Genomic DNA, 115343 nt, shown 5'->3' on the forward strand with positions numbered 1-115343 from the left:
TTCGTTGGTCGTCGTCATGTCGTTCTCCGCATCGTCGTTGATGCGCAATCCCTGACACCGACCGCGTCCATTGTCATGGAGGCGACACCGGCGATGGCGCTCGTTCAGCGAGATTTCCACAGCTTCCAATCGATCTGTCGCCTCTGGCGCGCTTGTTCGTGCCAATTTCAGGAAACGAGGCGAATAAGCCAGCCTCTCCCATCATGCTTCCCAGCAGCGCTGAAAGTGACGGCTGGGTTCGTCATGACCTGTCGTCGGGAAACGACATGAGAACGTTGAGCCCAATGTTCGACCCCGATCAACGCAATTCATTCTCGTTATGACGGGCCACCCTCGATGGCATGGATGTATCTCTGGATCGACCGCTCGATAACGCGCGATCCTTCCTGTTTGATCGTCCTGCCCGAAAATCCACCATAGATAGCTTCGAAGCGGAAGGGGCGCAGCGCTTCGCCTATGCCCTTCACCGCTCGCCCGCTCAACGGCAGAAGGTTCGGAAAGCTGCGCATGAAGCTCACATATCTCCGGTCGAGCGTTACCTGCATTGTATCGCCCACGAACAACGCGCCCTTCCCATCTTCCAGCCAAGGGCAATGCAGCACTGAACTGCCTGCGAAATGGCCGCCGCAGCGCACAAGGGTCGCCTGGTTCAATTCAAAAACCTCACCCACCCAGTGGCTGAGCGCCGGGCCTGATCTCTGTACCCATTCTCGATCATCGTTGTGAATATAGACAGGTACGTCGCCGAAGGCTGAACTCCAATCCATCATGGAGGAATAGAAATGTGGGTGTGAAATGGCGATCGCCGCAAGCCCGCCCATTACAGCAATTCGGCTTATGCTGGACTCGTCCAGGAGGCTGAGGCAGTCCCACAATATATTGCCGTCAGGCCCTTCGATCAGGAAGGCTCGCTGACCGATCGCAAAGTCTGGTGAGATCTGCAGGCAATGGATGCCTTTTGCTTCTTTGGTCCAGATCAAGTCGTGGGTCGACCGGAGGGCCGTCATATGTGTCCAAACCTGACCTGATGGTGGCACGAATTGACGATCGTCTTCGCAAATGGGACAGGCAGAGGGTGGTTCTGAGCTTTCGTCGAACTGCATTCCGCAAGCAGTGCAGATATGGAAGGTCATTTTTCATCTCCTTGCCAGGCCTGTTTCGCTTTCCAACAATCGCCCACCCCGCACTTTGACACAATCGATCAGACAGTGAACCGTCCGCTCTCGGGTCGCCACGGTCGCACACTATCATGCGCGGACAATCTCTCGACCACGGGCCGGTGACGGCCCTCTCTCCGAATGTGACGACACTCATCACCGCCACCCCGCTTTGCCGGAGCACATGGAACCAACAGATGTTCGACGGGTTTGGTGGTCAATCTTCAAGGAGTCTGAGCCGCCGAGAGGTATGCGTGCAACCAACGAACCATAGACATGTGACCGTCAACGGCATCGATATCTTTTACCGCGAAGCAGGGCCTGAAAACGCACCCTTGGTGTTGTTGCCGCATGGCTATCCATGCTCGTCGTACGAATTCCGCAATTTCATGCCAGGGCTGGCGGATCGTTGGCGGCTGCTTGCGCCGGACTTTCCCGGCGCCGGCTACAGCGCGACCCCGGACGACTTTGACTACAGCTTCGACGGCTATGCCAGCTTTCTGGACGGCTTCGTGAAGACGCTCGGCCTGCAGCGCTTCGCGCTTTATCTCCATGACTTCGGATCCCCCATCGGCGCGCGGCTGGCTATCAAGGCACCAGAGCGCATCGCAGCGCTCATCATCCAAAATGGCGATATCCCGTACGAGGATGCGCTGGGGCCGAAATATGCCGAGATCGAGAGTACCTGGCGGCTGCCCCGTTCCGACATGAGGCTGAAAGTGTCGGAGGCGATCAAAGAAGAGACATTCAGAGAGGAATTCCTGAACGATCTGAGGCCTGAGCTCGCCCGACAGATTCCGCCCGACCTCTGGAAGTTGCATTGGTCATTGATGACGCCGAAGCGCAAGGAAGTTGCGATTGATCTGATCGCAGGCCTGAAAGAGAACCGTGCCTGGTTTCCTCAATACCGGAACTACCTCGCCAAGCATCGTCCGCCGACGCTGATCGTATGGGGACCGCAGGACGGGTACATGCCGGCGAAGTCGGCGCGTGCGTATCTCCGCGATCTCCCAGACGCCGAACTGCATCTACTGGATGGTGGTCATTGGCTTCTTGAGACCAACCTCGATGAGGTGCTCTCACTCGTCGGTGATTTTCTTGGCCGAGTCCATCCGCCCGGAAAACCAGCGACCAAGCAGGAATAACGGTTCCAAAATCGTAGGCGCCATCAGCCATAGCGCAACCACGATCGCCTGGGAGGAATGACACTGGCCGATCGCTTTCCCCTCGCGCGGGAACGATTGGAATGGCAATGCGTTCGATAGACTGATGGTCGCCAGGCGTGGTCCGTCGTGCGATTCATGTCTGAACAATGCGTCACCAGCCGGGCTCCGTTTTCGTCCCGATGTGGATGAAGGCCGGTCGCCACCTCAGGCCGCAGGCGCTCTCGATAGGTGAGAAGGAGGAAGTAGCTCTCGCATGACATCTCGCCATTCTGTCGCAAGCATCGGAGGCGATCTAAAGTTGCACTATCTGACGGAGGAGGCGGCCCACGCACGGCCATACTGTTCCCTGGTTTCCCGCAGACAAGCCATGAGTGGCGCAAGGTCACTCCGCTCCTGGTCAAAAAGGACCTTGAGGTGGTTGCCCTGGATTATCGGGGCGCGGGCGGCTCATCGAAACCGGCCGGCGGGTGTTGGCGTTGCCAAGCAGGGTGGGCTACTGAGCGCCGACGACGTCGGCAATACGGTGCGGCGCGTGACGGCTCAATGACAGTGCGTTCCGCAAACGAGGTTATCGGTGATGGGGGAAGACATGGAAACGCAGAGGATCTTTTTTGAGAAAAGCGACTGGGTGCCCAACAACCAGATGCTTCCTGTTATCGTCTATCGCGAGATCTTCATCTGCGATGACGGGTGCGAGGAGTTCGCGCGTCTCTTCACCTCGCACGGCTGGGAAGGCATCTGGCGCGATGGTGTTTTTGGCTATCAGCACTATCACGCGGGCGCTCACGAAGTGCTTGGTGTCGGAAAAGGAACGGGAAAGCTCCTGATCGGCGGCCCGACCGGTAAGGTGTTCGAGTTGCACCCGGGAGATTGTCTCGTCCTTCCCGCGGGGACCGGTCATCAGAACCTCGAAGCGAGCAGCGACTTTCGAGTGGTTGGTGCCTACCCGCCAGGCCAACTCGCCGATATTCAGACAAGCGCTCCAACTGCAGAACTCCTCAGAACAATCGCCGACGTCGCCTTGCCCGAATCCGATCCGGTGCAAGGCGCCTCAGGCCCGGTGTTCGACGCTTGGCATCTCGGCGATAACTGAGGCAATCGGGTCAAGGCACCGATCCGGCACATCCTGCAATCGCAAACCTCTGAAAAATCAGGTTCATTGCCGTGGAAGAGGGCCTCAATGGCCTGGATCATCGCCTGTTGGCGAGCACGAAGTGCTTCCTCCTCGACATCCAAAACGCGGACGACCCATCACGACCCAAACCAGTGTCACATCCTTTCAAGAACGTCTATCTAGCCGCTCAATTTCTAAGCAGTCCGCCGAAGTCTCTCCCCGCTGGGTTTTCAGACTATCCGAGAACCGATGACAGAAATTCGCGCGTCCGCTCCACTTGCGGCGCGCCGAATATCTCTTCAGGCGCGCCCTGCTCGCAGATGCGCCCCTTATCGAAAAAGCAGACGCGATCCGAGACCTCTCGGGCAAAGCGCATCTCATGGGTGACGAGTAGCATCGTGAGATCATGTTCATGCGCCAGTGCGCGGATGACGGAAAGCACTTCGCCCACCAGTTGCGGATCAAGCGCTGATGTCGGTTCATCGAAAAGCAGAACTCGTGGGCGCATCGCAAGCGCGCGGGCGATTGCCACGCGCTGCTGCTGCCCGCCGGAAAGCTGGACCGGATAGTGGTCCTTCTTATCCGCGAGCCCCACCATCTGCAGCAGTTCAAGCGCACGCGCATCGGCTTCAGCCCGCGCCATTCCCAGTACCCGCACCGGCGCCTCGACAACGTTGCGAAGGACCGTCATATGAGGAAAGAGATTGAAGCTCTGGAAGACCATGCCGACATGATTGCGGATTTGGCGCAGGTGTTTTTCAGAGGCCTGGAACCGGCCCTTGCCGCCCTGCTCGTGGTAGGAGGTACCAGCAAGCGTCAGCTTGCCTTCCTGGAACGGTTCGAGTGTCATGAGAATGCGCAGGACCGTCGATTTGCCGGAGCCTGACGGTCCTATAAGCGTGACTTTCTCGCCCTTCGCGACGCTGAAATTGAAGTGGTCAAGCACTGTCAGAATCCCGAAGCGCTTGGTGACGTCGGAAAACTCGATGATGGGCGGATCGATATTGTCGGTCATCGCAAGGGTATTCCTGCCTTTGGAAGAGCTTTCTGCAAGCGGTGGAGACCTGCTGAGCAAATCAGCGTCAGCAGAAGGAAGATCAGCCCGACAAGCGTCAGCGGCACCAGATATTCGAAGGTGCGTTCGCCGATCATGTTGGCAAGGCCCATCATCTCAAGAACGGTAACTACCGATAAAACTGGGGTCTCCTTGATCATGGCCACGAGATAATTGCCCATGGCAGGCACGATACGCGGAATGGCCTGAGGCAGGATGATGTCGTAATAGGTCTGCATGCGGGTCATGTTGAGCGCGGTTGCCGCTTCCCATTGGCCGTGATGAACGGCTTCGATGCCGCCGCGATAGACCTCCGACGTATAGGCCGCATATTGCAGACCGAGTGCCAGTGCACCGGTGAGAAAGGCCGGCAGCACGATACCGAAATCGGGCAGCACGTAGTAAAGGAAGAACAGCTGCACCAGAAGCGGCGTATCGCGCAGGAATTCCACGACAAAGGCTGTCGCCCAGGAGATCACCTTGACGCGGCTTCGGCGCAAGAGGGCGAACGCCAGGCCGAGCATCAGTGCAATCGCAAATCCAGCCGCTGCAGCCTTCAACGTGACGGTCAAACCAATCAGAATGATTGGCAGGATCGAGGTCGTGTAGGTAATCCAGGTTGTTGTGTCCCATTCGTAACCATACATCATAGCCGCAAGGTCCTCACGAATGAGCCGAGCGAGGGAAGACATCGCCGCGCCGCACGAAATGCTCGATCACGCGCACGGCGGCCATCAAGACGAGCGACATGGCGAAGTAGCATACAAGGGTGATCGAATAGATGCTTGCGCTGTCCAGCGTGATGTTGCGGATGGACTGGGCCGCGAAGGTGAGATCGGCTATCGAGATCAACGACACCAGCGAGGACAGCTTCAGCGTTTCGATGGCGAGGTTTCCGAAGGCCGGCATCATTTCGACGATGGCTTGTGGCAGCGAAATGCGAAAGAGGGTCTGGGCACGGTTGAAATTCAATGCCCGGGCGGCTTCCAGCTGCTGGACGGAGACCGACATGAGGGCCCCTCGAACGATTTCGGCCCCATAGCCGCCGACATGGGCGGCCAATACCAGGATGCCGGTGGTGATCGGATCGAAACTCAGACCGACGAGCGGCAGCGCATAATAGAACCAGAAGAGCTGAACGAACAGCGAGGTCCCGCGAAACACCTCCGTGTAACAGAGCGCGACGGCTGACAGGATCGGTCCTCCCTCGACGCGCAGGATGCCGAAAACGAAGGCAAGCACCGCGCCGCAGACGATCGCTGCCAAAGTGATCGTCATCGTCACGGTAGCGCCTTGCCAAAGCATCGGCAGATAGGCTGTCCAGCTCATCTGGCAATCTCTCCGAATGAAAGCAGGTCACGCCCAGTCCGGGACCGGGCGCCTTTCTTGTTACTTCCCGGCGCAGAGATCGGCGACGTTCTTCTCTGCCGCTGCCGCGATGCTCTGTTCCGACAGACCATACTTCATGAGGATCTTCTTGTAGTCGTCCGTCTTTCGGAACGCGACGAGCGCAGTGTTGAACCCGTCGCGCAATTCCTTGTCTTCCGGACGGAAGGCAAAGCCGCCATAGTTGCGGACCGGTGCGCCCTTGACGATCGGATCCTTGAATGGCGCGACCTGCTCGACATTGGCCTGTCCCTTGGCAAGTTCGGAAACGGTCAACTCGGTCGCCGCATAGGCATCGACCCGGCTTTGCACGGTGGGGATCGCATCGGCATTCGCCGGAATGAAGACGATCTGCTCGTCCTTGACGCCGACGGCGCGCAGGAAGTCGACATTGTTTGCGCCGGAAACAACGGCGACTTTCAAGGATGGGTCTTTTGCGATGTCGCCATAGGTCGTCAGGCCCTTCGGATTGCCCTTCTTGACCAGCAGTCCCTCACCGTAGGACGAGTTGGGTTCGGTAAAGGCGACCTGCTTGCAGCGCTCGGGCGATATGTTCTGCTCGGCGGCGGCAAAATCGAAGCGACGAGCCTTGAGACCCGGAATGAGCGTGCCGAAGGGCGTTACGGTCCAATTGACCTCCTCGATGCCCATGGATTTTAGGACGGCATTGGCGACGTCGGGTCCGATACCGGCAGAGGTGCCGTCCGGCTGCATATACGAGTAGGGTACCTCGTTGGCTGTTGCTGCGCGGATAAATCCCTGTTTCTTGGCTTCTTCGACGGTCAGTGCGCTGGCTGACGTGACGCCGATGCCGAGCGCAAGGGCAGAAAGGCAAATGGATTTTGAGATGCGCATTCGAATTCTCCTCTGGTTAAGCTTCTTGTGGTCCGTTTTCGGATCTCACATGGTTGCGTTTATTTGGTCTTCTCCGTGATCGTCGCGATGACGGAAAGGCAGTCGCCGGCCTTGATGAGGCCGGGCACGTGGCGAGCCGCCAGAACGCCATCCATGGCTGCGCGGCAGCGGATTGGCGCGACACCGGTCTTTCCGACCGGGTAGATGCTGGCGATGATATCGCCGGTATGGATCGGATCTCCGAGATCCTGCGCAAAGGCGACCAGGCCGTCATCCTCTGCGAATGTGAAACAGTCGCTCGACGGCATATCGAGCCAGCACGTCGGCTGAGTAGCCGGCGCCCCCTCCAGAATTCCGGCGTGGCGCAGGAGGTTGAGACTGCCCTTTCGCGCGATCTCGATCGATCTTGCGCTGGCGGTGCCAGCACCGCCGAGCTCCGTGGTGACGAAAACCTTGCCCATCTCCTCGACCGTCGTATCCAGCATGCCGACCGCATCGATCTCCAGCATCTTCATCGAGTAGGGCGCAGCAAAAGCTGCAACGGCATCAAAACAGCGCGCCTCCTGACCCTTGTCAGGCAGCTCGTGCGCTGCGGCATAGGGAAGAAAGTCGAGGGTCTTGCCGCCCGAATGGAAGTCGAGCACGATGTCGGCGAGCGGTATAAGATGGCGGGTGACATAGTCCGCGATCTTTTCCGTCACCGTTCCATCCGGGCGACCTGGAAAGCTACGGTTCAGATTTCCGCGATCGATCGGCGACGTGCGGGTCCCTGCGCGAAACGCGGGATAATTGAGCGCCGGGACGATGATGATGCGCCCACTCACCTGCGCCGGATCCAGTGTCTGTGCCAGCTCGTAGAGAGCCGCCGGACCTTCATACTCGTCGCCGTGATTGGCACCGGTGAGGAGGGCGGTCGGGCCTTGCCCGTTGGAGATGACGCAGATCGGGATCATGACCGAACCCCAGGCGCTGTCGTCACGGCTATAAGGCAATCGCAGGTGCCCGTGCTGCACACCCTTCCCGTCGAAATCGACGGATGAGGCGATCGGCGAGGGGCGGGGCGCACTCGTCAGCATGGTCTCAGCCTTTCACGAACAGCCGGCGCGGAACATTGGACAGGCATTCAACACCCGTTTCGGTAATCGCGATGCTCTCCGTGATTTCCAACCCCATGTCTTCGAGCCAGAGACCGGTCATGAAATGGAATGTCATGCCGGGTTTCAGCTCCGTACGGTCGCCTGGGCGCAGGCTCATCGTGCGTTCGCCCCAGTCAGGCGGATAGGAAAGACCGATCGGATAGCCGGTGCGGTTGTCCTTGATGATCCCGTATTTTTTCAAGACGGCGAAGAAGGCGTTGGCGATGTCCTCGCACATATTGCCGGGCCTTGCTGCGGCAAGGCCCGCCTCCATGCCTTCGAGCGTCGCCTTTTCCGCGTCGAGAAAGGCCTGCGTCGGCCTGCCCAGGAATACGGTACGCGACAGTGGGCAATGATAACGCTTATAGGCGCCGGCGATTTCGAAGAACGTCCCTTCGCCCGAACGCATCGGCTTGTCGTCCCAGGTCAGGTGCGGCGCGGAAGCGTCTGCGCCCGACGGAAGAAGCGGCACGATCGCCGGATAATCGCCGCCGAATTCGGACGTACCCCGTATGCCGGCATCGTAGATCTCGGCGACGAGATCGCATTTGCGCATGCCGGGTTCGACGACGTCGACAATGCGCTTGTGCATCAGTTCGACGATCTTGCCTGCCTTTCGCATATAGTCGAGTTCAGTCGGGCTCTTGATCGCGCGCTGCCAGTTGACGAGGCCCGCCGCATCCTTGAAGCGGGCATTTGGCAGATGCTTTTGCAGAGAGGCGAAGGCGGCGGCCGAGAAATAATAATTGTCCATCTCGACGCCAACAGTGAGGCTGGACCACCTGCGCTTATCGATGATCTGCGCCAGGAGATCCATCGGGTGGCGTTCGCTCGACTGGACGTAGTGATCGGGGTAGCCGATGATATTGTCATGGTCCAGATAGGCGGTGCGCTTGGCGCCGTTGGAATCCTGCTTGCGACCGTACCAGATCGGCTCGCCGCTTGGCGGCACCAGGACGCACTGATGCACGTAGAAGGACCAGCCGTCATAGCCGGTCAGCCAGTGCATGTTGGATGGATCGGTGACGATCAGGAGATCGATCCCCGCCTGTTCCATCGCGTGACGGGTTTTGGAAAGGCGCGCGGCATATTCCTCGCGCGTAAAGTTCAGCGTCACACTCACGCTGCATCTCCCATTTTGATGTCATTTTCGATCGTCTGGCCCCGTCCGGCGTCTGTCGCGCGGGCGAGCGCCAGGTTGGCGATGGCTGTGTCCTGCACGCCGGTGCCCGTGAGGTCGGCAAAGGTGATTTCGTGCGCATTCGACCGGCCAATCGCCTTGCCGGCAATGACAGCTCCGAGTTCGGCAAACTGTTGGTCCGGCAAGACTGCGCCGGCCTTGATGGCATGGTGCAACTCGCCGAGAATGCGGGTCTGCGATATTCGATCCGGGACGTAAGTAGCGCGAGCAAAGACGGCCGGATCGACCTCGTTCTTGTGCTCTGCATCCGATCCCATTGCGGTCAGATGCTGACCGGGTTCGAGCCATTCGGCCATCAGGATCGGCCTTTCTGCCGGCGTCGTTGTGACGACGATATCTGCCCCGCGTACGGCCTCGCGCGGATCGGCAACGGCGGCGACGTCGATTCCGTGGTCGCAAGCGAAATCAATCGCAAGCTTCTGCGCCTTTGCATGATCGCGTGCCCAGATTCGCGCCGATTTGATCCGGTGCACGAGCATGAGAGCCTCAAGCTGCAGCTGCGCCTGCATGCCTGCACCAAAGATCGTGGCGACGGAGGTGTCTTCGCGCGACAGATGTCGTGCGGCGACGGCACCGGCCGCTGCCGTGCGCACATCCGTGAGATAGCCGTTGTCAAGAAGAAGGGCTTCGACCAATCCGGTCTTGGCGCTGAGCAAGATCATCAGCCCGTTCAGGCTTGGCAGACCGATCTTGGGGTTGTCGAAGAAGCCGGGGCTGACCTTGATGGCGAAGCCGTCAAGGCCTGGCACATAGGCCGTCTTGACGTCCACTTCACCCCGAAATTCCTGAATGTCGAGGCGCAGGATCGGCGGCATAGCAACGGCTTTGGTGGCAAGCGCCGCAAAGGCCTGTTCGACGCAATCGACGGCAGCGACGTCGAGCTTGACGATTGTGCGAAGGTCTTTTTCCATCAGAATACTGATGCGGCTCATTGGGTGGTCCCCGCGACGATTTTCTGGTGCATCTTCGGGGCAATGTTGCCGCCTGATATGATGATGGCGGTTGGACCTGATAGGCCGACCTTGTCTGCGAGGATGGCGGCAATACCGACTGCGCCAGCGCCCTCGACGGTTACGCTCTCGTTGCGCGCGGCATGGCGGATGCCTTCGGCAATCTCGTCCTCGCTGAGGAGGATGACGTCGTCGAGAAGATCGCGGCAAAGGGTAAAGGTGACATGGTTTTGGAGGCCGATGCCACCCCCTAGCGAATCCGCCAGCGTTTCCTCCTCGCGGATTGCGACAGGCTTGCCGGCGGCAATCGCCGCATGCATGGCTGCCCCGCGCTCCATCGATATGCCGATGACGCGGCTCTGTGGCTTCAAGGCCTTGACGGCAACCGCAATGCCACCGGCCAGTCCCCCACCGGAAAGAGGAACAAGCACGGCCGCAAGTTCAGGCAGGTTTTCCACAATTTCGAGGCCGATCGTGCCTTGACCGGCAACGACGTCCGCATGGTCGAACGGCGGGATCGGCGTGAGGCCCCGGCTCTCGGTCAGGCGTTCGACCTCCTCTTGTGCATCGTCCTGCGACAGGCCGACAATGCGGATTTCGGCGCCGAGCGAGCGGATCGCTTCGACCTTGTTGGCCGGGACGAGCGATGACATGCAGATGATGGCGCGAACGCCAAGCTCGCGTGCGGCGTAAGCGACGGCGCGACCATGATTGCCTGTCGAGGCGGTAACGAGACCGCGCTTGCGCGCCGCATCATCGAGCAACAGGATGGCGTTCATCGCGCCGCGCAGCTTGAAGGCGCCGGTCGGCTGATGTGTTTCAAGCTTGAGATAGACAGGCTGACCGGTGCGTTCACAGAGCGTGCGAGAGCGAATAAGCGGCGTGCGCGCCACCCGCCCAACGATGCGGGCCGCAGCCTGCTCGATATCCGCCAGCGTAACTGGCAGCGCCTTTTCTTCGGTCAATCTGGACAGGACGTCGCTCTTCATGATTGTCATGTTGTGAGCGAACTAAAATCATGTCAATTATTATATTGTAATGATTCAATGATTGCCGTGGGGTCGCTCTAGCCGATCGAACCGACATCAAAGACCGGCGGCAGTTGCTCAAAGGCCTGCCGCACGGTCGTCAGCGCCTTGGCCAGGCTTGCATGGTTCAGGCGTCCGCCCAAACAGATACGAATGCCGCCACCATGACCCGGTCCGGCAATGAAGGGTTCGGACGGCGTGACGGCGACTTTCTGGTTGGTGAGCGAACGAACCAGACCTTCCTCGGACCAATGCGGCGGGACCTTGAGCCAGGCGCAAAGCGAGAGCGGATGAGTGGAGGCGATATGGTCGCCGAGGATTTCTGTGGCGATGTTCTGGCGCACCTGTGCTTCGTCACGCTGGATTTCAAGCAGACGCTGCGCCGTGCCATTCTCGACCCAGCGTGTTGCGATTTCGCCGGTCAGGTAGGTGCCGCTCCAGCTCGACACGCGCAAGATTGAGGCGGCGCGGATGGAATAGGCTGGTGGAACAACAAGATAGCCAACGCGCAACCCTGTCAGCACCACTTTGGTGAAGCTCGTGACGAAGAAACCGAGATCAGGCAGCATTTCCGTGATGGAAGGCAGGGGCTCTTCGATCATCGGTCGATAGACCTCATCTTCGATGACGAACACGCCGTGACGAGCCGCAATCGCGGCTATCTCACACCTGCGTCCCGCACCCGCAACATGACCTGTCGGATTGTTGAGGGTCGGAATGAGCACCAACGCCCGGACACCGCCTGCTGCACACACGGCCTCCAGCGCATCGGGCAAAATGCCCTCATTGTCGGTAGGCAAGCCCTTCAGGCTGAAGCCAAGGATATTGGAAAGCCCGATGATACCGTGATCGGTCAGATTTTCGGTTAAGACGACATCGCCGGAGCGGACAATGCAGCTCAGAGCAAGAAAAATGGCGTGGGCGGCGCCGTTGGTGAGGAGAATGCGCTCTACCCCGGCCGCGACGCCGAGCGTGCGTAACCAGATGCGCGCCGTCTCTCGATGACGATCAAGGCCGGCGATCGGGCGGCAGGGACGCATGAAGCTTGCATTGTCGCCTTCGGAAAGCTCACGAAGGATCTCGCGCGATGCGGCCTCATGCGCATCGAGATAGACGCCGCGAATGATGGAAAGGTCGAGCACTTCGTTGGCGCTATGGTCAAGCATCATGCGGCCGGCGCGGTCGGTGACGCGTGTCTTGACGAAGGTGCCGCGACCGATCTCACCGCTCAGATAGCCAAGCCGCTCAGCCTCCTTGTAGGAGAGGCTGACGGTCTGGACGGAAAGGCCGAGTTCGCGCGCCAGATCGCGATGCGTCGGCATGCGATCCATTGGCTTGAGAACGCCGGCATCGATATCGGCAATGATGCGCTCGGTGAGTGCTGCATGCTTCGTCTCACCCTTTTGCTTGGAAAGGTGCGGTTGCCATGCCACCGGCTTGGTGGCCGTGATCGGAACAAGGTTCAGGGGATTGGCTTGACGTCGCATGAAATTGTCTCGTTTTTATGACGACTATTTCATGACATTATGCACGCTTCGTCTCAAAGATGAAGCGTTACGCAGCCAGAGCCGTGATTGCATCAGGAATAATCACGATCGCCGCGATTTTGCTCGGCAGGAGGCAGTGCCGAGCAAGCCTTGTCCCGTCTGGCGGCCATGCTTGCATCAGATCCTCTCGCCAGCCTGGACCAATTCGTCCATGACTGAGCGCACAGCGGATTCGGCAATGACAATGATCTCGTCGACCTCTTCCTTCGTCGTGACGAGGGGCGGCGCAAAACCCAGAATATCGCCATGCGGCATGGCACGGGCAATCAGTCCACGACTGCGCGCGGCCTTCGAGATACGTGCACCGACAGCAAGGCTTGGCGCAAAGCGCGTCTTCTTTTCGCGATCCGCGACAAATTCGATGGCGCCCATCAGACCGACGCCTCGCACTTCACCGACGATCGGAAGCTGAGCGAACTTTTCCTTCAGCTGCGCTTGGAAATAGGTGCCGACCGTGCGTGCATTGCCCGGCAGATCCTCCTTCTCGACGATGTCGAGAACGGCGTTGGCTGCTGCAGCGCCAATCGGGTGGCCGGAATAGGTGTAGCCATGCGAGAAGGCCCCAACACGCTCGGCCCCTTCTTCCATCACCGTGTAGACCTTTTCGCCGACGATTGCGCCCGATAGCGGGAAGTAGGCCGAGGTGAGGCCCTTGGCGACCGTAATTAGGTCAGGTTCGATGCCGTAGTGCTGCGATCCGAACATCGAGCCGGTGCGACCGAAACCGGTGATGACTTCGTCGGCGATGAGCAGGATGTCGTATTTCTTGAGGACCTTTTGCACTTCGTCCCAATAGCCTTGCGGCGGTGGGGTGATGCCGCCGGTGCCAAGTACGGGCTCGGCGATGAAGGCCCCAATGGTGTCGGGGTCTTCGCGCAGGATCAGGGCTTCAAGTTCGTCGGCGCGGCGCTTGGAAAATTCGAGTTCCGTTTCGCCTGCTTCCGCGCCCCAATAATGATGCGGCGCGCCGGTGTGAAGAATACCCGCACGCGGCAGGTCCATATGGTCATGGTAAAAACTCATGCCCGTCATGGAACCGGAGACGACGCTGCAACCATGATAACCCCGTTCGCGCGAGATGATCTTCTTCTTGTTCGGCGTGCCCCGCAGGTTGCTGTAGTACCAGACGAGCTTGGCCTGGGTTTCGTTGGCGTCGGAACCCGACATGCCGTAGAAAACCTTGCTCATACTGCCAGGTGCCATTTTCACCAGACGATCGGAGAGGATCGCGAGCTCGTCCGTCGTGTGGGCGGCATAGCTATGGTAGTAAGCGAGGCGATAGGCCTGGCGCGAGATGGCCTCGGCGACCTCGGTGCGCCCGTAGCCGACATTGACGCAGTAAAGACCGGCGAAGCCGTCGATCAGCTGCTTTCCCTGTGCATCCTGGATGCGGATGCCCTTGCCGGTTTCGACGATTGTCGGGTCGCCCAATTTCCCGCTGGCGAAATCTTTGATCTGCGTAAAGGGATGCAGGACCGAATTGCGGTCCATTTCGGCGATCTGATCGAGGTTGGCGGTCATGGCAGCACAGATCCTTTCATGCAGCGAGGTTGCCGAAGCAGACATATTTTGTTTCGAGGTATTCCAGGAGGCCGTAGCGCGAGCCTTCGCGACCAAGGCCGGATTGCTTCCATCCACCGAAGGGGATGGGCGCGCCGGTGAATTTCGATGTGTTGACGGCGATCATGCCGTATTCGAGCCGGTCGGTCAGGCGCATCGCGCGACCAAGATCATTGGTGTAGACGTAGGCTGCCAGCCCCATTTCGGTGGCGTTGGCTCGGGTGAGTACCTCCTGCTCGTCATCGAACGGCAGGATTGCGGCAACTGGGCCGAAGGTCTCTTCGCGTGCGATCAGCATGTCATCGGTGACATCGGCAAGCACGGTCGGGGTCACGAAATTGCCGCCAAGCGGGCTATCCTGTCCGCCGCAGACGAGACGCGCGCCGGCGGAAAGTGCCTGCGCAATCTGCTGGCGGCATTTTTCAGCGACCGAAGGGCGTGTCATCGGCCCGATATCGGTGCGGGGGTCGAGGCCGTGACCGACCTTGAGCTGCCGGGTCGCCGTGGCGAAGGCATCGACGAACCGATCATAGTGCCCGCGCTGGACGTAAATCCTGTTGGCGGCGAGACAGTCCTGCCCTGACGTGGCAAATTTTGCGCCGATGCAGCCCTTTACGGCTTTGGAAAGCTCGGCGTCGCCAAACAGGATGAATGGTGCATGGCCGCCAAGTTCCAACGAGGCCTTCTTCACCGTGGCGGCCGATTGTGTGAGCAGGATGCGTCCGACTTCAGTCGAGCCGGTAAAGGAAAAAGCGCGCACATCCGTGTGTTCCAGCAGACGGCGCGCAAGCGGCGCGGCTTCGCCGGTGAGAACCTGGAATACGCCGGCGGGCATTCCGGCCTCCTGCGCAAGCTTTGCCAGGGCAAGCGCCGACAGCGGTGTTTCCGGGGCAGGCTTGACGATCATGGTGCAGCCGGCCGCGAGTGCAGCGCCTGCCTTGCGGGTGATCATGGCCGAGGGAAAGTTCCACGGCGTGATCGCCACCGTGACGCCAAGCGGCTGCATCTGGACTGAAAGACGGCTGCCTGGCAGGTGGCTCGGTATCGTTTCGCCATAAGTACGCTCGCCTTCGGCGGCAAACCACTCAAGGAAATTCGCGGCATAGGAAATCTCGCCTAGCGACTCTGCCAGCGGCTTGCCCTGTTCGGCCGTCATGATGACGGCGAGGTCCTGCGCGTTGTCGCGCATCAGCTTTCCCCAGACACGAAGGATCTGACCACGTTCGACGGGAAGCTTGTCACGCCAATCGAGAAAGGCATTTTTCGCCGCTTCGACGGCAGCGTCGGCATCTTCAAGCGAGCAGGCTGCCACGTCGACGAGGTGTTCGCCGGTTGCCGGATCGGTGACGCTCAGCGTCTCTTCGTGCGAAGCCCATGTGCCACTCAGAAAGGCACGGCGCTCGATCAGATCGGGTCGTTGCAGGTTGTTCAGCGCAGCACTGGCGATACCTTTCATGCGAAGCTCCAAATTGGGTTTACAAAGAGACTAATGGTAGGCCATGATCGTTTGACTGCATTGATCTGATCCTCCATGCAGGAATTGTGCTTAATTTTGGCTGTGCCCGCAGGATTTCTGCATGAGTACCCTCGATAGAGCCGACAGAGCGCTGCTTCAGGCTGTTCAAAAGAACAATCGCCTGACCTCGGAAGAGCTGGCGCAGATCGTCAATCTCTCACCGACGGCCTGTCAGCGACGGCTGAAGCGCTTGCGTGAGGAAGGGGTGATCGAGGCTGATGTGTCGATCGTCTCGCCCAAGGCTGCCGGGCGCGGCATCACCATGATCGTGCTTGTCTCTCTGGAGCGCGAACGGGCTGACATCGTTGATCGATTCAAGGCGGCGATCCGCGCCACAAAGGAAGTGATGATCGGCTATTACGTGACGGGCGATGCCGATTTCATCCTGGTTATCACGGCAAAGGACATGGAGGATTACGAAGCCTTCACGCGTCGGTTCTTCTATGAAAACCACGACATCAAAGGTTTCAAAACCATGGTGGTAATGGATCGAGTGAAAGCTGGCTTTGCTTTCCCGATCGAGGACTGATCGCTTTCAACGCACAGGAATTGCTCCGCGATACGATAATTCCGATGTGAGAAACCCATCCTTGCTGAGTCCGACCGTCGCCCAACATTCCAGCGGCACCTATCGGCGCCCTTGGATGAAGTCGGACTGGGGCGGCGTCCGTACGCAACCTCTTCGGCCGCCTCACGGAAAACGCAAGGCTCACGCTGCGGGGGCGTAACGGCTGCGACCGGTCTTTTTCGCCTCATAAAGAGCAAGATCGGCCCGGCGCATCAAAGCGTCTGTCGACTCCGCATCTTGGGGATACCTTGCCAAACCGATAGACACCCCGACTTCCAGCATCTGGCTTTCAACGACGACCGGATTGACCATTGCCTTCAACAGGCTTTCAGCTGCGCTGGTGAGATCGCTTTGCCTCGATGAGTGCCTGAACAGAACGACGAACTCATCTCCACCCACGCGAGCAAGCAAATGCCGCTCGTCCAGAACCGAACGGAAGCGTTGCGCCACCGCCTGGAGAAGAGCATCTCCGATCGCATGCCCATGCGTGTCATTAACCTCCTTGAAGCGATCGAGATCCATCCACATTAGCCCGAATTCCTGACTGGACAGTGCCTCCTGTCGCAACTCGGCATTTAACAGTCTGCGGTTGGGAAGTCCGGTCAACTCGTCATGGTTCGCAAGGTGATCCAAGCGGTCACGAGCACGTTTGTGATCGCCAATATCGCGCACTTCGACGAGATGTCGCAACGTGTCTCCGGACACGATCGGAGTTGTGTTGAGCGCAACGTCCATCCGCATCCCGTTGGCCGTCTTTAGTTGTCCTTCGGTCTCGTAGGGGCGCGGTTCGCGGCGATTGGCGCGTGCCGGCGGTTCGAAAAAGTCGGCGACGGCACGCCCTTCGATACTCGATCCTTCACAGCCCACTAACCGCTCGAATGCCTTGTTCGCAGAGACGATCTCATCATCCTGGCAAACCAGGATGCCGATCTGTGCGGCCTCAAGAATGCATCGCATCTGCTGGGCATCAGTGGTCGCATCGTGAGCACGTCGATCAAACATAACCGTCACCAGACTGAAGATCACGATCAATGCTGTGACGACGGCAACTGATATCCCGAGGAGAAATTCTGACAGGTTCCCATCTTGAACCAGAAGAGACGGATCTGTCTTAAGAATGGCGGCGCTCATCGCGGTGAAATGCAGTGTGCAGATAGCTGCACCGAATAGGGATCCCGCCGCAAGACGAAATCCGACCGAAGCACGTCGACGTTCGGCGAACGTCGCCGCGATAACAAGCAAGCAGCCCGCGCAGAGCGAGAGCGCAACGAGAGGCAGATGCCATTCGAAAGTGCCGGCAAAGAGCAGAGCCCTCATGCCGATGAAGTGCATCACACCGATTGCAGCGCTGAGAAGAAGGCTGCCCGCCAGAGCGTTGACAGGGTTGCGCGACAGTAACAAAGGCATTGCAGTTCCCGCAAGGGCAACTGCAAAAAAGGCCGACACTACCGTGAGACCAACATCGTAGCTCACAACCGCAGCAGGCTGAAAACCCAGCATGGCGATGAAGTGCGTCGACCAAATTCCGCCCCCCGCCGTGAAGGCAGCCACAAATATCCAAACGATCTTCGTGCGGCCATGTCGCGCTCTGGCGTGGTCGAGGATGGTGAACAGTGCAAAGCCCGAGAAGAGCGCGACAACAATCGCAACGACGACAAGCGTCGGATTGTGATCACTGCTGATGCAATCGAGCACACGAATGAACATGTGTAGCTCCGCTATTGGCTAATCGGCTTGCTGAGCGGGAGCCAATCAAACGCGCGATAAATGCAAACTCATATTGGGCTATTATGGCAATGCCACGCAAACACTGTCGACCCGGCGATCGGCACGGCGCTTAATATTGCTTTAAATTTATAGTCGGGTTTTTATCCATCCGGACGTAAGCGGCTGATAGAATGGAAACGCTATTGCTCCAAACGGATAAGTTTATTCTGCGGAGAAAGCCGGTCGCCTTCTCGTCTTGAGTTCCGGCGCTGCGTGCCCCCTTTTTCCGTTTCGCAACAATCCAATTCCAGTTTGTGTCCAGGGCGTTCCCATAGCGTCGTGTATTTCCATGGCCACTAGACCGGCACCGGAGAGTTCGCGCTGTCAGCGTTTCTGTCGCGCATTGCCGCACCACCGATGAGATCATCCCCATATCGAGGCCGTCTTGGGACTGTGTGTGGACTGAATGCAGCGCGGGTGAGGGTGATGTGTGGCTAGACTCTTACTCCACCCACGAGAGTAATAGTCAGAAATGGCTACATAGACAGGAAATTAAATTACGAATACAAATTATACAATTACTTGGTACAGGGCGCATAACATGAGTCCAATCTCAGTAGCATTGGTTGACGACCATCCGTTAATGCTGGCCGGATTGACTGAAATCCTTAGGAAGCAGCCGGCATTTGCTGTCGCGGCGACCGGGTCGAGCGCAGAGGAGGCATTGGAGATCGGCCTGCGCTTGGCGCCCGACGTCTTTATCGTCGATCTGATGATGCCCGGAAACATGTTCGACACGATCTCGAAACTTGTCGAAAAAAAACGAACGAAAATCCTGGTCTTCACAGCCATGACTGGCAGCGATCACGCTGTGCGAGCACTCAACGCAGGCGCCAGCGGCTATGTGCTCAAAGGCAGTAGTGCCAAGGAGCTCATCCAGGCCATCGCAACTGTCCATCGAGGCGATATGTTCATCACGCCCGCCTTTGCCTGCAAGGTCATAGAAGAGCTCAAGATAGCCTCGCTGCGAAAAGTGACAGGTACGGAAGTGAAGCTCAGCATCCGCGAGGGCCAGATCATCCGGATGTTGTTGCGGGGGTTCACGAACCGTCAGATCGCAGCCGACCTGCAGATCGGCGAGAAGACCGTGAAAAACTACATGACGATCCTGATGCAGAAGCTGAACGCGCGAAATCGGCTGGAAGTTCTACTCGCCGCTCAAAAGCTTGAGAGTGGAACAGACACGATTCAGCGCCACTAGATACTGTTACCTTCCATCGGTACGACGACCTCAAGCTCGGTTCCCGAGCGGGGACGCTGGCGAATGTGAACACGACCGCCGAAGGCTTCAACGCGATTGCGAATACCCTGCAGACCGAGCGGTCTGTGGTCCCCCCTCGAGTTGCTCTTTCCAAAGCCCGGGCCGCTGTCTGCAATAACGACAGTGATGGCTGACAGGTCTGCCCAGGCAGAGACCCGCTGGTCATGGCCGCCGCCATGCCGAAACGCGTTGCTAAGTCCCTCCTGGACAACCCGATAAAGACAGATTTTCAAAGGATGCGCGACACGCTCAGGCAGCCCCTCACACTCCGATGTAACTTTCGAACCGGTGGCATATTCGTGCTGGTCGATCGCCATGCGAAGGGCCGCCTTCAGCGGCAAATGTTCGATCTCCGGCAGAACCAACCCTGTCGAGAGTTCACGTAACTCTGTAAGCACCTGGCTTGCGATACGTGCGGGAGCAAGATCGGCCTCCTGCACTCCGGACGCGCTCTCGAAGGTTGTGCTTGATGGGACCGGTGCCTCTGTACTTTCCCCCAGCTTGAGGATCAGCAGGCTGAGGAGTTGAACGGGACCATCGTGGAGATCCGCACCAATGCGATTGAGAAGCTGCTCGTTGGACTTCGATGCATCCATGCGCGCCCGATCAGCGGCCTTGCGCAGCTCAGTATTCTGCTTGGCTAGCGTCTGAGCCTCAGTTAGTTGCGATTTCAGGGTCATCCTTTGATTGGCAATGATATTGCTCGCCCGTCGAACGATGAGGAACAGCAAGGCCATAATGGCCAGTGTCGTTGCACCAACGATCGCCCATGTCTGACGCTGCACCCGTGCTCGCTGGACGACGAATTCGGCGGCATCCTCGTAGAGCTCTCCCACGGCAATGATGTCGCGCGTGCCTGAGCGATAGATCGGCGCATAGATTTCGATCAACGGCCGACCCCTGGTCGCTTCTCCCCCCTCGCCGTCGTTGTGGCCGTTTTCAAGTTGGGCGACGACCTGGCCCGAAAAAGCCAGGTCGATATCCGACGACGGGAAGATTTTTCCAATCAGAGACTTGTCGGTGCTGTAGATGACTGCCCCATCACTGCGCCAGATCCTGAAGCCTTCGACCCGACGCGCGAGATCGGTGCCGATCAACAGATCGTCGAGTTCTTTGCGGCGGGCTTCGGCCACCTGGGGGTCGCTTGACGATCCCTCGATGTGACGAGCAAGAAAACCCTCCATGTAAAGGGCACCGGATTCGGCGCGACTTCTCAGCTGATTTGCCGCAATCTGGCCGTTCAACCACTCACCTAGGATCGCCATCGAACTGCAGATGACGAGTCCTGCCACAACCAGAAATTGCTTCGTTAAATCAAGGCCGTGCCAAGTTGCCAAGATCTTGGAACTCAAGCCGCCGGAGATCTTCGTGAGCGGGACCAAAGTCACATTTTCTTCCGGGCCTAACGTCCCGGCCTCCTGAAGACCAAAGTCCGTAAATATCGGCGGACCTTTGGAACTATCTCTTCGCCTTGCCACAAGACACTATCCGATCGTCGCAGACAATCCTGAAGATTTTCTATCGGCTTTCGCAACCTCATCTCCGAAACCCCAGTAGAAGATCGCAGCGGAGCAGCCGGTGTCTGCCATCGCAGACCGGAAAAGAAGCATTGCCGGAACGATACCGTTTCCTGAGCAATCCAAAGGGGGGAGTAAAATGGTCACCTATATTCGATCGGATCTCGATTTCATCTTGAAGCAGATCAAAATTGCGGAAGCCGATGCCGCTTTCCGGCAAGGCATATCGACTGGCGATCCGAACAATGTGGCAAAGCCGCTTTTCGGCGCTGGCGGCTCGATCCCGACCTATAATCTTGCTTGGGGGCTGCGCACCGTCGACGGCACGTACAACAACCCGCTGCATCCGGAATGGGGTGCGGCCGACAATGAGTTTCCAGAAAACCTCGGCACCCAGTTCAAGACGATCATGGTGCCGGGTGGACCGGGAGGTGCCCTGGTTCCCGTGACCTATCAGCCTGGTGTCGATAATGACGGACCCGGCACGGCGGCCCCAAGCGACGTCTTCGACCCGACAGTCCGCACGATCTCCAATCTGATCGTCGATCAGACGCTCGGCAATCCGTCGGCGATCCTTACGGCCCTGCAGCGCGCCGGCATTGTCCCAGCGGCGCAGCAGATGACGGTCACCGCCCAGATCACGGCGGCCTACGAGCCGCTGCGTCCATTGTTCAACGCCGTGGGCACGGCTGAGCGGCTGAACGCCGAGGCGCAGGCGGCCGCGTCCGCAAGCCCCAATAATCAGGCCTTGCAGGACGCCGCCGCCGCGACCGCGGCCAATCTGGCCGCCGCGCAAGCAGCGCTTGATGCGCAAGATGACGCTTTGGTCGCGCTGCTCGAAGCAAGCGGCGTCGAACTCGAAGGCGTCAATGTGGTGATCACCAATGCCGCGCCTGACGAGGGCCTGTCGGCGCCATTCAATTCCTGGTTCACCCTCTTCGGCCAATTCTTCGATCACGGTCTCGACCTCGTCGCCAAGGGCGGCAACGGCACGGTCTTCATTCCGCTGATGCCGGACGACCCGCTCTATGTCGAGGGAAGCGATACCAACTTTATGGTGCTCACACGCGCCACCCTTGCCGGCCCCGGCGCCGACGGTATTATGAATGACGACCCGGCAACGACCGTCAACGAAGCTGCTGATAATACCGATCGTCCGGTCAACACAACGACCTCATTTGTCGATCAGAACCAGACCTATACGTCCCATCCGTCTCATCAAGTCTTCCTCAGGGCCTATGTGTTTAACGCTGCCGGCGACCCGGTCTCGACCGGCAAGCTCATCGAGGGCGGCAATGGCGGCATGGCGACATGGGCGGATCTGAAGGCACAGGCCGCCTCTATGCTGGGCATCCAGCTTGTCGACGCCAATGTCGGCAACGTTCCGCTGCTCGCCACCGACCCCTATGGCGAATTCATCCGCGGACCGAATGGTTTCCCGCAGATGGTGACCGCTACAGGCCTTGTCGAAGGAAATCCTTTGGCCAATGGAGGATTAGGCGTTGCCGTTCCGGCGAATGCGATCCTGACCGGCCACGCCTTCCTCGCCGATATCGCTCATAATGCCGTGCCGGGTGGACTGGCCGACGGCGACATCGAGATCGGGCTTGAAAACCCGGGCAACGAGCCTGGAGTCTACGACAACGAATTGCTCGATGCGCATTACGTCGCCGGCGATGGCCGAGCCAACGAGAATATCGGCCTGACTGCCGTGCATCACGTGTTCCACTCGGAGCATAACCGGCTGGTGGAACACACCAAGGATGTGGTCTTCACGGATGCCGTTGCGATGCTGGACGACGGCGCTTCCCAGGCAGAGGCAGTGGCCTTCCTGAACGAATGGCTCATTGACGACGTTGCGGAGGTTCCTGCCTCGGCGGCTGGCCTCGTGTGGGACGGCGAGCGCCTCTTTCAGGCTGCCAAGTTCGGCACCGAAATGCAGTATCAGCACCTCGTATTCGAAGAATTCGCCCGCAAGATCCAGCCGAACATCAACGTTTTCCTGGTTCCCGATGGCTACGACGTCACCATCGACCCCTCCATCGTCGCCGAATTCGCGCATGTGGTCTATCGTTTCGGCCACTCGATGCTGACGGAATCGATCGATCGCTTCGACCCGAACTTCAACCCAGATCATATCGGCCTGATCGAAGGCTTCCTGAATCCCCTGCAGTTCGAGAACAATGGCGGAACAGCGACCGTCGATGCAAATATTTCGGCAGGCGCCATCGTTCGCGGCATGACGCGGCAGGCGGGCAACGAGATCGACGAGTTCGTTACCAGCGCGCTGCGCAACAATCTGCTCGGCCTGCCACTGGATTTGGCGACCATCAACCTCGCCCGCGGCCGCGATACCGGCGTACCAACATTGAATGAAGCCCGCACGCAATTCTACAATGCGACCAATCAGGACGTGCTCCTCAAGCCCTATGAAAGCTGGGTTGATTTCGCCGGGCATCTCAAGCACGAGGCCTCGATCATCAACTTCGTCGCGGCCTACGGTACGCATTCGCTGATTGCAGGCCAGACGACAATCGAGGGCAAGCGCGACGCAGCGCTCACCATCATCTCCGGCGTGTCAGTCGGCGGACTAGAGGTCCCAGCGGACCGGCTCGACTTCCTCAACGCAAGCGGAACCTATGCAGGCGGCACGCTCGGCGGCCTCAACGATGTCGATCTATGGATCGGCGGACTGGCCGAAGCGATCATGCCCTTTGGCGGCATGCTCGGTTCGACCTTCAATTTCGTCTTCGAGACGCAGATGGAGAAGCTACAGAACGGCGACCGCTTCTACTATCTGCAGCGCCTCGACGGCCTGCATCTCTTCGGCGAGATGGAGAATAATTCCTTCGCCGCAATGATCATGCGCAATACCGACGCGACCCATCTGCCGTCGGACGTCTTCTCGACCCCCGGCCTCATCCTGGAGGTCAACCAAGCCAGGCAGTTCAACGATCTTGACGGCGATGGCGTGCTTGAGAGCACCGATCCGGTTGGCGATGGTATTCTCACGCAACTCGTCATCCGCAACAACCCGGCTACCGTCGGTCCGGACACCAACTACCTGCGCTACACAGGTGGCGACCATGTGGTCATGGGCGGTACCGAAGCTAATGACACCATCATCGCGGGCATCGGCGACGACACGCTGTTCGGTGATGGCGGCAATGACCGGCTCGAAGGTGGCTTCGGCAACGACATCATTAATGGCGGCGACGGCGACGACATCATCGTCGACAGCGGCGGCGACGACAATATCAAGGCCGGCAAGGGCAATGACGTCGTCCATGCCGGGCCTGGTCTCGACCTGGTGATGGGCAATGACGGCCAGGACTTCATCTTCCTCGGCACGGACATGGGCTCGGAAGTCTTCGCCGGCACCGGTAACGACTTTATCTACGGCAATAAGAATGCCGAACGCATCCTCGGCAACGAGGGCAATGACTGGATCGAAACCGGCACATTCGACGGCGCACCCGGGGATAACTTCGACGAAATCTTCTCGCATGACGAGATCGATGGCCACGACGTGTTCCTGGGCGATGGCGGCTTTGACGAGTTCATCGGCGAGGGCGGCGACGATATCTTCGTCGGCAGCGCCGGTCGCGGCAAGATGGTGGGCATGTCCGGCTTTGACTGGGCAACCTACAAGGACAACCCGAACTTCGTGAACGCCGATCTGTCGATCCCGATCGTCTTCGACGAGGCACCGACGCTGCCCCAGAATGCAGCGCTCGACGAATACGAGTCGGTCGAAGGTCTGTCGGGTACGAAATTCGGCGATGTCCTGACCGGCACGAACACACTCGCAGCAGAGCGGCTCCCCGCAGCTCAGGGCGGCACCGAGGGCTATCAGGGCAGTGCGCTGACGGCCGAGGGCATCGCTCTCATCCAGGGCCTCCAGGAAATCCTTGGCGCGGGTGTCACGGAATTCAGCGCCGGCGACATCATTCTGGGTGGCGACGGCGGCGACATCATGAAAGGCCTTGCCGGTGACGACATCATCGACGGCGACAAATGGCTCGACGTCCAGATCGGTGTGTTTGCACCAGGCGACACGCAACATACCGGTCAGCCGATCGCGCTGCACAACAGCATGACGACGCTGGCCGCCGCGATGTTCAACGGCTCGATAAACCCTGGCCAGCTGGCGATCGTGCGGACCATCCGGACCGATACGACGGCTGGTGATGTCGATACGGCAGTGTTCCAGGGTGCGAGGGGCGATTATACGTTCGGCGCGACTGCCGATGGGCAGGTCACCGTCACCGACGTTACCGAGCTCAACCTCGATGGCTCCGACCGGCTGCGGAATGTAGAGCGTCTGCAATTTACCGATGGCACCGTCGGCATAATCGTCGGTACCGAAGGCAACGACGTTCTCAATGGCACAACCGGCGACGACCTGATGCTAGGCCTCGGCGGCAACGACGTCCTCAACGGCGGCGACGGCAACGACATCCTCGTCGGTGGGCCGAGCACGGCGGGCGCCTCAGGCACTTATGCCGATAATTTCGACAACACCGTACTGAATGGATCGAGTGGGACGGCGGCATGGGCCACGCCTTGGGTTGAAACAGGAGACAACGGCAATACGAATAGTGCAGCCGCAGGCCAGATCCGCATTGACGACGGTACCAACGAGTTGCGCCTGCGCGATGATGACAACGATCCGGGCAACGGCACGGCGACGATTACCCGATCCTTCAATCTGTCGGGCGCATCGAGCGCCACCATCAGCTACACCTACAATGAGAGCGGCTTCGACGCGGGAGAAACGGTCACGGTTCTGTTCGCCGCCGATGGCGTCAACTTCAATCAGACGATCCAGACCATAACCGGCGCATCCAACACAGGATCGATAAACAACTTGCCATTGAACGGACCGTTCGGTGCCAATTCGGCAATCAGGTTCGTAGTGGCCGGCACGAATAACAGCGGCGACTTTGTCGGGATCAATAACCTGTCGATCGCCTTCTCCAGCGCCACCGAGACATTGAACGGCGGCGCCGGTAACGACACCTATGTCATCAATCTCGGCGACGGGATCGACGTCATCAACGAGACAGCCGGCACAGACCGCATCACGGTCGGAGGCACCGTGCCGCCGGCGCTACCGGCCGCTCTTGCCGGGCTGAACATGTTTGAAGTGACCGCCGGCGGCGGTAACGACGACCTGGTCATCCAGTTCAACGGCCAGCAGGCAAGCGTCACCGATCACTTCGACACCGCCGGTGAAGCGGTGGAGTTCATCAACTTCAACGGCAGTACCTTCGAAGGCTATGTTCTGACCGGCGACTATGCGCTTAGCACGGATGACAACGGCGAGCGGACGGCGGCTGTCGGCATCAACACGGCACTCGCAGGCACGACGGCTAACGATACCCTGACCGGCAATACCGGCTTCGACCTGCTGTTCGGCCATGAGGGCAATGATACGCTCAATGGCGGGCTTGGTGAGGATCTGCTCGTCGGCGGCGCCGGGAACGACACGCTTGACGGCGGCGACGATATCGACACGCTGGTCGGCGGCGCCGGCAACGACACCTATATCGATGATACCGGCGAGGACCTGATCGTCGAGGCCGCGGCTGGCGGTACCGACACGGTCGAGACGACAGCAGCACTCTATACACTGGCCGCCTTCGCCAATCTCGAGAACCTGACCTACACGGGTGTCGACGCCGACCAGTTTGCCGGCACCGGCAACGACGGCAATAACGTCATCACCGGTGGCGATCTTGCCGATACGCTGACGGGGCTTGGCGGCAATGACACGCTGAACGGCGGCCTTGGTGCCGACGCCATGCTGGGCGGTGTCGGGGACGACATCTATTCTGTTGACGATGCCGGCGACGTGGTGACGGAACTGGCGGCAGGCGGCACGGACCGGGTCGACTCCAGTGTAGACTACACGCTCGGGGCTGAGGTGGAGAACCTCAATCTCATCGGCGCGGCGGTCACCGGACGCGGCAACACGCTCGCCAACACGATCAACGGTAATGGCGCCGCCAACCAGCTCTTCGGCGGCGGCAACAACGATACGCTCAATGGTGCTGCCGGAGCTGACCTGCTCGACGGCGGCGATGGCAACGACACGCTGAATGGCGGTGACGACAATGACACCATCATCGGCGGTGCCGGCAACGACACGATCGACGTAGGCGGCGGCGTCAACACTATCATCTACAATTCGACCGGCTTCGGAGCCGATGTCATCAACAGCTTCGATGCCACCGGCGGCACGCCGGCGAACCAGGATCGCATCGACCTCAGCGGGCTGGGGATAACAGCGGCGAACTTCGCCAATCGGGTGTTCGAATCCGCCAGCGGCGGCAACACGATCATTACCATCCGCGAGAACGGGCCGGCCTCGACCATCCAGGGCACGATCCAGATCAACGGCGTCAACAATGCCGGTATCGACATCTCCGACTTCACGCTCGCAACTGCCGGAAACGTGATCAATGGCGCGGCAGCCGGCCAGACGCATAATGGCACAGCTGGTGCGGACACGATCAATGCGCTTGGCGGTAACGACACCGTCAATGCGGGAGCCGGCAACGACATCGTCAACGGCGGCACAGGCAATGACACCCTCAACGGCGATGCCGGCGACGATACGTTCAACTGGAACGCCAACAACGCGACAGCGCCTTCGCTGGCCAATTCTGACGGGCGTGACATCGTCAATGGCGGCACGGAAGGGCAGGCCGGGGACACTTTTGTGATCACAGGCAACAGCGCGGTCGCAGAAACCTACCGCATCTATACCCGCGCTGCATGGGACGCACTGGCCGGCAACAATGGCGCAAGCCTGAACGCCACTACAGAGATCGTCATCACGCGGGGCGCCAATACCGATTTTGCCACCTCTGTGATCGCCGAGCTGCGCGAGATCGAAGAGATCCGGATCAACGGTATCGATCCGTCCGGACCCGGCTCTGCCGGCGGCGATACGTTCCAGGTGATCGGCGACTTCTCGGCAACAAGCCTGCGACTGAACACGATCACAATTGATGGTGGCGCCGGTGACGACACGATCGACATCTCGGCACTCACCTCTGCGCACCGCATCGTGTTCCGCTCGAACGGTGGCAATGACACGATCGTCGGCACCTTGCGACCGCAGGACGTCATCGACCTGCCCGCGGGCACGACTGCCGATGATTACGAAATCACGACGGATGAAAACGGCGTGACCACGATGACAAGCAGCCAGCACAGCATTCGCTTCACAAGCGAAGGTGGCCTGCCGCAATTCAACGGCGAGGTCGATGCAGAAGAAGAGGTGCCGCCGCCCGAAACGCCGACACCACCCGTTCCCGGAGCAGCAACGGGAACCACGGTCGTCGGCACTGTCGCCGCCGATGTGCTTGTCGGCACGGCAAGTGGGGAAATGATCGTCGCATTCGCCGGCAATGATGTGGCGACCGGCGGTGCCGGCGGCGACATCATGCGTGGCGACGACGGTGACGACCTCCTCAGTGGAGAGGCAGGCAACGACATGGTCTTCGGCGGCGCCGGAAACGACGACCTTATGGGCGGCAGTGGAAACGACATGCTCTATGGTGATGCGGGATCCGACCGCATCTTCAGCGACGAGGGCGCCGACATGGTCTTCGGTGGCGCCGGCAACGACACGGCCCATGGCGGCGACGGCGACGATACGTTTATTGCCGAGGCAAGCGACGGCGACGACATTTATTATGGCGATGCCGGCAGCGACACCCTGGACATGGCAGCGATAACCGCCAACCTGACGGTCGATCTCGGAAGCGGCTTCAAGGGCAGAGGAAATGCATCGAGCAGCCAATCCGGCAACGACACGCTCTGGAGCGTAGAGAACGTCGTCACGGGCTCAGGTAACGACACGATCACCGCCAATGCTTCCGCCAACATCATCGATGGCGGGGCCGGAAACGACAGGTTCGTATTCCTGTCCGAAAAGGATGCGGATGGCGATACAATCATCGGCTTCCAACCCGGAGACAAGATCGACCTCAGCGGCACAGACGCCAACAATGGTGTCTCCGGAAATCAGGCGTTCACGCTCGTCGCCGCATCCACGCTCAGCGGTGCTGCGCAACTGATCGTCACCCACGAGACGCGTGACGATGGCGATTACACCGTCGTCCAGGCGAGCGTCGACGGCGACAGCAGTGCCGAGCTCCGCCTCAGCGTAAAGGGGAACCACAACCTCACCACTTCCGACTTCAATCTGTAATGCGTCAAATGCGGCGCGCCGGTCCGACCGGCGCGCCGCATAGCCCAGTATAAGCAGGAAGTGGTGAACGATATGCGCCCCAAAACTCCGTTGACCGGCAGCAAGCGCAAACAGATCGAGAAACTGACCCATGGACTAAGGGGAATATTGATATTCCTGGTCATTACGTCAGGGGTTATCAACGTTCTCGCGCTGACCGGTTCCTTCTACATGTTGCAGATCTATGACCGTGCGCTGACCAGCGGCAGTGTCCCGACACTCCTTGGACTTTCGGCACTGGCAATCGGCCTCTATCTGTTCCAGGGATTCTTCGACATCATCCGGTCACAAATTCTCGTGCGCATGGGTGCCCGGCTCGACAGCCGGATCGCTCCCATGGCGCATCAGGTCGCGATCGACATGCCGCGCTTCGGCTTTTCGACAGCGGAGTCGCTCGAGCGCGGACGCGATGTCGATACGGTTCGCACCTTCCTCGGCGGTCAAGGCCCGGTTGCCCTGTTCGACCTGCCATGGGTGCCGCTCTATCTGATCTTTGTCTACATGCTCCATCCCTATCTCGGAGCGCTCACATTCGCCGGCGCCTTCATCCTCTCGATGCTGACGATCGTGACGGAACTCATGACCCGTCGTTTGGCGAGCGCCACGCATAAATCGGGAATAGAGCGCAACGCGATTGCCGATTCCAATGCTCGCAACGCCGATATCTTGAAGGCGATGGGCTTTGCGGGGCGCGCGGTTGATCGTTTCAACCGCGCCAATCAGGACCATCTCGAGCTGCAGACGCGCACCAACGACATAAGCGGCACCTTCGGGGCGATTTCCCGTGTGCTGCGCATGATCCTGCAGTCTTCCGTGCTTGGCCTCGGCGCATGGTTGACGATCCAAGGAGAGCTGTCGGCGGGCGCAATCATCGCCGCTTCGGTTGCCTCCGCACGCGCGCTTGCGCCCGTGGATCTCGCAATTGGCAACTGGAAGGGTTTTGTCGCCGCCCGCACGGCCTTCAACCGGCTGAAGGAGACGGTCATCGCGCTTTCGGGCACTGTTCCGCCGATGGCGCTGCCAGCACCCGCCCATTCGCTGAAGGTCGAGAAGATAACAGTTGCTGCGCCTGGCTCGGGAAGGGTTCTTCTCAGTGAAGTCAGCTTCGAGATCGCCGCAGGGCAGGCGCTTGGCATTATCGGTCCAAGCGGTGGCGGCAAGACGACGCTCGCGCGCGCCTTGACCGGCGTCTGGCCGACCCTTCGCGGCAGCGTCAGGCTCGACGATGCTGAGCTCACGCAATGGTCGGATACGGATCTCGGCCAGCACGTCGGATACCTGCCGCAGGATGTAGCGCTCCTGGACGCGACGATCGAGGAAAACATCTCGCGCCTCGAGCCACAGGTCGATCCGCGCGCGATCGTCGAAGCCGCTCAAACAACGGGTATTCATGAAATGGTCGTGCGTATGCCCGATGGCTACCGCACAGCCCTCGGTCCCCAGGGCATCTCGCTTTCTGCCGGGCAGCGCCAGCGCATCGGTCTTGCAAGGGCGCTCTACCGCAATCCCTTCATCGTCATCATGGATGAGCCCAATTCGAACCTGGATGGCGAAGGCGAGGTAGCACTTACCCAGACGATCAAGGCAGTCCGCGCCCGCGGTGGCATCGCGATCGTCATCGCTCACCGGCCGAGCGCGCTCGCCGCCGTTGATATGGTTGCCGTTATCCAGAATGGAAAGATGATAGCGTTCGGACCCAAGGACGACATCCTCAAGCCATCGGTGGCGGACACTGGCAGCAAACCTGCGGCCGCAACACAGGTCGGCTCGCGTATTACAGCGAGGATGTCAGAATGATCGAGGTAAAGGCAACCAAAACCGCCAAGGACGATCACGACCCGCGCGATCGCTATGTTCTCAAGAATGAGGACAAAAACACGAAAGTGCCGATGTTGCTGACGCTCTTTCTCACGGGATTCGCGCTTTATCTGAAGAGCGCGCTGTCAGGGCCGCACGAAGGCCTGCCGGTCGAAGAGACGGCCCCGCGGCCATCCTCGGATGCCGACGAGGCCCTGCCGGCGACTGATCCCGTCACCACGGGCTCTTTAGCCAGAACAACGATCGAAGAAGAGGAGGCTGCACCGGCTCCAAAGAAGGCGGGAGTGCATCTGTCCAACCATAAGAACGCCGTGAGCTACCTCCAATCGGACTCTCCGCCGATAGAATTCGGCAGGCTGAACCTGCCAAGCCTTACTCTCCTGAAAACGTCAGGCGGGATCTCCGTTTCCTTCCACGCATCCAACGACAATGCCTGGACGGTCACCAAACCAGCATCAATCGTTCCCTTGCGCATGTCCAAGGACCAGGCCTGGACAGGTGCTGACAGAGCAACCTCAGCCACACCGCAAGCGAAAGAGGATAAGCCGGTTCAGCAGGAGAAGGCACACAACCGCGCGCCGCGTGTTAGCAACCCGGTGACGCTAGCTGATGTTTCCGGTTGCGCGATTGCCTTGATCGGCTTGGCCGATTTTTTGCGTGGCACATCGGACCCCGATGGAGACGCGCTCTCGGTCAAGGACGTCAAAGTCTCATCCGGCAAGCTGGTGCAGACAGACGGTGGATGGTCTTATGAGGCCGAAGGGCTCGGCCCCGTGACCATCCACTACCAGATTACCGACGGCACGGCCTCGGTGCAGCAGACTGCCCATTTCTCCGTCGTCGAGGCTGCACCAATAATCGGCACTGAAGGAGACGACCTGCTCGTTGGTACCAGCTGCGTTGATGATATCGACGGACTGGCCGGCGATGACAATATCGAGGCCAGAGACGGAAGCGATACCGTGGATGCCGGCGATGGAAACGACAATATCGTTGGCGGCAGCGGAGACGATACGATCTTTGCGGGCAGAGGCAATGACATTGTCCTCGCTGGCCTCGGCGACGACACGATCTTTGGAGGCGCCGGCAATGACCGGCTGTATGGCGAAGAGGGCCGCGACAGTATCTTCGGAGACGCCGGCGACGATCTGCTGAGCGGCGGTGCCGACGGCGACATCCTGCACGGAGGCGACGGCGATGACGCTTTGAAAGGCGATGACGGCAACGACGTTCTTGAGGGGGGAGGCGGCAACGACGACCTTGCCGGCGGCACGGGCAACGATGTGCTGCGCGGCGGCAGTGGCCAGGACACGGTCAACGGGGAGGGTGGCAACGACACGGTTGCCGGTGATGGTGACCGGGTCAACGATACTTACGACGGCGGAACCGGGATCGACAGTCTCGATTATTCTGCGCTTGTGGAGGTGGCGGAGATCAATCTGGCAGATGGCAGCGCTTCCGGAGCTGAGATCGGCACCGACTCGATTTCGAACTTCGAAATCGTGCATGCTGGCGCAAACGACGACGCCGTCACCGGCAGTGCCGGGGCTGAAGAGATACATGGCAACGGTGGCGATGACCATCTGAGCGGCGGAGGCGCTTCGGATGTCGTCCACGGCGGTGATGGTAACGATATCATCAAAGGCGACCTCGATTGCGTGGCAGACAACTATGATGGCGGAAACGGAATAGACACGCTCGACTATTCGGCCGCGCTCATGTCTGTCGTCGTTGACCTCGCTGCTGCGAACGCGTCCGGTCAGGAGATCGGCACCGACGGGATAAGCAACTTCGAGATCATCAGGACCGGCGAAGGTGACGACCTTCTGCGGGACGGGGACGATGCCGATTGTATTCTCGCCGGCAAAGGCGATGACACGATTACCGCGGCTGCCGACGCCTCGGATGACGAATTCCGGGGTGAGGACGGTTTCGACACGATCGACTATTCGCAGGCCGCCCACGGGCTGCTTATCGACCTGACGACCGGCAAGGCCACCGGTTTCGATGTCGGCCATGATGGCATCGACGGATTCGAGAAAATTATCGGCGGTTCGGGCGATGACGTCGTCCGGGCCGGACCGGTGGCTGTTGTCGTCGAAGGCGGCGCGGGCAACGACACTTTCGAGTTCAGCGTTCCTGCGAGCGAGAGTGCCGAGGTCGTCCATCAGATTCTGGACTTCATGGTCGGGGACCGTATCGACGTGTCCAGGTACAAGATCTTCGAGGAGGTCATGGACGGTCTGGAGGATCGCTTCGAGGATATTTACGGCGAGAAGGCCGACTCCCAGCCCCTGCCGATACGCGTACGTCATGAGGGAACGGATGACATGAGCCGTACCTTCATCGAAGTCGATATGGACAAGGATCAGCACTATGAAATGACGATCAATCTGACGGGGCACCATCTCCTCGTGATCGTCGAAAATACCTGAAGGGGAGACAAGACGTGTCTTTGAAGCAATCGCAAACCCAATCTGCTCCCTCACCTGAGGCAAACAACACGTTCCCTGTCACATCGCGAATTCTGGCCGGTATTGCGCTTGGCCTCCTGCTCTTTGCAGGGGCCGGCGGATGGGCGGCGACGACCCAGCTGCAAGGCGCGATCATCGCATCAGGCGTCATCAAGGTCGATCGGAACCTGAAGTCGATCCAGCATCGGGATGGCGGGATCGTCAGTGAAATCGCGGTCAAGGAAGGGGATGTCGTGAGCAAGGGGCAGGTCATGCTGCGCCTCGACGATGCCCAGACACGCGCCGAATTGTCCATCGTCAAGACGCAGCTCATCGAGCTGGCGGCACGCCAGGCGCGCCTGATCGCCGAGCGGGACAATCAGGATGAACTCATTTTTGAGCCGGCGTTCAGCGCCGAATTCCCGCTTATCTCATCCGGTGAGCGGCGATTGTTCGATGGAAATCGTCGCAACAGGCAAAACCAGAAACAGCAGCTTCAGTACGGAATATCCCAACTTGAGGAGGAACTGAAAGGCCTCGTCGCGCAGCATGCAGCAAAGGCCGACGAACTCGATCTCGTGAGGACCGAACATATCAAGATCAAAGGTCTGGCGGAAAAGAAGCTCGTCGACACTTCCCGCAAATACGTGATCGATCGCGAACTCGCGAAGCTGACGGGAGAGAGCGGGGAGATCCAGGCCAATATTGCACGATCGAGAGCACGGATGAGTGAGATTCAGATCCAGATCATTGCCATCGATGAAGCTGCGCGCACCGAGGCGCAACGAGAGCTAAGCGTCGTCGAACCGAAGCTATCCGAATTGCGGGAACGACGTGTCGCTGTCGAAGACCGGCTATCACGGACCGATATTCGGGCGCCACTGGCCGGGACAGTGAACGAGCTTTTCGTCCATACGATCGGCGGCGTCATTACGCCGGCTGAAAAACTGGTGACGTTGGTGCCGGTCGACGCTTCACTAAAGATAGAGGCGAGGCTTTCGCCTACCGATATCGACCAGGTTTTCATTGGCCAGGGCGCCAGGATGCGCTTCTCCGCCTTCAACCAGCGTGCAACGCCGGAGCTTGACGGCAGCATCGCTTATGTCTCCGCAGCCACCAGCACAGATGCAGCAACAGGCCAGATATTTTACCTTGTCGACGTAGCCGTGACCGCAACCGAGCTCGCAAAACTTGGAAACAGGAGGCTTCTTCCCGGCATGCCTGTCGAAGTCTTCGTCTCGACTAAAGAGCGAACAGCTATGTCGTTCCTCGCGAAGCCGCTCAGTGATCAGTTCAACCGGGCGTTCCGCGAGGAATAGTTCTTTATTCGATCGCCGAGCCGCCTGGAGCGACGGGACGCATCTCGCCTTCGTTCGCCCCGGCGTCCTGAATTTCCAACTTCATGTCACAGCAGGAAATGGGCAGGTGGCGACCGGATGATCAGTGCCCCGGGACCTTGGTCGGTGAAGCCGCCAGACTGAGGTCCTGTACGGGGAGCAGCTTTAAGAACCGAGCTGTTTAGCGGTTGGTGGCGCCGAGAGGCGACGACCGGACTTGGCAAGAGAATGATCTACCAGGATCCAAAAACTGCGAGCTTTGCCGTACCGATCATCGCGATCCCGCGGGCGATGGCGCGTGCTGCTCTTGATCTTGCAAACCGACCCGGGTTCCGCCAGCAAGGACGGATCTTCGTTGAGGTCCAGCAGCCTGCGATCGCCCGCATTGCCGAGGAAGTGCCAGCCGGGACGCGCCTGCAGGCAATTATCGAGGTCGATGACGAAATGGTGGAGCAGCCACTCTTTTCGGCGGGTCACTCGACGTGCGTTGGCGGCATCGCGCCGCTAGTAGTTTGCGAGCACAAGGTGGATGTAAGCCCACTAAGTCTTGCGCTGCCGCGCCAAGAGCTCAATCCTGTTGTTGCTCATCAGTTGGCTCGGATAGATGACAGTAGGCCCATTCGAACGCTTCGTCGATTGCGGCAAACTTCACAGCTTGCCAATGTCGATAGTCGCGGATCAGCTCTGCTCCAAGCCAGAAATCACCGCTGTTGCAGAGGTCCCATCCACAAGTCTCAAGCAAGTGAGCGCGATCGAAAAGGCGCCGCGCATGGGTCCGGGAGATGGCGTAGCGCTTGAAGAACTCTGCGATGCGCAAAGGACCAATAGACATGCGCGGCTCCAGTTCCTTTGCCGGGGGTACGCGAGACATCAGGTCATGCAGGATGTTGCTGCCGGAAGCGGTTCGGACGAAAGCGTCCACCGTCTGCGGAGGGCTGGTCCAGTTTGGATCGTGAAAGAGGCTCTGGGACATTCTTGGCTGCGCGTACCAAAGCAAGCGCCGATCGGCTGATGATCGCGCGAATCGCGTGCCCCGATCGAGCATGTCGAGTGATTTCAAATGTTCGTTGAACCATTCGCGGATCAAGGTTTCGGCAGTTTCAGAAATTCTGAGCTGGCGAACGCGCCTGTCCCCGCTCTCATGAGTATCAACCAAGAGACCGTAATTGCGCATCTCTGCGAGATGTGCGAACGCCGTGTTCTTGGAGGCAACTTTACTCTCAGCGATGAGGGCATTCAGTTTGGCGGCCGTAAGGCCCGGATGAGACGGCGACGTGACACGCTGAAAATGAAAAGCTAGAATTGACTGTGTCAGCAACCATCGTTTCATATCTGCGGTGTAGCGGACGATACGAGGTGCGGCATCGTGCATGGCAATAAGCTTCAGCGCGGCATCCTTTAGGGCGTGCGCGTAAAAGCGATTTTCCAAAATAGCTTCGACTGTCAAAACCGTCGGCGCATTCGTGGCGGAGCGCATTGCAGTCGATATGAAACTCAACGGATATCTCCAAGCAAGGATGAATTGGGCAAGCTACGGCCTGAGCGACTTTTTGCGCCCATGGCGCAGTTTATGCCACTGACGCGTTCGCAGGGTTTCGTGTTCACGTGCACTTTCCTTGGACTGGGCCAGATCGATTTCGCCAACTTTCAGCCGCCAGCACTCGGCCATCTCCTGCTGCACTATGTCCCTTAAAAAAGAATTGTAAATATCGCTAATCTGTTGATTTCCACTAGGAACTGACCCGGAATTTCCATCGGAGATCTGGCTCTTACTCATATTTGCTGTTGTTGGGTGTGACGCTTTTGCTGATCCAATGGCGGATCAGATGAGTTGGCATCGATTCGAGTGAAACGAGGCCTTGGAGGCTTGGAGCACCACCACGCTTTGGTGGATTGTAACTCCGCTCCTCGGGGGCGACTATTCGGGCGCGCGTGAAACATGCGGCGAAATCATGTACGGTTTGTAGCGCGGAGTTCATGTTGGGAGCCAAGACATGGAGCGCAAATTCTCTGCAATCCTGGCCGCCGTTGTGGTCAGATACTCAGCACTTATGGACAAAGAGGAAGCGGGAATCTTTGAGCGCGATGCACTGAGCTTTTTTTGAACCCGAGATTGCTGGTCATCATGGGCGGATTTTCAAGCTCATGGGCGACGGTTCTTCTGGCAGACAAATCTCGTCATGAACTTCGAAAGGGAAGGTTATGGTTCATTTGCTTTCGGTCAACGTCGGCCTGCCACGCGATGTCGAGTGGCAGGGGAGGCTGGTGAACACGGCGATTTGGAAGACGCCGGTCAAAGGACCTTGCATGGTGCGCAGCCTCAATATCGACGGCGACGGCCAGGCGGATCGCGCTGGCCACGGTGGCGAGAACCGCGCAGTTTATGTCTATCAGATGGATTCCTACCGGTATTGGGAGGAACATCTGGGCCGACGTGATTTCGTCTACGGTCAGTTCGGCGAGAACTTCACGGTCGACGGTCTTGCGGACGCTGAAGTCTGCATCGGCGACCGCTACCGCATCGGCGACGCTGTCTTCGAGGTGAGCCAGCCTCGCGTCACGTGCTATCGGCTCGGTATTCGGATGGAGCTGCCGGAAATGGCTGCCCTGCTGGTTTCGCACGGGAGACCGGGATTCTACCTCCGTGTCCTGAAGGAAGGAAAAGTTCAGGAGGGTGACGAAGTCGAACACGTGGCATCGGCAGAGGACAGTATGACGGTCGCCGCCATCAACGATCTTCTCTACAAGCCTGGTCATCCGCGCGATCGATTGGAACGTGCATTGCGGATCAGCGCATTAAGTCCCGGTTGGCGTCGCTCGTTTCAGTCCTTGCTGGAGCAATCTCCAAAAAACGGGGCTTCGCCTGGAAACGCTGGCCTTACGGGGGTGAACGATCCCGGGCCGGCGTGGGAGGGATTTCGCTCGTTCAAAGTGTCGCGCATGTCGCTCGAGAGTGAAAGCGTCAAGTCTCTTGAGCTCGAGCCGACGGATGGAAAGCGGCTGCCCGACTTCCTTCCAGGACAGTTCATCGTGCTCGGTTTCCAGCCCAGAGGGGCTCCTCTCTTACTGCGGAGCTATTCCCTGTCGGGCCAGTCAAATCACGCCTATTACAGAGTGAGCATCAAGCGGGAAGCTCACGGCGCAGCCAGCGCCTATGTCAATGACGAGCTAGGCCTCGGCGAGGTGGTGCAGGTAAGCGCTCCGCGCGGCAGCTTTACGCTGGCCGAGGGCGAAACGCCGATCGTCCTCCTCAGCGCGGGTATTGGCGCGACGCCCGTCCTTGCCATGCTCCACGCCCTGGCAGTCGATCGCTCGGGCAGAAAAATCTTGTGGCTCCATGGCGCACGGAATGGACGAGAACATCCGTTTGCGGTCGAAGTGAGAGGGCTACTACAAATCCTTCCGGATGCCCAAAGCCTTGTCTGCTACAGCGCACCCGATCCGGCCGATAAGCCAGGTATTAACTACGACAGACGATCTCGTCTCGATCTGGCGGTCATCCAGTCGCTGCGCCTGCCGCTGGGCGGCGACTTCTATCTCTGCGGACCGGCAAGCTTCATGGACGATCTTGCAGCAGGGATTGAGAAGCTCGGAGTGGAGCGAGGCAGAATTCATACCGAAATGTTCGGATCGGCCTCGTCCATCACTCCAGGGATCGCGGCCTCGCCGAGCCGGCAACCGCATCAGCCGGACGGACCTCCCGGTGAAGGCGCCTTGATCTCGTTTGCCCGCAGTGGTCTTAGCGTCGCCTGGAACCCCAAATTCAACAATCTGCTGGAGTTCGCGGAGGCATGTGACGTGCCCGTGCGCTGGTCGTGCAGGACAGGCGTCTGCCACACCTGCGAGACCGGATTGATTTCCGGTGCAGTGTGCTACCGTCCCGATCCGATCGATGCCCCGGCGGACGGTAATTTGCTCCTGTGCTGCTCGCGGCCGAAAGGCGAGCTCGTCATCGATATGTGACAGAGCCGGGATGCGATAAGATATTGTGACCGAGCAGTTTTCGCCGATTGCGGGCGATCACTCAGGAAAGCGCCGGATACTTTCCAAGCGTCGAGGCCGCTGTCCGGTGGTGCTTGTCTTCAGTCGCGGCAGCTTCTGCCTACGGATCGTCGCCAAGCGGAAGGACGAGGTCAGCCTCACCTGCGAGATGGAGGTGGCTATAAAAGGATGGTGACGGTCAGCACCGACGCCGGCTGGTTCGCTGCACCCGAAACAGCGCCAATGTGGCTGCCTTGGCGAAAGAAAGTGCGGAAGGCTTACTCCTCGATCACCTCGATCTCCGGCCGGCCAGCGAGCGTCAATCGCAGGCGGCCGCGGTCGGCACGTTCCAGTTTGATCGGCCCGGCCTTTTCCTCCAGCCGCCGGCGCAGCAGGATCAGCCGGGTCTCCAGGTTGTCCTTGAAATCCGGCAGCTGCAAGCGCCGGTCGCGGCGGATCTCGCGGTTCAGGAACTCCTGTTTGCCGCTACGGGTGTAGTCTTCGAGAAAGTGCAGCAGCAGCCGCCCCGGCACGCCGCGGATTAGGTAGTCGTCGTCGACGAACAGCGAGCCATCGCGCTGGTAGAAGCGCACCGCAATCCGCCGACCGGCCGGCACCTGCTCCACCTGTGGGCCGGCCCCGTCGCGCCGGCCCGTCTCGGCCCGCTCGCGCTCATCGGACAAGAAGGAGAGGGCGGTGGCGATGTGCGCCGCCACTACTGTCAGCGCCTCCTCGTCGCGGTGCCGGAAGGTGAAGCGTTCCGTCGACTCCAGGAAAAGCACGCCGACGAGCCTCGAGTGCGCCACCAGCGGCAGAGCGATCTGGCTCAGCGGCTTTTCGAGAGCCGGCAGCGGGATGGAGGCGGTCTCCTCGATACCGGCCATAACCCGCACCGCCTGGACGTAACGCTGGCCGCGGCTGAGATCGGTGATCCGGACGGCGCTCCTGCGCTCGGCGGCGACCCCGATGATGCCGCTCCCGGCCGCAACCTCGGCGCCGAAGCCGAACTGCTCGTAGCCACGACTGGCAATCGTCGTCAGGTCCCCGCGTTCACCGTCCGGCACCAGGACTATGGAATGGCCATAGCCGAAGTGCTCGGCCAGCCCCTCAAGCGTCATGTCGAGCAGCGTTTCGGGGTCGACGCAGCCCGACATCCACGCCGCAAGCCTCGCCACCTTGCCCATCAGGTCGGGCAGCACCAGCGGCTCGGGCGCGACGAGCGGATTGGCGGCCGGGACCGGCTGGCAGTCCTCCACCCGGTAAATGTCGAGGGCGCGCAGCTTCATGATCCCGCTCATCCGGCTTTCGAGGATCGCGAGATGGACTGCCACGCGTTCGAAGGCCTCGCCCTCCGTCTCCGAGCGCTCGAAAACAAGGTCGAGCACGTGTTGCTGGCCGCTATAGCCGTCGACCACCATGACGGTCGCGAACCCGTTGCGCGCCACGTTGGCGGCAGTCTTGGAAAAGAACTGGTTGGAAAGCGCCACATGTGTCTCGTCGACATAGTGCACGTGCGAGAGATAGGAGACGTTGGGCATGCCATTGGCATCGGTGGTGGCGATAACGGAGGGGATGACGCCTTCGAAACTGTCGCGCAGCCGCTCGAGAGGGATCATGCCATGGTTTCCGGCGTCAGCCTGCGTCCGGCGCCCGGCCCCGGCGTCTGCTCGAAGACTTCCTGCGGCTCAATCGTGAGGCAGACAAGATCCTGGTCGGACAGCGTGCTGGAAAGCTGCATGCGGGTGACCCCGAGCGCTAGCATGCGCGCCAGCTGCTCGGCGACATAGGCCTCGCCCAGCGTCTGGCAGGCGGCGTCTGCGGGTCCGACATCCAGGATCTGGCCCTTGATTTGACAGGCCTTGTAATCGGCCGCCCGAACAAAGGTCGTGGCAATCGGGCGCCCGACCAACGCCTCGCCCACGGCCCTCGGCCACTGGCAGCGCGAGGCAAGAAATTGCAGATATCCGCTCGACCGGTCTAAGCGCACGCCTGACCCGCGGCCGATCATTGGTCGGCCGCTCCCGTCGCGCGTCGCAAACAGCATCATGACGGGGCTTTCGATGAATTCCGCAAGTTTCGAGCCCAGCAATGCTTTTCTCCCTACTGTGAAGTCACATTAAGTAGATAGTATATTCTTAGCAATCGCGACTATCGCTTAGGATGGTTTTAGGAAGCTCTTCGCAGGCACTTCGACTATCCCCTCCCCATCGCCGGCGCACAGAGACGCGGCGTCGGCCAAAGAGAGGAAAACCAGTCATGAGCCGCGAATTTTCGCTTACCAGCATTCCCGATCTCAATAGCCGTTACGATATCTACGGCGCCGTCCACAAGGGCCTGCGCAAGGCCGGCTGTGACCTGCTTGGACGCCTCGGCACGGCCGATTTCCACAATGCCGAGGAGACCGGCTTCCTGATCGAGGACCTGCGCCACTACCTGATGCTCGCCGCCTCCCACGTCGGTCATGAAGATGACCACATCCACGAAGCGCTCGCCGCCAAGGGCCTTTCCACCACCACGCTCGACGAACAGCACGACGACCACCGCACTGCCTTCCGTGAACTGGAAGAACTGATCGTCGCCTGGGAAAATGCCTGGCCGCTACACAAGCCGGCCTGTGGGCGTAAGCTTTACCTCGCCTTCGCCGCTTACATCGCTGAAGACTTCGCGCATATGCACGAGGAGGAAACGGTGACTGGCCCACTTCTGTGGCGCAACTTCACCGACGATGAAATGCTGGGTATCGAGATGCGGATCATCGCTTCCCTGCCGCCGGAAAAGAGCATGGCCTTTATGCGCATCATGATCCCGGCGATCAATCCGGCCGAACGTGCTGCGCTGCTCGGAGCCATGAAGAAGGATGCGCCACCGGAAGTCTTCCAAGCTGTCATCGATTTCGCCGTCCGCCCCGCCCTTTCGGTCGGCGACTTCGCGCAGCTCGCCGGCGCATTGCAACTGGCAGCCTGAAAGGCGGGCAGCGGGCGGGAGAAGGCTCGCCCGCTGCCGGTCCAGAATTTCCGGAGAAGACCTATGTGCAAACCAAATGGCGAAGTCGCCATCCCGGCCGTATGTCCGCATCGCGGCGATTGCCGTCACTGTCCCATGCTGTACGCGGTCGCGGCCGAGGAGGTAGCCGAGCGGGTTGATGCGCTCGTCCGGCTAAAACCTCCGACGCCTCACCACCGCCTCGTCTGGAACAGGGAAGACCCGACCGTCGCCCGTGACGACACCATCGATATCGCAATGTCACTGGCGCGGCTTGGGAGGTGAGAGAAGCGCTGGCGATCAATCGATCCAAGTCGCGTCGAACCGGAACGGTCGCTGTTTGGGCCGTCGATTAGAATCCCTTCAAGATGGGCAATGGCCATACGCGACCCCGAACGATTTATGCGATACCGATGCTGGCCATCACCTAAATCGTCTGCGATGGAATACGGCCACTTGCCGCCATCGGGCACTTTCTCAGCGGTGACGAACAATGTGCTGCCCTTGACGTGGGCCGAGCAACTCGAGGATCCATGTTCCGGATGCACCGCGCTCGCGCGCCGCTGCGCCGAGCCTATTCGGCGGCCACATTTTCGTGCGAAGCGTTGCCAGGTTCGAGGAAAAAACGCACCATCTCATTTGTTGCGTCCGGCCCGCGCTGGTCTGTGTACGATCCGCGAGCGTCGCCGCCGAACCAGGCATGCCCGGCGCCTTCGACAAGCCAGTATTCTAGCGCCGGCAACCCTTGCGCATTTGTAACAATTTTTCTGGTGTAGGCACGCTTACCGGGGGAGCGGCCGGTATGAGTTTGAATTGTCCTGGTGGGTTCTGGCGGAATGGCCGCCGCGACTATCCGCTCAGCATTTAAGGGATGGACCGTGCGGTCTGCACCACCCTGAAACACGATCGTGCGAACCTCCGGTGTCGAGCGGTTGCGGGGTTTTGGATCAGATTTGAGAGGCGCATCCCCTCTCATGACGGAGAAGGCCGACATGACGTCGTTTGCCGAACCGCAGGCCAGTCCGGAATGAATGCCCACGGCGCTGTAAAGATCGGGATATGTCTCGCTCATAACCGCGGCCATGGCGCCGCCGGCTGACAGTCCCGCAACAAAAACCCGACTGCGATCGAGGTGGAATTCCGCCATGATCTCCGCGGTAATCCCCGCAATGATCGAGGGCTCCCCTGCATCGCGCTTTTGATCAGAGGGCCTGAACCAGTTCCAGCAGGACGAGGCATTGTCCTTTCCGGTCTGCTGGGGATAGGCAACGAGGAGGCCATGCGCCTCTGCAACGGCGTTCATGCCAGTGCCTGTGGCGAAGTCGTCCGGGCCCTGTTTGCAGCCGTGGAGCATGACGACCAATCCACGTGGCTCGCCCTGTTTGGGTGCCGGTATGTAGAGTTTGTAGCTTCGGATGCCGGCCGCGCAGGCATAGGATCGTGCCAGAAATCGTGCCCCCGACGGCACAGCAGCAGAGAGTTCAGGTATCGATTTGTGCGGGCCCAGGCCCGGCACAGAAGCGAATGCGCCTGCCCGTCCCTCGCGCAGGATGCTAAGTGTCTCGCCAAGGGGCTTTCGCAGCCGATTAAATCCAACACCCTCAAGCGGGTTCGTGGCTCCGGCTGCTTGCGGTGTTTCAGGCTCGATGATCTCGGCGTTCGGATCTATCTGAAAAGGTTTCGAATGATGCGCTCGTGCAGCGTCCGAGATGTCGGGTTCCGTTAAGGCATGAGCGCCGGAGATCGGTCGGCTAGCGAGTGCATCCTGGATCACGCGGGTTGCCTCGGCGAGATTGAAGGATCGCGTCAACGACGTCGCACGCCTCATGGCAATGAGGAAATTGTTCATCGGATGTCCTTGTGGTCGGGCCTTAGCCTAGCGAATACGTTCGGCCAATGCCGATTTCAGTTCCGCACTCGCCTGAAGCGCGCCAAGTACGGTGATCGATTCAATTGTCGCAAGAGCGAGTTCGGGTGTGACGTCCGGGGCGATCCGGGCCAGTCCAAGCACCCTGATCTCAAGCTTTTCTCCAGCGGTCTTCATCGCTTCCAGATCAGCCTTGCTGTAGTCCCTTAGGCCAAGTTCCAGCGTTTGCCTGATGGTGGATTGTTTGACAGCCTCACTCTCGCTGGCAAGCTGGTTTCGAATCGCTGTTCGTATGAAATCGCTGCGATTGGAATAAAAACCCTCCTGCACGAGAAGGTCGATACGACCAAGATCGACGTAGCCGAGATTGATCGTGATTTTTTCCGACTCGCTATTTTTGTCGCGAAGCTTGTAAACGCCGTCAGCCATCATCATCCACCATCCATATAGATGCCATATGGATGTCCTATGGATGGTTTGCAAGGCTTTCAAGTTATAAACTTCGAAAATAAGACGCCAACCGTGAATGTTTGGTAGAGATCGCTCGGATCTTCATTCTGACCCTCAAGGGCTGATCGCTCCTGCCTCCCGTGTCGCGATAGTCCTGTTGTCGAGGCGGCGGTCGGCTCGTTCGACCCCGGAAGGGGGATTTCGCCGTCATCTCGATTTTTGCAATCGCGCCCGCCCTGATTGCTTTGGGAATTATATCAAAAGCTTGGAATAAGGCTTTACGGATGGTGTTACCGCGCATGGACAAAGAGAAACTCGACAAGATTCCGGGCCCTATCGCACTCGTCGTGGATGACGAACCGTTGATACGGATGGATATCGCCGACATCATTTCCGATGCCGGATATTATGTCGTAGAGGCGGCCACGGCTGACGAAGCTCTGGCGTTTCTCGAGAAATATAGCTCGCTCCAGCTGCTCTTTAAGGACGTGCAGACGGGTGGTGATCTCGACGGCTTTGAATTGGCGAGGAAGATCGCCGAGCGGTGGCCGAACATAGAGGTCGTCGTCGCGTCCGGAGCGAGAGCGCCGAAGGAGGGCAAGCTCCCGGGCAATGAGAGCTTCATACGGAAGCCGTTTTCCGCCGAGACCCTTCTTGAAACATTGCAGGAGCACTCCCCGGACGGACCAAGCAAATCCTGGGCATCGCCCTGCTCAGACTACGGGGCAGGGCGCTCACGCTGTTTGTTGGACCTGCGCTGACGCGCCTATAGGGGCATCATCAATGTGAATCGTGTCTCGGACTCGTCCGAATTTACGGAGAGCTTTCCCCCGTGCACTCTGGCGATCTCGCTCGCTATGTAGAGACCATGCTGGCTGCTTCGGACTTCGCCCCGGAAAAAGGGCCGAAACGGTGTCGTCTTCACCTTGTCTGATATCGGCTGGCCACTGTTGGCGACCCAGAGTTCCAGACGGCCTCCGGTCGTCGTCGCGCCGATTTCGATTGGCTTTTTGCGGTCGCCACGAGATCGGCATTATTACCCAAGGTACTCACAATCAGTTTGGCGAATAGCCGGAACATCCCTATCGTCACGGAATTGTCGACCTTGTGAGGTGCCGCGTCGATGGCCCAGCGCGTTCCAAAGAAGCTGCCGTCGCCTCTGATGATCGGCACGGAGATATAGCTTTTCAGGCCGTAGATCGCAGGCGTGTGATGGCCGCGATATGGTAGGTAAGGTAGGCTCTCGTCGACGTCGTCGACGACAATGAAATCGTGACTTTGCCTAATCTCGTGCCTGATCGTCGACTCAACCTTGAGCTCCCCGCCAGCCTTCAGCCCGAAATCGCCATTGTCGAGAATGGCGCATGCAATCCAGCGAATGTCCGTCACCCGAGCGACCGCAGAAAACCCCATCCCGGTTGTCTTGCAGATGACTTCGAGGATCGTCGGCACCTCCGCCATCCGGCCGATAGCCTGGACGTCTACCTGGATGTCATCCATGGTATCGCTTCTTCTGTAGCGTTGTTTTTACAATCTTGGAGTGAGGAAGTCGTTTCATTGAGACATAGGCGGGATGACGATGAGGTGACGACGACGAACGTATTCTCAGCCGACCGACCACGTCATCATCCTAGTCCAAGTTCAGAGTGGCCTTCAAATGCCTGAGTTCGGCGTCCTGTCGAGCCGTCGCCTGTTTGATCACGTCTCGATGGGCAGCATGGTCGCGGCGACAACTGTGTTTAATTCCGTTATCTGGCCCTGCAGCTCATGGATTTCGGTCATCGGAGAGTTCCCTTTCATTGGGTGCCTCGACTGCCTTGGCCGTCACCGCCGACGATGCGGCGGTGACCGTGGGGTGATGGCTGACGGGTTTCGTCAGGGCGTCAGGCGGCCTTTTCGGCATTCTGATTGACGACTTTTGTCGCAATGGACGTGAGAGCAATATCAGTCGCCTGTTCCTCGTCGAGCGTCGTCTGCAGCAGCTTGGCGGCATCCTTCATTCCCAACTCGAGTGCCCATGTGCGCAGGGTGCCATAGCGCGACATCTCGTAATGTTCGACTGCTTGGGCGGCGGCAAGAAGGCCGGCGTCGAGTGCCGGCGTGCCCTGATACTCGTCCATGATCTCTGCGCCTTCCTTGATGATGCCCATCATCGCATCGCAGGTTTTCTGCTCCGGCTTTTTGCCGATGATCTTGAAGACATCTTCGAGACGGGTGACCTGCACCTTGGTCTCGGCAAGGTGCTTCGTAAAGGCGTCCTTAAGCTGTTTGCTGCTGGCTGCGGCATGCATTTTCGGCAGCGTCGCAACGATCTTGTTTTCGGCAAAATAGACGTCCTTCAAGGTGTCGTGAAACAGGACGTCGAGTGTTTTGGTTTGCTTGGCCATCATTGGCTCCTCGGGGTTTGCAATAATTTCTGTGGGACCGGGGCTCCGGTCACGTTCACGGCTGCCGTGAGGCAGCCGTGCATTGGATCAAGCCGTCGGAGGGCGACGGTAGCGGTCGCGTTCCTGTTCGATCTGCTCCGGTCCGTAAGGGTCGAGCGTGTCGTCGAAGCGTGTCCAGCCCTGCTCATTGTAAGCGGCCTTGCGTTCTGCAGGATCGACCCAGTTCGAACGCTTCAGGATCGCTGAGGCTTCCGGAGCAAGGGCATCATCGACCCTGGCTGTGACCAGAGTGCCGCCGCGACGGACCCCTTCGGCGTAGAAGTTGGCGTCGTCCTCAGACACCCCAGAGCCGGTCAATGCTCCGATCAGTCCGCCGGCCGCGCCGCCGGCTACTGCGCCCGCCACGGCACCGACTGCGGTTGCGGCAAGCCAGCCGGCAGCAACCACAGGACCGACGCCTGGAATGGCCATAATGCCGAGCCCGGTCAAAAGACCGCCGGCGCCGCCGACGACGGCACCGAGGCCCGCGCCGGATTCCGCTCCGGTCGCAGCACCGTTAGTGGAGTGGCGATCGTCCGCGTTGTTGGAAACGATGCTGATGTCGTTCGAGGGAACGCCGGTTGCTTCAAGCGCGCTGACGGCAGAACTCGCATCGGTGTAGTCGTCAAAAAGTCCAGTAATGGTTTTCATGAGAGATATCCTTGGGAATTTGAGGCGTGGCGCTACTTCGCGACGACGTTGCCCTGATAGTCGAGGGCGACTATGACGGCCTTGCCGTCCTTCGTGCCTGCTGCCATCCAGATGCCGTTGTCGTCTTTCTTGAGGTTTTTGACTTCGGAAAAGCCGGCCTTCTCGATGCGTTCCTTGGCCTGAGCCTCGGTGAAGCTGTTTGCGCCTGCGACTGGGGCATCCGGGTTTTTCGCATCGGTCGTTGCGACGGGGGGCGTTGTGGTATCGGTGGAGGAAGCAGGGGCCGTCTGTGCGACAGCAGTCAGTGCCGACGCCCCGACGAGCGCCGCCGCTAGGATCATATTTTTCATTGAGGTTTTTCTCTTTCTCTGACCGGGTTCACACGGCCGTGAAGAGACAACCTATCCAGCCAGTATAAGTTCCGTGCACGTTCCCGGAATATGCGGCGTGCCGACCTTCGCACGTCAGAAAAGATGAGGCCTTAGATGAACCTGATGGGGATCGGTTCAAGCGGACAAGATCAGGGCCAACTGCCATACCGAATACGTAAACGGGCCGGAGACATGAATGCATCCGACCAGCAAAAATCAAGCACCGGTCAACATCACATTGCCAATCGGGCGCCATGCAGACATGGCGCGCACCGCGTCTAGAACTCTTCCCAGTTGCCCTCGGTCGTCACCTGTGCTGGCGACGTGCCAAACGCGACTGCGAGCTTCCCACCGAGTGTGCGGGCTGGCGAGGCAGCGGGCTTATTGTTGGTGGTCGAGGCGGGAACCGCTCTATGCGCAATAAGCGTCGCGACCGGGCGCGCCGACGGCCTGGTAGCCGCACGAGCGGCGGAGGCTGCCTTTGTCGCCTGGCCGAGGTTGAACTGGGCCAGACGCCCTGAGAGAGCAGATACCTCCGTCGCCAGCGTATGAGAGGCGGCGTTCGATTCCTCGACCATTGCGGCATTCTTCTGGGTCGACTGGTCCATCTGGTTGACGGCCATGTTGATCTCCATGAGAGCCGTCGACTGCTCGCGGGCGGCCTGGACAACCGCCTGGACATTGATGTCAATCTGCTGCACTTCGGCGACGATCGCCTGCAGTGCTTTGCCCGTCTGGCCGACCAGGCTGACGCCACGCTTGACCTGGTCGCCGGACGAGGTGATCAGCGCCTCAATCTCCTTGGCTGCCGCCGCCGAGCGCTGTGCGAGTTCACGCACTTCCTGTGCGACGACGGCGAAACCCTTGCCGGCTTCCCCAGCGCGCGCCGCTTCAACGCCGGCATTGAGGGCCAGAAGGTTCGTCTGGAAGGCGATGTCGTCGATCACGCCGATGATGTTGGAGATCGACTGAGAGGATTGCTCGATGCCTCTCATGGCCTCAACGGCACTGCGCACCACCTCCCCGGACTTTTCCGCGCCTTCCTTGGTCCGACCAACGAGAGCCCCCGCCTCCTCGGCGCGAAGGGTGGAGTCCTTGACGGACGTCGTGATCTGCTCGAGCGCGGCGGCCGTCTCCTCGACGGAAGCCGCCTGCTGCTCTGTGCGGCGCGCGAGATCATCGGCGCCCGAGCGGATTTCCTCGGAACCGGCTTGGATGATGGCGGCGTTTTCGGAGAAGGAAATCAGGGCTGCCTGGAGCTTTTCCACAGATGCGTTGAAATCGACGCGGATCTCGTCAAGGGAGTCAGTGAATGGCTTTTCCAGCCGCACGGTCATGTCTCCATTCGAAAGGCCGGCGAGTCCGTTCCCGAGTTCGCTCACCGCGAACTTGATCGAATCCTCACGGGCGGCATGGAGGACGGAACGTTCCTGCCGTTCGACCTCCTCGCGAGCCCGTGACGTTTCCGCATCGACTTCGAGCTTGATCTTCTGACGATTGCTTTCCAGCAGGATGCCGAGGGAGCGTGACAGGTCGCCGATTTCGTCCTTGGCATTCTTGTCGCTCAGCTGCACGTCGAGTTGGCCATGGGCGATACGATCGGTCTCGGCGATCACGCCTTCTATGCGGCGGATGAATCTGCGGGCAATGAGCCAGCCTGCGAGACCGAGCAGGAAAGCGGCGACAGCCGTGATCGCAACTGCGCTCCAGACCATGTTATTCAGTTGGGCGAAGACCGTGGATTTGGGCACCGAGACGACCGCATACCAGTTCAGGTCATTCGTGAGCTTTACCGGATAGGCAACCGAAAAATAGGCCTGGCCGTCGGGGCCTGCGATCTCCTGCTCGACACCGGGTCTTGCGATCAACCGATCCCAACCGGCTGTCAGGTCGCCGCCATCGTTGATATTCGTGCCTGCGAGTTTGGCGGAGGGATGGCTGATGATGCTGCCGGCGCCTGTCACGAGACTGAGATAGCCGGTCTCCATCGGGTGGACCGCAGAGATCGCCTTGTTCGCATCGTCGAGCGAAATGTCCATGCCGGCCACACCGAGCGCCTTGCCTTCGACCATGATCGGCTTGGCAACCGAGGTCATCAGCACGTCCTTACCGTCGACGGCGTAAACATAGGGTTCGATGACGACGGTCTTTTTCTGAACAAAGGGAAGCTGGTAGTAGTCGCCGGCGCCCGACACGGTATAATCGACCAGCGGCGTGTGCTGAATCTTGTCGCCACTGCGTACCCAGTAGGGGACATAGCGTCCCGTAGCGTCGTGGCCTTCCTTGTCGACGAAATCGTTGTCTTTGCCGTCGAAGGCATTCGGTTCCCAGCCGCTCCAAACGCCAAGCGCCATCGGATTGTCCTGCAGCGTGTTCCTAAGCAGGGCGTCGGCGGCCGCGCGGTCCGAGTTTCCACTTTCCTTCATCGTCGATAGCGACGTTTCCAGCCCGTTGACGATATTGAGCGCCACGCTCATGGATTTCTCAACGTTGAGCGCGTTGGTGGCAGCGATCTGGAGCATCTGGTCGAGGTTCGATTTGCGCATATCGTTGTAGGCGATATAAGAAAGGACGCCCGATGCAGCGATCGTGGCGACGACACCGCAGGCCGCCACGGAGAAAATATTGCGTCCGGTAGCCGATTTGAACTGCATGCGCTTGCCTCCTCGAGCGGGCATGTGATCGATCGCACCCCGATCTATTCCGTCCCGGCTCCTCTAACCGAGAACTGATTTCGGGACGTGGCTCAACGTTACGAAAATCGTTTGCGAATTAAGGAATATTCGAAGGGGCGTAATTTAGCGTGTATCGTCCGGTATTCGCTGATGAAACGGGCAACCATTCACTGGTTGATTTGCAACAATCTGACGATAAGGTAGCATCGCCTCCACTTGCGCAGAGCATAGAACGGGACCGATTTGAGCGGCTTTCGAAAACGCAGTTTCGCGCCAAGTGAGCATGGCGACGCGTGGCGAGCCCGACGCGGAAGCCGAATTCTCGGATCCCGCGCGTGCCAGCGCGTCGCGAAGCTGAAACTCCGATGCGCTTCTTTGTCTCCTTGGGCGAACCCGCGGGACTGATGGGCTGGCGTACGTCCAGGAGATCCGCAACCACGTCGGGCAATGTTGCCCCTTTTGCTTAAGCCTCTCACGCCCTTCTCACAAAGCTGTGCTCCAGCGACCGATATGATTTCAGCGTCCCTCACGGGCTCCAATCCCGCATATCGATTGGCCTCTGTCAGCCAAGGGCCGCATCTGCTGCCCCGTCGGGTTGCCATGCTCGATCTGCAGCCGGCAGGCGAGGACGAGCAACTCGAATAACGGCGGCGGCCGGCACGACAACTCGGCCATTGAGGCCTGTTCACCTGATAGGGTTAGCGCGGTATGTATTGTAGAATATGCGGATATACGCATAATTTCTGTGGCTGACGCTGCCAGCAAGATCGGTCGAGGCTCTGGAGGATACCATGGAAGCAAGTGTTGAGGACGCCCATTCTGGCGTAGTGTCGCCCGAACTCGTGGTCGATGCGCTGTTTGCATGCCGAAAGACAGCAGCGATCAGGGCGGCCATCGAGCTCGATCTCTTTACTCATATCGGCGAGGGCAAAACGGCAGCATTGCTGGCGTCGGCGACAAGCGCCTCGGAGCGTGGAGTGCGCATCCTGTGCAACTACCTCGTGGTACATGGTTTCCTGACGAAGGAGAGCGGACAGTACCGAATGACACCCTCGACCAGAATGTTCCTCGATCGCAATTCGCCAGCCTATATGGGCTCTGCCGTCGAATTCACCGCCGCACCTGAAATACTGGATAATTTTCTGCGCGATCCGGCCGCCGTCGTGCGAAACGGCGGTTCGGCCGGGCTTGCGAACATGTCGGCAGACAACCCCGTTTGGGTGAAATTTGCGCGCGGCATGGGCTCCTTTACCGGACTGAGCGCCAAGGCACTGGCTGGCGAGATCTCCGGCTGGCCGAGGCCTCCCAAAAAGGTTTTGGACATCGCTGCAGGTCCAGGCGTTTTCGGGATCGAAATTGTGAAGGCCCTTCCATCGGCGGAGATCGTCGCCGTCGACTGGGCCTCCGTATTGGAGCTGTCGAGGCAGAATGCGGAAAAAGCCGGAGTGGCCGATCGGTACCGGACGATCGCCGGCAGTGCCTTCGATGTGGAATGGGGCACGGGTTATGATCTCGTGCTACTTCCGAATTTTCTGCACCACTTCGATTTGCCGACATGTGCCCAACTGTTGCGAAGGATCATCGCGAGCCTTGCTGAGGATGGTCGGATCGTCGCGGTTGATTTCGTGCCTAACGAAGATGGCGTGTCGCCGCCTTTCCCCGCGGCCTTCTCCTGGGAGATGCTTGCCGGCACACCGGCCGGTCAGGCTTATACGCAAAATGAGCTGACTGAGATGCCAAGACTGGCCGGCTTTGCTGGCGTCATGGTCAAACCGCTACCGCCAACTCCGGCAAGCCTCATTCTTTTTGAATAGCCGGCGACAGTCGCCTGCGCCGCCTGGCCGACACGCGCCGGGTCGCCCAGATCATGCTTTTCCAGGACGTGAGGACCAGACGCGAGGTCTAATACAACCGCGCTTTCAGCCTATTGTCAGGATTCGATGTTAAAGTTTTGTGACGCATTGTGGGCGGGGGAATGACGCGTCCAATTTCCATTCATCGACCTGGGAGCGGATATGACCGAACAGTCTAACCGTCTAATATTGCATACCAATTCGCGAGACGAAGTTTTTGCTGAAGAACACGATTCCGTTGCCGACTTTTCGTTCAACTCGACCGTCGCGAATGTCTTTGACGATATGGTCAGCAGATCGGTTCCTTTTTATGGCGAGATGCAACGGATGGTTTGCGAGCTCGCCAGGGATTTCGCACAGCCTCAGTCGAAACTCTATGACATCGGCTGCTCCACGGCTACGACCCTTCTGGCGCTGGACCGTGAAGTCGACAATCACATCGATTTCGTCGGGATCGACAATGCTCCGGAGATGCTGAAGAAAGCTGCCGAAAAGATTGCCGAGTCAGGAACCAACCGCTCAATCGATCTTCACACGGTCGACCTTCATCGCGGCTTCTCGATTGAGAAGGCAAGCGTCGTAACGATGGTGCTGACGCTGCAGTTTGTTCGTCCACTCTACCGCGAGCGGGTCATGCGGACGATTTACGACGGGCTCAACGACCAGGGGTGCCTGCTCCTGGTTGAAAAGCTGACCAGTGAAGACACGACATTCAACCGCTTGTTTATTGATCACTACTACGATTTCAAGCGACGGAACGGTTACTCCACCATCGAGATCTCGAAGAAGCGGGAGGCGCTGGAAAACGTCCTTATTCCTTACCGCTTGGAGGAAAACATCCAGCTCCTTCGTGAGGTCGGCTTCAAGAGCACAGAGGTCTTCTTCCGCTGGTACAATTTCTGCGGGATCGTCGCAATCAAGTGAGCATCATGAAAGACATCATGCTGAGGATCGGCACGTTCCTCTTCAAGTATCGCAATCAGGCTTTCCCGCTGATCATCATAGCGCTTTTTATCGCCGCGCCGCCGTCGACCGCGCCATGGGGAAATCCTGCGCTTGAACAGGCGAAGGACGCGCTGGCCCTGCTCATCGTGGTCAGTGGGCTGATCTTGCGGGCAAGCGTTATTGGCTATGCCTACATCAGGCGGGGCGGCTTGAACAAACGTGTTTACGCCGATGAGCTTGTCACCGAGGGCATGTTCGGCGTCTGCAGAAATCCGCTCTACGTAGGCAACATGCTGATCTACGTCGGACTGTTCGTCTTCCACGGCAATCCGGTCGTGATCGTGGTCGGATGTACTCTCTTTGCCTTTTTCTACCAGTGCATTGTCTACGCCGAAGAGGCTTTCCTCCATGATAAGTTCGGCTCAGCCTACAAAGCCTACTGCCGAGATGTCCCGCGATGGACATTTAAGCGCGGCGCCTTTGACGAATCGACGAGGGGGATGGCGTTCAACCTGAAACGGGTCGTGGCGAAGGACTATTCCACGGTGTCGTCAACCTTTATCGCACTGTTGGCAACCGAGTTTTACAGGGTCGCAGTCGGCTCGATTACGGAACAGGAAGAGGCCCGTGCGATCGTGCTGGTATTGCTGCTTGCGGCCGTTCTCGCCCTCACAGGCTTAGTCAGCGCTTTCAAAAAGCGTGGCGTATTTAAAGAAATCTAATCCGAAAGTATCCAATGAGACTTGCATTGCGTCTTTCCGCCGTGCTTCTGGCGGGCATTGCGTTTTCCGCGCTTGCATCGGTGGCCGGCACAGCTTCGGCCGAGGATCTGGAATTTTCCATCTATGGCGGTTACCAGACGGCGCCGCATAGCCACGTCGATGTTTCCGACGGCACCTCCTTCAGCGCCGGCTGGGAGGGCAAGTCGTTCGGCAGCCCACCCTATTACGGCGGCCGCGTCACCTGGTGGCTGGGCGACTTCAACCTGCCGAACTGGGGCGTGTCGCTCGACTATACCCATGACAAGGTCTATGCCGATGACGAGACCATGGCACGTTCGCCGGGCTGGACGCATTTCGAATTCACCGACGGCCTGAACCTCCTGACGGTCAACGGCCTCTACCGCTTCAAGGACCCGGCCCGCCGCTGGACCCCCTATCTCGGCGCCGGTGTCGGGGTAAACATTCCGCACGTTGAAGTCACCCGTCCGCAGGGCACGACCTTCGACTATGAGTTCGGCGGTGTAACTTTCCAGGCGCAGGCTGGCGTCGACTTCCGCGTCACCGATAACTGGTCAACCTTCGTGGAATACAAGGGCACCTATTCGCGCGTCGACGTTCCGATCGACAGCGGCGACCGCCTGAAGACGAACATCGTCACCAACGCCGTCAATGTCGGTATTTCCTACCACTGGTAAAACACGAGGAAGCGATCAGCGCTGACCTTCAGATGCTGGTCGCTTGTCCGCACGACCGTCTGGGATCAGGGGATGGACGGGTTCTCGATAGCCGCAACGACGCCTGAGAGTGCTACGTTGGCAATGGTCTGGTATGACACCGCCATCGAGCGCTCTCCAAGGCGTAAGGCTGGAAGGAATAGATCGTGCGTATTCTCTTGATCGAGGACGACGACATCATCGGCGATGCGGTCCGGGACCATACGAACACGGCAGGTTATGCGACGGACTGGGTCCGTACGATCATCGACGCAGAAGCGGCGAGCAAGTCCATCGACTACGGCCTGGTCCTCCTTGACCTGCAGCTTCCCGATGGCAACGGCCTGGTCTTCCTTGAATATTTTCGGGCAAGGGGAGGTGACGCTCCGGTCATCGTCCTGACCGCTCGAGATCAGATATCCGACCGCATCGCCGGGCTGAACGCCGGCGCGGACGATTATCTGATCAAGCCCTTCAATCTCGACGAACTCGAAGCTCGAATCCTTGCCGTCCGGCGTCGCTACGAGGGACGTCGGCAAAACACCATTCAGATAGCAGATCTCGTGATCGAGCGATCGACGCACTCTATCAGCGTGGCCGGACAGGACGTTCAGTTGACGCCGCGCGAATGGGCATTGCTGGATCTCCTCGTCGAGCGACCGGGAAAGCTCGTTGCGCTGAAACGGATCGAGGATGCCCTCTATGCGTTTGGCGAGGAGGTCGAGAGCAATACGGTGCAGGTGTACATCAGCAGGCTTCGCAAGAAGATTGGGATGGAGAAGATCAGGACAGCCCGCGGCATCGGCTATATGCTGTCAGTTGAATGACGAGGAACCGCAGCATCATCCGACCCCTCATGGCCGCGCTCACGGGCGCGCTGGTCGCGTTCTGGCTTGGTGCGATCGGGCTTGGCATCTTCGTGATGCGGAGTGAGTTCGACGAGATCTTCGACAACGCGCTTGAGGAAACCACCGAACGGCTGCTGGCGATCGTGGAGGAGGGGCACCTGCCGAATGTTCAGGGCGGTGAGCAGCCCGAGCGGGCGCCGCCCACGACGTCGAAACATGAATATCTCGTCTACCAGGTTCGAACCGCCGACGGAGTGGTTGTCTTCCGTTCGAAAGACGCTCCCGTCGAGCCATTCGATGCCCCACTCACTGTCGGCTTCCATGATTCTGAAAAATATCGCTTTTACACCGCGAAGAGCTCGCACGGCGCTCTTTTCCTTCAGACGGCCGACCGGTTGAGCCACCGACGTGAGGCCGTGCGGGAAAGCGCTGTCACGATGCTTATCCCGCTCGCCATTCTGCTGCCTGTCAGCGTCCTGTTGATGATGTGGATTGCGAGACGCGCAGTAGATCCCATCAACAAGCTGCGCACAGCGATCTCGGAAAAGGACGGTGGCAACCTTTCTCCTGTCGAGACGGAGACGATTCCACGAGAATTGAGGCCGATCGCTCAGTCAGTGAATCTGCTGCTGCAGCGCGTGAAGGCGACCATCGATGCGGAACGGGAATTCGCCACCAACAGCGCTCATGAGCTTCGGACACCTGTAGCCGGGGCCTTGGCGCAGACACAGAGACTTCTTGCCGAGTTGCCGGACGAAGCGTCGAAAGCTCGCGCACGGAACATCGAGGCCGCGCTCACCAAGCTTGGGCGCACATCGGAAAAACTTCTGCAGCTTGCTCGAGCCGACGCGGGTCTTGGGCAGACGGCCACGGTGACCGATCTCCGCAAGGTGCTTGACCTGATCGTCCGCGACTATCAGCGCAATCCTGCAACGGGCAAGAGGCTTACCTACTCCGCTTCGGCAGATCCCCTGATGCGTGCCGTCGATGTGGACGCCTTCGGGATCGTCGCAAGCAATCTCATCGAAAATGCGATCCTGCACGGAAGTCCGGGAGGCACGATCGGCGTTTCGGTCGATGATGATGGTAGTATCAGTATCGCCAATGACGGCCCGGTGCTTTCTGCGGCCGAACTGGAAAGCCTGAAAGTTCGGTTTCGCAGAGGTGCGACCGTTGCCAAGGGCGCCGGCCTCGGACTTGCCATTGCCGATACGATCGTTCGCCAGATGGGTGGAGTATTGGAGCTCCGCTCGCCAGCGAGCAGCCGTGGAGATGGTTTCGAGGCCCGGATCGTTCTGCGGCGATGAGCTTCAGGTCGCCCTTTGGGTCCACATCTGACGACGAGTTGTCTGCGGGCGAACTGGTGGGCGAGCCAAAAGGCGAATGCGGCGCCACCAGTCCAGCCCATCATCGTATCGCTTGCCCAATGCGCCGATCACCTGCCGGAAGAAGCAGATCGAGACGCCGAGCGCGATCACGAAAGGCCTGAGCGCCGACCGCATCGACTTGATGCTGAAAGCTCAGATACGCTTCTTTATTTTGGAGGGTGCCTGCGAGATCGCAGAGCATTCGGGATACGCTCAAAGACCTCCGACTGGACATATACTCCGCATCGTACGGTCGGAGCCGAAGATTATTGGGCTCTCTGCGAACCGTGCCTCACCGTGCCGGTCGGCGCAAATTGCCGGTCATCAAAACTTCGTCTGACCCCATCGTCACAAGCATCATGCTAGGGAATGGTCATGCAGTCGTCGCCGTCGGGTGCGGCTGGAAGTTGCATTCCAAATACCGAGATGCTCATGGATCTGGAAAAGATAAAGACCTTGATCGACTGCGTTGGGCGGTCGAACGTCACTGAGCTGACGGTCACACAGAAGGACACGACCGTCCGGATCTTTCGCCTCAACGATCAGGCAGCCGCGCCCGCTCCGGTCTTATCTGACCCTTCCAAGGACGCGGTTACGGGACCGGTAACGGCCGACACCGCCGCGGTGACAGTCAGGGCGCCCATCTTCGGCATCCTCCACCGCGCTCCCTCTCCCGGCGAACCGGCGTTCGTGCAGTTGGGCGAGACCGTCGAGGAAGGTCAGACGCTGTTCATCATCGAGGCCTTGAAGGTATTCAACCGCATTACCTCTCCGCGCGCGGGACGCATCACGCGTCTGTCCGAGATCGACGGTGGCGAGGTGGAGACCGGTGACCTCCTTGCGGAGATCACGGCATGAGGCAGTCTTCCGACAGTGCAGCGGCGCCTCTCCGGTTCGATACCGTGATGATCGCCAACCGCGGCGAGATCGCAACGAGGATCCAGCGTGCCTGCCACGCTCTTGGGATCAAGACGGTCATGATCTGCTCGGAGGCGGATAGGCAGGCGCCATACCGGCGCGACGCTGAACACTTCCTCTGCGTGGGACCTGCTCCGGCGGCAAAGAGTTATCTCAATCAGGATGCAATCCTGCTTGCCGGCCGGCTGACCGGTGCCGGCGCCATTCATCCCGGATACGGTTTCCTGCCGGAGAAGGCGGCTTTTGCGGAGGCGGTCGAAAGAGCCGGCCTCGTCTTCATTGGACCGCCAGCCTCGGCCACCGCAACAATGGGTGACAAGATTGCCGCAAAGCGGGCGATGATCGCAGCCGGCGTTCCCTGCGTGCCCGGGCCGGACACGGCCCTTCCGGAAGACCGGGATGTGATCGAACGCACCGCCCGTAAGATCGGATACCACGTCATCATAAAGGCCGCTGGCGGTGGTGGCGGTCGCGGCATGCGCGTCGTTGCCGATGCGGGGCAGCTGCATGAAGCCGTCGCGCTGACCCGCGAGGAAGCGCGACAGGCCTTCGGCTCGGCCGAGCTCTACATGGAAAAATTCCTCCAGCATCCTCGTCACATCGAGATCCAGGTCCTCTGCGACAACAACGGAAATGCTCTCTGGCTCGGCCATCGGGACTGCTCTATGCAGCGTCGCCATCAGAAAGTGGTCGAGGAGGCGCCAGCCCCGGGTATCTCGCCGCGGATCACCGATCCCGTCGGGCTGGCCTGCGTGGAGGCCTGCCGTCAGATCGGCTATCGCGGCGTCGGGACTTTCGAGTTTCTCTTCGAGGACGGCAGGTTCTATTTTATCGAGATGAATACGCTCCTGCAAGTCGAACATCCTGTCACCGAAATGACGAGCGGTCTCGACATCGTCCAGGAGCAGATCAAGGTCGCCCAGGGCTGCCGTCTGGAGATCGATCAAGCCGAGGCCCGATGCACCGGCCATTCGATCGAATGCCGTATCAATGCCGAGGATCCGGATAGCTTCCTGCCGTCGGCCGGGATGATCGGTCGTCTGACACTTCCCGAAGGTGAGGGCGTGCGGGCGGTCTTCGGGTTGGCGCGATCTGTCCGCTATCTGTCCGCAATCGGCATTTCGCAGTATGGTGTTGTCGGTAGACTGTCTTCACGCTCATCCCTTGGAGATAATCACATGTCTGCAGATACCGCACTCCTCGTCATCGATGCCCAGGAATCCTTCCGTCATCGACCCTATTTCCGTGAAGATGAGATCGGGACTTACATTGCGTCTCAGCAGGCGCTGATCGATGGCGCGAAAAGGGCCGGTCTTCCGGTCGTCCAGATATTTCACGTCGAGGAGTCAGGCGTTTTCTCTGAAGGCTCGGGTTTCGTCCGTCCGCTGACGCCGCTTCAGATCAAGGCGGATGCGGTGTTTCGCAAGCGCCGCCACAGCGCGCTCGTTGGCAGCGGCCTGGACGTCTGGCTGACTGAAAACCACATCCGCCGCGTCATCGTCTCCGGCATTCGCACAGAGCAGTGCTGTGAGACGACGACCAGGCACGCCTCCGACCTCGGTTATGAGGTCGACTATGTCGGCGAGGCGACGCTGACCTTTCCAATGACCGATACATCCGGCCGCGAATGGAGTGCCGCCGAGATCAGGGCGCGCACGGAACTGGTCCTTGCCGATCGTTTTGCCCGTATCGTTACCGTGGAGCAGGTGCTCAACGGGCTTTCAGCACGAGCGGCCGCATAATGGTGGAAGGCCCCCGGCGCATCATCCCGGTTTTTGTGGTCGTGCCGCCGCGGGCGCTCCTGCTCGATATCGCAGGTCCGATGGAAGTCTTGCGCAGAGCCAATCTCGAACAGGAATCGATAGCGTTCTTGCCGACCTACATCGGACCTGCCGCAGAGGTGCGAAGTTCGACCGGTCTCGACTTGGCCAGGATTTCCCCGCTTCCGGCACGCCTGCCCGATGACGCACTTCTCGTTGTTTCCGGTGCGGTGGATGAACCGCTCGCTGGAGCGGTTGAGACTGCTCCGGGAGACGCGGCTCTCGAAGCGAAAATCGTTGAATGGCTGAGGGCGATCGTTCGTCCTGGTATCCGGCTTGCGACGATCTGTTCCGGTGCCTTGCTTGCGGCACGCGCGGGACTGCTCGAGGGACACGAATGCACCACCCATCATTCCATGCTGCAGGATCTCGTCCGACTTGCTCCGACCGCTCGCGTCCGCGAAAACCGGCTCTATGTCGAGGACGGCGAGCGCTTGACCAGTGCCGGCGTCACTGCAGGGATCGATCTCATGCTTGCCGTTGTCGCAAAAGAGGTCGGCCACGCCGTGTCGCTTGCCGTCGCACGCACGCTGGTCATCTACCTGCGACGGGCCGGCGGTGATCCTCAATTGTCGCCGTGGCTGGAAGGGCGAAACCACCTCCATCCGGCGATCCACAGAGCTCAAGATGCCGTCGGTGCCGATCCGTCGCAGAACTGGTCCGTCGAGGCGCTTGCCAAGATCGCCGCGACGAGCCCGCGCAATCTGTCACGGCTTTTCAACGAGCACACCGGCATGAGCGTAACCGACTATGTAAACCGCATGCGAATTGCGCTCGCACGAGAACTCATCATCGGTTCAAGACTCGATATGGAAAACGTCGCCGAACGCATCGGCTTTTCGTCGGCTCGACAGTTTCGGCGGGCCTGGAGACGAGTTCACGACACACCACCAGGCCACGTCCGAGCGCCTGCCAGGGGCTGAAAAGCTAGATCAAATCCCCCCGATCCAGAGACAGAATTCGAAATTGTGCTGAGAAAACGCGGCGCAAGAGTGCGCAAACAACGGCTGTATGGCAACGGGATCTGGGCCTGATGGACAAAAAAAGAGGCCACGGGCGTAAAGCCGGGCCTCGAGGTGTGAAGGTCAAGAACCTCCAGAGGGGGAACAGCCGACGTAGCGGGTCGGGAGGAATGAACCGCCGAAGATCGTCGACTGTCGAGATGATGACCGAAGGTCGTTGCTGATGCGAAGTATAAGGCACTCAAATCGAGGCGCTCCATGACAAATTCTACCGCAGACGATCTCAGAAAGACCCGCAATCAGCCGATGGATGGTGAAAGACGATGTCGGCAAGAGCCTGCTGCTGCGGATCGAGAACGTCATTCACGCTCTCGATGCGAGGCTTGAGAAAAGCGTCCGATTAGGCCAGAACAGCCGATCCGTAAGTGGAATCCAATGCTGGCGATCCTCGGCCGACAGCTGTATGCAGCTTGCGGAAAGACGAACGAAGGTCACCTATGAGAATAGAATTTCTGCTTTGGCTCGCCGGCGCAATGGCAACATTCCTCGGTGCGGCGACCGCTTCACGCACCTATATCGCGACCAACAGCATTCTTGTGCTGGTCCTGTCACTTGCGCTTTATTGTGTGGGTAATCTGATCATGGTGCGGCTGATGAGAGAGGGTGGAATGGGGCTCGCCATATCGGTTTCCGCCGTTGCTCAACTGCTGCTCATCAACGTGATTGCATATTTTGTCTTTGACGAGCGGCTCGCTCCCTCACAGATGGTCGGCGCGGGACTGGGTTTGGTCGCAATGATGCTATTGTTGTTCCCGATTGGGCAAAGATAGCAGAGTCTGAAGCGGTGAGTGCGGTTCTTCGAAAGATGCGAAACCAGAATGCAACGAGGGGCAATATCCGCCCCAGAGTCTCCTAGACATAGGGTCCGGGACAGCAGCGTCTGCGAAAGCCTGCATCAGATGATGTATTCCGGCTCTGCCAGCGCTTGATCCATTGTGATGCCGGGAAGGCTTGAGTGGCGTTTTCCGGTCGGTGTCGCCGGAATGCCGACGACGGAGGTGTAGGGCGCAACGGAACCGACGACCACGCTGCCGGCCCCAACCTTGGCGCCGACGCCAATTTCTACATTACCGAGGATTTTGGCTCCGGCTCCGATGAGCGCCCCACGCCTTACTTTTGGATGGCGATCACCGCTTTCCTTGCCGGTTCCGCCCAAGGTCACGTTTTGAAGGATCGATACGTCGTCTTCGACAACCGCTGTCTCGCCGATAACGAGGCCGCTTCCATGATCGAGCATGATGCTCTTTCCCATTTTCGCGGCGGGATGAATATCGACCCCAAAGACTTCGGAAATGCGGCTTTGCACGTGCCGGGCCATATGGATGCGGTCATGATGCCAAAGCCAATGCGCGACACGCTGTCCCTGCAAAGCCACGAATCCCTTGAAGTACAGGAATGGCGTCAGGATTTCCGCATTTGAGGGGTCACGTTCCTTGATCGCCGCCAAATCCGCAGCAGCATGATCGACGATATCTGCGTTGCTGATCAGCGCCTGGGCGATCACGGACAACAGCTCATCCTGATCAAGGTCGTGGTTGGCAAGTTTGAAGGCGATGCGCTGCGCGAGCGCCTGCGCAAAACTCGCATGATAAAGAACTGCGGAATTCATTGTACGAGCCAGGGACGGATCCTTCGAGGCTGCATCCATCGCCTCACCGCAAAGCGCGTCCCACAATTTAGAAACGTCTGACGACGGGGGCGGTTCTTTTGACAGATCGCTCAAGCTGCGGTTTAAACCTGCCATGCCAACCTCCTCAAACCGCGAGTACTCGTCTCCATTGTAGGAAGCGATGCTAGGCCGGTTGCTACCGTGGGGGGAGGTTGCAAACGCTCGCGACGACGACGAAAGCTCGTTTATTTTCCTATATATTCGATAGAAAAAGAGAAAATTCTGCCGTCGACGCAGGTCAAAGGTCGCAATTCGCGGCAGCCCCATGCGGATGCGGTTGAGAAATTACCCAGCACATTAAACGGTTTGCGTCCTGTGGCGGGGGTTGGCGAGGATGACTTGCCGAATAGATCTTGCTATCCGGCGACCATTATCTATCATCTTTGTAGAGATTAACGCGGCAAGAACAGTTCCGGCTGTGTTTTTGTAAACCGAGCTGATCCAACGCAGAAGGAGCCAACGCATGACTCTTCTCTCGCCCCACTCTTTGGACCCTCAGGGGAAAGATGCGGACCGCCTTGCGAGAATTGCGATCGTCGGCCGGGGCTTTACCGGCATCATGACCGCAATCGCTCTGTTCAAAGGCATCGATCGTCCTTTTCACCTGATAATGTTCGATCCCCGACCCAAGATCGACGTCGGAGAGGGCGTGAACCATGCTGTGGCAACGGTATTGAACAGTCGTGTTCGCGACTTGTCCGTCGATCCCACGCGCAGGGACGACTTCCAGAGCTGGCTGGAAGCGGACAGGGATTGGCATGATGGCCTTCCCGCCAATTCTGCGGGGCTCGAGCACTCATTCGTTCCGGAGCGGGTGTTTGGCAGCTACGTCTACAAGCGTTTCGCTGAGGCGTTGATGGCGCGGCCGGACGTGGTTGTTCAATTCCTTCCGGAGACCGTGATCGCAATCGATCGCCATCCGCAGATGGGCTTTTCCGTTTTTTTCGGCAATGACCAGAGGAAGCATTTCGACGTCGTCTTCCTGGCGACGGGCTATGGATTGCGCGACAGTCTGGAGAAGCCCACAATACCCATCGGAGCCCAAAGCGGTGTCGTGATCGGAGGCGGGGTCAAAGCCGTGGGTCAAGCCCTTGCGCTTCTGAAAGACGGCAAGGTCCCTCATATCAATCTCATTTCCGAATCCGGCTTTCTGCCGCAATCGCATGCCCAGGCGGCGGTCGGATCCGCCGCTGCGGGCGAACCCATCCCGCGAACGCTGCGTGGTGCGTTCCGCTATCTGCGCGATGCGGCAAGGCGGGCGGACGCAGAGGGGTCTGGATGGCAGGGCATCATGAACGGGTTTCGGCTGCAGGCACGCGAGCTTTGGGAAGAGTTGAGGCCGGATGAACGCGCAAGGTTCAAACGGCATGTGAAAGCAGTGTATGACAGCCATCGCCACCGGTTGCCGCCAGACGATTACAGGCACCTGCATCAGGCTATCGAAAGCGGCGCGATCACCTTGAGGAAGGGCAGGGTTGAACGCATTGCCAGCAATGGTGTGTTGCTGTCGGCCTCGCAAGGCCTCGAAGTACTTCAGGCCGATTTCACGGTTGACTGCCGGCTTCCTTCGTCCACCAATGACAGTTCCCTTATAAGGTCCGTGGTTGCGTGCGGTCTGGCAACACGCGATGAGCTCGAACTTGGTCTCGTCGCCGACGAATGCGGGCGCACTATTGCTGCGCACCGTTCAGTTTCCGGTCTTTTTGCGATGGGCCTCTTGGGTCTTGGCAGTGTTGCCGATATCGATCTGGTGCCGCAGATCGTCTCACAGAGCCATGCCGCCGCTGCGTCGCTGAATGAATGGATTGGCAACGCTACGAACGTGGTGCAGGCGACATCCGTGTGATGGGGAACTGGAATATGTGTGTGAGGTTCGCTGCCGCCCGGCAGGATCGACAGGGCTAACGTCTTTCTGAACGGTCGAAGTTGAGATGAAGCCGCCAGCCCGCGGTCCGCCATTCTATCGTGGCGCCTTAGTTCGACCGCAGTCAGGCCGACTGTCTGAGACCGAGTTTCTCTTTTCCGCAATCCTGCCGATGTCGTTTGACAAGATCTGACGATTGGAGTGCGGTCCAATCTGCCGGAGGTCCGTTGTCAGCTCTTGGATCTCCGGCCGATGCGGTTCTGGGCAAGGCCGACGCAGAGCGCCTGGAGCGCGTCAGGCCACGTTGCTTAATTCCTGCGACGCAAAATCGATCAACAGGATTGCGATTTCATAACCACGTCGCTGCAGCCAGTGGGCCACGATGCGCGCGCGTGCGCCGATGAGGTCGTCGACTAGTACGACGCGAGCCCCTCTGACCGCGATGGTCCGATAGGCCACACCGAGCAGCTGGCCGCCTTCCGAAGACAGTGTGCCGTCGAGATGGCCGGTTTCGAATTCCTCCGGCGTCCTGACGTCCAAGAGGTAGGTGGTGCGATCGGGATCGGCCGCCCATGCCCTTGCGGTCGCGATATCGATTTCGGGGAAATTATCACCGCTGCTCAGGATGCCGATCTGCCGGCGGGCAAATTCGACCGCCGTCTCGCTGGCCTGTCCGTAGGTGCGCGTCTTGCCTGTCTCCAGGCTGAGGCCGGCTGCGGTCCAGGCCTTGGTCCCGTCGTGAAGATAGGACACCTTGTTGGGAACTTGAGCGTCGATCAGCGTTTGTGCGCCGAGGATGGCGCGCGGCAGGCCGGCGCAGGAGACAACGACCCTCGTCTTTTCGGAGGGCACCACGTCCTTGAAGCGCAATACCAATTCCGCACCGGGCACGCTGACGGCGCCGGGCACGTGCTCGCGGGCAAACTCGGGCACGGTGCGGGTGTCGATGACGACAACATCTTCACCATCATCGCGAAGTCGCTTCAATTCATCGGCAGAGATGACCGGCGTGCCCTTTTCCTCCTTGACTGCAAGGGTAAAGTCGACGCCGGGCGTATCGAATGTCGGCAATTCGGCCCCTTCTCCATCTGCCGTCCAGCCGGGAATACCGCCGTCGAGCGCGAAGATGTTCGGCCATCCGGCAACTGCAACTTCCGCGGCAAGGCGCTCGGCCGCTCCATCGCCGCCGTCGGCGAGCACGGTGCGGACGACCTTGCGCGGCACAAAGCGCGAAAGTTCACGCACAACTCTGTCGGCCGGCAGATTGGTGGCAAAGAGCGGTGAGGCGTAACCCACGACATCGGGCTCGCGGATATCGAAAACTGCAAGCTCGTTCCCATCTGCAAGCCAATGCCGGAACGTCTCGCGCGAAATCGTCTTCTGGCCCATGATTGGTCTCCTTGTCCTTTGTGGTGATGGCTCAAGACTAGCGGTCGCGCCGTACCGTTTCGAAGCCGGTCGATGCGAGCACAGACCAAAACCCGAAAAGCATTTTCATAATACATAAAATCTATAGAGTTTATTTTCTTACCTGCATTTCCTACCTCTCGTAGGTTTTTGACCGTCATTCACCGGCCCTTCGCTCATTGAAGCGCCATGGGGCCGATCGGCCAGGAGGAACGAAGAGTGAGATTTAAAGAGATTACCGGTCTGATCCGCAACGCTGGCTTTGGCATCGCTGTTGCCAGCCTATTTGCCGGTGCATCCTGGGCGCAGGGTGCTCCCGACCTCGCGAGCGTGACCTTGACGGTCGGCACCCCGAACAAGACGGGCCTGCACCGCCAGCTGATCGCTGCCAATGAAATCGAAAATCTTCCCTACAAGATCAAATGGGCGGATTTCGATTCCACGCCGCCGCTCGTCGAAGCGCTGCGCGCCGGACACGTGGATATCGCAGCCGGCGGTGACACCGGCGTGCTGGCGGCGATTGCCAATGGCGTGAAAGTGACGATCCTGGCCGGCACGCGGGAGCGCAAGGAAAGCGGCAGCGCCATCCTTGTGCGCGGCGATTCCTCCTTGAAGGACGTGGCCGATTTGAAGGGTCACAAGGTCGCTTTGCCCTATTTCACGAAGCAGCACTATCAGTTCGCCAAGGCGCTGGAACAGGCCGGCGTGCCATGGGACGACAAGCTGATCCTGAATCTCAACACGACGGACGGCCTGTCGGCGCTGGTCAACAGTCAAGTCGATGCTTTCGTGGTTTGGGATCCGAACACGGCGATCGCCCAGCAGCAGCATGGCGCGCGCATTCTGAAATCGCTGAGCAAGGTGATCGACACGGCGGGCGTCCTCTACGCGCCGACGTCCTCCGTCGAGGATGCGGCCCGCAAGGCCGCTCTCGAGGACCTGGCGCGTCGCATCATCCGGGCGCAAGCCTGGGTGAACGCCCATCCGACGGAATGGGCCGAGCAGGTCGCCAAGCTGTCGCAGATCTCGCTCGATGCGGCCAACCTCCAGGCCAGCCGCTCGCGGGTGGAATATGTTCCCGCAACCGATGACGACGTGCTTGCCGGCTGGCAGAAGGAGGTCGCCTATTTTCATGAAAGCGGCCAGTTCAAGCGCGATTTCAGGGTCGAAGACTATGTCCTCAAGGATTTTGGCGACGTAATCCGTGATGAGAACAAGAAGCTGGCAAAGACGAATTGATGGCGTTGCTCACCAGCCTTTCGGAAGGGCAACCGGCGCTACCCGGATCGGGCGTGTCCGATCCTCGCCCGGTTACGGGTCTTGAACGTATCGTTCCGGCAGGCAAGCAGAAAACGGTTTCCCTGCCGCGGGGCTTCGGCAAGAGCCTCGGACCTGCTGCGCTCGTGGTCGCCTGGTGGTTGGCCACGCGCTACGGCTGGATTTCGGAGGACCTGTTTCCGGGACCGGCGACGCTCTGGGCAACCCTCCTCGACATGATCACGGGCGGCGACCTGTCTGAAGCCCTTTTGCTGTCGCTCCAGCGGGTCGTCATCGGCTTTTGTTTCGGCTTCGTGATCGGCGTCGGCCTCGCGGTCATCTCCGGGCTCCTGCGCCTCGGAGAGGACCTCGTCGATGCGTCGATGCAGATGGCGCGCACGCTTCCCTGGGCCGGCCTCGTGCCGCTCCTGATCATCTGGCTCGGTATCGACGAAACACCGAAGATAACGCTCGTCGCCTTCGCCGTGACGTTTCCGCTCTACATCAATACCTTCGCCGGGATCCGCAATGTCGACAAGACCCTCATCGAGGCGGCGCGCACGCTCTCCTTCGGGCGAACCGCGCTGATCTTCCAGGTCATTTTGCCGGGAGCACTTCCGAACCTGCTCGTCGGCCTGCGGTACTCGCTGGGATCTGCCTGGCTGGCGCTGGTATTTGCCGAGACGGTCAATGCGCAAGGTGGTCTCGGCTATCTGATCACCCACGCACGCGAAGTCTATCGCGTCGACATCATCATCCTTTGCCTTGTCATCTATGCGCTTCTCGGGCTTTCGGCCGACCTCATCGTCCGGCTGCTCGAGCGCGTGCTGCTCAGATGGCGTCAAAGCTTCGATGGAGCATGAGCATGTCCTTTCACGCCCCGTCCCCGACGGGTCTCTCGGTCAGCGTTCACGGGCTTGTGCGCCGCTTTGGGCCGCGCATCGTCATTGATCATCTCGACCTCGAAATCAGACACGGGGAATTCGTCGCCCTGCTGGGCGCGAGCGGCTGTGGCAAGAGTACGCTGCTGCGCATCCTGGCGGATCTCGATCACGAGATCGAGGGCGATGTCTTTGTCTCACCGCGCCGCGGCGTGGCGTTCCAGTCGCCGCGGCTCTTTCCCTGGAAGCGGGTCTGGAGCAATGTCGTGGCCGGACTCGGCAGGAGCGGTAACCGGGCGAGGGCGGAGACGGCGCTTGCCGAAGTGGGGTTGGTCCATCGCGGCGATGCCTGGCCAAAGGATCTTTCCGGCGGCGAGGCCCAGCGTGCATCGCTGGCGCGCGCGCTCGTGCGCAATCCGCATTTGCTGCTGCTCGATGAACCCTTCGGGGCGCTGGACGCGCTGACGCGGCTGAAGGCCCAGGCCCTCGTCGCCGATCTCTGGCAAAAACATCGGCAAGCGGTGCTCCTCGTCACCCATGACGTCGAAGAGGCGCTGCTGCTTGCCGACCGGGTGCTGGTGATGCGAGACGGGGTGGTGGCGCATGAAGCGACGGTCGATCTGCCACGGCCCCGCTCGACCGGCAGCATAGGCTTCAACCGGCTTCGCCTGCAGCTGCTCGATTGGCTGGGCGTGAGCGAGCCGACAGTCGAAAAGCCAGAACAGAACAATCATAGACATTGAGGAAGCGTGTTGATGACCAGGATCGATGAAGGCTGGGGCCGTGGCCCCTCGGCGCGCTATGAGGAAATTGCCGCGCGATTCCGTCCCATTTTCGATCGGATAGGGGAGGCGGCAATCGAAAGGGATCAGCAGCGGCGCCTGCCTTTCGAGGAAGTCCGATGGCTGCGGGAGGCGGGCTTCGGCGCTTTGCGTATTCCGGCGGTCTATGGCGGTCTTGAGGTTACCTTGCCGGAGCTTTTTGCGCTGCTGATCGAACTCGCGGCGGCCGATCCCAATATCACCAATATCTTTCGCAGCCATCTGGGCTTCACGGAGGATCTCCTTAATGCGCCGAACAATAGCTGGCAGGACGAGTGGCTGACTCGCCTCGGGCGCGGCGAGATGATCGGCAGCGGCTTTTCGGAGCTCGCCGGCCTCAAGGTCGGGGACCATTCCACGACAATCGTGCCGGATGGCGATTTCTATCGCCTGAACGGCGAGAAGTTTTATACCACCGGCTCGATCTATGCCGACTGGATCAACCTGGCCGCCGTCGACGGATCGGGTTCGCCGGTCGCCGCTCTCGTGCCCACGTCCGTGTCCGGCGTGGAGATCCTCGACGATTGGGATGGCTTCGGGCAGACCATGAGCGGCAGTGGTACCGCGCGGTTTGAGAACGTCAGGCTGGAGGGCGCCCACATCAAACCGGATTCGGCTCGCTTTCCCTATACCCCAGCCTTCTTCCAGCTCGTCCACCTGGCAAGCCTTGCCGGGATCGGCCGGGCTGCCGCCAAGGAGCTCGCCCGCCATGTCGGCAGCCGGGCCAGGATCTACCCGCGCGGTAATGGCGCGACGAGCGCGGAAGATCCGCAGGTGCTTGAAGTGGTGGGCCGTGTCAGGGGGCCGGCCTATGCTGCCGGCGCCATCGTACTGAATGTCGCGCAAGCCTTGCAGCGGTCCTTTGAAGCCAATACCGCCGGCGTCGATCCTGAACAAACCGATATCCACCTTCTTGCAGATATCGAAACGAGCCAGGCGGTCACCGTCATCTCGACGCTCATCCTCGAGGCGACGACGGTTCTCTTCGACGCCCTCGGCGCATCCGCGGCCAAACGTGCCACAGCGCTCGATCGCCATTGGCGAAACGCCCGCACGATCACCTCGCACAATCCGCGCATCTATCACGATCGCGTCGTGGGCGAGTTCGCCGTCTCCGGCAAGAAGCCGGCAGCCGTCGGTTACCGCAAGATCATCACACCATTCGGCCCGAGCAGCGAGGTTGCCTGACAATGACGACACCGGCCCGCAAACTCAATCTTAACGTCGGCATCAACACCACCGGCTATCTTGCCAATGCCTGGAAATACAGGAGCGGCAACCGGCACGACATCAACGACCCGGATTATTACCGCCGGCTGACCGAACTTGCGCACAAGGGGCGCTTCGATGCGGTCTTCTTTTCCGATCATCCGGCGCTGATGACCGATCCCGCGAGCCGGCCCTTTCATACGATCGATCCGCTGATCCTCTGCACCGCCCTTTCGGCACAGGTGCCGGATATCGGTTTCGTCGTGACGATGTCCTCGACCTATAATTCGCCGTTCAATTTTGCCCGGCGGGTGCAGTCGACCGATATCATCTCGGGCGGCCGGCTGATCGTGAATGTCGTGTCCTCCTTCAACCCGCATGTCGCCGCCAATTTCGGTTCCGAACCGTTGCCTGCGCGCAGCGAGCGCTACGCCAGAGCCTCCGAATTCCTTGATGTCGCCAAGGAGCTCTGGGCGAGCTGGGACCCGATGCGTGAGGGCGAGGTGCCTGAAAACCGTTTCTGGGACGCGGGAAGTTCGCATACGATCGATCACAAGGGCGCCTATTTTTCGGTCAGAGGGCCGCTCAACGTGCCGAAAGGGCCGCAGGGGCATCCCGTCATCGCCCAGGCCGGGGCATCCGAGGGGGGTATCGAACTTGCCGCGCGTCACGGTGAAATCATCTATTGCAACATTCTTTCGCGCGGCGCGGGCCGGGCTTTCGGCGCGAAGGTGAGGGATCGCGCCGTCGCAATCGGTCGCGATCCGTCGGGTATCCGCATCGTGCCCGGTCTTGTCGTCATCCTCGGCGAAAGCCGCGAGGAAGCGCTGCGCAAGCACGAACTTTATAGCGGCACGGGGTCGGAAGACGGACTGCTGGCGCGGTTCGTCAAGGAGAACGGCATCGACCCAGACGGTTTCGATCCCGACGCCGTGCTGGATGCGGAACGGTTCATCCCTGATCCCAATCGCCTGCAGGCCGTGGGCATGGGACTTGGTCTGTCTGACCTTCTGACGCATGAGAAGCTGACCGCGAGACAAGCGGTGCGCAGGTCGGAGGGCCATCATCGCCTCCTGCTCGGGACGCCAGAGGACGTGGCTGACGACATCATCGATCTCTGGGCGGACGCTACCGTGGATGGATACACACTCCAGCCACCACGCGCGCCCGACGATATCGAGGAATTCGTCGATAAAGTCATTCCAATCCTGCAGGATCGCGGCGTCTATCGGCGGGAATATGAAGGCAAGACGGTTCGTGACCGCTATGGGCTGCCCTATCCGCAGGATCCTGCTCGGGCTGGTGACGCGAGCGCGCTTGCGGTTCCCGTCGCAGCCCGCATCGGCTCTTGAAACATAAGCATCGATCGCTCAACGCGGCACGGCCGCAGATGGAACGATGCGATGAAGCCCGTTCAAGCCGCCGTAGAAAGAGGCATTTTTTTCGCGCATTGCGCCGATCATAAACTGCCGTTTCTTTAATCTAGTATTTTTATAGACAATAGTGATTTTAACGAAAGGAAAGCCGATGGCCGCTCTCAAACTCGTTGGAATCGCAGGCAGCTTCAACCGTCCGTCCAAGACGCTGGCGCTCGTGAGCCATATCGCCGGCATCGCTAGCGACAAACATGGTTTCACTAGCAAGGTTTACGACATGCTTGATGTCGGACCTTCCCTTGGAGACGCCAGCTGGCGCAGAGATCTTGACGGACAGGCCGAGGCCGTGATCTCCGAGATCGTCAGCGCGGATTTGCTGATCGTCGGCTCCCCCACCTACAAGGGTTCCTATCCAGGTCTCTTCAAACATCTGATCGATCTGATTGATCCGCACGAGCTGCGGGCAAAGCCGATCATCATCACCGCAACGGGCGGCGGCGACCGGCACGCACTGATGGTCGAACATCAACTGCGCCCGTTGTTCGGCTTCTTCATGTCTCATACCCTTCCGACTGCGATCTATGCGTCCGATCGGGATTTTGCCGACTACGCCGTTTCCTCAGAACAGCTTTCCAAGCGCATAGACGAGGTCATAAGCGAGATCGACGCTTTCTTCCCAGGCTCTCGCCCGGCGCTGTATGCCGCAGAATAGGAGGCGGCCATGCACCAGAGATTGCAGGAAAAGACCGAGTCTGAGCCAACGAGCGAGGAATTATGGAGCGTCTTCGACTTCTCGCGGCGCTACCGGCTGGCGAAGTCTGAAGAGAATCGCCTGCTGAAACTGTTCGGAAAGATGGCGTCGCCTCGCGACCTGCTTTCGAGCGCCAGGCGAACCGAATTGTCTCCGTAACAACCGACCGATCGAGGAGGTTCGCTATGACACGAGGCATGCTTGCCCAGCTCGCTGCGAGAATTACCCGGCTTTCTCACCGGCGAGTGCACGGACAAAAGGTCGGATCGCCCGGTCTCGAGGGTGAAGACCGCCAGACGGCACTGGAATACGAGCTTTCCTTTTGGCGAGCGGCAGCTCCAATCTGGTATTAACGGAGGCGACAATGGCAATTGTCGACAATCATCAGCGCTTCTTGCCGCGACATCGCGCCGACTGGCTCTCTCCCGTCTGTCTGCGCCTCCATCAGGTTGCGGCCGCCGGATCGTTTGCCTTCATTCTGGCGCTCGTCCTCGGACTGATTTGATCGACGACGATGAAGCGGCGAGCCATGATGGACAGGGACCTAGAAGAAACGGCGTTAGCCGGGGCTGGCGATCCGCCGGCAAGCCAGGCGCGCCGCCGTCAGATCATTGACGAGATTGTGAGAACGCTCGCCGCTCTTGCCGAAGGGCTGGAAGGCCAGAATGGGGTATCACAGGAATCCATCGGGCGCCTGATCGGAATTCTCCAGACTATGTCGGACGGCATCGCATCGGCCGACGATGCGACCTTCAATGCGATCATGCGCGAGGCCGCCTTGCTGATCCGGGCAGTGCGTGATCGACAGGCCTATTTCAGCCAGTTCACGGTCCACTAGGATGCAGGCGTTCTTGTCGAAAGCCTCACCGATCCATGAGGCCGCCTCGGAAGAAAAGAACCATCCCGCAGACTTGCGTACGATGGCGCTGACGGCCGATCTCGTTTCACTCAGCCTGAGGCTGGAAGCTGACCCCGGACCGGATCCCAATCGTGTTCCGCTAAGCGACGGGGAACTTCAGGTCCTTTCGGAGAGACTGTACCGTGACGCCGTGGGCCGGCCGCTATGGGTTTTTGCTTATGGCTCGCTGATCTGGAAGCCGGACTTCGACGCGGTGGAATGGCAGCACGCCCGTGCCCGCGGCTGGCACAGGTCCTTTTGCCTGCAGATGACGCGGTGGCGGGCGACCGATGCCGTGCCCGGTCTGATGATGGCGCTCGATCAGGGTGGGCAATGCAACGGCGTCGCCTACAGGCTCTCGGAAGAAGACCGCATGGGGCAGATCCGTCGCATGATCCGCAGGGAGATTGGCACGATCACCGACTCCTCCTTCATCCGATGGGTTCCGATCGAAACGCCACAGGGACCTTTGCGCGCCTTAGTGTTCTGGGCCGGACCGAAAGGCAAGCGCGTTCTGCGCGGGCTGCCTCTGGAAAGCGTCGCCGAGGTTCTGGCCAGGGCCTGCGGGCATATGGGGTCCTGTGCCGAATATCTCTATCTCACCGTCAAGCATCTCGAAGAGAAGGGCATCCGCGATCGAAATCTATGGCGGCTCCAGGCACTGGTCGCCGAGGAAATCAGGCGTATTCACGGGCTTGAGGCCGCGTAGCTGCGCAAGACCGCTCCCCACTTCCAAAAAAGCTTCAGCGTCACCGGCGTGGTGTTTGCGCTCGATGCCTTGGTTCTGAGATCCATCACCGATGAGACCCGCCTGGCGCGGGACACGAGACCACCAACGACAATCGTTATTCGAAGGAAAGCGTCAGCAGATGAGCCACGAACTGGATATCGTCGACATTCACACACATCTCTGGCCCCTCGAATGGGGTGCTGATGGCAGCAAACGCATATCCGCCGGGCTTCCCGACACTGTCCTGAAGAAGATTGTCGACCCGGCTTCCCTGATTGACGAGTTTTCCTCGGCTGGTGTCTCGCTTGCTGTTTTGAGCACGACCGTCGAGAGCCTGTTCGGTATGGAGAAGCCTGCCGATCCTCATGTGATCGTCGAGGTGAACGACTGGCTTGCCGGGCTCGTCAAGACCCAGCCCGACCGCCTGGCCGCACTGGCGACCATCGATCCCTTTTCCGGCGAGGTGGCCGCCCGGGAGGCAGAGAGGGCGCTCGGCGAACTTGGACTGGCCGGCCTCGTCGTCGATTCCTATCGTGATGGCAAGTTCATCGGTGATCCGGTCGCCCGCCCTACGCTCGCCGTCGCAGCTCGTTTCGGCAAGCCGGTTTTCGTGCATCCGGTCAATGCGCCGCAAGCCGGCGTCCTTATTGCCGGTGCCGGCAAGCTCGGCAATTCGCTGGGCCGCGGGCTGATGAACGGCGTTGCCTTTCTGTCCCTGCTGGAAAACGGCGTGCTGGACGAGTTCCCGGATCTCAACTTCGTCTTCGCAACCCTTGGCTTGGGCGCGGTCGTGCAGGCGGCGCGTGGTGGCCGCTACTCCCAACAAAACCGCGCTGCCGGGCATCGGCCGAATGTCTACTTCGACACGATGGGCGACGATCCGTCGATCATCGCCATTCTGGTGCAGTTCTTCGGCGCCGAGCGTGTTGTTGCTGGAACGGACTGGCCCATCCTTCCCGCCCTTTCCCGGCAAACGCTGGCGCAAAACCTGGCAGCGGCAGGTCTTGACGCGCAAGCACGGTCTCTGGTTGCCGGTGGCAATGCGCGTCGGCTATTGGGCCACGTCCTTCGCTAGATCCCATCTTTCACCATTGGCAACGTCGAGCGCCGTCCGCTGCCTGTTGCAGCGGACGCGATGCCTGCGCGACAAGCTTTGCTTCTCCGCCGCGATAGAAAATCTGCCTTTGCTTCGGCCGGCCGCAAAGGGATCATTCCGACAGCGGGGCATGGGGCTCCGTCAGCGCTTTCTTGAGCGTCGCCGCCTTTGGAGCCGACCATGTCGATCAGCCGCCGTCAATTCAATCAGTTCCTCCTCGCAGGCGCCGCCGGCCTTGCATTTGGTGCCGCCGGTCCCCAGGTTGCCGGCGCCGCAAGCGAGACCCCAGTCAGAGGCGGCACGCTCAACTGGGCCTATTATCCCGATCCGAGCGCACTGATCGCCATCAATACATCCTCAGGCACCGGCCAGGCCATCGGGCCCAAGATCAACGAGGGCCTGTTCGACTTCGACTACGATCTTAATCCCATCCCGCTTCTTGCGACCGAGTGGTCGGTCAGCGAGGATCAGTTGCGCTATACGTTCAAGCTGCGCGAGGGGGTCAAATGGCATGACGGCGCCGACTTCACATCGGCCGACGTCGCCTTCACCATTTTCCGGCTTAAGGAAGCCCATCCGCGCGGCCGGATCACCTATCAGAACGTCACGGCCGTCGAGACGCCCGATCCGCACACAGCAATCGTCGTGCTCACCAAACCCGCGCCCTATCTCATTACGGCGCTCTCCAGTTCGGAATCGCCGATCGTTCCGAAACATGTCTACGAAACCTTCAAACCACAAGAGCAGCCCAAGCTTGCCCAGACGATCGGAACCGGCCCGTTTCTTCTGAAGGAATGGGTTCCCGGCAGCCACCTGATCTTCGAGCGCAATACGAATTACTGGGATGCGGGAAAGCCCTATCTCGATCGTGTCATCCTGCGTGTCATCCTCGATCCGTCCGCTCGCGCTGCCGCGCTCGAGACCGGCGAGATCGATATCGGCGCCAACCCAGTGCCCCTGTCGGACATCGAGCGCCTCAAGGCCAATCCCAACCTGGTCGTCGATACGACGACCTATGCCTATTCCGGACCACAGCAGCAACTGTTCTTCAATTATGAGAACGAAATCCTGACCAAGCGCGACGTGCGCCTGGCGATCGCGCATGCCATCGATTTGCAGAAGCTTGTCGATATCGCTCTGTTCGGCTATGCGCAGGTCTCGCCGAGCCCGATCAGCACCGCCTTGCCGAAATGGTATGATCCGAGCATCAAGGCCCGTGAACCGGATCCCAAGCTCGCAGAAAAGCTGCTCGATAAGGCGGGCTACCCGCGCGGTGCAAATGGCGTGCGCTTCAAGCTTCGTCTTGCCTACAATTCCTTCCTGCCGCCCTCTTATGCCGACTTCATCCGCCAGTCGCTTTTGGCCGTCGGCATCGATGCGGAAATTCTCAAATTCGACCTCGCGACCTTCCTGAAGACTGTCTACACCGATCGCGCCTTCGACCTCGTGATCGAATCACTGTCTAACACGTTCGATCCGACGCTCGGGGTCCAGCGCGCCTACTGGTCCAAGAATTTCAAGATCGGCCTCGTCTTCTCCAACGCCAGCCACTATGCCAACCCCGAGGTCGACCGGCTGCTCGAAGCTGCAGCCGTCGAGCCCGACGAGGCCAAGCGCCGCGATCTCTGGTACCAGTTCCAGCGCATCATTCACGAGGATGTCGTCTCGGTCGATCTTGTCGCCGCAGGCTCGCAAATCGTCGCCAGTAAAAAGGTGAAGAATTTCGCGCCCGGAGCGCAGGGCATCAACAACAGCTTCGGCCAGATATGGCTGAGCCCGGATGCCTGATGGCTCCGACATGACCGGCCGCCCCTACGGGGACGGCCGAGCCTTGTGTTATTTCGAATTTCAGATACGCCCCGCCTCCAGGCGAGCGAGGGCGTTTTTGGCGGCGATCACCCTGACCATGTGGTTCTGCGGCGCGTGCGAGCGGCCGGTGATCGCATCGCGATGCTGACGTTCGAGTCCGAAATCCCTGTTGAGCCCGGGATTACCGGCAAGATCGAGCGCCAGGCTTGTCACCGCAACCGCGTTGTCGATCACCACATGGCGCACCGCCATGCCGTCGATCCCGACCGGCCTTCCGGCATCGACGTCTTCGCCGAGCGAACGCAGCAGCCTGGCATTCGTCGACAGGCGAACCTCGATCTCGCCGAGACCATCCTGGATGCGGGGCACGGTTGAAATCGGTGCGCCGAGGCTTGCAGGCGCATGATGCGCCGAGAAGGAGATCACCCTGTCACGCGCCGACAGCGCCACGCCGTGATAGACGGCGCCGATCAGCGAAAAGAAGAAGGCCGTCGCGTGCTCCTCCCGCCTTATCGGCTCCGAAGCGGGCTGCGCCTCGATAACGTCTTCGAGGGGGATCGCGACATCATCAAGAATGATGTCGTCACTGGCGGTCGCGTGCATGCCGGCGGCGTTCCAGGTCTTCTCGATCGTCAAACCGGGGCTGTCGGTCGGCACGAGGAAGGAGGCAAGTCGTGGCTCGGGCTCGTCGGTCAGGGCCAGAAGCGATACCCATTTGAGGATCGGAATGCCGGTCACATAGGTCTTGCGACCGGTAATCCGCCAGCTGTCGCCGACCCGCCTTGCAATCGTCTCCGGCAAGGCGCCATGGGCCGGAGAGCCGATACGCGGCTCGGCCTGGGCGGCGTTGATCAGGGCCGGGCCGAGCCGGTTGGCAAGAAGCACCCGCTCGGCGAGATGGCTCGGCCATTTTCCGAACCGCCGCAGGCTGTAGTGGCTATTGTAGTGCATGGCGAGCACCAGCGCCGTGGAGGGTTCGCCGCGGGCGATCTCGCTGATCACAGCCTGCGCATCCGCAAGCCCGCCGCCATAGCCGCCGTGCTCTGGCGCCGTCATCAAGCCGAGCAGGCCCGCCTCGTAGAGCCGGGCGAAGTTCTCGAAAGGAAATTCGCCGCTCGCGTCGAAATGATGAGCGTCTACCGCGAAATCCTTAGCAAGCCGTCGTGCTCTGTCGATGGGGTCGATCGTTTCCTGCAGCATGCTTATCTCCTGTCAGGCGACAGCGCGGGCATCAAAGCCGTCGATATGACGGCGGTCGACCCAATCGGCGATATCGAAGTCGGCAGCGAGGAAACCAAAGTCGCGCAGGAAATCCTTGTAGTGGCCGACCGCTTCGACCAACCCGGGCTCCAGACCGAGGCCGAGATGGCGGTGGATCTCCGCCCCGTTTGCCGCCAGTACCTGCTCCTCGGTGGCGCCTGCCTCGCGGGCAACGAAGCGGCGGGTTTCGTCGGGATGGGCTTCGGCCCAGTCGGACGCCTTGTAGATCGCCTCCAGGAGCCGGTAGACGAGATCGGGTCGCTCGTCCGCAAGCAGTTCGTCCACAGTGAGGACGCGCGGCGAACCGGAATTGATGCGGATCTTCGGGTCAGGGTGAAAACCGAATTCAACGACCTGAACGGCACCGATCAGATTGGCGACGCTGATGCCGGCCGTTCCCTTCACATAGATCGCATCCACCTCAGCACGGAGGAGGGCTGCGATCTCCTCGCCATAGGCCTGACGACGCTTTAGACCGAATAGCGATGGTCCCTCCTGGGTGGCAAGCACGGAATCGGCAAGTGCGATGTCGATGATCTCCACATCGCCAAGCGCAAGACCTTCGAGTGAAAGGGCCGACTGCAGACCTTTCAAGGCCGTGGCGCGCATGAAGTCGACGATACCTTCCGGCCGGCGGGCAATGCCGAAACGACGCCCCTTCAGGTCCTTGGTGTGTTTGATCCCGGTCTGGGGCAGGGTGATGATCGCTTGAAACTCGTCGGTCCAGGTGATGCCGACGAGCCGGGTCTTGCGGCCTTCCGAGCGGGCGCGGATTGGCGGCACATTGCCGCCATGGCGGAAGGACCAGTCCAGCGTATGGTTGAAATGGCTCTGGCGGATGGCGCGGTCCGGCGAGTCGATGATCGAGTTAAGTGTCACACCTTCCTTGCGGAAGCCTTCCTCCAGGTAGCCGAGTTGGGCGGCAAGGCCAACCGGTGTCGGCACCGGGCAGCGCGTGTACCAGATTTCGGAAATGGCATTGCTGGTCATGGTTGTCCCTTTCTCAGTGGCGCAGGCCGGCCTGCTTCATCAGCGGCAGCACGTCGCTGCCGAAGAATTCGAGGTCGTCACGGAAATCGAAGAAGCTGAGCTGCAGACCGTCGACGCCGGCTGCCTTCAATTTCAGAAACTGGTCGACCACGCTTTCAGGCGAGCCGATGACGCGGATATTGCCGCCGACGAAGCGGTAGGGATCCTGGGGATCGCGGCCTTTCCAGGCCTGGGCGTCGGAGTTTAGCGACGAAAACCCCTGCGGCGAGCGCTGGTCGCCATGGGCGACGATCCTGTCGGCAAGCTCCCAGGCCTCTTTTTCTGTCGGCCGGCAGATGACCATCGGATTGAGCAGCGTGCGCACCGTGCGTCCGACATCCTTGGCCGCATCCTTGACCCTCTTGGTATGGGCGGGCAGCGACTGTAGCGCGCTGTCGATATCGGCCCCCGTCGGGCTGGTGATGAAGACGATGTCCGAATAGCGGGCCGCAAAGGCGATGCCGGCATCCGAACCCGTGGCATTGACGAGGATCGGTCGGCCGAAATTGGGCTTCGGCGTCACGAAGCCGCCGCCGAGTTTCCAGCTGCTTTCGCCCTCGAAGGAATAGTTCTCCGTGTCGGTCCAGAGGCGCTGCACGACCTCGAGGAATTCGGCCGCCAGCTCGTAACGCCTGTCATGTTCGATGCGCGGCCAGCCGAACATTTCGTGCTCGACCGCGCGGTGGCCGGTCACGACATTGATGCCCCAACGGCCGCCGGTGATGTGGTCGAGTGTGGCGCCGAATTTGGCAAGATGCAGCGGATGCCAGGGACCGTAGAGGACATGCATGGTGGAGATCAGCATGATTTTCTTCGTGAGCCCGGCAAGGGCTGCGGTTGATACGAAACTGTCGAGGGCCTGGCCGTTGAAGACGCCGCCATAGCCGCCCTTCGGCAGCCATTGCGACAGGGCGAAGACGAGATCGAAGCCGAGTTCCTCGGCCCTTAACGTGAGCGCCTTATTGTAGTCGAAGCGCCAGTCGGTCGACCGCTCAAGGGTCGATTGCGTCCAGCCACCGGCCTGGATCGGCAGGAAAAGGCCGAGCAGTACCGGCTGTTTGAGCGCCTGCGAGAGCGGGCTTTCGGCAAAATCGGTGGGGGCGGAAAATTTCGGCAGGCCGACGATGGAGCCGGGAGGATGTTGGATGGACATGACGGATCTGTTTCTCTTTCTGCCTGCCTAGGCTGCCACCACATAGGCGTAGGCGAGGCTGCCCGAAACGCCTTCGCCACCGACCGTGTGGTCGGCGATGCGCTTGTTGTAGATGGTCAGCTCCGGCTGGCTGGCTATGTCGATCGCCGGTAGGTCCTCGACGAGAATTTGTTGGATCTCGCGCCACTGATCGACACGTTTTTTCGCATCGACCTCGATCGCCGCAGCCTCCAAAAGCGCATCGACCTTAGGATTGCTGTAGGCGGAGCCGTTGGAGAAGGGCACGCCCGGCTTGAAGTTCTTGCTCCAGTAGAGACGTTGGACGCCGACGGTCGGATCGAAGAGGTTGCTCATGCCCTCGAAGGCGAAATCGAAATCGCGGTCGGTATAGATGCGTTTGGTATAGGTGGCGAAGTCCTGGCTGCGGACGGTCGCATCGACACCGACCTTGGAGAGCGCCTGGCGGATATATTCCGAACCGCGCGGATAGGTTTCTCCGCTCGGCACATAGTCGAGATTGATGCGGATGCGCACGCCGTCGCTGCCACGCGGATAGCCGGCCTCGTCGAGCAGCTTTTCGGCGGCAGCAAGATCGATCGGATAGGTCTTCAGATCGCCATCATACCATTTGGCAAGATTGGGATTGATCGGACCGGGAATGGCCGCGCCATAGCCGTAGTTGATGGTGTTGAGGATCACCTTGCGGTCGATCACATGGGCGAAGGCCTGGCGGACGCGAATGTCCTTGAAGAAGGGACGTTCGAGGTTGAACTCGATGCGGCTGACGCCGTTCGCATACTGATAGCCGCGCTGCTCGAAGGCGATACCGGGGACCTCCTTCAGACGTTCAAGGTCGCTGAGAGGAACGGGCGTCGAGGGCGCAAGATCGATTTCGCCGGTTTCGATCGCGATGGAGCGTGCCGCTGCATCGGGAATGAAGCGGACGATGAGCTGGTCGAGATAGGGACGCGGTTGATCCCAGTATTCAGGATTGCGCTCATAGACGAGGTGGCTGCCGCGAACCCATTCCTTGAACTTGAAGGGGCCGGTTCCGATCGGTGCAAGGTTGGCCGGGTTTTCCGTGACCTTCGTTCCTTCATAGATATGGCGCGGAACGATCGGCGTCTCGGAGGAGGCAAGCGCAGTGATGAGGTAGGGAGCCGGCTTGGAGAGTTTCAGGATCGCAGTCAGCGGATCCGGCGTTTCGACGTCGACGAGGTTGAGGAACGTGTTGCGGCCACGCGGATGAACCTCCTTCAGCGTCTTGATCGAGAAAGCGACGTCGGCCGATGTGAAGGTCTGGCCGTCATGCCATTTTACGCTCTCGCGCAGGTGGAACGTGTAGGCCAGCCCATCCGGGCTCACCGACCATTCCTTGGCCAGGAGCGGCTGCGGGTTCAGCTCGAAATCATAGGTCAGAAGGCCTTCGATCACCTTCGGCGAGACGTAGACGGAATTGAAGGCAGTGTTAGCAATCGTCGTCAGCACCGGCGGCTCGGCCGACAGGAGCAGCGTCGCTGTGCCGCCACGCACAGGGGCCGCAAAGGCCGGCAGGCGTGTCGCCGACGCCACGGTGAGCGCAACGGAAGCAAGAAGGAAATTGCGGCGTGTCGGGGCAGGAAATGCTGGCATGGTCGGTCCCTCAATGATTGTGCGTGCCCGTTGCCAGGCGTCCTGGGTTCGCCTTTCCATACTTCGGCGCCGCAGTAGAGTTTTTTACCCAATTCCGGAGCTGCTTCGGTAGGAAATTCTTATGTAAATCTTAGTGACGTTAAATAATTTCAAAAGACTTCGATATTCGATCTCTTCTTGGAATTATTTACTAATATGGATTTGACAAAACCCACAGATTTAGTCAACTACTATCTCAACGCAGCACGATGAATTCTTCCGGCGACGCGAGGTGGAAATCCATGTCGGCACTCAAGCGGGTCGCCCGCACAATCAGAAAGACCGTCATTCAGGCCGTGCCGACCATGCTCGGCATCGTCATATTGAGTTTCTTCCTGCTCAAGCTCGCACCGGGCGATGCGGCCGACGTGATGGCGGCAGAATCCGGCTCGGCCACGGAGGAAACAATGGCGGCTCTGCGCCAGCGCTTCGGGCTCGACAACCCTCTCCTCGTGCAGCTCGCCAACTACCTGGACAACCTGGCGCATTTCAGCCTCGGTTTTTCACCGCGCTACGGAATGCCGGTTGCCGATCTAATCGGCCAGCGGCTGCCTGGAACACTGACGCTGATGCTGGCCGCGCTGCTGATCGCCATTGCCGTTGGTCTGCTGCTCGGCGCGTTGATGGCAAGCTTTTCCGGCAGGCTTGCCGACCGGGTGATCTCGGTCGTCTCGCTGCTGTTTTACTCAATCCCCGGCTTCTGGATCGGCCTGATGCTGATCCTGTTTTTCTCGGTCAAGCTCGGCTGGCTGCCGAGCGGCGGCGACAGCACGATCGGATCGCGGCTGACCGGGCTTCCGGCGCTCCTCGACCGGATCCGCTACATGGTGTTGCCGGCAACCTCGCTCTCCCTCTTCTATCTGGCAATCTATGCGCGACTGACACGCGCGGCGATGCTGGAGGTCAAGTCGCAGGATTTCGTCCGCACCGCCCGCGCCAAGGGCGTGTCGCCCTTCTTCCTGACCACGCGTCACGTGCTGCGCAATGCGCTGATCCCGATCACGACAATGGCCGGCATGCATTTCGGGGGCATGCTTGGCGGAGCCGTCGTGGTCGAGACCGTCTATAGTTGGCCGGGGCTCGGCCGGCTTGCCTTCGAAGCCGTGATGGCCCGCGATTTTTCCGTGCTGCTCGGCATCTTGCTCTTGTCCTCCTTCCTTGTGATCGTCGCCAACGCGGCCGTCGATCTGCTGCAGGCATGGATTGATCCCAGAATCGGAGCCAGCCGATGACCAGTCAGAAGCTTCATACCTATGCCGGCAGCGCAATCGATCTGGCCGAGCACGATAGCGACGCCTCGCGGCCGCTGCCCCAAAAACCCGCCGAGCCGAGCTGGACGCATATCCATGCGCCCGACGTGCGCGCCGCCGCCGCACCCGGTATTGCCTGGCGCGGTCTGCGGCGGGAGCTCAAGGTTTTTCTGTCCAATCCCACCGCATTGTTCGGCGTCCTGTTCCTGATCGCCACCGCACTCGCTGCCCTTCTTGCTCCCGTCTTTTATCCCGGCGATCCGATGGAGATGGTGGCGCGACCGTTCCTCTGGCCGGGCCAAAATCCGTCCTATCCGCTCGGTACGGATTCGATGGGACGCGATGTGCTCGCAGGCATCCTCCACGGGGCGCGCATTTCGCTTACGGTCGGTATCGCTGCGACCGCCCTCGGGCTTTCCGCCGGCATCGCGATCGGCGCGATGGCGGGATATTTCGGCGGGATCGTCGATGATCTCCTGGTGAAATTCATCGAGATCTTCCAGACGATCCCGAGCTTCGTCTTGCTCGTCGTCCTGGTCGCCATCGCTCAGCCGACGACCTCGACCGTCACAATCGCGATTGCGATCGTCAGTTGGCCGACGGTGGCGCGCCTGACACGGGCCGAGTTCCGCGCCATCCGCGAGAAGGACTATGTGCTGGCCGCTCGAAGCCTCGGCTTCGGCCATGCACGCATCATCTTCCGCGAAATCCTGCCGAACGCCCTGCCGCCGCTGATCGTCACCTCCTCGGTTATGGTCGCAAGCGCCATCCTGATGGAATCGGCGCTGTCCTTCATGGGGCTTGGCGATCCCAATCGCGTCTCCTGGGGATCGATGATCGGTGCCGGCCGGGACGTGATCCGCACCGCTTGGTACCTGACAGCCCTGCCGGGTCTCGCGATCGTCTTTACCGTCCTCGCCCTCAATCTTCTGGGTGATGGGCTCAACGATGCGCTCAATCCGCGCTTTTCGGAGGAACGCTGATGAGCCATCTTCTCGAAGTCCGCGATCTCTTCGTCCGCTTTGCGACCGCAGAGCCGGTGAAGGGCGTAAGCTTCGACGCCAATCCCGGAGAGATGCTGGCGATCGTTGGTGAATCCGGCTCCGGAAAATCGCTGACAGCCCTTGCCCTAATGGGGCTCCTGCCACGGCACGCCCGGCCGGGTGGCGAAATCCTGTTTGACGGTCGCAGTCTGCTGACGCTGTCGGAACGGCAGCTGCGCCGGATTCGCGGGCGCGACATCGCGATGATCTTCCAGGAGCCGATGACCTCGCTCAATCCGGTCCTGTCGATCGGTGACCAGATCATCGAGGTGCTGCGGATCCATGAGGATCTGAGCCGCCGCCAGGCGCGTGCCCGGACGATCGAGCTTCTGGACCTCGTCAGTATTCCGGAGCCGGCCAGACGCATCGATGACTATCCCCATCAGCTGTCGGGCGGCATGCGCCAGCGCGTGATGATCGCGATTGCCGTTGCCTGCAATCCGAAACTTCTGATCGCCGACGAGGCGACGACCGCGCTCGACGTGACCATCCAGGCGCAGGTACTGCAGCTTCTCGACAATCTGCGCGCCAAGCTGAACATGGCCGTCATCCTGATCACGCACGATCTCGGCATCGTGGCGCAATGGGCTGATCGCGTCGTCGTCATGTATGCCGGCCGCAAGATCGAGGAGGGGCTGCCCGGTCCGGTCTTTGATACGCCCTATCACCCCTATACGCGCGGCCTCCTGGCTGCCTCGCCGCGGCTGACGGCTGATTATCATTATCGCGATGGGCCGCTTGCCGAAATTCCGGGCTCCATCGTCTCGGCCGCCGGCGAGAAGGGCTGCTCCTTCCGCCCGCGCTGTCCGGTCGCCCGTCCCGCCTGCGCCCAGGCGGTGCCGACGCTGTTTTCCATCTCGGCGGGCCGCGAAGTCGCCTGCCCCTATGTTTCAGTCCATGCGGAGGTCGCTCATGTCGCTCCTGTCGGTCGATAGGCTCTCCACCCATTATCCAGGCAGCGCCGGCACGGTGCGTGCCGTCGACGGCGTGTCACTGGAAATCGCGGAAGGCGAGACAGTTGCGCTCGTCGGCGAATCCGGTTGCGGCAAGTCGACGCTCGGCAAGTCGCTGACGCGTCTCGTCACGCCGTCTTCCGGGCAGGTCCGCTTTCGCGGCCGCGATGTTATGGCCATGTCGAACAAGGAGCTGCAGTCGATCCGCCGCAGCATCCAGATGATCTTCCAGGACCCCTTCGCTTCGCTCAATCCACGGCAGACCATCCGCACCATATTGACGGCGCCGCTTGCCGTGCATGGCATCGGCGATCGCAGGAAACGTGATGCGATCGCTGCGGGAATGGTCGAGCACGTCGGCCTGCCACGCGACAGCCTGGAGCGCTATCCGCACGAATTTTCCGGCGGCCAGCGCCAGCGCATCGGCATTGCCCGGGCGCTGATCCTGCAGCCCGAGCTCGTCATCTGCGATGAACCGGTCTCGGCACTTGACCTGTCGATCCAGGCCCAGATCCTCAACCTGCTGGTCGAGATGAAGACGGAGCTGTCGCTTTCCTATCTTTTCATCTCGCATGATCTATCCGTCGTTCGTTATTTCGCCGACCGTGTGCTCGTCATGTATCTCGGGCGTATAGTCGAAAGCGCCTCGACCGCCGACCTCTGGAACGGTGCCAAACATCCCTATACGCAGGCCCTGCTTGCCGCCGTGCCCGACCCGTCGCGGCGCAAGCAGGCCGCCCCGATCACCGGCGACCTGCCAAGTCCGCACAATCCACCTTCCGGCTGTCGCTTCAACACGCGCTGTCCGCTTGCCACCGATATTTGCCGGGCCGAGGATCCGGCATTCCGCCAGTTCGGCGCCGGCCATGCCGTCGCCTGTCACCACGCTCAATGAATGGAGAATGAAATGGTCGATTATCGCTACCTCGGGCGCAGCGCGCTCAAAGTGTCACCGCTCAGCCTTGGAACCATGATGTTCGGCGGGCCGACGCCCGATGAGGTCGCCTTCCGCATCATCGACAGGGCCCGCGAGCAGGGGATCAACTTCATCGACACGGCCGACGTCTATCACGACGGCAAGTCGGAAGAGGTCGTGGGCCGTGGCATCAAGTCAAGCCGCGACCATTGGGTATTGGCGACCAAGTTCGTCAACTCGCACACCAAGGGCCCGAACCTTGGCGGCCACTCGCGCAAATGGGTGATCGAGACGGTGGAGAATTCGCTGCGCCGGCTGAACACCGACTATATCGACATCCTCTATTTCCACCGCGCCGTCTTCGACGCGCCGCTCGAAGAGCCGGTGCGCGCCATTGCTGACCTTATCCGCGCGGGCAAGCTTCGCTATTTCGGGGTCTCGAATTTCCGCGGCTGGCGCATCGCCGAGATCGCTCATCTTGCCGATCAGCTCGGCATCGATCGGCCGGTCGCAAGCCAGCCACTCTACAACATCGTCAACCGCACGGCCGAAGCCGAACAGTTGCCGGCCGCCCACTACTACGGCCTCGGCGTTGTCTCCTATTCGCCGCTCGCCCGCGGCGTGCTGACCGGCAAATACGAGCCGGGCAAGGAGCCGGGTGCCGATACGCGTGCAGGGCGTGGCGACAAGCGCATCCTCGAAACCGAATGGCGTCCGGAATCGATTGCGATCGCCAAGGAGATCGCTGCCCATGCCAACCGCAAGGGCATTACGCCGACCGAGTTCGCGCTCGCCTGGGTGCTGAACAACAAGCTGATCTCGGCCGCCATCACCGGTCCGCGCACCGAAGAGCATTGGGACAGCTATATCCGCGCGCTCGACGTCAAGCTCGATGCCGAGGACGAGGCCCTGGTCGACAGGCTGGTGACGGCCGGTCATCCGTCGACGCCGGGCTTCAACGATCCAAGCCATCCGGTCGAAGGGCGCGTTCCGCGCGTCAGCGAAGGTGGGACCGACAATGTCGTGTCGCTGACGCGCGCCGTCGCCTGAGGCCGTCAGGGAGGATCCGCTCTCGTGTGGATCCTCCCCATTCTTCAAAAATCCGCCGTTGAAAGCTTGACCATGGCCACTCCGACCTCTTCCGTGCTGTTATCTGCAGGTGGATCTGCGCCCGATTCCGATCTTGCCGCCCTGCTTTCGACGGTACCGGCGCTCGCAGCCGAAATCGGCAAGGAAGCGGCACGGCGCGATCTCGATCGCGAGCTTCCGTTTGAGGCTTTCCGCCTGTTCAAGGAGGCCGGTCTCGGAGCGCTGCGCATCCCCGTCTCGCTCGGCGGGCCTGGCGGCAGTGTCCTCGACTATATCGAAACGATCATGGCGATCGGTGCGGCCGATTCCAATGTGGCGCATGCGCTTCGCAGCCACTTCAATTTCACCGAGAGCCTCATTCTCAATCCGAATACAGCGCTCGATCGCACACAGCTTGCCAGAGTGCTTGCCGGCAAGCTGTTCGGCGGCGCTCATACGGAACAGGGCACCAAGCGGCCCGGCGAGGTGACGACCAGGCTTTCAAAATCCGGCGACAGCTATCGCCTCAACGGCCGCAAATGGTATGCGACGGGCACTGCCTTTTCCGATTTCGCTTCCTTCAGCGCGAAAAATGACGAGGACCAGCTCGTCAGCGTTCTCTTGCCGGTCGACCGCAAAGGCATCACCATTCTCGATGATTGGGACGGCATGGGCCAACGGCTGACCGCAAGCGGCGGCGTGCTGCTCGAGGACGTGGAGGTGCTGGCCCATGAGATTTCCACGCGCGGCCTCAATTCGCTTGTCGGGCGTCATACATCGACCCTGCGCCAGCTCCACCTTGCCGCTTCCATGGCAGGTGCGGTGCGCGGCGCAGTGGCCGAGGGTACCGATTACGTGCGCAGACAGGCACGTTCGGCTGCCCATAGCGCGGCCGAGACGGCCAATGCCGACCCCTTTGTCCAGAAAATTCTGGGTGAGATCGCCAGCGGCTCGTTTGCTGTCGATACGCTGATCCGCGAGGCGGCCCGCGCGCTTGACCGTTCCGTCGCGGCGTTCGGAGCAGGCGATCCGGAACGACTGGAAGCGGCTCTTGTCGAAAGCGCCCTGACGACGGCGCGCACGCAGATCGTCGCCTCTCAGATCGCGCTTTCTGCCGCAACCAACGTCTTCGAGCTCGGCGGTGGCTCGGCTACATCGAGGCATCTCAACCTTGACCGCCACTGGCGCAATATCCGCACTGTGCTCAACCATAATCCGCTTTTGCACAAGGCGCGTGTGGTCGGCGATTTCTACATCAACGGAACGACGACGCATCTGGAGGAAGGCAAGGTCTTCTAAAGCCCAGCCGGTCGCGTCGCTTCCATCTATCACCCGGGGTCATCCGGATCTCCGGCCGCCGCGTCGGCAGGAGATCTTTGCGCCTTTCTTGCTGTCGTCCCCCGGATCTGCGTGACGGGGAGGGAGGTCTCATGCATTTCGATCCAAAGCCAGGCCATTCCGTCATCATTATCGGCGGCGGGTTTGCCGGCGCGCTAACCGCGCTCAAACTGCTCGACCAGACCACGGTCGCGCTGTCGATCACCATCATCGAGCCGCGTGCCGAGCTCGGGCGCGGCGTTGCCTATAGCACCAGCGATCCCGCCCATCTCGTCAACGGACCGGCTGAGATCTTCTCGCTCTATCCCGAAGACATGGGGCACCTGGCCCGCTGGCTTACCGAACACGGCCCCGCCAACGGCTGGCAGCCGCCCGCAGACGTTGCCGCAAGCAGCCCGCCGCGCCATCTTTACGGGACCTATGTGCGCTACGAACTGAAGCGCGCGGTTGCACAGGCACGTTCCGGATCGAGCCTGCAGCATGTCCGTTCGTCGGCGGCACATCTGTCATCATCGCCACACCGGGTCCGTGTTGCGACCACGGACGGCACTGTCTTGGAAGCGGACGAGGCCGTCCTGGCGCTCGGGGTATTCCAGCCCGATCTGCGCCCTGCCGAGGCAGCTGTGGCGGGACATCCGCGCTTTGCCGAAAATCCCTGGAACACGGCAGCGCTCGACCGGTTGCGCGACAGTTCCGATATCCTCATCATCGGTGCCAGTCTCTCCATGGTTGATGCGATCGCGAGCATGGAGGCGAGGGGGTTTCGTGGACGCTACCGGGTGATTTCGCGGCGGGGCCAGTTCGTCGAGGGTCGCAGGAATGCCGAGCCGGCCCGCGACTTTCTCGCCGAGGGACCCTTTCCTGCGACGGCGCGCGGCCTGCTTGCGCGCGTCAAGGCGGAACGGCGCCGGCTTGCCGCCGCTGGTGGGGACTGGCAGGGGCTGCCGCTTGCCATTCGCCCCTACATCCTGCCGCTCTGGCAGAATGCAGAGGATCGGGAAAGACTGCGCTTTGCCCGTCATCTGAGGGCCTTCTGGGACGTGACGGCACATCGATCCGCGCCGGAAAGCCACCGCAGCGTCGAAGAAGCGCGGTCGCAGGGACGGCTCGTCGCAGAGACGGCCCGCCTGCTGGCGCTAAGGCCTGATGAGAACGGTATTGCAGCAATCCTGAAGACGGCGGGCGGCCTCGAGGATACCGTGTTCGGCGGTGTGATCGATTGCCGTGGACATCAGTTGCACGACTGGCGGCAAATCTCTGATCCGTTTGTTCGCCAGCTTCTTTCAAGCGGCGAGGTGCGCCCGCATTCGACCGGCTTCGGCATCGACGCCACCCCTGAAGGCGACCTCATCAATGAGGAAGGGTGCGTTCACCGCAACTTGAGCGCCATCGGCCATCCGTTGCGCGGTGTCGCCTGGGAATCGAGCTCGATCACCGAGCAGCGCACGCAGGCGATCGCGCTTGCCGACCGCATCCTCGCGAAATTCACGCCGGCCCGCGCCGCCTCTTAAGCAAACATTTATTCGACAGATCGGAAAGCGATCGGGGGCGCATCTGGCGATGCGCCCCCGATCCGTGAAGGCTGGTCGTGACCCCCGAACCGTCAGCCTTCGCCGTCCTTGATATAGACCTCGGCGAAATTGGCCTGGACGCCTTCGGCGCCGATCGTGTGGTTCTTCACCCGCTTGTTGAAGACCGTGACATTTTCCAGCGCGATCAGATTGACCACCGGAACCTCGTCGGCGATGATCCTCTGGAAATCGTTGAATTCTTGTCTTCGCTTGTGCTCGTCGATTTCGATTGATGCTGCCTCCAGCAGCCGGTCGACCTCCGGGTTGGCGTAATGCGCCGCATTGGAAAAAGGCAGGCCGAGCTTGAAGTTCTTCGACCAGTAGATGCGCTGGACGCCGAGCGTCGGATCGAACTGGTTGCCGAGATATTCGGCCGTGACGTCGAAGACGCGTTCGGTATAGACCTTCTGGATGTAGGTCGAGAAATCGTAGGAATCGATCGTCGCGGCAATGCCGATACGGGTGAGATTCTGTTTCAGATATTCGATGACCCGCTTGAAGCCTTCATTGTAGGAATTGTGGGTGAGCCTGAGGGCAAAGCGCGTGCCGTCGGCGCCGCGCTTGTAGCCGGCCTCGTCGAGAAGCTGTTCGGCTGCCGCAAGATCGTAGGCGTAGGGCTTGATCGAGCCGTCGTGGTAGCGTGACAGGAAGGTACTGATCGGTGTCGGCGAAATATGGCCGTAACCGTACCAGACTGTGTTGAGGATGACGTCGAGATCGATCGCGTGGGCGATGGCGCGGCGAACTCTGACATCCTTCAGATATTCGTTGTCGAGATTGAAGATGAGCTGGGTCTGATCGCCCTTGGTTTCGTAACCGCGGGAATCGACGCTGATATTCGGCAGCGCCTTGATGCGCTCGAGATCGCTGAGCGGGATCGGATTGTCGCCGCCGATATCGAATTCACCGGTCTCGAATCCTGCTGCTCGTGCCGCTCCATCGGGCACGAAGCGGATGACGATCTGGTCGAGATAGGGTTTGCCTGCATCCCAGTAGTCGGCATTACGCTCCAGGATGATATGCGAGCCGCGCGTCCATCCCTTGAAGACGAAAGGGCCGGTGCCGATCGGTGCGCTGCCGTTCTTGTTGAGCGGCACGTCGGCGATCGCGACATTGTCGTAGATATGCTTCGGCACGATCGGCGATTCCGCCGCATAGAGAGCGCTGAGCAGGTAGGGTGCGGGCTTCGACAGGCGGATGACCGCTGTCAGCGGATCAGGTGTCTCGACCCTGACGACATTGGCGAAGGTGCCGCGCCCGCGCGGATGGACCTGCTTTAAGAGTTCGATCGAATAGGCGACGTCATCGGCGGTGAAGGGTTTGCCATCATGCCATTTGACATCAGGTCGCAACCTGAACGTGTAGCTCAGGCCATCGTCCGATATCGACCATTCGGTCGCAAGCTGCGGTTTCGGGGTCAGGTCGAAATCATAGGTCAACAGCCCCTCGGTGATCTTCGGACTGACCTTCTGTGTGCCGCCGGCGGTGTGCGCCAGCGCCAGGATTGTCGGCGGTTCTGGTACGACAATGAAGTTCAGCGTTCCGCCCGGCTTCGGCTTGTCTTCTGCGGCCTTGAGGCCGAACGAGGGCACGAGCGTGCTGGCGGTGGATAAAAGCAGCAGCTGGTTGAAAGTGCGGCGATTGATGCTCATGAGGATCGTCCCTGTCAGGCGTTCTTGAGGAGATAGGCGGAGGAGAGGCTGCCCGAGAGACCGTCGGCAACCACCGTATGGTCCTGGACCATCTTGTTGAAGATCGTCAGCTGCCGGAAGGAGACGAGCGTGATATCGGGCAGATCGCGGGCGATGATCACCTGCATGCGGTTGAAGAGTTCGACGCGTTTGGCCCTGTCGTTCTCGACCGCAGCCTGTTCGAAGATCGCGTCGATTTCCGGATTGTTGTAGCCCGAGCCGTTCGAGAAGGGCACGCCCTTCTTGAAGTTCTTCGACCAGTAGAGACGCTGCACGCCGATGGTCGGATCGAACGTATTGCCCATGCCGTTGGTGACGAAGGCGAAATCGCGGTCGGTGTAGACGCGCTTCAGCCAGGTCGGCACATCCTGTCCGCGCAGCGTCACCTTGACGCCGATCTTGGACAGCGCATCGCGCAAATAGTCACCGATACGAGTATAGGTGTCGCCATAGGGCATCACATCGTGCGGCACCTCGAAGCGCACACCGTCTGGCCCGCGCGGGAAGCCTGCTTCGTCGAGAAGCTGTTCGGCCTTTGCCGGATCATGGGCATAGACCGGGACGTCAGGATTATAGAAAGCCTTGAGGAAGGGGCTGATCGGGCTCGGCGCTGCGACCGCATAGCCGTAGAAGGCGATATTGGCGACAGTCTGCCGGTCGATCGCATGGGCCACGGCCTGGCGGACCTTGTCATGCTTGAAATACTCGTTCTGCAGGTTGAACTCGATGCGGTAGACAGTCGGCGAATAATCGTTGCCGCGATCGTCGACGGCAAGCGTGGGCGAGGCTTTCAGCCGGTCGATTTCGCTCAGCGACACCGGCGTATCGGGAGCAATATCGACTTCGCCGGTCTCAAGTGCTGCAAGTCTGGCGCTGGCATCGGGAATGAACTTGACGACGATGCGGTCGAGATAGGGCTTGCCCTGGTCCCAATAGTCGGGATTGCGATCCAGGATCACATGGCTGCCGACCGCCCATTCACGGAAGATGAAAGGACCGGTGCCGATCGGGGCGCGGCCATTTGCGTGTCCGGCAAGATCGGTGGCGCCCTCGTAGACATGTTTGGGCACAATCGGGGATTCGCTCGCCTGCAAGGCGCCGATCAGATAGGGCGCCGGCTTCGACAGGCGGATGATGGCGGTATGGGCATCCGGTGTCGCGACCTCCTTGACGCTGGAGAAGGTGGCCCGGCCACGCGGATGCACCTCCTTGAGTGCCAGGATCGAGAAGGCGACATCCTCGGCGGTAAAGGGTTTGCCGTCATGCCATTTGACGCCTTGCCTGAGTTCGAAACGGTATTCCAGCCCGTCGTCGCTGACGTACCAGGCGGTCGCAAGCTGCGGGATCGGCTTGAAGTCCAGCCCGTAAGCCAACAATCCTTCGGTGACCTTGCCGGAGATGCGGGTGGTCGGGCCTGCCGTATGCGCAAGGGTGACGAGTGTGGGTGGCTCCGGCTGGACGAGCAGATTGAGCGTACCGCCGGCGACAGGCTCCGCCGCCTCGGCAAAGCGGCCGATGGGCACCACGGCGCTGAGCGCCGTGAACGCGAAGAGCTGATTGAGCTGACGTCTATTGATATCCATAACGACCCCCTGTGTCCGTTTCGGCCTGCCGAGGCCCACGCCTTGGTGAGCGCGCATGATCGGTCCGGGGAGGGGAAATCGAGAAGAATGTTTTTCTAACAGCGCCCGAAAGCAAAGCTTCGCGCAAATCGGCAGGCGTGCCGTGGCCGTAATAATCTAGTCTTTTAGTAGACAATTTTCCGATTTTAGTTTTTGCTTCTCCGGCAAGGGTGATCACGCGCAAGGAAATGTTTCCGGCCTCGCTATCGGCGCAAAGTGGGTTCTCGTCTTGTCTGGTCGGTTTGTGGTGCAATCAGCTCATGAACACGCTCGCGCCCCACCGCAGGAAGACCATCAATCCGACGCTTGCCCGTCTGCCGCCGCTGACGTCGCTGCGCGCCTTCGTCGCGACGGCGCGTCATCTCAATTTCATCCGTGCCGCCGAAGAGCTGCACGTCACCTCGGCTGCCGTCGGCCAGCAGATCAGGCTCCTGGAAAACTACCTTGGCCAGCCGCTGTTCAACCGGGTGCGCGGCCAGCTGCAGCTGACACCAGCAGGCCACGCCCTAATGCCGGGTCTGACCGATGCCTTCGACGCCGTTCTTTCGGCCATGACGCAGTTTGCGACGAGCGATCACGAGCAGCCGATCCGGGTGTCCGTCGCACCGTCCTTCGCCAGCAAATGGCTGATCCCGCGGCTCGATGCGCTTCGCCGCGCAGCCCCCGGCCTGCAGGTCCTGGTCGAAGCCTCGACCGATTTGACGGACCTCGACGCGAGCGACGCCGACTGCGTGATCCGCTTCGGCAGCGGCGCCTATCCCGGCCTCGCGGTCGATCATCTCTTCTCAGAGGCGGTCGTGCCAGTCTGCAGTCCGCAATTTGCCGACCACCACGGATTGTGGGAGCGACCGGAGGCGATCGAAGACGTGCCGCTTCTTCATGAAGAAGGGGCTGAGCATGACCATGCCTGCCCGGACTGGCATGCTTGGCTGCGCGCCGAGGGACTTTCCTATCGCCCGTCGCGCGGCGGCTTCCGATTGAACCAGTCCTCGCTGGTGCTCGACGCGGCTGTCGCCGGCCAGGGGCTCGGTCTCGGCAAGATCCGGCTCGCGGAAGCCGAGATCCGCAGTGGCCGGCTCGTCTGCCCCCTCGGCAGTCCGCAGGCGGTCGGCTATTCCTATTTTTTCGTCACATCCACCCACAAGGCGCGGCTGATGCGGGTCGATCTCTTCCGCAACTGGCTGCTTGCCGAGGCGCGCGCCGCGCAGACGATTGAGGTCGCCTCCTCCCGTAGCCCTCGATCCGATTTCGATATGATCGCCGCCGAGTGAGATCGTGCAGAGGCAGGCCGGGACGGCCTATTTCAGCCGGAACCCCAGTTTGCGCGCCACCTCGCCAAGTACATGGCGGCCCCTGAGCGCCTCGACCGTGCCGATGCGATTGCGAACCTGATCGGTCCAGTCGATCAGAGGCATGGTCTGTTCGGTCTGGAAGGTTCTGAGAATATAATTGTAACCGGCGAGATCATCGGCCGGTGCGCCATCTCGATAGCGCTCGCGGTGCAGGACGCTTGTCTGCGGCAGGCGTGGCTTGACGCCGGCGGGCACCGCCGGATCGGGATAACCGACCGTCAGGCCAAAAACGGGAAAGACACCATCGGGCAGGGCGAGTTCGCGGGCGACCGTTTCCGGATCGTTGCGGATCGCACCGATATAGCAGGTGCCGAGGCCAAGAGATTCCAGGGCGACGACGGCGTTCTGGGCGGCGAGTGCCGCGTCGATCACGCCAAGAAGAAAGCTTTCCACGTAGTCAAGACCTTCGCCCGTCGCGCCGCGCTCGGTTGCAATCTTGCGCGGTCGGGCAAGATCGGCGAGCCAGACGAGCAGAAGCGGGGCCTGGGCGATCTGGCGCTGATTGCCGGCAACCGCATTCAAACGTCCGCGACGTTCGACGTCTTCAACGGCAACCACGCTCCAGGCCTGCAGGTTCGAGGAACTCGGTGCCGACTGGGCGGCGGCAACGGCAAGCTCGATTGCCTCCGCCGGTACCGGGTCCTGCAGATAGTGACGCACGCTCCGATGTGAGAGGATCGTCTCGATGGTTTCGGTCCAATCGCCCGAAAGCTGCTGCTTATTGCGGTAACGCTCGCCGGCAAGCGCCTTCAGCCTGTCGTTGCCGACGTTTCTTTCTGCTGCTGTTGATGGCGTCATATCGATTTCCCCTGTCTGCTGTCATTGTCGATCGCTATTCTGCCGCGGCCGCATACGGGTTGGTCGGGCGGGCAAGACCGAGATGCTCGCGAAGCGTCCGGCCGCTATAGGCTCGCCGGAATAGTCCGCGTTTGCGCAGGATCGGCACGACCTCGTCGACGAAGACCTCGAGCCCGTGCGGCAATACGTCCGGCATCAGGTTGAAGCCATCTGCCGCGCCGGCGACAAACCAGCGTTCGATGTCGTCGGCAACGTCCTGTGGCGTGCCGACAATGGTGCGATGGCCGGTGCCCCCGTTCAAGGCACGGATCAGGCCGCGCACGCTGAGCCCTTCCCGTTTGGCGAGCGCCAGCGTCGCACGGAAGAATGTATGGCCGCCATCGGGTGGCAGCGGAATGTCGTCCGGTAGCGGCGCGTCGAGGTCGAGGTTCTTGGCGTCGAGCTGCAGCACGCCCGCAAGTCGAGCGAGACTATATTCGAGCGGTATCAGCTCGCGCAGCTCTTCCTGCCGGCGTTTGGCCTCGATCTCGGTACTGCCGATGATCGTCGCGAGGCCGGCAAGCACGAGGATGCTGTCGGCCGGCCTGCCGAAGCGGGCGGCACGCCGGCGCAGGTCACCGGCATAATCGAGCGCCTCTTCGAAGGATTGCGAGGCGGAGAAAACGGCTTCGGCATGTTCGGCCGCAAGCTCTCTTCCATCGTCCGAGCCGCCGGCCTGGACGAGAACCGGATGGCCCTGAGGCGGGCGTGGAATATTATGCGGCCCGTGCACCTGGAAATGCTTGCCGCGATGGGCGATCGCATGGACACGTGTCGGATCGACGAAACGGCCTGTCGCGACATCGCCGATAAAGGCATCTTCCTCCCAGCTGTCCCACAGCGCCTTGACGACGGCGGTAAATTCGCCGGCGCGCTCGTAGCGGCTGGAATGGGCGACCGGCTTTTCGAGGCCGAAATTGCGGCTCTGCGACAGGTCGGCGCTGGTGACGATGTTCCAGCCGGCCCGGCCGGCGCTCGCATAGTCAAGCGTCGCAAAGCGACGGGCGATATTGTAGGGTTCGTTATAGGTCGTCGAGGCGGTGGCGATGAGCCCGATATGCTGTGTGTTGGCGGCGACCAGCGCAAGCACGATCGTTGGCTCGAGCGAGGTCAGCGGCCGGAAGTCCACCCGGTCCGAGATCGCCGCCTGGTCGGCGAGGAAGACGGCATCGAACGTGCCGCGTTCGGCGATCCTGGCGACATTGATGTAGTGATTGATATCGAAGGAGGCGCGCGGATCGCCGCCTTCCATCCGCCAAGCCGCAGGCGAGAAGCCCGAATGCAGGATATTGATGTTGAGATGAAGCTCTCGCCCGCTCATTGGAATATCCCGGGTTCAGGACAGTCGCCCGTCAGGAACCACGTCCCGACATTGCGTGTCTTGTATTCGGCCGGATTGTGCAGCGTATGGATGCGCACATTGCGCCAGAACCGGTCGAAACCATGGGCGCGCACCGCCGACCGCGCGCCCATGACCTCGAAGATCTCGCTTGTCACCTCGAGCGCCACCTTGCCGGCCAGCACGTTGGCGGAAGCAACTGCAATCGCTGCCTGGCCGCGCTCGTCCGCCGTCAGCGCAGCGCCTTTGGCATAGGCGGCGTCCATGGCCTGAGCTGCCCGGTCGGCAAGCGCGGTCGCAGCCTGCACCTTCGTCCAGAGCTCACCATATTGCCGCTTGATCCAGGGATCGTCGACGTGTCGCTCGACGCCGGAATAGATCCAGGGCCGTGATTTCGTGACCGTATAGTCGCGGGCTGCTGTGAGCGCGCCCTGGGCGGTGCCGACAAAGACGTTGAGGAGCACGCTCTGCTGCTGCTGGGGCGCCAGAAGCGCGATCGGGTCGCGCGGGCGCTCCGCCAGGATTTCGTCACCGTCGATCCCGACATCCTTGTAGAAGACTCTACCGCTGCCTGTCTGCCGTTGGCCGATACCGTCCCAATCGTCGGCGATGGTGATCCCCGGACGATTGGCCGGAATATAGGCAAAGCTGCGCTGGTTGGTTTCCTCGTCTTCCCAGGCGACCATGAGATAGTCGGCGACATGCGAGCCGGAGGCGAAGGGGCGAAAGCCGTTCAGGATGACACCACCGGCGGTCTTTCGGCCGAACAGGCTCTTCGAAAAACTGTTGGTCGTATTGCCCCAGAACCAGCGGCCATCCGCTGAGCGACGCAAGATCTCATGTGAGCGCTTGTCGCCAGCCGTCGCCGCGTTCTGCAGCGGGCTGAAATGATAGCCGTAGAGATGACCGAGCGAACCATCGACCTTGGAAAATTCACGCAGAACCCTGAGCGCGGTCGAATAGGGCTGCCCCTCACCGCCGAATTCCTTCGGGATCAGCAGATTGACGAGGCCGCTCTCCTTCAGAAGCCTAATCTGTTCGCAGGGTCGGCCGCCGAGCTGGTCGCGTTCGACAGCATCGTGAGCAAAGATCTCCGTGAGTTCGGCCGCCTTGGCGAGATAGGGATTGTCTCGATCCGCCTCAAACAGGGCAGGCGGATTCGGTGTCGGCTCTGGTTGATTTGGCTCGAACGTTCCAGGCTTTACGGTCACGGTGTTCTTCCTTCACTTATGAAGCCGGGGGAAGCCATGGCGCTCGGCAAGCAGTTCGAGGATGCGATCGGTCTTGTTGACGAAACGCACGCCATTCCAGTGTTCCGCATCAGCCGGTGCGTTCTCGGCGAGAACAAGCACGGGCAACGACTGATGTTCCTCGCCGACGGCAGCAATCACGCTTGCGCGCGGCCGGGGAAAGGCAACCCGCTCCACCTCGATCCTGCCTGCAAGATCGGGGAAGGACGCCAGCAGTCCCTCGATAGCGTTGCAATAGGGGCAGACGAAACTGACGCCCGGCTTGTTGGGATCGGAAAAACCCGGTTCGATGAGATAAAGCTTGTCGTGGCTCATTGGTTTCTCCCTATTCGGCCGCCGCAGCATTGCTGGCATCTGCGAAGCGGTTTGCCGGGCGCTTGAGACCCAGATTCTCGCGCAGCGTCGCGCCTTCGTATTCAGTGCGAAAGAGGCCTCGGCGGCGCAGCTCCGGAACGACGAGCTCGATGAAGTCGGCAAGCCCGCCCGGCATCAGCGGCGCCATGATGTTGAAGCCGTCGGCCCCGTAATTTTCGAAACGCTCTTCGAGCACATCGGCGATCTGGACCGGCGTGCCGACCACCTGCCAGTGGCCGCGGGCGCCGGCGATGCGCAGATAGAGCTGGCGGACCGTCAGATTTTCGCGTCGGGCGAGATCAAGGACGAGAGCCTGTCGGCTTTTACCGGCATTGGTGGCCGGCGGATCGTCGGGCACCAGCCCATCGAGCGGATAGGCGGATAGATCGACACCGGAGAGCTGGGAGATCAGGTTCAGTCCGACTTCGGGCTGAATGAGCGCCTGCAGGGATTCGAACTTTTCCTGCGCTTCGGATTCTGTTCTGCCGACAACAGGGAAAATGCCCGGCAGGATTTTCAGATCGTCATGTGAACGGCCGAATTTGGCAAGCCGGCCTTTGACATCGGCGTAGAAAGCGACCGCTTCCTCAAGGGTGATCTGGGCGGCGAATATGGCTTCCGCGGTACGCGCGGCAAGCTCCTTGCCGGGCTCGGAGGCTCCCGCCTGAACGAGGACTGGCCGCCCCTGCGGTGAGCGCGGGATGTTGAGGGGGCCGCGCACCTTGAAGTGCTTGCCACTGTGATCGAGCCTGTGGAGCTTATGAGGATCGAAATAGCGTCCCGATTGCCTGTCGCGAATGAAGGCGTCGTCTTCAAAGCTGTCCCAGAGGCCGAGGACGACATCGGCGAATTCCTCGGCGCGCTCGTAACGGTCGGCATGCAGGATCTGCGCGTCATGCCCGAAATTATAGGCGGCGTCCGGATCGGAAGATGTGACGAGGTTCCAGCCGGCCCGCCCGCCGCTCAACCGGTCGAGGGACGCAAACTGCCGTGCCAGATTGAACGGATCGGAAAAGCTCGTCGAGGCGGTGGCGATCAGGCCGATATTGCGGGTGACGGAGGAAAGCGCGGAAAGCAACGTGATCGGTTCGAACGGATAAATGCCACTATGGGCCTTGCGGGTTGCCGCTTCGACGTCTTTCAACCGTGCTGCCACGCCATCGGCAAAGAAGATGGCATCGAATTTCGCAGCCTCGGCAAGGCGTGCAAGTTCGAGATAATTTTCGAATTCCGTGCCGACAGAGGCCTGCGGATGGCGCCAGGCGGCGACATGGTGGCCGGTGAAGAGCAGGAAGGCACCGAGCTTGATCTGGTCCTTGCGTCTTGCCATGGAATATCCTTTCAGCGGTAGATGGCCGGCACGGGGAACTCGCCCGTCAGCAGAAAGGCGCCGACCGTGCGCTTCTTGTATTCGGCAGGATTGTGCAGCGTGTGGGTCCGCACATTGCGCCAGAAACGGTCGAAGCCGTTGGCCTGCGTGGCGGAACGCGCGCCCATGACCTCGAAGACCTCGCTCGACACGGCAAGGCCGACCTCGCCCGCATAAAGATTGGCCGTGGCGATATCGATGGCGGCAGCACCACGATCGGCGTGGCTCAGGGATGGTCCTTGCGCATAGGCGGCATCTAGGCTGCGGGCAGCCTTGTCGGCAAGTTCTGCGGCCGCAAGCGTGCGGATATAGAGTTCGCCATACTGGCGTTTGATCCATGGGTCGTCGATGTGTCGTTCCACACCGGAATAAATCCACGATCGGGATGCCGTTACGGTGTAGTCGCGGCCCTCTTCCAGGATGCCCTGGGCGCTGCCGACGAACACGTTGAGAAGGACGCTCTGCTGAAGAAGCGAGGTGAGGGACGCGTAAGGCGTCAGTGGCACGGAAGGGGCACTGATGACCTCATCGTCGCCGATCTGGAGGTCGCGGAAATGGACGGTGCCGCTGCCGGTTTGCCTCTGCCCGATCCCGTCCCAGTCATCCGCAATCACGATTCCCTGACGATCTGCGGGGACCGCCGCGGTGAGGCGTTCACCGGCCGAATTTTCCCAGGATATCTGGATATAGTCGGCAATGTGCGAGCCCGAGGAAAAGGGACGGCTGCCGTTGATCATCCAGCCGCCTTTGGTCTTTTCGCCTGTCGAGGTCTTCGACATGGCATTGCCGGAATTGCTCCAGACCCAGTTGCCGGCAGCCGATCCACTCAGCCACCTATCCCTCTGGGGATTTGAACCCCGAAAGAGGATGAGGTTCAGTGGCAGATGATGGTAACCGAAGAGGTGTGCGAGCGATCCGTCGGTCTTGGCGAATTCCCGCACGATGCGAAGGATCGTCAGCCAGGGAGCCCCCTGCCCACCATAGGCTTTCGCGATTTGCGCCGACGGCAGGCCGCTTTCCTTCAGGAGCCTGATCTGCTCAACAGGTCTTCCCCCTTGCTTGTCCCGATCGACCGCATCCCGGTGGAACGCCGCCCGCAACTCGGCAGCCTTTGCTAGGAGCGGATCATCAACGTCAAATTCGAACGACATATCGCCTCTGCGCATCATGGCGCCAGGTTTTCTGGCGGCGTCTATGGCGCCGACCGTCGACCGATGCTCGGGGCAAGTCCAGACAAATGAATTTGGGGTTCGGGAAAGAAATTCTTTCCGGAACCAGCGCATAGTCGGATTACGAGTCTCGGCCTGCTTCGGGTCCTGATACGGCTCAGTCGCCTAACTGATGAGCGCCACCCGTCATCGCAGTTGACGTGGACCTTCTTCGCGGGAGACTATCTCGCAAGGACCGACTTTGACGCGTGTGCCCGCAGGAGTCCTGGACGTCGCCTATTTCCGAAACTTAGTTAGTGGAGGACATTATGCAAACCATCGTTCTGACGGGAGGCTGCCAATGTGGTGCCGTCCGATATTCGCTCGATCAGCAACCACAGAACGTTCACATTTGTCACTGCCGAATGTGCCAGAAGGCAGTAGGCGGCCCCTTCGCGATCATCTGCCCCGTAATGAAGACGGCATTTCGCGTGACACGTGGCGCAGTCAGCTATTTCCGCAGTTCGGATGTCGGGCGCCGCGGATACTGCTGCGACTGCGGCACCCCGCTGACATTCGACTATCCTGATGGCGAGGACATCGGTGTTCTCGTCGGTACGCTCGACGAGCCTAACCGTGCGCCGCCCGAAAATCAGTACGGTAACGAGAGTCGTGTATCTTGGTATTCTGGGCTCGTACAGGTACCCGGCGACCGACCGACTTACGCCGACAACCCTCAGATGCTGCACCGGATCACGAGCACCAACCATCAGCATCCAGACCATGAAACGGATATCTGGCCTCCGACTCTCTAGCGCCCGGTTTAGTGTGAGCGAATAATAGTGTGACGCGACCACCGCCGAGCGCTGTGCAACTTCACGCACTTCTTTCGCGACGACGGCGAAACTCTTCCCCAGCACGCGCCACTTCAACGCCGACCAAGGCACTGCTTGCCAAGGCGGGATATCCGAACGGCTTTGAGGCGCGACTGCTCGCGTCATCGCAATATAGCTTCCATCAGAATACGGCGATCGCCATTCAGTCGGAGCTTGCAAAAATCGGCATCAAGGTGAAGCTCGACCTGCCGGACTGGGCAAGTCGCATGGCCAAGGCAACCGCTGCAGACTACGATTTTACCGTACTCGGCAGCCTCGGCGAGATTACCGATGCCGACTGGCTGAGCAATTACTACTACGGTGGCGACAAGCTCGTCCGAACCAACAATTCCCCCTACTTCAACGATCCGCAGATCAACGAGTTGCTCGACAAGGGCAGGGCAACCATCGACAAGGACGAGAGAGCGAAAGTCTATGATGCCTTCGTCGATAGAGCGCTCGAATTGTCGCCGCTCGTCTACTTTATGTGGCGCGAACAGAACTACGCCGTCAGGAAGGGTGTAACTGGTTTTACGAACATGCCCGGCTTCCTGACATTCCAGTCGGGTCTCAGCATCGAGAACACCAAAGTCGAATGAACACGAGGCTACCGGACGCAAAGGTGTCCGGTAGCCTCGTCTCCTCGCCGCGCATCCGATCCATCCCGACATCGATCGCGTGCCGAAGCGCGCCTTGTTCTAACCCATCATATGACCTCGCAACCTTCGGAGCATCTCCGGGCCGGTGCGTTCGACGGTGGTTTTGCCTGCACCGTCATCGTCTCCCTTGCCCTCGATCAGCGATCTGTTGTGGGCCATCAGGATACGGACGCTCGCGATCGCATGCGCGGGTGCCGCAACGACGGAAGAAGGTCTCGCGCCACACGGAGCATGAGCAGAACGGCGTCATCGGCGACACCGAGTGCCCGCCGAAACGCATGTTGAGGAGGAGATCTCCTCGTCCGATTTACACCCTGCGAGCTGTGATGATCCACGCGCGCGACTCAAAGAGTACGCCCTCCGTGGTCATATATGCCTCCAGCAGTTCGCGCAGCCGCTGCAGCGCCTTGTCGGGCGCTTCACCGGTTTGCGCCAGCGCGTCCTTCACAAGATAGAGCTCGACGAGCGCGTCAAAGGCCGTATCGACGTCCGGTCCGTAGAAAACCGGTTCTCGCACGTCGATAAAATCGATCGAAACAAAGCCGGCCGTCTTGAGGAGTTCTGCAGCGATGGTGGGATCGCCAAGCGAAAACGGCGTGGAAGCCTGTGCGGAAATCGCAATTCCCGGAGCCAAGGCTTGCCTGATGGCACCAGACCAAGCGTTGCGCTCCTGGCTCTGCCAGACCATCCATGCAAGGCGCGCGCCCGGACGCATCGCGCGGGCGACATTGTCAAACGCTGCCGCCGGATCGGCAAAGAACATGACGCCAAACCGGCTGATGCAGAGGTCGAAGCCCGCAGCCGGAAATGCGTGGTGCTGGGCGTCACCCTGCTCAAAGGCAATATTTCGCAATCCCGCTTCGTTGGAACGTCGGCGCGCAACCTCGAGCATTTCTGTGGAAGTATCCACGCCGATCGCCTCGCCTTCCACCGCGACACGGGCGGCCTCACGCGTCGTTTGTCCTGCCCCGCAACCGATATCGAGCACACGGTCACGTATTCCAACGGAGGCGGCGGCACGCAAATGCCCATTGTGCCGCTTTAATTCTGCATCATAGAAGTCAGCACGATCCAACATGTCCATCCTCACGTGGTTTTGCCTCGGTCACTTGACGAGAGTTCGGCATGTTCGTCGATAGCAGAAATGATCGTTTCCCAATCCTCGGGACGAATTTCATGGCCGTCGCCTTCGATCTTCACGAACTTCGCGTCCGCCACAGCTCGCGCGAGTGCCTTGCCGTGCGCGACGGGGAAAACTGGATCGTTGCCGTGAACGACGGGAGGCGGCACTTTGATCTCGTTCAGCCGGCTATGCCATGTCTGGTCCCGGAAGTGCCGTCAACAGTCGTCACTGATCGAGAGGCTGGCATATCAAAGACCCCATACGACCGCTTCTTCGTGGCGTTTGATGAGGTGGCGCAAGTTTTCGAAACCGGAGCGGACAAATGTGGCAAAGTGGTCGACGGCGGGAGAGCGCGGCGCATCAACACGGCTGAGGATCGCCAGTGCCCGTTCGGGATGCGGAATGGTGATTGGCAAAGCCGTGATCGACTTGTCCTTGCGTTGCGCAAAGACGACGCTATGGGGCATGATCGTCAGTGCATCGGCGGTCTTCAGATAGTTGATCACCGCCATCAGCGAACCACCCGAATAGCGGATCTTGAGTTCGGTTGCGCCGAATGAGAGAAGCAGCGCGCGCAAGTCCGCAAGCAAGGGACTGCCTGGTGGCGGTGCGACCCAGGGATATTCGAGAAGATGGCTCGGCTGCGGCCGCCGCTTCAAGAGCAGGGGATGCGTGACCCGGCAGGCGACAACGTTACGGCCGGGAAGAATCTGCTGAAACTCGAGCCCCGAGCCTTCATCGAGAATATCGATCGGGCAGATAGCGAGATCGATCTGGTCGGCTTTCAGCGCTGCCCTGAGATCCGGGAAGTAGCCGTAGCTCTGGTCGATGCGCACATCGGGGTGGCTCGACTGAAACTCCGCACAGATTCCGGCGATCAGCCCATCCATGAAAAAAGGCGTGCCGCCGACGCGCACGACGCCACTCTTGCCGACCCTGAAACTCTCGACGAGATCGGAGGCCTTGCGGGAGGCCGCCAGCATGACGAAACCATGCTCGGCGAGCGCCAGGCCAAAGGCTGTCGGCTGCAGGGGGCGACGGCCCCGGACGAAAAGCGGCTCGCCCAGGCGCTTTTCCAACATGGACAAGGTGCGCGAGACGGCAGGTTGTGCAAGTCCCAGCAAAGCCGCGCCTTCGGTAACGCCGCCGGTCTTGACGACGGCGGCGAGCTGGATCAGGTGACGCTCATCGATCTTCATAACGATCCGTTATATTATCTCTTAACAAAATCATCAATCGACGTGGCTCTGCCTGCTATTCTACCCGCACGTCGCAGAGCAAGTCGGGGAGGATTGGCATGGCGGGGCACTCTCAACCGCTCACATTCAGCGAGGCGACATCGTCTGAAGCCTTCGCTGAGCGTTTTTCTGCCGGCAGGGACGCCAGGCTAGTCGAATTGCTCTCAGCCGCCGTGACCCATGCGCACGACCTCATCAAGCAGTTTCGGCCGACCCAGGACGAGTGGCGAAGCTTCATCGCTTTCCTGACGGAGGTCGGTCACGCTTCGGACGAGCGTCGGCAGGAATGGGTGCTTCTATCCGACCTGATCGGCGCTTCGGCACTTATCGAAGACATCAATTCGCGCCGGCCGAAGGGGGCAACCCCCAATACAATCCGCGGCCCCTTCTTCCGCGCCGATGCGCCTGCACGTGCCTCGGCGTCGTCGATCTCGCTCGACGGCATCGGCGAGCCGCTTATGGTGTCGGTTCGCGTCCAGGATCTCGACGGCCTGCCCGTCGCAGGCGCTGAAGTCGTGACCTGGCAGGCCAACGCAGAGGGCTTCTACGAGAACCAGCAACCGGATCTCCAGCCCGAACATAATCTGCGGGGCCTGTTCAGAACCGATGTAGAGGGGTGCCTTTCCTATCGCTCTATTGTTCCGTCCGGCTACGGCGTGCCGGCCGACGGTCCAGTCGGTAGGCTGCTGTCTGCGGCCGGTTATCCCTTGCGCCGGCCGGCGCATCTGCATTTCGTCGTGCGTGCAAAGGGCTTCGAGACGATTACGACACACGTTTATGACGCAAGCGACCCGCACCTGCACGAAGACGCGCTGTTTGGCGTGCGCCCCGAGCTCATCACCTCTTTCGATCCCGTCGAGGTCGACGGACGTAATGCAAAGGCGGTGGAGCTTATCTTCGTCATGGTCCGGGCAAAACCGGAGAGGGCGGCATGATCGACGCGTTTTCCTATGCCGGCAGTCCGGCCCGGATTGTCTTCGGCGACGGCAGCAGGAGCAAGGTTGGAGAATGGATTGTGACGGCCGGCTGCAAGCGGGCGCTCGTCCTTGCAACGCCTCATCAAAAGGCGGATGCGGAGGCGTTGGCAACCGAAATCGGCTCTCTTGCCTGCGGTGTTTTTACCGGCGCTACCATGCATACGCCGGTCGACGTGACCGAGGCCGCGATGAAAATGGTGGCCGAAACCGAGGCGGATTGCGTGGTCTCGCTCGGTGGAGGATCGACGACCGGCCTCGGCAAGGCGATTGCCTATCGCACCGACCTTCTGCAGATCGTCGTGCCGACCACCTATGCCGGTTCCGAGGTCACGCCCATTCTTGGCCAGACGGAAGGCGGTCGGAAAACGACTGTACGTGACGCGCGGATCCTGCCGGAAATCGTTCTCTACGACCCGGCCTTGACCCTGGGGCTACCGGTTTCGATGAGTGTGACGAGCGGCCTCAATGCCATGGCGCATGCCGTCGAAGGCCTTTATGCACGTGACCGTAATCCTATTTCGACCCTGATGGCTCTTGAGGGGCTGCGCGCTTTTTCCAGAAGCCTGCCAAAAATCGTAACAGCGCCCGACGATGCCGATGCCCGAAATGAGGCGCTCTATGGTGCCTGGCTCTGCGGCACAGTGCTTGGCACGGTCGGTATGGCGCTGCATCACAAGATCTGCCACACGCTCGGCGGCTCCTTCGACACCCCGCATGCCGAAACCCATGCGGTGATGCTGCCGCATACGGCCGCGTTCAACGCGAGGGCGGCAGCGGCAGAACTTGCCCCAGCTGCCAATCTCTTCGGAGGCTCGATCGGTGGCGGCCTGTGGGATTTTGCCAAGTCGATTGGCGCGCCGTTGACGCTCAAGGAATTCGGGCTGACCGAGGTCGATCTCGACCGTGCGGCTTCGATTGCCGTTGAAAATCCTTACTGGAACCCGCGCCCGATTGACCGGGGTTCGATCAGGGCACTTTTGCAGGAGGCCTGGGATGGCCGCCGACCAGCAGATTGATCGTCTGCCTGACTACGCACTCTTTGGGAGGAGAGGACAATGGGAGGACATATGTTTACGAGACGCAATTTTCTGAAGACGACGGCAGCCGGCGGAGCCGCGCTTGCCGCATCCAGCCTTGCCGCCCCGGCAATCGGTCAGACGGCGGCAATCAAGCTTGGCTATGTCAGCCCCCAGACCGGTCCGCTTGCAGCCTTCGGAGAGGCCGACAAGTTCGTCATCGATGCCTTCCTGGCGACGACCAAGAAGCTCGGCCTCAACTATGAGGTCGTGGTCAAGGACAGCCAATCCAACCCCAACCGCGCTGCCGAGGTCGCCAAGGAGCTGATCGTCGATGATCAGATCAACCTGATGCTGGTTTCCTCGACGCCGGAGACGACCAATCCGGTCTCGACGACCTGCGAAGGCGAGGGCATGCCCTGCATTTCCACGGTCGCGCCCTGGCAGCCCTGGTTCATCGGCCAGCAGGGCAATCCGGGCGATCCTGCTTCCTGGAAGCCCTTCGACTATGCCTATCATTTCTTCTGGGGCCTGGAGGATATCATTGCCGTCTTCACCGGCATGTGGGGACAGATCGAAACCAACAAGAAGATCGGCGGGCTCTTTCCGAATGACGGGGATGGCAATGCCTGGGGCGACAAGGTCGTCGGCTTCCCGCCGGTGCTTGAAAAGCTCGGCTATGGGCTGACGGACACGGGTCGCTATCAGAACCTGACGGACGATTTCTCCGCGCAGATCAACGCCTTCAAGCAGGCCGGCACGGATATTCTGACCGGCGTGATGATCCCGCCGGATCTCACCACCTTTTGGAACCAGGCCAAGCAGCAGGGCCTGAAGCCAAAGATCGCCTCGATCGGCAAGGCGCTGCTTTTTCCGCAGACGGTTGAGGCGCTCGGAAATGCCGGCCACAATCTGTCGACGGAAGTCTGGTGGACACCGAGCCATCCGTTCAAATCGTCACTGACGGGCGAGACGACGGCTGCCGTCGCCGATGCCTTCACGAAATCCACCGGCCGTCCCTGGACGCAGCCGATCGGCTTTGCCCATGCACTGTTCGAACTCGCCGTCGACGTCATGAAGCGCGCCGGCGATGTCAGCGACGGTGATACGGTCGCAAAAGCGATCGGCGAGACCAAGCTCGATACGCTTGTCGGACCGATTGCCTGGGGCAATGAGAAACTTCCGCCTTTCGCACAGAAGAACGTCGCCAAGACGCCGCTGGTCGGCGGCCAGTGGCGGCTGAAGTCGGGCGGCGGTTACGATCTCATCGTCGTCGAAAACGGCCTTGCCCCGAACGTGCCGCTCGGCGGCAAGCTCGAAGCGCTGGCGTAAGGCACATCCGCCCGGCTTTGCGGCCGGGCGGACCTTTGCGGAGATTGGCCGATGCCCATCCTGGAACTCAATGCTGTCTCGAAATCCTTCGGCGCGCTCGTCGTTGCCGAGGATATCCGCTTTTCGGTCGAGCCGGCCGAAGCGCTCGGCGTCATCGGGCCGAACGGTGCCGGCAAATCCACGCTCTTCAACCTGATCAACGGCAATCTGTCCGTTGCGGGCGGGGCAATCCGCTTTGACGGCCGGGACGTTACTCATACGCCGCCGATGCAGCGCTGCCTTGCCGGCATGGGTCGCACCTTCCAGATCCCGCAGCCCTTCGAGCGTCTGACCGTCTATGAAAACCTGCTCGTCGCAGGCGCTTTCGGCACCCGGGCGAGCGAAGCCGATGTCGCCGGTTTCTGCGCCGACATCCTGGTCGAGACCGGCCTGATCGCCAAGGCCAACAGACAGGCGGCATCGCTGACCCTTTTGGAGCGCAAGCGGCTGGAGCTTGCCCGCGCGCTTGCCACCCGGCCGAAGCTCCTGCTCCTCGACGAAATCGCCGGTGGCCTGACGGAGGGCGAGTGCCGGCAGTTGGTGGCGACGATCAGGCGCATTCACCAGCGCGGCATGACCATCATCTGGATCGAGCATGTGCTGCACGCGCTGACCGCTGTCGCCGAGCGCATCCTGGTCCTCAATTTCGGGCGTGTCGTCGGCATCGGTGCACCGGAGGCGATCATGGCCTCGGACGAGGTGCGCGCCATCTATCTCGGCATGGAGGTCTGATGGCAAGCCTTCTTGAAACCCGCGGCCTGACGGCCTTTTACGGCGACTTCCAGGCCGTTTTCGGCATCGACATTGATCTCGATGCCGGCGAGACGATTGCCGTCATCGGCGCCAACGGGGCCGGCAAGTCGACGCTGATGCGCTCGGTCGCGGGTGTGATTGCCAACCGGGCGGATATGGTCCTGCATGAGGGCGAGGCGATTGGTGCGATGCCTGCTTTCGATATCGTGCGCCGCGGCATTGCTCTCGTGCCGGAAGGGCGCAAGCTCTTTGCCTCGCTGACGGTGGAAGAAAATCTGCAGGTCGGCAGCTACGGCTGCAAGCGATCCGGCCCCTGGTCGCTGCAAAGCGTCTACGCGCTGTTTCCGATCCTGAAAGAAAGGCGCAGCAATCCGGCGACTGCGCTTTCGGGCGGCCAGCAGCAGATGGTGGCAATCGGCCGTGCCCTGATGTCGAACCCGGAGATCCTGCTCTGCGATGAGCTCAGCCTCGGTCTGGCGCCCGTTGTCATCAAGGATATCTACGCAGCCTTCAGCCGCATTCGCGCATCCGGGATGGCGATCGTCGTCGTCGAGCAGGATATCGCCCAGGCCCTGAAGGTCGCCGACCGCGTCTATTGCATGATGGAGGGACGGATAACCCTGAGCGGGCGCCCGGCCGACCTCGATCGGGCCGACATCCACGCAGCCTATTTTGGAGCGGAGAGCAATGAACTGGCTTGATACGCTTCTTCAGGGCGTGTTGCTCGGCGGGCTCTATGCCCTGTTTGCTGCCGGCCTCAGTCTGGTGTTCGGCATCATGCGGCTTGTCAATCTTGCCCATGGCGACCTCATCGTGCTGGCAGCATTTTTGATTCTGCTTCTCGTTTCGTCGCTCGGCCTCGATCCATTCATTGCGGCGCTGATCGCAGCGCCCTTGATGTTTGCGATCGGCTGGCTGCTGCAATACCACCTTCTCAACCGCACGCTCGGCAAGGATGTCTTGCCGCCACTGCTTGTGACCTTCGGCCTGTCCATCGTCATCCAGAATGGTCTTCTGGAGGTCTTCACTGCCGATAGCAGAAGGATTTCCGCCGGATCTCTGGAGACGGCGTCGCTGCAGGTGGGCGGCATCAATGCCGGATTGATGCCGCTTCTGACTTTCGGCTCGGCTGTCGCGGTGATTGTCGCTCTGAACCAGCTCATCTATCGCACCGCACTCGGGCGCGCCTTCCGCGCCACGTCGGACGATGTGGTCACAGCCGGCCTGATGGGTATCCGTCCGAACTCGATCTTTGCCATCGCCACGGGACTGGCAATGATGATCGTGACCGTTGCCGCGCTCTATCTCGGCATGCGGGCAAATTTCGATCCGACAGCCGGGCCGGCGCGGCTGATCTATGCTTTCGAAGCCGTGATCATCGGCGGTCTCGGATCGCTCTGGGGCACGCTTGCCGGCGGCGTCATCCTCGGGCTTGCGCAGACGATCGGGGCCGCCATCAATCCGGAATGGCAGATCCTTGCCGGACATATCGCCTTCCTGATCGTTCTGCTCCTGCGGCCGCGCGGCCTCTTTCCGCGCGCTGTCGATTGAGGCGGCGCCATGACCACGGGTTTGGAAACCATGACAACCGATAGTCAAGCATCCCCGGATTGGAGGATCGAAACAGGCACGCGGCTGTCCCAGATCTTTTCGCTGGTCTGCCTGGTTGTGCTCGCCGGCCTTGCGGCAGCACCGCTTTTCCTGTCACGCGGCGTGGTGCAGGATCTGTTCTTCATCCTGACGATGCTGACCCTGGCGCAGAGCTGGAACCTGCTTGCCGGCTATGCGGGGCTGATTTCGGTCGGCCAGCAGCTCTTTGTCGGCTGCGGCGCCTATGCTCTCTTCGGCCTCGTCATTCTGGCCGGGCTCGATCCGATCCTCGCCATCCCGCTTGCCGGCGTCGCCGCCATGGTGATCGCCGTACCGACCGCTTTCTTCGCCTTTCGCCTCTACGGCCCGTATTTTGCGATCGGCACCTGGGTTATCGCTGAAGTCGGGCGACTGCTGCTTGCCCAATGGAAGGCGCTCGGCGGTGGCACCGGTACGTCGCTGCCGCGGGATGCGACCCGCGACATGCTGGGCATCTCCCTGCTTGAAGACTGGTTCGGCATGCGGGCTGCCGCGGCAGCCGATGCCCTGTCCTTCTGGCTTGCGCTGATCGTCGCGGCCGCAACGATTGCGACCGTCTACAAGCTGTTGCGCAGCCGTCAGGGGCTTGGGCTTGCCGCGGTGCGCGACAACGAGACGGCTGCGCGCGCACTCGGCGTCGATGCACGCCGGCTTAAGACGATGATCTATCTGTTTACGGCCTTCATCACCGGCATCATCGGCGCGCTCATCTATCTCCAGAAGGGGCGGATATCGCCCGATGCCGCCTTCTCGCTGACCGACTGGACGGCCTATGTCATCTTTATCACGGTCATCGGTGGGATAGGCACGATCGAAGGGCCGATCCTTGGCGTGCTGGTCTTCTTTTTCCTGCAGAACGCCATTTCGGCCTACGGCTCCTGGTACCTTCTGGCGCTCGGGGCGCTTGCCATCGTCACCATGCTGTTTGCGCCCCGGGGACTCTGGGGGCTGATATCCGACCGCACAGGTTGGGAACTCTTTCCGGTTCGCCGCCTGCTCAGGGGCGGATCTGTTCTACCAGATGAAAAGGGAGGGCCGAATGGCTGATATCACCACCGACGTCTTGATCATAGGAACGGGACCTGCGGGCTCGGCGACTGCCGCATTGCTGGCGAGCTACGGTCTGGAGCCGCTCGTGATCAATCGCTATCGCTGGCTCGCCAATACGCCGCGCGCGCATATCACCAACCAGCGCACGATGGAGGTTCTGCGCGATCTCGGCCGGGATGTCGAGGACGAGGCCTATCTGTTTGCGACCGAACAGGACCTGATGGGGCAAAACGTCTTCTGCACGGCGGTCGCCGGCGAGGAAATCGGCCGCATGCAGAGCTGGGGCAATCATCCGCTGTCGCGCGCCGAACATATACTGTCCTCGCCGGGGCGGATGAACGACCTGCCGCAGACCTATATGGAGCCGCTCCTCTTCAAGACGGCCTGTTCGCGCGGCGCCCAGTCGCGCATGTCGACCGAATATCTGAGCCACGTCCAGGACGCTGACGGTGTCACGACGACATGCCTCGATCGCCTGACGGGGAAGGAAGTGACGATCCGCTCGAAATTCCTCGTCGGCGCGGACGGCGGCAATTCGAAGGTGGCCGAACATGCCGGCCTGTCCTTCGAGGGCCGGATGGGCGTCGCCGGCTCGATGAACATTCTCTTCGAGGCGGATCTGTCGCGTTATGTCGCCCATCGCCCCTCCGTGCTTTACTGGGTGCTGCAGCCGGGTGCCGACGTCGGCGGCATCGGCATGGGCCTCGTGCGCATGGTGCGGCCGTGGAACGAGTGGCTGATCGTCTGGGGCTACGACATTAACCAGCCGGCGCCTGCCGTCGACAGCGCCCTTGCCACCAAGGTCGTGCGCGAACTGGTCGGCGTTCCCGAGCTTGAGCCGAAGATCAAGTCGGTCTCCACCTGGACGGTCAACAATATGTATGCGACGACCCTGTCGAGCGGCCGGGTCTTCTGCATGGGCGACGCTGCGCACCGACACCCGCCATCGAACGGCCTCGGTTCCAACACTTCGATCCAGGACGGATTCAACCTCGCCTGGAAGCTTGCCATGGTGATCAGAGGGCAGGCGGGAATGGGTCTTCTCGACAGCTATCAGGCCGAGCGCGCACCCATCGCCAAGCAGATCGTCACCCGCGCCAACAAGTCGATCGAGGAATTCGGCCCGATCTTCAAGGCGCTTGGCCTTCTTGATTCCGTTGATCCGGTGAAGATGCAGCAGAACATGGACGCGCGTTGCGATGACGGCGAGGCCGCCGAACGCCAGCGCGCCGCCATCCGTGATGCCATCGCCTACAAGGTCTATGAATTTGATGCCCATGGCGTCGAGATGAACCATCGCTATGCATCGCAGGCCGTCGTCAAGGACGGGCAGGCAGAACCCGCCTTCGAAAAGGACCCCGAGCTTCACTGCCAGCCGACAACCTGGCCGGGAGCACGGCTTCCGCATATCTGGCTGTTCGGGACGCAGGGAGAGAAGGTTTCCAGTCTCGATCTTACGGGGCATGGCATTTTCACGGTCCTGACCGGGATCGGCGGCGACAGTTGGGCTCTCGCGGTAAAGGCGCTGTCGAAGGAGTTCGGCATCCCGATCGCCATCCATAAGATCGGTCCCCGGCAGGCCTGGCAGGATCTGACGGGAGACTGGGCGCGTGCTCGCGAGATCAGTGATTCCGGCGCCTTGCTCGTTCGTCCCGACCATCATGTCGCCTGGCGCTCGCATGCGGCGGTCGCCGAGCCTGAAGCCGAACTGAGCCACGTCCTGAAAATAATCCTGGATCGCTGAGGTCGTCATGGGTGCTGAAGAAAACGGCTATTTCACCGAAGAAAATTCCGTCGACGTCGTCACCAGCCGCAATGGCGGGGCAAAGAGCGCGCGGTTGAAGGTGATCATCGAGGTCGTCACCCGCAAGCTCCACGAGGCGGTGAAGGAACTGGAACCGACGCAGGAGGAATGGATGGATGCAATCCTGTTCCTCACGCGCACCGGCCACACCTGTACCGACTGGCGGCAGGAATTCATCCTGCTGTCGGATGTGCTAGGCGTTTCGATGCTCGTCGATGCGATCAACAATCGCAAACCCACCGGGGCCTCGGAGAGCACGGTACTCGGACCGTTCCACGTCGCCGATGCCCCGGAATTGCCGATGGGTGCCAATATCTGCCTGGACCACAAGGGCGAGGATATGGTCATCAGTGGCCGCATCCTGGATACCGATGGCAAGCCGATCGCCAATGCCGTCCTCGATGTCTGGCAGGCCAATGACGAAGGCTTCTATGACGTGCAGCAGCAAGGTATCCAGCCGGATTTCAACCTGCGCGGCGTATTCCGAACGGGAAAGGACGGGCACTATTGGTTCCGCGCGGTCAAGCCCAAATATTATCCGATCCCTGATGACGGGCCTGTCGGGCAGATGTTGGGTGCGCTCGGCCGACACCCTTTCAGGCCGGCGCATCTGCATTACATCATCAAGGCGGGAGGGTTCGAAACACTTGTCACGCATATCTTTGATCCCGACGATCCCTACATCCATTCGGACGCGGTGTTTGGCGTGAAGGAGAGCCTTCTTGCCGACTTCAAGCTGACCGAGGATCCCGCTCGAGCCAGAGAGCTCGGCTTCGAGGGAAAATTCTGGCAGGTCGAGCACGATTTCGTGCTCGCACCAGTTAAGTCTTAGGTTGGGGCAGGTCCGCACCGGTCGCGGCAATTTGGTCAAAAGCGTTCCATAGACCAAATTGAGCGGCCGCTCGTACTTCAGAGTCCGCAACGACGACACCCCCCAGTCTACGCTCCGCGCCGTCCTTGCTGCCCGAGACGGGCGTTGAGTTGCGGAAATCCCACGTCCGCGCGTAATCTTTGTGTCCGGCCGTGATCTAACTGGTGATGGGGATAGCCAACCTTAGCTTCGGCGGGAAAGAAGCCGCACTGGCCCGGCAGCGACGGCGGAAGTCCCTCATTCGGGTCTTCCCTACGACGCTCCACAGGCTTGGGCAAAGGCATTGATCGATCATCCGGTGAGCCCTGACGGAATTGCCTATCATGGTCGCCATGACGATACCGAACTCTGCTACGCGATCTTCAACCGGGCTGAGTCCGCCATTGGAGAGGTGTCCCGTGAACCCGATCTCGATCAGGACTGGTTTTGGCGAGTGGGGTGCCCCCATGGAGTCGGCTTGGCGCCCTAGAAGTGCAACGCACGATTGCGTTGGCGATCAGCTGTGAGGCGGTTCATCCAGGTACCGGCGGTAGATGCCGTAGCCGAAGGCACCCTCACACTCAGCGCTGCCTCGGTTGAGGGCCTGGCGGTGACGATAACCCTTCCACGAACACCACCGTTATTTGCCAGGCAGCATAGTCTCGAGGACCCCATCGCGACGGACGAGCCCGTGGAAAAGCGCCGCCGCAAGATGCATCAACACAAGAGCGAAGAACGCGAAGGCAAGATAGTAATGCGCGCTCCAGAGCAGTGCGTGCAGGGTGTCGCTCTGCGGCAGTATCGGGGGGAGCCTTATGCCGCCATAGAGCACGACTGGGTAAGCGGCGGCGGACAGCATCGCCCACCCGATCAAGGGCATCCCTATCATCAGCACGTACAAACCTACGTGGGACAGATGAGCGGCAAGCTTCATCGGTTCCGGAAGGTCTGCGGGCAACGGTGGAGCGCCGGATATGAAGCGAACCACGAGGCGAACCAGGGCAAGGACAAGAATGGCGATCCCTAACGTCTTATGCGTCAGCAAGAGCGGCACATACTCACGTCCGATGGTGGAAACCATTCCGACGCCGATGAATAGCATTGCCAGGATGCCTATCGCCATCAGCCAGTGCAACAAGCGCTGGATGGTGGAGAATCGTGTCTTGGTGCCGTCCGTCATGGCTTCGCGCTCGCTCCTGTTCGAGGATAACTGCTCGCTTCCGATGTCCGCAGATCATAGGATTTGGCATAGGCTGCCGAGCGGGCCGCGGGGAACGGATCATCGGAAACCTTGATTCCGTCAGGCAGGATGGTCGGGTCGAAATTGATGTCACGGCATGGGCCGTCCGCCTCCGGCTCTATTTTCTGCACGACCAGAGTTCCAGCTTCGACAGTACGCCGCCCCGGGGGCCAGGCCTTGGTAGGATCTGATATTGGATCGGAGGGATCGGCCACCGTCAGCAGGAGCGTCCAACGCTGAGGCGACCTCGCAACGCGTTCGGTTATATCTTGCTCGAGATGATTGGCGCCGAGCTTGGCGAAGTCTTCGGCCGTGATCGGCGCGGCCTGCGCCTCCGGACGCAAAGACCAACGAACGGCGTGCTCTACGCCCGACCCATCCTTGAACATGAATGCATTGAGGCTGTTGAACGCCACCTCGGCGTAGCTGGCCGTCCAGGGAGCCGTGGTCGCCCACTCGCCGAACGCAGCGAATTCTGGATGCGCTGCCACAAAGCCTTTCATCGCTT

At 60.4% G+C, this 115343-nt stretch carries 99 protein-coding genes and 3 pseudogenes (1 of these 102 running past the window's edge); 57 read left to right on the top strand and 45 right to left on the bottom strand.

What is annotated here, in order from left to right:
- Nucleotides 1-317 precede the first annotated feature (317 nt).
- Nucleotides 318-1133, bottom strand: a complete 816-nt coding sequence (locus AB4Z13_RS18895) for an MBL fold metallo-hydrolase (protein ID WP_113321019.1) — start codon at nucleotides 1131-1133, stop codon at nucleotides 318-320.
- Nucleotides 1134-1435: 302 nt separating this feature from the next.
- Between AB4Z13_RS18895 and AB4Z13_RS18900 the strand changes: the two genes are divergently transcribed.
- From AB4Z13_RS18900 to AB4Z13_RS18910, 3 genes are all read left to right on the top strand, one after another.
- Nucleotides 1436-2302, top strand: a complete 867-nt coding sequence (locus AB4Z13_RS18900; protein ID WP_442206494.1) for an alpha/beta fold hydrolase — start codon at nucleotides 1436-1438, stop codon at nucleotides 2300-2302.
- Between the two features lie 360 nt (nucleotides 2303-2662).
- A complete protein-coding gene (locus AB4Z13_RS18905) occupies nucleotides 2663-2938 on the top strand; it encodes an alpha/beta fold hydrolase (protein ID WP_442206644.1) in 276 nt (91 codons plus the stop codon).
- A complete protein-coding gene (locus AB4Z13_RS18910; protein ID WP_113321016.1) occupies nucleotides 2913-3416 on the top strand; it encodes a cupin domain-containing protein in 504 nt (167 codons plus the stop codon). Before AB4Z13_RS18905 ends, AB4Z13_RS18910 begins: the two co-directional genes overlap by 26 nt.
- 256 nt (nucleotides 3417-3672) lie before the next feature.
- On the opposite strand, the gene ehuA is transcribed toward AB4Z13_RS18910, so the two are convergent.
- From ehuA to AB4Z13_RS18965, 11 genes are all read right to left on the bottom strand, one after another.
- The gene (gene ehuA / locus AB4Z13_RS18915; RefSeq protein ID WP_442206495.1) at nucleotides 3673-4452 is read right to left on the bottom strand and encodes an ectoine/hydroxyectoine ABC transporter ATP-binding protein EhuA; all 780 of its coding nucleotides are present in this window, start codon (nucleotides 4450-4452) and stop codon (nucleotides 3673-3675) included.
- Nucleotides 4449-5141 carry an ectoine/hydroxyectoine ABC transporter permease subunit EhuD gene (ehuD, locus tag AB4Z13_RS18920; protein ID WP_442206645.1) on the bottom strand — a complete coding sequence of 231 codons (693 nt, stop codon included), beginning with the start codon at nucleotides 5139-5141 and terminating at the stop codon, nucleotides 4449-4451. The genes ehuA and ehuD overlap by 4 nt, the downstream gene beginning before the upstream one ends.
- A gap of 13 nt (nucleotides 5142-5154) precedes the next feature.
- Entirely contained in the window at nucleotides 5155-5820 is a 666-nt protein-coding gene (gene ehuC / locus AB4Z13_RS18925; protein WP_310380970.1) for an ectoine/hydroxyectoine ABC transporter permease subunit EhuC, read from the bottom strand.
- A 60-nt stretch (nucleotides 5821-5880) separates the two neighbouring features.
- On the bottom strand, nucleotides 5881-6732 hold the full coding sequence (ehuB, locus tag AB4Z13_RS18930; RefSeq protein ID WP_442206496.1) for an ectoine/hydroxyectoine ABC transporter substrate-binding protein EhuB: 852 nt from the start codon (nucleotides 6730-6732) through the stop codon (nucleotides 5881-5883).
- A gap of 59 nt (nucleotides 6733-6791) precedes the next feature.
- Nucleotides 6792-7808, bottom strand: a complete 1017-nt coding sequence (doeB, locus tag AB4Z13_RS18935) for a N(2)-acetyl-L-2,4-diaminobutanoate deacetylase DoeB (protein ID WP_442206497.1) — start codon at nucleotides 7806-7808, stop codon at nucleotides 6792-6794.
- 4 nt (nucleotides 7809-7812) lie between these two features.
- Nucleotides 7813-8991, bottom strand: a complete 1179-nt coding sequence (gene doeA, locus AB4Z13_RS18940; protein ID WP_442206498.1) for an ectoine hydrolase DoeA — start codon at nucleotides 8989-8991, stop codon at nucleotides 7813-7815.
- Nucleotides 8988-10001, bottom strand: a complete 1014-nt coding sequence (eutC, locus tag AB4Z13_RS18945) for an ectoine utilization protein EutC (RefSeq protein WP_442206499.1) — start codon at nucleotides 9999-10001, stop codon at nucleotides 8988-8990. Before eutC ends, doeA begins: the two co-directional genes overlap by 4 nt.
- On the bottom strand, nucleotides 9998-11017 hold the full coding sequence (gene eutB / locus AB4Z13_RS18950) for a hydroxyectoine utilization dehydratase EutB (protein WP_442206500.1): 1020 nt from the start codon (nucleotides 11015-11017) through the stop codon (nucleotides 9998-10000). Before eutB ends, eutC begins: the two co-directional genes overlap by 4 nt.
- Before the next feature lie 68 nt (nucleotides 11018-11085).
- Nucleotides 11086-12534, bottom strand: a complete 1449-nt coding sequence (ehuR, locus tag AB4Z13_RS18955; RefSeq protein WP_113321008.1) for a MocR-like ectoine utilization transcription factor EhuR — start codon at nucleotides 12532-12534, stop codon at nucleotides 11086-11088.
- Between the two features lie 177 nt (nucleotides 12535-12711).
- Entirely contained in the window at nucleotides 12712-14115 is a 1404-nt protein-coding gene (locus AB4Z13_RS18960; protein WP_442206501.1) for an aspartate aminotransferase family protein, read from the bottom strand.
- Nucleotides 14116-14131: 16 nt separating this feature from the next.
- Complete coding sequence (locus tag AB4Z13_RS18965; protein ID WP_442206502.1) at nucleotides 14132-15610, bottom strand: NAD-dependent succinate-semialdehyde dehydrogenase; 1479 nt, start codon at nucleotides 15608-15610, stop codon at nucleotides 14132-14134.
- Nucleotides 15611-15731: 121 nt separating this feature from the next.
- Here AB4Z13_RS18965 and AB4Z13_RS18970 point away from each other — a divergent pair, with 121 nt between their 5' ends.
- Complete coding sequence (locus tag AB4Z13_RS18970; protein ID WP_113321006.1) at nucleotides 15732-16199, top strand: Lrp/AsnC family transcriptional regulator; 468 nt, start codon at nucleotides 15732-15734, stop codon at nucleotides 16197-16199.
- Between the two features lie 180 nt (nucleotides 16200-16379).
- Here the strand turns inward: AB4Z13_RS18970 and AB4Z13_RS18975 are convergent, their stop codons facing one another.
- Nucleotides 16380-17945 (bottom strand): diguanylate cyclase domain-containing protein, encoded by a 1566-nt coding sequence (locus tag AB4Z13_RS18975; protein ID WP_442206503.1) that lies wholly within the window; start codon nucleotides 17943-17945, stop codon nucleotides 16380-16382.
- A gap of 601 nt (nucleotides 17946-18546) precedes the next feature.
- On the opposite strand from AB4Z13_RS18975, the gene AB4Z13_RS18980 reads away from it, so the two are divergent.
- Nucleotides 18547-19206: a response regulator transcription factor gene (locus AB4Z13_RS18980; protein ID WP_113321004.1), complete on the top strand. Its 660-nt coding sequence runs from the start codon at nucleotides 18547-18549 to the stop codon at nucleotides 19204-19206.
- Here AB4Z13_RS18980 and AB4Z13_RS18985 read toward each other — a convergent pair.
- On the bottom strand, nucleotides 19203-20654 hold the full coding sequence (locus AB4Z13_RS18985; RefSeq protein ID WP_442206504.1) for a sensor histidine kinase: 1452 nt from the start codon (nucleotides 20652-20654) through the stop codon (nucleotides 19203-19205). The genes AB4Z13_RS18980 and AB4Z13_RS18985 overlap by 4 nt on opposite strands.
- 268 nt (nucleotides 20655-20922) lie before the next feature.
- On the opposite strand from AB4Z13_RS18985, the gene AB4Z13_RS18990 reads away from it, so the two are divergent.
- From AB4Z13_RS18990 to AB4Z13_RS19005, 4 genes are all read left to right on the top strand, one after another.
- Nucleotides 20923-29010, top strand: coding sequence for a peroxidase family protein (locus AB4Z13_RS18990; protein ID WP_442206505.1), 8088 nt, complete (start codon nucleotides 20923-20925; stop codon nucleotides 29008-29010).
- 72 nt (nucleotides 29011-29082) lie between these two features.
- Nucleotides 29083-30846: a type I secretion system permease/ATPase gene (locus AB4Z13_RS18995; protein ID WP_113321001.1), complete on the top strand. Its 1764-nt coding sequence runs from the start codon at nucleotides 29083-29085 to the stop codon at nucleotides 30844-30846.
- Nucleotides 30843-33302 (top strand): calcium-binding protein, encoded by a 2460-nt coding sequence (locus tag AB4Z13_RS19000; protein ID WP_442206506.1) that lies wholly within the window; start codon nucleotides 30843-30845, stop codon nucleotides 33300-33302. The genes AB4Z13_RS18995 and AB4Z13_RS19000 overlap by 4 nt, the downstream gene beginning before the upstream one ends.
- Nucleotides 33303-33316: 14 nt before the next feature.
- Nucleotides 33317-34639, top strand: coding sequence for an HlyD family type I secretion periplasmic adaptor subunit (locus AB4Z13_RS19005; RefSeq protein ID WP_442206507.1), 1323 nt, complete (start codon nucleotides 33317-33319; stop codon nucleotides 34637-34639).
- 183 nt (nucleotides 34640-34822) lie between these two features.
- Here AB4Z13_RS19005 and AB4Z13_RS19010 read toward each other — a convergent pair whose 3' ends face one another.
- Nucleotides 34823-35134, bottom strand: coding sequence for a hypothetical protein (locus AB4Z13_RS19010; protein WP_442206508.1), 312 nt, complete (start codon nucleotides 35132-35134; stop codon nucleotides 34823-34825).
- Nucleotides 35135-35225: 91 nt separating this feature from the next.
- Nucleotides 35226-36155: a hypothetical protein gene (locus AB4Z13_RS19015; protein WP_442206509.1), complete on the bottom strand. Its 930-nt coding sequence runs from the start codon at nucleotides 36153-36155 to the stop codon at nucleotides 35226-35228.
- Between the two features lie 704 nt (nucleotides 36156-36859).
- Between AB4Z13_RS19015 and AB4Z13_RS19020 the strand changes: the two genes are divergently transcribed.
- Entirely contained in the window at nucleotides 36860-38620 is a 1761-nt protein-coding gene (locus AB4Z13_RS19020; RefSeq protein WP_442206510.1) for an MOSC domain-containing protein, read from the top strand.
- A gap of 296 nt (nucleotides 38621-38916) precedes the next feature.
- On the opposite strand, the gene AB4Z13_RS19025 is transcribed toward AB4Z13_RS19020, so the two are convergent.
- Together AB4Z13_RS19025 and AB4Z13_RS19030 are read right to left on the bottom strand one after the other, a co-directional pair.
- Nucleotides 38917-40254 carry a GAF domain-containing protein gene (locus AB4Z13_RS19025; protein ID WP_442206511.1) on the bottom strand — a complete coding sequence of 446 codons (1338 nt, stop codon included), beginning with the start codon at nucleotides 40252-40254 and terminating at the stop codon, nucleotides 38917-38919.
- Complete coding sequence (locus AB4Z13_RS19030) at nucleotides 40251-40727, bottom strand: hypothetical protein (RefSeq protein WP_113320995.1); 477 nt, start codon at nucleotides 40725-40727, stop codon at nucleotides 40251-40253. The genes AB4Z13_RS19025 and AB4Z13_RS19030 overlap by 4 nt, the downstream gene beginning before the upstream one ends.
- Before the next feature lie 167 nt (nucleotides 40728-40894).
- Between AB4Z13_RS19030 and AB4Z13_RS19035 the strand changes: the two genes are divergently transcribed.
- On the top strand, nucleotides 40895-41602 hold the full coding sequence (locus tag AB4Z13_RS19035) for a hypothetical protein (protein WP_113320994.1): 708 nt from the start codon (nucleotides 40895-40897) through the stop codon (nucleotides 41600-41602).
- A gap of 63 nt (nucleotides 41603-41665) precedes the next feature.
- Complete coding sequence (locus tag AB4Z13_RS19040; protein ID WP_442206512.1) at nucleotides 41666-41905, top strand: hypothetical protein; 240 nt, start codon at nucleotides 41666-41668, stop codon at nucleotides 41903-41905.
- A 289-nt stretch (nucleotides 41906-42194) separates the two neighbouring features.
- Here the strand turns inward: AB4Z13_RS19040 and AB4Z13_RS19045 are convergent, their stop codons facing one another.
- Both AB4Z13_RS19045 and AB4Z13_RS19050 read right to left on the bottom strand, forming a co-directional pair.
- Nucleotides 42195-43469, bottom strand: coding sequence for an extracellular catalytic domain type 1 short-chain-length polyhydroxyalkanoate depolymerase (locus AB4Z13_RS19045; RefSeq protein WP_442206513.1), 1275 nt, complete (start codon nucleotides 43467-43469; stop codon nucleotides 42195-42197).
- A 27-nt stretch (nucleotides 43470-43496) separates the two neighbouring features.
- Complete coding sequence (locus AB4Z13_RS19050) at nucleotides 43497-43916, bottom strand: CopG family transcriptional regulator (protein WP_113320992.1); 420 nt, start codon at nucleotides 43914-43916, stop codon at nucleotides 43497-43499.
- A 320-nt stretch (nucleotides 43917-44236) separates the two neighbouring features.
- Here AB4Z13_RS19050 and AB4Z13_RS19055 point away from each other — a divergent pair, with 320 nt between their 5' ends.
- A complete protein-coding gene (locus tag AB4Z13_RS19055; RefSeq protein ID WP_442206514.1) occupies nucleotides 44237-44698 on the top strand; it encodes a response regulator in 462 nt (153 codons plus the stop codon).
- A gap of 5 nt (nucleotides 44699-44703) precedes the next feature.
- Here the strand turns inward: AB4Z13_RS19055 and AB4Z13_RS19060 are convergent, their stop codons facing one another.
- The 6 genes from AB4Z13_RS19060 to AB4Z13_RS19085 form a co-directional block, all read right to left on the bottom strand.
- Nucleotides 44704-44940: an ATP-binding protein gene (locus AB4Z13_RS19060; RefSeq protein ID WP_442206646.1), complete on the bottom strand. Its 237-nt coding sequence runs from the start codon at nucleotides 44938-44940 to the stop codon at nucleotides 44704-44706.
- Entirely contained in the window at nucleotides 44859-45437 is a 579-nt protein-coding gene (locus tag AB4Z13_RS19065) for a hypothetical protein (RefSeq protein ID WP_442206515.1), read from the bottom strand. The genes AB4Z13_RS19060 and AB4Z13_RS19065 overlap by 82 nt, the downstream gene beginning before the upstream one ends.
- A 383-nt stretch (nucleotides 45438-45820) precedes the next feature.
- Complete coding sequence (locus tag AB4Z13_RS19070; protein WP_113321123.1) at nucleotides 45821-46324, bottom strand: ferritin-like domain-containing protein; 504 nt, start codon at nucleotides 46322-46324, stop codon at nucleotides 45821-45823.
- A gap of 87 nt (nucleotides 46325-46411) precedes the next feature.
- Entirely contained in the window at nucleotides 46412-47014 is a 603-nt protein-coding gene (locus AB4Z13_RS19075; RefSeq protein ID WP_113320991.1) for a general stress protein, read from the bottom strand.
- A gap of 32 nt (nucleotides 47015-47046) precedes the next feature.
- A complete protein-coding gene (locus tag AB4Z13_RS19080; RefSeq protein ID WP_113320990.1) occupies nucleotides 47047-47364 on the bottom strand; it encodes a PepSY domain-containing protein in 318 nt (105 codons plus the stop codon).
- Nucleotides 47365-47663: 299 nt separating this feature from the next.
- Nucleotides 47664-50039, bottom strand: a complete 2376-nt coding sequence (locus AB4Z13_RS19085) for a methyl-accepting chemotaxis protein (protein WP_442206516.1) — start codon at nucleotides 50037-50039, stop codon at nucleotides 47664-47666.
- 812 nt (nucleotides 50040-50851) lie between these two features.
- Between AB4Z13_RS19085 and AB4Z13_RS19090 the strand changes: the two genes are divergently transcribed.
- From AB4Z13_RS19090 to AB4Z13_RS19140, 11 genes and pseudogenes are all read left to right on the top strand, one after another.
- The gene (locus AB4Z13_RS19090) at nucleotides 50852-51874 is read left to right on the top strand and encodes a class I SAM-dependent methyltransferase (protein WP_442206517.1); all 1023 of its coding nucleotides are present in this window, start codon (nucleotides 50852-50854) and stop codon (nucleotides 51872-51874) included.
- Nucleotides 51875-52075: 201 nt separating this feature from the next.
- A complete protein-coding gene (cmoA, locus tag AB4Z13_RS19095; RefSeq protein ID WP_113320986.1) occupies nucleotides 52076-52837 on the top strand; it encodes a carboxy-S-adenosyl-L-methionine synthase CmoA in 762 nt (253 codons plus the stop codon).
- Between the two features lie 5 nt (nucleotides 52838-52842).
- Nucleotides 52843-53580 carry a methyltransferase family protein gene (locus tag AB4Z13_RS19100; RefSeq protein WP_442206518.1) on the top strand — a complete coding sequence of 246 codons (738 nt, stop codon included), beginning with the start codon at nucleotides 52843-52845 and terminating at the stop codon, nucleotides 53578-53580.
- Between the two features lie 14 nt (nucleotides 53581-53594).
- Entirely contained in the window at nucleotides 53595-54275 is a 681-nt protein-coding gene (locus AB4Z13_RS19105; RefSeq protein WP_439018444.1) for an outer membrane protein, read from the top strand.
- 185 nt (nucleotides 54276-54460) lie between these two features.
- Nucleotides 54461-55120 carry a response regulator gene (locus tag AB4Z13_RS19110; RefSeq protein WP_113323926.1) on the top strand — a complete coding sequence of 220 codons (660 nt, stop codon included), beginning with the start codon at nucleotides 54461-54463 and terminating at the stop codon, nucleotides 55118-55120.
- A 29-nt stretch (nucleotides 55121-55149) separates the two neighbouring features.
- Nucleotides 55150-56448, top strand: a complete 1299-nt coding sequence (locus AB4Z13_RS19115) for an ATP-binding protein (protein WP_442206519.1) — start codon at nucleotides 55150-55152, stop codon at nucleotides 56446-56448.
- A gap of 492 nt (nucleotides 56449-56940) precedes the next feature.
- The gene (locus AB4Z13_RS19120; RefSeq protein WP_113323931.1) at nucleotides 56941-57366 is read left to right on the top strand and encodes a biotin/lipoyl-containing protein; all 426 of its coding nucleotides are present in this window, start codon (nucleotides 56941-56943) and stop codon (nucleotides 57364-57366) included.
- Nucleotides 57363-58496 (top strand): annotated as a pseudogene (locus AB4Z13_RS19125) (ATP-binding protein); the annotation flags it as partial. The gene AB4Z13_RS19120 and the pseudogene AB4Z13_RS19125, both read left to right, overlap by 4 nt.
- 132 nt (nucleotides 58497-58628) lie before the next feature.
- Nucleotides 58629-59168, top strand: a pseudogene (locus AB4Z13_RS19130) (isochorismatase family protein); the annotation flags it as partial.
- Nucleotides 59168-60169: a helix-turn-helix domain-containing protein gene (locus tag AB4Z13_RS19135; RefSeq protein WP_113323922.1), complete on the top strand. Its 1002-nt coding sequence runs from the start codon at nucleotides 59168-59170 to the stop codon at nucleotides 60167-60169. The pseudogene AB4Z13_RS19130 and the gene AB4Z13_RS19135, both read left to right, overlap by 1 nt.
- A gap of 536 nt (nucleotides 60170-60705) precedes the next feature.
- Entirely contained in the window at nucleotides 60706-61038 is a 333-nt protein-coding gene (locus tag AB4Z13_RS19140) for a hypothetical protein (protein ID WP_113184976.1), read from the top strand.
- A gap of 125 nt (nucleotides 61039-61163) precedes the next feature.
- Here AB4Z13_RS19140 and cysE read toward each other — a convergent pair whose 3' ends face one another.
- Nucleotides 61164-62012, bottom strand: coding sequence for a serine O-acetyltransferase (gene cysE / locus AB4Z13_RS19145; protein WP_113323921.1), 849 nt, complete (start codon nucleotides 62010-62012; stop codon nucleotides 61164-61166).
- A gap of 388 nt (nucleotides 62013-62400) precedes the next feature.
- On the opposite strand from cysE, the gene AB4Z13_RS19150 reads away from it, so the two are divergent.
- The gene (locus tag AB4Z13_RS19150; protein ID WP_113323920.1) at nucleotides 62401-63783 is read left to right on the top strand and encodes an FAD/NAD(P)-binding protein; all 1383 of its coding nucleotides are present in this window, start codon (nucleotides 62401-62403) and stop codon (nucleotides 63781-63783) included.
- A 312-nt stretch (nucleotides 63784-64095) separates the two neighbouring features.
- Here AB4Z13_RS19150 and AB4Z13_RS19155 read toward each other — a convergent pair whose 3' ends face one another.
- A complete protein-coding gene (locus tag AB4Z13_RS19155; protein WP_113323919.1) occupies nucleotides 64096-65190 on the bottom strand; it encodes a rhodanese-like domain-containing protein in 1095 nt (364 codons plus the stop codon).
- Between the two features lie 237 nt (nucleotides 65191-65427).
- Here AB4Z13_RS19155 and AB4Z13_RS19160 point away from each other — a divergent pair, with 237 nt between their 5' ends.
- The 12 genes from AB4Z13_RS19160 to AB4Z13_RS19215 all read left to right on the top strand — a co-directional run bounded on the left by AB4Z13_RS19160 (nucleotide 65428) and on the right by AB4Z13_RS19215 (nucleotide 76015).
- Nucleotides 65428-66447, top strand: a complete 1020-nt coding sequence (locus AB4Z13_RS19160) for an ABC transporter substrate-binding protein (protein WP_162748059.1) — start codon at nucleotides 65428-65430, stop codon at nucleotides 66445-66447.
- Nucleotides 66447-67328, top strand: a complete 882-nt coding sequence (locus AB4Z13_RS19165; RefSeq protein ID WP_113323917.1) for an ABC transporter permease — start codon at nucleotides 66447-66449, stop codon at nucleotides 67326-67328. The genes AB4Z13_RS19160 and AB4Z13_RS19165 overlap by 1 nt, the downstream gene beginning before the upstream one ends.
- On the top strand, nucleotides 67325-68089 hold the full coding sequence (locus tag AB4Z13_RS19170) for an ABC transporter ATP-binding protein (protein WP_113323916.1): 765 nt from the start codon (nucleotides 67325-67327) through the stop codon (nucleotides 68087-68089). The genes AB4Z13_RS19165 and AB4Z13_RS19170 overlap by 4 nt, the downstream gene beginning before the upstream one ends.
- Before the next feature lie 12 nt (nucleotides 68090-68101).
- Nucleotides 68102-69355 (top strand): acyl-CoA dehydrogenase family protein, encoded by a 1254-nt coding sequence (locus tag AB4Z13_RS19175; protein WP_113323915.1) that lies wholly within the window; start codon nucleotides 68102-68104, stop codon nucleotides 69353-69355.
- A 2-nt stretch (nucleotides 69356-69357) separates the two neighbouring features.
- Nucleotides 69358-70728: an NtaA/DmoA family FMN-dependent monooxygenase gene (locus AB4Z13_RS19180; RefSeq protein ID WP_442206520.1), complete on the top strand. Its 1371-nt coding sequence runs from the start codon at nucleotides 69358-69360 to the stop codon at nucleotides 70726-70728.
- Between the two features lie 175 nt (nucleotides 70729-70903).
- The gene (gene msuE, locus AB4Z13_RS19185; protein ID WP_113323914.1) at nucleotides 70904-71464 is read left to right on the top strand and encodes an FMN reductase; all 561 of its coding nucleotides are present in this window, start codon (nucleotides 70904-70906) and stop codon (nucleotides 71462-71464) included.
- 9 nt (nucleotides 71465-71473) lie between these two features.
- A complete protein-coding gene (locus AB4Z13_RS19190; RefSeq protein WP_113323913.1) occupies nucleotides 71474-71662 on the top strand; it encodes a hypothetical protein in 189 nt (62 codons plus the stop codon).
- A 205-nt stretch (nucleotides 71663-71867) separates the two neighbouring features.
- A complete protein-coding gene (locus AB4Z13_RS19195) occupies nucleotides 71868-72008 on the top strand; it encodes a hypothetical protein (RefSeq protein WP_162748058.1) in 141 nt (46 codons plus the stop codon).
- Between the two features lie 24 nt (nucleotides 72009-72032).
- Nucleotides 72033-72341: a hypothetical protein gene (locus tag AB4Z13_RS19200; RefSeq protein ID WP_113323912.1), complete on the top strand. Its 309-nt coding sequence runs from the start codon at nucleotides 72033-72035 to the stop codon at nucleotides 72339-72341.
- Nucleotides 72342-72423: 82 nt separating this feature from the next.
- Complete coding sequence (locus AB4Z13_RS19205) at nucleotides 72424-73110, top strand: gamma-glutamylcyclotransferase (RefSeq protein WP_310382173.1); 687 nt, start codon at nucleotides 72424-72426, stop codon at nucleotides 73108-73110.
- Between the two features lie 160 nt (nucleotides 73111-73270).
- Nucleotides 73271-74206 carry an amidohydrolase family protein gene (locus AB4Z13_RS19210; RefSeq protein WP_113320706.1) on the top strand — a complete coding sequence of 312 codons (936 nt, stop codon included), beginning with the start codon at nucleotides 73271-73273 and terminating at the stop codon, nucleotides 74204-74206.
- Nucleotides 74207-74407: 201 nt separating this feature from the next.
- Nucleotides 74408-76015, top strand: coding sequence for an ABC transporter substrate-binding protein (locus tag AB4Z13_RS19215; protein ID WP_113320707.1), 1608 nt, complete (start codon nucleotides 74408-74410; stop codon nucleotides 76013-76015).
- 60 nt (nucleotides 76016-76075) lie between these two features.
- Here AB4Z13_RS19215 and AB4Z13_RS19220 read toward each other — a convergent pair whose 3' ends face one another.
- Genes AB4Z13_RS19220 through AB4Z13_RS19235 form a run of 4 tightly spaced genes read right to left on the bottom strand, consistent with a single transcriptional unit; the run spans nucleotide 76076 to nucleotide 81110 of the window.
- Entirely contained in the window at nucleotides 76076-77236 is a 1161-nt protein-coding gene (locus tag AB4Z13_RS19220; protein WP_113320708.1) for an acyl-CoA dehydrogenase family protein, read from the bottom strand.
- 12 nt (nucleotides 77237-77248) lie between these two features.
- Nucleotides 77249-78286, bottom strand: coding sequence for an ABC transporter substrate-binding protein (locus AB4Z13_RS19225; RefSeq protein ID WP_113320709.1), 1038 nt, complete (start codon nucleotides 78284-78286; stop codon nucleotides 77249-77251).
- A 13-nt stretch (nucleotides 78287-78299) separates the two neighbouring features.
- Nucleotides 78300-79478: an LLM class flavin-dependent oxidoreductase gene (locus AB4Z13_RS19230; protein ID WP_113320710.1), complete on the bottom strand. Its 1179-nt coding sequence runs from the start codon at nucleotides 79476-79478 to the stop codon at nucleotides 78300-78302.
- 27 nt (nucleotides 79479-79505) lie between these two features.
- Nucleotides 79506-81110, bottom strand: a complete 1605-nt coding sequence (locus AB4Z13_RS19235) for an ABC transporter substrate-binding protein (RefSeq protein ID WP_442206521.1) — start codon at nucleotides 81108-81110, stop codon at nucleotides 79506-79508.
- A 281-nt stretch (nucleotides 81111-81391) separates the two neighbouring features.
- On the opposite strand from AB4Z13_RS19235, the gene AB4Z13_RS19240 reads away from it, so the two are divergent.
- From AB4Z13_RS19240 to AB4Z13_RS19270, 7 genes are all read left to right on the top strand, one after another.
- The gene (locus tag AB4Z13_RS19240; RefSeq protein WP_113320712.1) at nucleotides 81392-82381 is read left to right on the top strand and encodes an ABC transporter permease; all 990 of its coding nucleotides are present in this window, start codon (nucleotides 81392-81394) and stop codon (nucleotides 82379-82381) included.
- Complete coding sequence (locus tag AB4Z13_RS19245) at nucleotides 82378-83382, top strand: ABC transporter permease (protein ID WP_113320713.1); 1005 nt, start codon at nucleotides 82378-82380, stop codon at nucleotides 83380-83382. Before AB4Z13_RS19240 ends, AB4Z13_RS19245 begins: the two co-directional genes overlap by 4 nt.
- A complete protein-coding gene (locus AB4Z13_RS19250) occupies nucleotides 83382-84377 on the top strand; it encodes an ABC transporter ATP-binding protein (RefSeq protein WP_442206522.1) in 996 nt (331 codons plus the stop codon). The genes AB4Z13_RS19245 and AB4Z13_RS19250 overlap by 1 nt, the downstream gene beginning before the upstream one ends.
- A complete protein-coding gene (locus AB4Z13_RS19255; RefSeq protein WP_442206523.1) occupies nucleotides 84355-85290 on the top strand; it encodes an ABC transporter ATP-binding protein in 936 nt (311 codons plus the stop codon). Before AB4Z13_RS19250 ends, AB4Z13_RS19255 begins: the two co-directional genes overlap by 23 nt.
- 12 nt (nucleotides 85291-85302) lie before the next feature.
- Complete coding sequence (locus AB4Z13_RS19260; protein ID WP_113320715.1) at nucleotides 85303-86361, top strand: aldo/keto reductase; 1059 nt, start codon at nucleotides 85303-85305, stop codon at nucleotides 86359-86361.
- 72 nt (nucleotides 86362-86433) lie between these two features.
- Nucleotides 86434-87678, top strand: a complete 1245-nt coding sequence (locus AB4Z13_RS19265) for an acyl-CoA dehydrogenase family protein (protein ID WP_442206524.1) — start codon at nucleotides 86434-86436, stop codon at nucleotides 87676-87678.
- Between the two features lie 131 nt (nucleotides 87679-87809).
- The gene (locus tag AB4Z13_RS19270; RefSeq protein WP_113320716.1) at nucleotides 87810-89228 is read left to right on the top strand and encodes an FAD/NAD(P)-binding protein; all 1419 of its coding nucleotides are present in this window, start codon (nucleotides 87810-87812) and stop codon (nucleotides 89226-89228) included.
- 92 nt (nucleotides 89229-89320) lie between these two features.
- Here AB4Z13_RS19270 and AB4Z13_RS19275 read toward each other — a convergent pair whose 3' ends face one another.
- Both AB4Z13_RS19275 and AB4Z13_RS19280 read right to left on the bottom strand, forming a co-directional pair.
- Nucleotides 89321-90940 (bottom strand): ABC transporter substrate-binding protein, encoded by a 1620-nt coding sequence (locus AB4Z13_RS19275; RefSeq protein WP_113320717.1) that lies wholly within the window; start codon nucleotides 90938-90940, stop codon nucleotides 89321-89323.
- 14 nt (nucleotides 90941-90954) lie between these two features.
- Nucleotides 90955-92562: an ABC transporter substrate-binding protein gene (locus AB4Z13_RS19280; protein ID WP_113320718.1), complete on the bottom strand. Its 1608-nt coding sequence runs from the start codon at nucleotides 92560-92562 to the stop codon at nucleotides 90955-90957.
- A gap of 299 nt (nucleotides 92563-92861) precedes the next feature.
- Here AB4Z13_RS19280 and gcvA point away from each other — a divergent pair, with 299 nt between their 5' ends.
- Complete coding sequence (gene gcvA, locus AB4Z13_RS19285) at nucleotides 92862-93872, top strand: transcriptional regulator GcvA (protein WP_113320719.1); 1011 nt, start codon at nucleotides 92862-92864, stop codon at nucleotides 93870-93872.
- Between the two features lie 27 nt (nucleotides 93873-93899).
- Here the strand turns inward: gcvA and AB4Z13_RS19290 are convergent, their stop codons facing one another.
- The 6 genes from AB4Z13_RS19290 to AB4Z13_RS19315 are packed head-to-tail and all read right to left on the bottom strand — an operon-like array spanning nucleotide 93900 to nucleotide 100253.
- On the bottom strand, nucleotides 93900-94751 hold the full coding sequence (locus AB4Z13_RS19290) for an NADPH-dependent oxidoreductase (RefSeq protein ID WP_113320720.1): 852 nt from the start codon (nucleotides 94749-94751) through the stop codon (nucleotides 93900-93902).
- Nucleotides 94752-94785: 34 nt separating this feature from the next.
- Complete coding sequence (locus tag AB4Z13_RS19295) at nucleotides 94786-96111, bottom strand: LLM class flavin-dependent oxidoreductase (protein WP_442206525.1); 1326 nt, start codon at nucleotides 96109-96111, stop codon at nucleotides 94786-94788.
- The gene (locus AB4Z13_RS19300; protein WP_439018405.1) at nucleotides 96108-97340 is read right to left on the bottom strand and encodes an acyl-CoA dehydrogenase family protein; all 1233 of its coding nucleotides are present in this window, start codon (nucleotides 97338-97340) and stop codon (nucleotides 96108-96110) included. Before AB4Z13_RS19300 ends, AB4Z13_RS19295 begins: the two co-directional genes overlap by 4 nt.
- Before the next feature lie 12 nt (nucleotides 97341-97352).
- Nucleotides 97353-97694: a DUF3088 domain-containing protein gene (locus AB4Z13_RS19305; protein ID WP_113320722.1), complete on the bottom strand. Its 342-nt coding sequence runs from the start codon at nucleotides 97692-97694 to the stop codon at nucleotides 97353-97355.
- A gap of 10 nt (nucleotides 97695-97704) precedes the next feature.
- Nucleotides 97705-99063: an LLM class flavin-dependent oxidoreductase gene (locus AB4Z13_RS19310; protein ID WP_442206526.1), complete on the bottom strand. Its 1359-nt coding sequence runs from the start codon at nucleotides 99061-99063 to the stop codon at nucleotides 97705-97707.
- Between the two features lie 11 nt (nucleotides 99064-99074).
- Complete coding sequence (locus tag AB4Z13_RS19315) at nucleotides 99075-100253, bottom strand: acyl-CoA dehydrogenase family protein (protein WP_113320843.1); 1179 nt, start codon at nucleotides 100251-100253, stop codon at nucleotides 99075-99077.
- A 326-nt stretch (nucleotides 100254-100579) separates the two neighbouring features.
- Between AB4Z13_RS19315 and AB4Z13_RS19320 the strand changes: the two genes are divergently transcribed.
- Both AB4Z13_RS19320 and AB4Z13_RS19325 read left to right on the top strand, forming a co-directional pair.
- Nucleotides 100580-101065 carry a GFA family protein gene (locus AB4Z13_RS19320; protein ID WP_113320724.1) on the top strand — a complete coding sequence of 162 codons (486 nt, stop codon included), beginning with the start codon at nucleotides 100580-100582 and terminating at the stop codon, nucleotides 101063-101065.
- 29 nt (nucleotides 101066-101094) lie between these two features.
- Nucleotides 101095-101724: an ABC transporter substrate-binding protein gene (locus AB4Z13_RS19325; RefSeq protein WP_442206527.1), complete on the top strand. Its 630-nt coding sequence runs from the start codon at nucleotides 101095-101097 to the stop codon at nucleotides 101722-101724.
- A 367-nt stretch (nucleotides 101725-102091) separates the two neighbouring features.
- On the opposite strand, the gene AB4Z13_RS19330 is transcribed toward AB4Z13_RS19325, so the two are convergent.
- The 3 genes from AB4Z13_RS19330 to AB4Z13_RS19340 form a co-directional block, all read right to left on the bottom strand.
- On the bottom strand, nucleotides 102092-102862 hold the full coding sequence (locus AB4Z13_RS19330; protein WP_439018901.1) for a class I SAM-dependent methyltransferase: 771 nt from the start codon (nucleotides 102860-102862) through the stop codon (nucleotides 102092-102094).
- Between the two features lie 8 nt (nucleotides 102863-102870).
- A complete protein-coding gene (locus tag AB4Z13_RS19335) occupies nucleotides 102871-103074 on the bottom strand; it encodes an alpha/beta fold hydrolase (RefSeq protein ID WP_439018380.1) in 204 nt (67 codons plus the stop codon).
- 81 nt (nucleotides 103075-103155) lie between these two features.
- Nucleotides 103156-104106: a LysR family transcriptional regulator gene (locus AB4Z13_RS19340; protein WP_439018379.1), complete on the bottom strand. Its 951-nt coding sequence runs from the start codon at nucleotides 104104-104106 to the stop codon at nucleotides 103156-103158.
- Nucleotides 104107-104204: 98 nt separating this feature from the next.
- Here AB4Z13_RS19340 and AB4Z13_RS19345 point away from each other — a divergent pair, with 98 nt between their 5' ends.
- From AB4Z13_RS19345 to AB4Z13_RS19390, 10 genes and pseudogenes are all read left to right on the top strand, one after another.
- Nucleotides 104205-105080 (top strand): dioxygenase family protein, encoded by an 876-nt coding sequence (locus tag AB4Z13_RS19345; protein ID WP_113320726.1) that lies wholly within the window; start codon nucleotides 104205-104207, stop codon nucleotides 105078-105080.
- On the top strand, nucleotides 105077-106138 hold the full coding sequence (locus AB4Z13_RS19350) for a maleylacetate reductase (protein ID WP_442206528.1): 1062 nt from the start codon (nucleotides 105077-105079) through the stop codon (nucleotides 106136-106138). The genes AB4Z13_RS19345 and AB4Z13_RS19350 overlap by 4 nt, the downstream gene beginning before the upstream one ends.
- 51 nt (nucleotides 106139-106189) lie before the next feature.
- Nucleotides 106190-107470, top strand: coding sequence for an ABC transporter substrate-binding protein (locus AB4Z13_RS19355; RefSeq protein WP_113320728.1), 1281 nt, complete (start codon nucleotides 106190-106192; stop codon nucleotides 107468-107470).
- 51 nt (nucleotides 107471-107521) lie between these two features.
- Entirely contained in the window at nucleotides 107522-108241 is a 720-nt protein-coding gene (locus AB4Z13_RS19360) for an ABC transporter ATP-binding protein (RefSeq protein ID WP_113320729.1), read from the top strand.
- Complete coding sequence (locus AB4Z13_RS19365; protein ID WP_113320730.1) at nucleotides 108241-108963, top strand: branched-chain amino acid ABC transporter ATP-binding protein; 723 nt, start codon at nucleotides 108241-108243, stop codon at nucleotides 108961-108963. Before AB4Z13_RS19360 ends, AB4Z13_RS19365 begins: the two co-directional genes overlap by 1 nt.
- Entirely contained in the window at nucleotides 108950-109813 is an 864-nt protein-coding gene (locus AB4Z13_RS19370; RefSeq protein WP_113320731.1) for a branched-chain amino acid ABC transporter permease, read from the top strand. Before AB4Z13_RS19365 ends, AB4Z13_RS19370 begins: the two co-directional genes overlap by 14 nt.
- A gap of 9 nt (nucleotides 109814-109822) precedes the next feature.
- Nucleotides 109823-110938 carry a branched-chain amino acid ABC transporter permease gene (locus AB4Z13_RS19375; RefSeq protein WP_442206529.1) on the top strand — a complete coding sequence of 372 codons (1116 nt, stop codon included), beginning with the start codon at nucleotides 109823-109825 and terminating at the stop codon, nucleotides 110936-110938.
- Nucleotides 110931-112685: an FAD-dependent oxidoreductase gene (locus tag AB4Z13_RS19380; RefSeq protein WP_442206530.1), complete on the top strand. Its 1755-nt coding sequence runs from the start codon at nucleotides 110931-110933 to the stop codon at nucleotides 112683-112685. The genes AB4Z13_RS19375 and AB4Z13_RS19380 overlap by 8 nt, the downstream gene beginning before the upstream one ends.
- A gap of 7 nt (nucleotides 112686-112692) precedes the next feature.
- A complete protein-coding gene (locus AB4Z13_RS19385; protein WP_439018372.1) occupies nucleotides 112693-113577 on the top strand; it encodes an intradiol ring-cleavage dioxygenase in 885 nt (294 codons plus the stop codon).
- A gap of 283 nt (nucleotides 113578-113860) precedes the next feature.
- A pseudogene (locus AB4Z13_RS19390) lies at nucleotides 113861-114085 on the top strand (RES domain-containing protein); the annotation flags it as partial.
- A 150-nt stretch (nucleotides 114086-114235) separates the two neighbouring features.
- On the opposite strand, the gene AB4Z13_RS19395 reads toward AB4Z13_RS19390, so the two are convergent.
- A complete protein-coding gene (locus AB4Z13_RS19395) occupies nucleotides 114236-114775 on the bottom strand; it encodes a cytochrome b (protein ID WP_113320735.1) in 540 nt (179 codons plus the stop codon).
- Nucleotides 114772-115343, bottom strand: the 3' portion of a protein-coding gene (locus AB4Z13_RS19400; protein WP_113320736.1) for a catalase family peroxidase. Its footprint extends 475 nt past the window's final position; 572 of the gene's 1047 nt are visible here — the last part of the coding sequence; its start codon lies off the right edge, out of view; it ends in the stop codon at nucleotides 114772-114774. Before AB4Z13_RS19400 ends, AB4Z13_RS19395 begins: the two co-directional genes overlap by 4 nt.

Origin of the sequence: Rhizobium sp. YAF28, from assembly GCF_052113285.1 — a bacterium.
In the GTDB taxonomy this organism is placed as follows: Bacteria; Pseudomonadota; Alphaproteobacteria; order Rhizobiales; family Rhizobiaceae; genus Rhizobium.

Excerpts from the sequence above, each read along its gene's own strand:
- AB4Z13_RS19260 (WP_113320715.1), top strand. The coding sequence starts at position 85,303 with ATGGTCGATTATCGCTACCTCGGGCGCAGCGCGCTCAAAGTGTCACCG.
- cysE (WP_113323921.1), bottom strand. The coding sequence starts at position 62,012 with ATGGCAGGTTTAAACCGCAGCTTGAGCGATCTGTCAAAAGAACCGCCC.
- gcvA (WP_113320719.1), top strand. The coding sequence starts at position 92,862 with ATGAACACGCTCGCGCCCCACCGCAGGAAGACCATCAATCCGACGCTT.
- AB4Z13_RS19235 (WP_442206521.1), bottom strand. The coding sequence starts at position 81,110 with ATGCCAGCATTTCCTGCCCCGACACGCCGCAATTTCCTTCTTGCTTCC.
- AB4Z13_RS18975 (WP_442206503.1), bottom strand. The coding sequence starts at position 17,945 with ATGTTCATTCGTGTGCTCGATTGCATCAGCAGTGATCACAATCCGACG.
- AB4Z13_RS19280 (WP_113320718.1), bottom strand. The coding sequence starts at position 92,562 with ATGGATATCAATAGACGTCAGCTCAATCAGCTCTTCGCGTTCACGGCG.
- AB4Z13_RS18960 (WP_442206501.1), bottom strand. The coding sequence starts at position 14,115 with ATGACCGCCAACCTCGATCAGATCGCCGAAATGGACCGCAATTCGGTC.
- AB4Z13_RS19040 (WP_442206512.1), top strand. The coding sequence starts at position 41,666 with ATGTGCAAACCAAATGGCGAAGTCGCCATCCCGGCCGTATGTCCGCAT.
- AB4Z13_RS19120 (WP_113323931.1), top strand. The coding sequence starts at position 56,941 with ATGGATCTGGAAAAGATAAAGACCTTGATCGACTGCGTTGGGCGGTCG.
- AB4Z13_RS19250 (WP_442206522.1), top strand. The coding sequence starts at position 83,382 with ATGAGCCATCTTCTCGAAGTCCGCGATCTCTTCGTCCGCTTTGCGACC.
- AB4Z13_RS19100 (WP_442206518.1), top strand. The coding sequence starts at position 52,843 with ATGAAAGACATCATGCTGAGGATCGGCACGTTCCTCTTCAAGTATCGC.
- AB4Z13_RS19140 (WP_113184976.1), top strand. The coding sequence starts at position 60,706 with ATGAGAATAGAATTTCTGCTTTGGCTCGCCGGCGCAATGGCAACATTC.
- AB4Z13_RS19000 (WP_442206506.1), top strand. The coding sequence starts at position 30,843 with ATGATCGAGGTAAAGGCAACCAAAACCGCCAAGGACGATCACGACCCG.
- AB4Z13_RS19355 (WP_113320728.1), top strand. The coding sequence starts at position 106,190 with ATGTTTACGAGACGCAATTTTCTGAAGACGACGGCAGCCGGCGGAGCC.
- AB4Z13_RS19050 (WP_113320992.1), bottom strand. The coding sequence starts at position 43,916 with ATGGCTGACGGCGTTTACAAGCTTCGCGACAAAAATAGCGAGTCGGAA.
- AB4Z13_RS19115 (WP_442206519.1), top strand. The coding sequence starts at position 55,150 with ATGGCCGCGCTCACGGGCGCGCTGGTCGCGTTCTGGCTTGGTGCGATC.
- AB4Z13_RS19090 (WP_442206517.1), top strand. The coding sequence starts at position 50,852 with ATGGAAGCAAGTGTTGAGGACGCCCATTCTGGCGTAGTGTCGCCCGAA.
- AB4Z13_RS19135 (WP_113323922.1), top strand. The coding sequence starts at position 59,168 with ATGGTGGAAGGCCCCCGGCGCATCATCCCGGTTTTTGTGGTCGTGCCG.
- ehuC (WP_310380970.1), bottom strand. The coding sequence starts at position 5,820 with ATGAGCTGGACAGCCTATCTGCCGATGCTTTGGCAAGGCGCTACCGTG.
- AB4Z13_RS19340 (WP_439018379.1), bottom strand. The coding sequence starts at position 104,106 with ATGAAGATCGATGAGCGTCACCTGATCCAGCTCGCCGCCGTCGTCAAG.
- AB4Z13_RS18995 (WP_113321001.1), top strand. The coding sequence starts at position 29,083 with ATGCGCCCCAAAACTCCGTTGACCGGCAGCAAGCGCAAACAGATCGAG.
- AB4Z13_RS19215 (WP_113320707.1), top strand. The coding sequence starts at position 74,408 with ATGTCGATCAGCCGCCGTCAATTCAATCAGTTCCTCCTCGCAGGCGCC.
- AB4Z13_RS19205 (WP_310382173.1), top strand. The coding sequence starts at position 72,424 with ATGGCGCTGACGGCCGATCTCGTTTCACTCAGCCTGAGGCTGGAAGCT.
- ehuD (WP_442206645.1), bottom strand. The coding sequence starts at position 5,141 with ATGATGTATGGTTACGAATGGGACACAACAACCTGGATTACCTACACG.
- AB4Z13_RS19020 (WP_442206510.1), top strand. The coding sequence starts at position 36,860 with ATGGTTCATTTGCTTTCGGTCAACGTCGGCCTGCCACGCGATGTCGAG.
- AB4Z13_RS19365 (WP_113320730.1), top strand. The coding sequence starts at position 108,241 with ATGGCAAGCCTTCTTGAAACCCGCGGCCTGACGGCCTTTTACGGCGAC.
- AB4Z13_RS19375 (WP_442206529.1), top strand. The coding sequence starts at position 109,823 with ATGACCACGGGTTTGGAAACCATGACAACCGATAGTCAAGCATCCCCG.
- AB4Z13_RS19190 (WP_113323913.1), top strand. The coding sequence starts at position 71,474 with ATGCACCAGAGATTGCAGGAAAAGACCGAGTCTGAGCCAACGAGCGAG.
- AB4Z13_RS19065 (WP_442206515.1), bottom strand. The coding sequence starts at position 45,437 with ATGGATGACATCCAGGTAGACGTCCAGGCTATCGGCCGGATGGCGGAG.
- AB4Z13_RS19225 (WP_113320709.1), bottom strand. The coding sequence starts at position 78,286 with ATGACCAGCAATGCCATTTCCGAAATCTGGTACACGCGCTGCCCGGTG.
- ehuB (WP_442206496.1), bottom strand. The coding sequence starts at position 6,732 with ATGCGCATCTCAAAATCCATTTGCCTTTCTGCCCTTGCGCTCGGCATC.
- AB4Z13_RS19080 (WP_113320990.1), bottom strand. The coding sequence starts at position 47,364 with ATGAAAAATATGATCCTAGCGGCGGCGCTCGTCGGGGCGTCGGCACTG.
- AB4Z13_RS19395 (WP_113320735.1), bottom strand. The coding sequence starts at position 114,775 with ATGACGGACGGCACCAAGACACGATTCTCCACCATCCAGCGCTTGTTG.
- AB4Z13_RS19385 (WP_439018372.1), top strand. The coding sequence starts at position 112,693 with ATGGGTGCTGAAGAAAACGGCTATTTCACCGAAGAAAATTCCGTCGAC.
- AB4Z13_RS19210 (WP_113320706.1), top strand. The coding sequence starts at position 73,271 with ATGAGCCACGAACTGGATATCGTCGACATTCACACACATCTCTGGCCC.
- AB4Z13_RS19220 (WP_113320708.1), bottom strand. The coding sequence starts at position 77,236 with ATGCTGCAGGAAACGATCGACCCCATCGACAGAGCACGACGGCTTGCT.
- ehuR (WP_113321008.1), bottom strand. The coding sequence starts at position 12,534 with ATGCGACGTCAAGCCAATCCCCTGAACCTTGTTCCGATCACGGCCACC.
- AB4Z13_RS19105 (WP_439018444.1), top strand. The coding sequence starts at position 53,595 with ATGAGACTTGCATTGCGTCTTTCCGCCGTGCTTCTGGCGGGCATTGCG.
- AB4Z13_RS19075 (WP_113320991.1), bottom strand. The coding sequence starts at position 47,014 with ATGAAAACCATTACTGGACTTTTTGACGACTACACCGATGCGAGTTCT.
- AB4Z13_RS18990 (WP_442206505.1), top strand. The coding sequence starts at position 20,923 with ATGGTCACCTATATTCGATCGGATCTCGATTTCATCTTGAAGCAGATC.
- AB4Z13_RS19230 (WP_113320710.1), bottom strand. The coding sequence starts at position 79,478 with ATGTCCATCCAACATCCTCCCGGCTCCATCGTCGGCCTGCCGAAATTT.
- eutC (WP_442206499.1), bottom strand. The coding sequence starts at position 10,001 with ATGAGCCGCATCAGTATTCTGATGGAAAAAGACCTTCGCACAATCGTC.
- AB4Z13_RS18980 (WP_113321004.1), top strand. The coding sequence starts at position 18,547 with ATGAGTCCAATCTCAGTAGCATTGGTTGACGACCATCCGTTAATGCTG.
- ehuA (WP_442206495.1), bottom strand. The coding sequence starts at position 4,452 with ATGACCGACAATATCGATCCGCCCATCATCGAGTTTTCCGACGTCACC.
- AB4Z13_RS19180 (WP_442206520.1), top strand. The coding sequence starts at position 69,358 with ATGACGACACCGGCCCGCAAACTCAATCTTAACGTCGGCATCAACACC.
- AB4Z13_RS19085 (WP_442206516.1), bottom strand. The coding sequence starts at position 50,039 with ATGCAGTTCAAATCGGCTACCGGACGCAATATTTTCTCCGTGGCGGCC.
- doeB (WP_442206497.1), bottom strand. The coding sequence starts at position 7,808 with ATGCTGACGAGTGCGCCCCGCCCCTCGCCGATCGCCTCATCCGTCGAT.
- AB4Z13_RS19360 (WP_113320729.1), top strand. The coding sequence starts at position 107,522 with ATGCCCATCCTGGAACTCAATGCTGTCTCGAAATCCTTCGGCGCGCTC.
- AB4Z13_RS19330 (WP_439018901.1), bottom strand. The coding sequence starts at position 102,862 with ATGTTGGATCGTGCTGACTTCTATGATGCAGAATTAAAGCGGCACAAT.
- AB4Z13_RS19350 (WP_442206528.1), top strand. The coding sequence starts at position 105,077 with ATGATCGACGCGTTTTCCTATGCCGGCAGTCCGGCCCGGATTGTCTTC.
- AB4Z13_RS19070 (WP_113321123.1), bottom strand. The coding sequence starts at position 46,324 with ATGGCCAAGCAAACCAAAACACTCGACGTCCTGTTTCACGACACCTTG.
- AB4Z13_RS19305 (WP_113320722.1), bottom strand. The coding sequence starts at position 97,694 with ATGAGCCACGACAAGCTTTATCTCATCGAACCGGGTTTTTCCGATCCC.
- AB4Z13_RS19200 (WP_113323912.1), top strand. The coding sequence starts at position 72,033 with ATGATGGACAGGGACCTAGAAGAAACGGCGTTAGCCGGGGCTGGCGAT.
- AB4Z13_RS19315 (WP_113320843.1), bottom strand. The coding sequence starts at position 100,253 with ATGTCGTTCGAATTTGACGTTGATGATCCGCTCCTAGCAAAGGCTGCC.
- AB4Z13_RS19240 (WP_113320712.1), top strand. The coding sequence starts at position 81,392 with ATGTCGGCACTCAAGCGGGTCGCCCGCACAATCAGAAAGACCGTCATT.
- AB4Z13_RS19295 (WP_442206525.1), bottom strand. The coding sequence starts at position 96,111 with ATGAGCGGGCGAGAGCTTCATCTCAACATCAATATCCTGCATTCGGGC.
- AB4Z13_RS19290 (WP_113320720.1), bottom strand. The coding sequence starts at position 94,751 with ATGACGCCATCAACAGCAGCAGAAAGAAACGTCGGCAACGACAGGCTG.
- AB4Z13_RS19175 (WP_113323915.1), top strand. The coding sequence starts at position 68,102 with ATGACCAGGATCGATGAAGGCTGGGGCCGTGGCCCCTCGGCGCGCTAT.
- AB4Z13_RS19270 (WP_113320716.1), top strand. The coding sequence starts at position 87,810 with ATGCATTTCGATCCAAAGCCAGGCCATTCCGTCATCATTATCGGCGGC.
- AB4Z13_RS18970 (WP_113321006.1), top strand. The coding sequence starts at position 15,732 with ATGAGTACCCTCGATAGAGCCGACAGAGCGCTGCTTCAGGCTGTTCAA.
- AB4Z13_RS19170 (WP_113323916.1), top strand. The coding sequence starts at position 67,325 with ATGAGCATGTCCTTTCACGCCCCGTCCCCGACGGGTCTCTCGGTCAGC.
- AB4Z13_RS19310 (WP_442206526.1), bottom strand. The coding sequence starts at position 99,063 with ATGGCAAGACGCAAGGACCAGATCAAGCTCGGTGCCTTCCTGCTCTTC.
- AB4Z13_RS19055 (WP_442206514.1), top strand. The coding sequence starts at position 44,237 with ATGGACAAAGAGAAACTCGACAAGATTCCGGGCCCTATCGCACTCGTC.
- AB4Z13_RS19380 (WP_442206530.1), top strand. The coding sequence starts at position 110,931 with ATGGCTGATATCACCACCGACGTCTTGATCATAGGAACGGGACCTGCG.
- AB4Z13_RS18965 (WP_442206502.1), bottom strand. The coding sequence starts at position 15,610 with ATGAAAGGTATCGCCAGTGCTGCGCTGAACAACCTGCAACGACCCGAT.
- msuE (WP_113323914.1), top strand. The coding sequence starts at position 70,904 with ATGGCCGCTCTCAAACTCGTTGGAATCGCAGGCAGCTTCAACCGTCCG.
- AB4Z13_RS19275 (WP_113320717.1), bottom strand. The coding sequence starts at position 90,940 with ATGAGCATCAATCGCCGCACTTTCAACCAGCTGCTGCTTTTATCCACC.
- AB4Z13_RS19035 (WP_113320994.1), top strand. The coding sequence starts at position 40,895 with ATGAGCCGCGAATTTTCGCTTACCAGCATTCCCGATCTCAATAGCCGT.
- AB4Z13_RS19155 (WP_113323919.1), bottom strand. The coding sequence starts at position 65,190 with ATGGGCCAGAAGACGATTTCGCGCGAGACGTTCCGGCATTGGCTTGCA.
- AB4Z13_RS19265 (WP_442206524.1), top strand. The coding sequence starts at position 86,434 with ATGGCCACTCCGACCTCTTCCGTGCTGTTATCTGCAGGTGGATCTGCG.
- AB4Z13_RS19165 (WP_113323917.1), top strand. The coding sequence starts at position 66,447 with ATGGCGTTGCTCACCAGCCTTTCGGAAGGGCAACCGGCGCTACCCGGA.
- AB4Z13_RS19245 (WP_113320713.1), top strand. The coding sequence starts at position 82,378 with ATGACCAGTCAGAAGCTTCATACCTATGCCGGCAGCGCAATCGATCTG.
- AB4Z13_RS19045 (WP_442206513.1), bottom strand. The coding sequence starts at position 43,469 with ATGAACAATTTCCTCATTGCCATGAGGCGTGCGACGTCGTTGACGCGA.
- AB4Z13_RS19255 (WP_442206523.1), top strand. The coding sequence starts at position 84,355 with ATGTCGCTCCTGTCGGTCGATAGGCTCTCCACCCATTATCCAGGCAGC.
- cmoA (WP_113320986.1), top strand. The coding sequence starts at position 52,076 with ATGACCGAACAGTCTAACCGTCTAATATTGCATACCAATTCGCGAGAC.
- AB4Z13_RS19195 (WP_162748058.1), top strand. The coding sequence starts at position 71,868 with ATGGCAATTGTCGACAATCATCAGCGCTTCTTGCCGCGACATCGCGCC.
- AB4Z13_RS19370 (WP_113320731.1), top strand. The coding sequence starts at position 108,950 with ATGAACTGGCTTGATACGCTTCTTCAGGGCGTGTTGCTCGGCGGGCTC.
- AB4Z13_RS18895 (WP_113321019.1), bottom strand. The coding sequence starts at position 1,133 with ATGACCTTCCATATCTGCACTGCTTGCGGAATGCAGTTCGACGAAAGC.
- AB4Z13_RS19025 (WP_442206511.1), bottom strand. The coding sequence starts at position 40,254 with ATGATCCCTCTCGAGCGGCTGCGCGACAGTTTCGAAGGCGTCATCCCC.
- AB4Z13_RS19150 (WP_113323920.1), top strand. The coding sequence starts at position 62,401 with ATGACTCTTCTCTCGCCCCACTCTTTGGACCCTCAGGGGAAAGATGCG.
- AB4Z13_RS19320 (WP_113320724.1), top strand. The coding sequence starts at position 100,580 with ATGCAAACCATCGTTCTGACGGGAGGCTGCCAATGTGGTGCCGTCCGA.
- eutB (WP_442206500.1), bottom strand. The coding sequence starts at position 11,017 with ATGACAATCATGAAGAGCGACGTCCTGTCCAGATTGACCGAAGAAAAG.
- AB4Z13_RS18910 (WP_113321016.1), top strand. The coding sequence starts at position 2,913 with ATGGAAACGCAGAGGATCTTTTTTGAGAAAAGCGACTGGGTGCCCAAC.
- AB4Z13_RS19345 (WP_113320726.1), top strand. The coding sequence starts at position 104,205 with ATGGCGGGGCACTCTCAACCGCTCACATTCAGCGAGGCGACATCGTCT.